General features: G+C 58.3%; 116 protein-coding genes, 3 tRNA genes and 3 rRNA genes (1 of these 122 cut by a window edge). 56 read left to right on the top strand and 66 right to left on the bottom strand.

The features are described from left to right. Positions 1-264 precede the first annotated feature (264 nt). The 5 genes from rrf to SIB64_RS00025 all read right to left on the bottom strand — a co-directional run bounded on the left by rrf (position 265) and on the right by SIB64_RS00025 (position 5,648). Positions 265-381, bottom strand: a 5S ribosomal RNA gene (rrf, locus tag SIB64_RS00005). Positions 382-490: 109 nt separating this feature from the next. Beyond that, positions 491-3,356: ribosomal RNA gene (locus SIB64_RS00010) — 23S ribosomal RNA — on the bottom strand. A gap of 467 nt (positions 3,357-3,823) precedes the next feature. Further along, positions 3,824-3,896: transfer RNA gene (locus SIB64_RS00015), tRNA-Ala, on the bottom strand. Positions 3,897-3,905: 9 nt separating this feature from the next. Then, positions 3,906-3,979: transfer RNA gene (locus SIB64_RS00020), tRNA-Ile, on the bottom strand. A 183-nt stretch (positions 3,980-4,162) separates the two neighbouring features. Beyond that, positions 4,163-5,648 (bottom strand): 16S ribosomal RNA (locus SIB64_RS00025). The 16S, 23S and 5S rRNA genes sit together here with 2 tRNA genes alongside, the layout of an rRNA operon. A 407-nt stretch (positions 5,649-6,055) precedes the next feature. On the opposite strand from SIB64_RS00025, the gene SIB64_RS00030 reads away from it, so the two are divergent. Continuing rightward, positions 6,056-6,253: a hypothetical protein gene (locus tag SIB64_RS00030; protein WP_413441320.1), complete on the top strand. Its 198-nt coding sequence runs from the start codon at positions 6,056-6,058 to the stop codon at positions 6,251-6,253. Between the two features lie 170 nt (positions 6,254-6,423). Here the strand turns inward: SIB64_RS00030 and SIB64_RS00035 are convergent, their stop codons facing one another. From SIB64_RS00035 to SIB64_RS00050, 4 genes are read right to left on the bottom strand one after another with little or no spacing between them, the layout of a single operon-like run. After that, the gene (locus tag SIB64_RS00035; RefSeq protein WP_413441321.1) at positions 6,424-7,221 is read right to left on the bottom strand and encodes an inositol monophosphatase family protein; all 798 of its coding nucleotides are present in this window, start codon (positions 7,219-7,221) and stop codon (positions 6,424-6,426) included. Then, positions 7,221-9,005 (bottom strand): TolC family protein, encoded by a 1,785-nt coding sequence (locus SIB64_RS00040; protein WP_413441322.1) that lies wholly within the window; start codon positions 9,003-9,005, stop codon positions 7,221-7,223. Before SIB64_RS00040 ends, SIB64_RS00035 begins: the two co-directional genes overlap by 1 nt. Before the next feature lie 24 nt (positions 9,006-9,029). Then, the gene (locus tag SIB64_RS00045; RefSeq protein WP_413441323.1) at positions 9,030-10,427 is read right to left on the bottom strand and encodes a TIGR03279 family radical SAM protein; all 1,398 of its coding nucleotides are present in this window, start codon (positions 10,425-10,427) and stop codon (positions 9,030-9,032) included. A 19-nt stretch (positions 10,428-10,446) separates the two neighbouring features. Next, positions 10,447-11,310: an undecaprenyl-diphosphate phosphatase gene (locus SIB64_RS00050; protein WP_413441324.1), complete on the bottom strand. Its 864-nt coding sequence runs from the start codon at positions 11,308-11,310 to the stop codon at positions 10,447-10,449. A gap of 96 nt (positions 11,311-11,406) precedes the next feature. Here SIB64_RS00050 and SIB64_RS00055 point away from each other — a divergent pair, with 96 nt between their 5' ends. The 3 genes from SIB64_RS00055 to nadB all read left to right on the top strand — a co-directional run bounded on the left by SIB64_RS00055 (position 11,407) and on the right by nadB (position 14,385). Continuing rightward, positions 11,407-12,120, top strand: a complete 714-nt coding sequence (locus SIB64_RS00055) for a DUF3120 domain-containing protein (RefSeq protein ID WP_413441325.1) — start codon at positions 11,407-11,409, stop codon at positions 12,118-12,120. 117 nt (positions 12,121-12,237) lie between these two features. Further along, a complete protein-coding gene (psbU, locus tag SIB64_RS00060; protein WP_413441326.1) occupies positions 12,238-12,645 on the top strand; it encodes a photosystem II complex extrinsic protein PsbU in 408 nt (135 codons plus the stop codon). A 78-nt stretch (positions 12,646-12,723) separates the two neighbouring features. Next, complete coding sequence (gene nadB / locus SIB64_RS00065) at positions 12,724-14,385, top strand: L-aspartate oxidase (RefSeq protein ID WP_413441327.1); 1,662 nt, start codon at positions 12,724-12,726, stop codon at positions 14,383-14,385. 1 nt (position 14,386) lies between these two features. Here the strand turns inward: nadB and SIB64_RS00070 are convergent, their stop codons facing one another. Beyond that, the gene (locus SIB64_RS00070; protein ID WP_413441328.1) at positions 14,387-15,316 is read right to left on the bottom strand and encodes a vitamin K epoxide reductase family protein; all 930 of its coding nucleotides are present in this window, start codon (positions 15,314-15,316) and stop codon (positions 14,387-14,389) included. 67 nt (positions 15,317-15,383) lie between these two features. Here SIB64_RS00070 and rimO point away from each other — a divergent pair, with 67 nt between their 5' ends. From rimO to SIB64_RS00085, 3 genes are all read left to right on the top strand, one after another. Continuing rightward, a complete protein-coding gene (gene rimO, locus SIB64_RS00075; RefSeq protein ID WP_413441329.1) occupies positions 15,384-16,778 on the top strand; it encodes a 30S ribosomal protein S12 methylthiotransferase RimO in 1,395 nt (464 codons plus the stop codon). Continuing rightward, the gene (locus SIB64_RS00080; protein WP_413441330.1) at positions 16,775-18,004 is read left to right on the top strand and encodes an MFS transporter; all 1,230 of its coding nucleotides are present in this window, start codon (positions 16,775-16,777) and stop codon (positions 18,002-18,004) included. The genes rimO and SIB64_RS00080 overlap by 4 nt, the downstream gene beginning before the upstream one ends. Before the next feature lie 226 nt (positions 18,005-18,230). After that, complete coding sequence (locus SIB64_RS00085; protein WP_413442789.1) at positions 18,231-19,805, top strand: B12-binding domain-containing radical SAM protein; 1,575 nt, start codon at positions 18,231-18,233, stop codon at positions 19,803-19,805. Between the two features lie 290 nt (positions 19,806-20,095). On the opposite strand, the gene SIB64_RS00090 is transcribed toward SIB64_RS00085, so the two are convergent. Together SIB64_RS00090 and SIB64_RS00095 are read right to left on the bottom strand one after the other, a co-directional pair. Further along, a complete protein-coding gene (locus tag SIB64_RS00090; protein ID WP_413441331.1) occupies positions 20,096-20,506 on the bottom strand; it encodes a DUF4346 domain-containing protein in 411 nt (136 codons plus the stop codon). Positions 20,507-20,515: 9 nt separating this feature from the next. Then, complete coding sequence (locus SIB64_RS00095; protein WP_413441332.1) at positions 20,516-21,691, bottom strand: GNAT family N-acetyltransferase; 1,176 nt, start codon at positions 21,689-21,691, stop codon at positions 20,516-20,518. Between SIB64_RS00095 and SIB64_RS00100 the strand changes: the two genes are divergently transcribed. Continuing rightward, complete coding sequence (locus SIB64_RS00100) at positions 21,665-22,006, top strand: hypothetical protein (protein ID WP_413441333.1); 342 nt, start codon at positions 21,665-21,667, stop codon at positions 22,004-22,006. The genes SIB64_RS00095 and SIB64_RS00100 overlap by 27 nt on opposite strands. A 118-nt stretch (positions 22,007-22,124) precedes the next feature. Here the strand turns inward: SIB64_RS00100 and SIB64_RS00105 are convergent, their stop codons facing one another. The 3 genes from SIB64_RS00105 to SIB64_RS00115 all read right to left on the bottom strand — a co-directional run bounded on the left by SIB64_RS00105 (position 22,125) and on the right by SIB64_RS00115 (position 24,201). Next, positions 22,125-22,514, bottom strand: a complete 390-nt coding sequence (locus tag SIB64_RS00105) for a hypothetical protein (RefSeq protein ID WP_413441334.1) — start codon at positions 22,512-22,514, stop codon at positions 22,125-22,127. A gap of 74 nt (positions 22,515-22,588) precedes the next feature. Then, entirely contained in the window at positions 22,589-23,263 is a 675-nt protein-coding gene (locus tag SIB64_RS00110; RefSeq protein ID WP_413441335.1) for a RibD family protein, read from the bottom strand. A 17-nt stretch (positions 23,264-23,280) separates the two neighbouring features. Beyond that, entirely contained in the window at positions 23,281-24,201 is a 921-nt protein-coding gene (locus SIB64_RS00115; protein ID WP_413441336.1) for a 6-carboxytetrahydropterin synthase, read from the bottom strand. A 51-nt stretch (positions 24,202-24,252) separates the two neighbouring features. Between SIB64_RS00115 and SIB64_RS00120 the strand changes: the two genes are divergently transcribed. Next, entirely contained in the window at positions 24,253-24,828 is a 576-nt protein-coding gene (locus SIB64_RS00120; protein WP_413441337.1) for a shikimate kinase, read from the top strand. A gap of 9 nt (positions 24,829-24,837) precedes the next feature. On the opposite strand, the gene SIB64_RS00125 is transcribed toward SIB64_RS00120, so the two are convergent. After that, positions 24,838-25,098 (bottom strand): chlororespiratory reduction protein 7, encoded by a 261-nt coding sequence (locus SIB64_RS00125; RefSeq protein ID WP_413441338.1) that lies wholly within the window; start codon positions 25,096-25,098, stop codon positions 24,838-24,840. On the opposite strand from SIB64_RS00125, the gene SIB64_RS00130 reads away from it, so the two are divergent. Then, positions 25,097-25,795, top strand: coding sequence for a DUF6816 family protein (locus SIB64_RS00130; protein WP_413441339.1), 699 nt, complete (start codon positions 25,097-25,099; stop codon positions 25,793-25,795). The two genes, SIB64_RS00125 and SIB64_RS00130, sit on opposite strands and share 2 nt — an antisense overlap. Before the next feature lie 149 nt (positions 25,796-25,944). On the opposite strand, the gene SIB64_RS00135 is transcribed toward SIB64_RS00130, so the two are convergent. Beyond that, positions 25,945-26,670, bottom strand: coding sequence for a glutathione S-transferase family protein (locus SIB64_RS00135; protein WP_413441340.1), 726 nt, complete (start codon positions 26,668-26,670; stop codon positions 25,945-25,947). Between the two features lie 356 nt (positions 26,671-27,026). Between SIB64_RS00135 and SIB64_RS00140 the strand changes: the two genes are divergently transcribed. The 6 genes from SIB64_RS00140 to SIB64_RS00165 are packed head-to-tail and all read left to right on the top strand — an operon-like array spanning position 27,027 to position 32,601. Next, positions 27,027-28,286, top strand: a complete 1,260-nt coding sequence (locus tag SIB64_RS00140) for a ParA family protein (protein ID WP_413441341.1) — start codon at positions 27,027-27,029, stop codon at positions 28,284-28,286. A 46-nt stretch (positions 28,287-28,332) separates the two neighbouring features. Then, entirely contained in the window at positions 28,333-28,539 is a 207-nt protein-coding gene (locus SIB64_RS00145; RefSeq protein WP_413441342.1) for a DUF751 family protein, read from the top strand. Continuing rightward, positions 28,539-28,943: a 30S ribosome-binding factor RbfA gene (rbfA, locus tag SIB64_RS00150; protein WP_413441343.1), complete on the top strand. Its 405-nt coding sequence runs from the start codon at positions 28,539-28,541 to the stop codon at positions 28,941-28,943. Before SIB64_RS00145 ends, rbfA begins: the two co-directional genes overlap by 1 nt. Further along, positions 28,924-30,543, top strand: coding sequence for a glycoside hydrolase family 3 N-terminal domain-containing protein (locus SIB64_RS00155; RefSeq protein WP_413441344.1), 1,620 nt, complete (start codon positions 28,924-28,926; stop codon positions 30,541-30,543). Before rbfA ends, SIB64_RS00155 begins: the two co-directional genes overlap by 20 nt. A 46-nt stretch (positions 30,544-30,589) precedes the next feature. Further along, positions 30,590-31,807, top strand: coding sequence for a glycosyltransferase (locus SIB64_RS00160; protein ID WP_413441345.1), 1,218 nt, complete (start codon positions 30,590-30,592; stop codon positions 31,805-31,807). Further along, positions 31,804-32,601 (top strand): uroporphyrinogen-III synthase, encoded by a 798-nt coding sequence (locus SIB64_RS00165; RefSeq protein ID WP_413441346.1) that lies wholly within the window; start codon positions 31,804-31,806, stop codon positions 32,599-32,601. The genes SIB64_RS00160 and SIB64_RS00165 overlap by 4 nt, the downstream gene beginning before the upstream one ends. Here SIB64_RS00165 and SIB64_RS00170 read toward each other — a convergent pair. Genes SIB64_RS00170 through zds form a run of 3 tightly spaced genes read right to left on the bottom strand, consistent with a single transcriptional unit; the run spans position 32,577 to position 35,051 of the window. Then, positions 32,577-33,182: a hypothetical protein gene (locus SIB64_RS00170; RefSeq protein ID WP_413441347.1), complete on the bottom strand. Its 606-nt coding sequence runs from the start codon at positions 33,180-33,182 to the stop codon at positions 32,577-32,579. The two genes, SIB64_RS00165 and SIB64_RS00170, sit on opposite strands and share 25 nt — an antisense overlap. Then, positions 33,145-33,582 carry an SRPBCC family protein gene (locus tag SIB64_RS00175; protein WP_413441348.1) on the bottom strand — a complete coding sequence of 146 codons (438 nt, stop codon included), beginning with the start codon at positions 33,580-33,582 and terminating at the stop codon, positions 33,145-33,147. Before SIB64_RS00175 ends, SIB64_RS00170 begins: the two co-directional genes overlap by 38 nt. A 2-nt stretch (positions 33,583-33,584) precedes the next feature. Continuing rightward, a complete protein-coding gene (gene zds / locus SIB64_RS00180) occupies positions 33,585-35,051 on the bottom strand; it encodes a 9,9'-di-cis-zeta-carotene desaturase (protein WP_413441349.1) in 1,467 nt (488 codons plus the stop codon). 71 nt (positions 35,052-35,122) lie between these two features. Here zds and SIB64_RS00185 point away from each other — a divergent pair, with 71 nt between their 5' ends. The 4 genes from SIB64_RS00185 to SIB64_RS00200 all read left to right on the top strand — a co-directional run bounded on the left by SIB64_RS00185 (position 35,123) and on the right by SIB64_RS00200 (position 37,727). Further along, on the top strand, positions 35,123-35,515 hold the full coding sequence (locus SIB64_RS00185) for a HesB/IscA family protein (RefSeq protein WP_413441350.1): 393 nt from the start codon (positions 35,123-35,125) through the stop codon (positions 35,513-35,515). A 43-nt stretch (positions 35,516-35,558) separates the two neighbouring features. Next, complete coding sequence (locus SIB64_RS00190) at positions 35,559-35,978, top strand: hypothetical protein (RefSeq protein WP_413441351.1); 420 nt, start codon at positions 35,559-35,561, stop codon at positions 35,976-35,978. A gap of 298 nt (positions 35,979-36,276) precedes the next feature. After that, positions 36,277-37,455 (top strand): lipid-A-disaccharide synthase-related protein, encoded by a 1,179-nt coding sequence (locus tag SIB64_RS00195; protein WP_413441352.1) that lies wholly within the window; start codon positions 36,277-36,279, stop codon positions 37,453-37,455. Then, a complete protein-coding gene (locus SIB64_RS00200; protein ID WP_413442790.1) occupies positions 37,455-37,727 on the top strand; it encodes a hypothetical protein in 273 nt (90 codons plus the stop codon). Before SIB64_RS00195 ends, SIB64_RS00200 begins: the two co-directional genes overlap by 1 nt. On the opposite strand, the gene SIB64_RS00205 is transcribed toward SIB64_RS00200, so the two are convergent. Continuing rightward, positions 37,675-38,604 (bottom strand): TIGR01777 family oxidoreductase, encoded by a 930-nt coding sequence (locus SIB64_RS00205; RefSeq protein WP_413441353.1) that lies wholly within the window; start codon positions 38,602-38,604, stop codon positions 37,675-37,677. The genes SIB64_RS00200 and SIB64_RS00205 overlap by 53 nt on opposite strands. Positions 38,605-38,645: 41 nt before the next feature. Then, positions 38,646-39,869 carry a cation:proton antiporter gene (locus tag SIB64_RS00210; protein WP_413441354.1) on the bottom strand — a complete coding sequence of 408 codons (1,224 nt, stop codon included), beginning with the start codon at positions 39,867-39,869 and terminating at the stop codon, positions 38,646-38,648. Between the two features lie 58 nt (positions 39,870-39,927). On the opposite strand from SIB64_RS00210, the gene SIB64_RS00215 reads away from it, so the two are divergent. From SIB64_RS00215 to SIB64_RS00225, 3 genes are all read left to right on the top strand, one after another. After that, on the top strand, positions 39,928-40,188 hold the full coding sequence (locus SIB64_RS00215; RefSeq protein WP_413441355.1) for an NAD(P)H-quinone oxidoreductase subunit O: 261 nt from the start codon (positions 39,928-39,930) through the stop codon (positions 40,186-40,188). Between the two features lie 824 nt (positions 40,189-41,012). Then, complete coding sequence (locus SIB64_RS00220; RefSeq protein WP_413441356.1) at positions 41,013-41,312, top strand: hypothetical protein; 300 nt, start codon at positions 41,013-41,015, stop codon at positions 41,310-41,312. Positions 41,313-41,735: 423 nt separating this feature from the next. Continuing rightward, complete coding sequence (locus tag SIB64_RS00225) at positions 41,736-41,921, top strand: hypothetical protein (protein WP_413441357.1); 186 nt, start codon at positions 41,736-41,738, stop codon at positions 41,919-41,921. A gap of 511 nt (positions 41,922-42,432) precedes the next feature. Here the strand turns inward: SIB64_RS00225 and SIB64_RS00230 are convergent. Next, complete coding sequence (locus tag SIB64_RS00230) at positions 42,433-42,642, bottom strand: CCRG-2 family RiPP (protein WP_413441358.1); 210 nt, start codon at positions 42,640-42,642, stop codon at positions 42,433-42,435. 39 nt (positions 42,643-42,681) lie between these two features. Then, a complete protein-coding gene (locus SIB64_RS00235) occupies positions 42,682-42,855 on the bottom strand; it encodes a CCRG-2 family RiPP (protein WP_413441359.1) in 174 nt (57 codons plus the stop codon). Between the two features lie 274 nt (positions 42,856-43,129). Between SIB64_RS00235 and SIB64_RS00240 the strand changes: the two genes are divergently transcribed. Then, a complete protein-coding gene (locus tag SIB64_RS00240) occupies positions 43,130-44,479 on the top strand; it encodes a C2 family cysteine protease (protein WP_413441360.1) in 1,350 nt (449 codons plus the stop codon). A gap of 54 nt (positions 44,480-44,533) precedes the next feature. On the opposite strand, the gene SIB64_RS00245 is transcribed toward SIB64_RS00240, so the two are convergent. From SIB64_RS00245 to SIB64_RS00275, 7 genes are all read right to left on the bottom strand, one after another. Continuing rightward, positions 44,534-44,860, bottom strand: coding sequence for a hypothetical protein (locus SIB64_RS00245; RefSeq protein ID WP_413441361.1), 327 nt, complete (start codon positions 44,858-44,860; stop codon positions 44,534-44,536). 838 nt (positions 44,861-45,698) lie between these two features. Then, a complete protein-coding gene (locus SIB64_RS00250; RefSeq protein WP_413441362.1) occupies positions 45,699-47,771 on the bottom strand; it encodes a phospholipid carrier-dependent glycosyltransferase in 2,073 nt (690 codons plus the stop codon). Beyond that, positions 47,768-48,442, bottom strand: coding sequence for a J domain-containing protein (locus SIB64_RS00255; RefSeq protein WP_413441363.1), 675 nt, complete (start codon positions 48,440-48,442; stop codon positions 47,768-47,770). The genes SIB64_RS00250 and SIB64_RS00255 overlap by 4 nt, the downstream gene beginning before the upstream one ends. Before the next feature lie 24 nt (positions 48,443-48,466). Then, entirely contained in the window at positions 48,467-49,435 is a 969-nt protein-coding gene (gene cysK, locus SIB64_RS00260) for a cysteine synthase A (protein ID WP_413441364.1), read from the bottom strand. 29 nt (positions 49,436-49,464) lie between these two features. After that, entirely contained in the window at positions 49,465-49,596 is a 132-nt protein-coding gene (locus SIB64_RS00265; RefSeq protein WP_413441365.1) for a hypothetical protein, read from the bottom strand. A 592-nt stretch (positions 49,597-50,188) separates the two neighbouring features. Next, a complete protein-coding gene (locus SIB64_RS00270) occupies positions 50,189-51,766 on the bottom strand; it encodes an iron uptake porin (RefSeq protein ID WP_413441366.1) in 1,578 nt (525 codons plus the stop codon). Between the two features lie 9 nt (positions 51,767-51,775). Beyond that, positions 51,776-51,928, bottom strand: coding sequence for a hypothetical protein (locus tag SIB64_RS00275; RefSeq protein ID WP_413441367.1), 153 nt, complete (start codon positions 51,926-51,928; stop codon positions 51,776-51,778). 38 nt (positions 51,929-51,966) lie between these two features. Between SIB64_RS00275 and SIB64_RS00280 the strand changes: the two genes are divergently transcribed. The 3 genes from SIB64_RS00280 (at position 51,967) to SIB64_RS00290 (ending at position 56,794) form a co-directional block, all read left to right on the top strand. Beyond that, positions 51,967-53,601: a DUF2079 domain-containing protein gene (locus SIB64_RS00280; protein WP_413441368.1), complete on the top strand. Its 1,635-nt coding sequence runs from the start codon at positions 51,967-51,969 to the stop codon at positions 53,599-53,601. Positions 53,602-53,900: 299 nt separating this feature from the next. Beyond that, positions 53,901-55,424: an ArnT family glycosyltransferase gene (locus tag SIB64_RS00285; protein WP_413442791.1), complete on the top strand. Its 1,524-nt coding sequence runs from the start codon at positions 53,901-53,903 to the stop codon at positions 55,422-55,424. Further along, positions 55,400-56,794: a DUF2079 domain-containing protein gene (locus SIB64_RS00290; protein WP_413441369.1), complete on the top strand. Its 1,395-nt coding sequence runs from the start codon at positions 55,400-55,402 to the stop codon at positions 56,792-56,794. Before SIB64_RS00285 ends, SIB64_RS00290 begins: the two co-directional genes overlap by 25 nt. Here the strand turns inward: SIB64_RS00290 and SIB64_RS00295 are convergent. Next, positions 56,743-57,594, bottom strand: a complete 852-nt coding sequence (locus tag SIB64_RS00295) for a hypothetical protein (protein ID WP_413442792.1) — start codon at positions 57,592-57,594, stop codon at positions 56,743-56,745. The genes SIB64_RS00290 and SIB64_RS00295 overlap by 52 nt on opposite strands. A gap of 285 nt (positions 57,595-57,879) precedes the next feature. Beyond that, positions 57,880-58,935 carry a photosystem II D2 protein (photosystem q(a) protein) gene (gene psbD / locus SIB64_RS00300; protein WP_413441370.1) on the bottom strand — a complete coding sequence of 352 codons (1,056 nt, stop codon included), beginning with the start codon at positions 58,933-58,935 and terminating at the stop codon, positions 57,880-57,882. Between the two features lie 162 nt (positions 58,936-59,097). On the opposite strand from psbD, the gene SIB64_RS00305 reads away from it, so the two are divergent. From SIB64_RS00305 to SIB64_RS00320, 4 genes are all read left to right on the top strand, one after another. Continuing rightward, the gene (locus SIB64_RS00305; protein ID WP_413442793.1) at positions 59,098-59,361 is read left to right on the top strand and encodes a hypothetical protein; all 264 of its coding nucleotides are present in this window, start codon (positions 59,098-59,100) and stop codon (positions 59,359-59,361) included. Continuing rightward, positions 59,303-60,043, top strand: a complete 741-nt coding sequence (locus SIB64_RS00310) for an ABC transporter ATP-binding protein (RefSeq protein ID WP_413441371.1) — start codon at positions 59,303-59,305, stop codon at positions 60,041-60,043. The genes SIB64_RS00305 and SIB64_RS00310 overlap by 59 nt, the downstream gene beginning before the upstream one ends. Before the next feature lie 16 nt (positions 60,044-60,059). Further along, positions 60,060-60,131, top strand: a tRNA-Asn gene (locus SIB64_RS00315). 278 nt (positions 60,132-60,409) lie between these two features. Then, a complete protein-coding gene (locus SIB64_RS00320; protein ID WP_413441372.1) occupies positions 60,410-61,198 on the top strand; it encodes a response regulator transcription factor in 789 nt (262 codons plus the stop codon). A gap of 1 nt (position 61,199) precedes the next feature. Here SIB64_RS00320 and SIB64_RS00325 read toward each other — a convergent pair whose 3' ends face one another. Genes SIB64_RS00325 through SIB64_RS00335 form a run of 3 tightly spaced genes read right to left on the bottom strand, consistent with a single transcriptional unit; the run spans position 61,200 to position 65,040 of the window. Next, complete coding sequence (locus SIB64_RS00325) at positions 61,200-62,150, bottom strand: DNA polymerase III subunit delta' (RefSeq protein WP_413441373.1); 951 nt, start codon at positions 62,148-62,150, stop codon at positions 61,200-61,202. Beyond that, positions 62,147-62,776 (bottom strand): dTMP kinase, encoded by a 630-nt coding sequence (gene tmk, locus SIB64_RS00330; protein ID WP_413441374.1) that lies wholly within the window; start codon positions 62,774-62,776, stop codon positions 62,147-62,149. Before tmk ends, SIB64_RS00325 begins: the two co-directional genes overlap by 4 nt. After that, on the bottom strand, positions 62,773-65,040 hold the full coding sequence (locus tag SIB64_RS00335; RefSeq protein WP_413442794.1) for a heavy metal translocating P-type ATPase: 2,268 nt from the start codon (positions 65,038-65,040) through the stop codon (positions 62,773-62,775). Before SIB64_RS00335 ends, tmk begins: the two co-directional genes overlap by 4 nt. Positions 65,041-65,132: 92 nt before the next feature. On the opposite strand from SIB64_RS00335, the gene SIB64_RS00340 reads away from it, so the two are divergent. Continuing rightward, positions 65,133-65,678, top strand: a complete 546-nt coding sequence (locus SIB64_RS00340) for a photosystem I assembly protein Ycf3 (RefSeq protein ID WP_413441375.1) — start codon at positions 65,133-65,135, stop codon at positions 65,676-65,678. 187 nt (positions 65,679-65,865) lie between these two features. Here SIB64_RS00340 and SIB64_RS00345 read toward each other — a convergent pair whose 3' ends face one another. Together SIB64_RS00345 and radA are read right to left on the bottom strand one after the other, a co-directional pair. Beyond that, positions 65,866-66,213, bottom strand: coding sequence for a hypothetical protein (locus SIB64_RS00345; RefSeq protein ID WP_413441376.1), 348 nt, complete (start codon positions 66,211-66,213; stop codon positions 65,866-65,868). 444 nt (positions 66,214-66,657) lie between these two features. Further along, complete coding sequence (radA, locus tag SIB64_RS00350; protein WP_413441377.1) at positions 66,658-68,052, bottom strand: DNA repair protein RadA; 1,395 nt, start codon at positions 68,050-68,052, stop codon at positions 66,658-66,660. 91 nt (positions 68,053-68,143) lie between these two features. Between radA and rpaB the strand changes: the two genes are divergently transcribed. From rpaB to SIB64_RS00375, 5 genes are read left to right on the top strand one after another with little or no spacing between them, the layout of a single operon-like run. Beyond that, positions 68,144-68,890, top strand: a complete 747-nt coding sequence (gene rpaB, locus SIB64_RS00355; RefSeq protein WP_413441378.1) for a response regulator transcription factor RpaB — start codon at positions 68,144-68,146, stop codon at positions 68,888-68,890. Then, positions 68,871-70,178, top strand: a complete 1,308-nt coding sequence (gene plsX, locus SIB64_RS00360; RefSeq protein ID WP_413441379.1) for a phosphate acyltransferase PlsX — start codon at positions 68,871-68,873, stop codon at positions 70,176-70,178. Before rpaB ends, plsX begins: the two co-directional genes overlap by 20 nt. 27 nt (positions 70,179-70,205) lie before the next feature. Then, positions 70,206-71,225, top strand: coding sequence for a beta-ketoacyl-ACP synthase III (locus SIB64_RS00365; RefSeq protein ID WP_413441380.1), 1,020 nt, complete (start codon positions 70,206-70,208; stop codon positions 71,223-71,225). A gap of 28 nt (positions 71,226-71,253) precedes the next feature. Then, positions 71,254-72,150, top strand: coding sequence for an ACP S-malonyltransferase (fabD, locus tag SIB64_RS00370; RefSeq protein WP_413441381.1), 897 nt, complete (start codon positions 71,254-71,256; stop codon positions 72,148-72,150). Continuing rightward, entirely contained in the window at positions 72,147-72,806 is a 660-nt protein-coding gene (locus SIB64_RS00375; RefSeq protein WP_413441382.1) for a lysophospholipid acyltransferase family protein, read from the top strand. The genes fabD and SIB64_RS00375 overlap by 4 nt, the downstream gene beginning before the upstream one ends. On the opposite strand, the gene SIB64_RS00380 is transcribed toward SIB64_RS00375, so the two are convergent. The 3 genes from SIB64_RS00380 to SIB64_RS00390 are packed head-to-tail and all read right to left on the bottom strand — an operon-like array spanning position 72,772 to position 74,227. Further along, the gene (locus SIB64_RS00380) at positions 72,772-73,362 is read right to left on the bottom strand and encodes a YdcF family protein (RefSeq protein WP_413442795.1); all 591 of its coding nucleotides are present in this window, start codon (positions 73,360-73,362) and stop codon (positions 72,772-72,774) included. The two genes, SIB64_RS00375 and SIB64_RS00380, sit on opposite strands and share 35 nt — an antisense overlap. Further along, positions 73,362-73,979: a tRNA (adenosine(37)-N6)-threonylcarbamoyltransferase complex dimerization subunit type 1 TsaB gene (tsaB, locus tag SIB64_RS00385; RefSeq protein ID WP_413441383.1), complete on the bottom strand. Its 618-nt coding sequence runs from the start codon at positions 73,977-73,979 to the stop codon at positions 73,362-73,364. Before tsaB ends, SIB64_RS00380 begins: the two co-directional genes overlap by 1 nt. Next, on the bottom strand, positions 73,976-74,227 hold the full coding sequence (locus SIB64_RS00390; RefSeq protein WP_413442796.1) for a Ycf34 family protein: 252 nt from the start codon (positions 74,225-74,227) through the stop codon (positions 73,976-73,978). Before SIB64_RS00390 ends, tsaB begins: the two co-directional genes overlap by 4 nt. Here SIB64_RS00390 and SIB64_RS00395 point away from each other — a divergent pair. Both SIB64_RS00395 and SIB64_RS00400 read left to right on the top strand, forming a co-directional pair. After that, on the top strand, positions 74,226-75,458 hold the full coding sequence (locus SIB64_RS00395; protein ID WP_413441384.1) for a CCA tRNA nucleotidyltransferase: 1,233 nt from the start codon (positions 74,226-74,228) through the stop codon (positions 75,456-75,458). The genes SIB64_RS00390 and SIB64_RS00395 overlap by 2 nt on opposite strands. 63 nt (positions 75,459-75,521) lie before the next feature. Further along, positions 75,522-75,953, top strand: coding sequence for an RNA recognition motif domain-containing protein (locus tag SIB64_RS00400; protein WP_413442797.1), 432 nt, complete (start codon positions 75,522-75,524; stop codon positions 75,951-75,953). 80 nt (positions 75,954-76,033) lie between these two features. Here the strand turns inward: SIB64_RS00400 and SIB64_RS00405 are convergent, their stop codons facing one another. Next, on the bottom strand, positions 76,034-76,942 hold the full coding sequence (locus SIB64_RS00405) for a phytoene synthase (protein WP_413441385.1): 909 nt from the start codon (positions 76,940-76,942) through the stop codon (positions 76,034-76,036). Positions 76,943-76,945: 3 nt separating this feature from the next. Continuing rightward, positions 76,946-78,364: a 15-cis-phytoene desaturase gene (gene pds, locus SIB64_RS00410; protein ID WP_413441386.1), complete on the bottom strand. Its 1,419-nt coding sequence runs from the start codon at positions 78,362-78,364 to the stop codon at positions 76,946-76,948. Positions 78,365-78,447: 83 nt separating this feature from the next. Here pds and SIB64_RS00415 point away from each other — a divergent pair, with 83 nt between their 5' ends. Further along, positions 78,448-78,795: an NAD(P)H-quinone oxidoreductase subunit M gene (locus tag SIB64_RS00415; protein ID WP_413441387.1), complete on the top strand. Its 348-nt coding sequence runs from the start codon at positions 78,448-78,450 to the stop codon at positions 78,793-78,795. Continuing rightward, positions 78,792-79,478 (top strand): DUF3172 domain-containing protein, encoded by a 687-nt coding sequence (locus SIB64_RS00420; protein WP_413441388.1) that lies wholly within the window; start codon positions 78,792-78,794, stop codon positions 79,476-79,478. Before SIB64_RS00415 ends, SIB64_RS00420 begins: the two co-directional genes overlap by 4 nt. Here the strand turns inward: SIB64_RS00420 and SIB64_RS00425 are convergent. Beyond that, positions 79,469-80,443 carry a LysR family transcriptional regulator gene (locus tag SIB64_RS00425; protein WP_413441389.1) on the bottom strand — a complete coding sequence of 325 codons (975 nt, stop codon included), beginning with the start codon at positions 80,441-80,443 and terminating at the stop codon, positions 79,469-79,471. The two genes, SIB64_RS00420 and SIB64_RS00425, sit on opposite strands and share 10 nt — an antisense overlap. Positions 80,444-80,531: 88 nt before the next feature. Between SIB64_RS00425 and SIB64_RS00430 the strand changes: the two genes are divergently transcribed. The 6 genes from SIB64_RS00430 to SIB64_RS00455 all read left to right on the top strand — a co-directional run bounded on the left by SIB64_RS00430 (position 80,532) and on the right by SIB64_RS00455 (position 87,684). Beyond that, complete coding sequence (locus tag SIB64_RS00430; RefSeq protein ID WP_413441390.1) at positions 80,532-81,260, top strand: NnrU family protein; 729 nt, start codon at positions 80,532-80,534, stop codon at positions 81,258-81,260. A 34-nt stretch (positions 81,261-81,294) separates the two neighbouring features. Then, positions 81,295-83,304, top strand: a complete 2,010-nt coding sequence (locus tag SIB64_RS00435; RefSeq protein WP_413441391.1) for an NAD(P)H-quinone oxidoreductase subunit 5 — start codon at positions 81,295-81,297, stop codon at positions 83,302-83,304. Between the two features lie 98 nt (positions 83,305-83,402). Then, positions 83,403-85,040, top strand: a complete 1,638-nt coding sequence (locus SIB64_RS00440; RefSeq protein WP_413441392.1) for an NAD(P)H-quinone oxidoreductase subunit 4 — start codon at positions 83,403-83,405, stop codon at positions 85,038-85,040. Positions 85,041-85,119: 79 nt separating this feature from the next. Further along, entirely contained in the window at positions 85,120-85,491 is a 372-nt protein-coding gene (locus SIB64_RS00445; protein ID WP_413441393.1) for a lipopolysaccharide assembly protein LapA domain-containing protein, read from the top strand. Between the two features lie 69 nt (positions 85,492-85,560). After that, on the top strand, positions 85,561-86,463 hold the full coding sequence (locus SIB64_RS00450; RefSeq protein ID WP_413441394.1) for a segregation/condensation protein A: 903 nt from the start codon (positions 85,561-85,563) through the stop codon (positions 86,461-86,463). 42 nt (positions 86,464-86,505) lie between these two features. Beyond that, entirely contained in the window at positions 86,506-87,684 is a 1,179-nt protein-coding gene (locus tag SIB64_RS00455; protein WP_413441395.1) for a sugar phosphate nucleotidyltransferase, read from the top strand. Here the strand turns inward: SIB64_RS00455 and SIB64_RS00460 are convergent. After that, positions 87,665-88,558 carry a methylenetetrahydrofolate reductase gene (locus SIB64_RS00460; RefSeq protein ID WP_413441396.1) on the bottom strand — a complete coding sequence of 298 codons (894 nt, stop codon included), beginning with the start codon at positions 88,556-88,558 and terminating at the stop codon, positions 87,665-87,667. The genes SIB64_RS00455 and SIB64_RS00460 overlap by 20 nt on opposite strands. A gap of 81 nt (positions 88,559-88,639) precedes the next feature. Here SIB64_RS00460 and SIB64_RS00465 point away from each other — a divergent pair, with 81 nt between their 5' ends. After that, positions 88,640-88,918: a helix-turn-helix domain-containing protein gene (locus tag SIB64_RS00465; RefSeq protein ID WP_413441397.1), complete on the top strand. Its 279-nt coding sequence runs from the start codon at positions 88,640-88,642 to the stop codon at positions 88,916-88,918. Here the strand turns inward: SIB64_RS00465 and SIB64_RS00470 are convergent. The 10 genes from SIB64_RS00470 to SIB64_RS00515 form a co-directional block, all read right to left on the bottom strand. Next, positions 88,875-89,054 carry a hypothetical protein gene (locus SIB64_RS00470; protein WP_413441398.1) on the bottom strand — a complete coding sequence of 60 codons (180 nt, stop codon included), beginning with the start codon at positions 89,052-89,054 and terminating at the stop codon, positions 88,875-88,877. The genes SIB64_RS00465 and SIB64_RS00470 overlap by 44 nt on opposite strands. A gap of 69 nt (positions 89,055-89,123) precedes the next feature. Further along, positions 89,124-89,630 carry a CYTH domain-containing protein gene (locus tag SIB64_RS00475; RefSeq protein WP_413441399.1) on the bottom strand — a complete coding sequence of 169 codons (507 nt, stop codon included), beginning with the start codon at positions 89,628-89,630 and terminating at the stop codon, positions 89,124-89,126. Positions 89,631-89,632: 2 nt separating this feature from the next. Further along, positions 89,633-90,583 (bottom strand): NAD(+) kinase, encoded by a 951-nt coding sequence (locus SIB64_RS00480; RefSeq protein WP_413441400.1) that lies wholly within the window; start codon positions 90,581-90,583, stop codon positions 89,633-89,635. 18 nt (positions 90,584-90,601) lie between these two features. Then, positions 90,602-90,910, bottom strand: a complete 309-nt coding sequence (gene nuoK / locus SIB64_RS00485; protein ID WP_413442798.1) for an NADH-quinone oxidoreductase subunit NuoK — start codon at positions 90,908-90,910, stop codon at positions 90,602-90,604. A 45-nt stretch (positions 90,911-90,955) separates the two neighbouring features. Next, positions 90,956-91,558, bottom strand: a complete 603-nt coding sequence (locus tag SIB64_RS00490; RefSeq protein WP_413441401.1) for an NADH-quinone oxidoreductase subunit J — start codon at positions 91,556-91,558, stop codon at positions 90,956-90,958. Then, positions 91,555-92,202, bottom strand: coding sequence for an NAD(P)H-quinone oxidoreductase subunit I (ndhI, locus tag SIB64_RS00495; RefSeq protein ID WP_413441402.1), 648 nt, complete (start codon positions 92,200-92,202; stop codon positions 91,555-91,557). Before ndhI ends, SIB64_RS00490 begins: the two co-directional genes overlap by 4 nt. 72 nt (positions 92,203-92,274) lie before the next feature. Further along, the gene (nuoH, locus tag SIB64_RS00500; RefSeq protein ID WP_413442799.1) at positions 92,275-93,393 is read right to left on the bottom strand and encodes an NADH-quinone oxidoreductase subunit NuoH; all 1,119 of its coding nucleotides are present in this window, start codon (positions 93,391-93,393) and stop codon (positions 92,275-92,277) included. Between the two features lie 27 nt (positions 93,394-93,420). Next, positions 93,421-94,611 (bottom strand): citrate synthase, encoded by a 1,191-nt coding sequence (locus tag SIB64_RS00505; protein WP_413441403.1) that lies wholly within the window; start codon positions 94,609-94,611, stop codon positions 93,421-93,423. A gap of 24 nt (positions 94,612-94,635) precedes the next feature. After that, the gene (gene sixA, locus SIB64_RS00510) at positions 94,636-95,100 is read right to left on the bottom strand and encodes a phosphohistidine phosphatase SixA (protein ID WP_413441404.1); all 465 of its coding nucleotides are present in this window, start codon (positions 95,098-95,100) and stop codon (positions 94,636-94,638) included. A gap of 10 nt (positions 95,101-95,110) precedes the next feature. Beyond that, a complete protein-coding gene (locus tag SIB64_RS00515) occupies positions 95,111-96,700 on the bottom strand; it encodes a DUF3352 domain-containing protein (RefSeq protein ID WP_413441405.1) in 1,590 nt (529 codons plus the stop codon). Between the two features lie 52 nt (positions 96,701-96,752). On the opposite strand from SIB64_RS00515, the gene SIB64_RS00520 reads away from it, so the two are divergent. The 4 genes from SIB64_RS00520 to SIB64_RS00535 are packed head-to-tail and all read left to right on the top strand — an operon-like array spanning position 96,753 to position 99,102. Continuing rightward, a complete protein-coding gene (locus SIB64_RS00520) occupies positions 96,753-97,109 on the top strand; it encodes a rhodanese-like domain-containing protein (RefSeq protein WP_413441406.1) in 357 nt (118 codons plus the stop codon). Beyond that, entirely contained in the window at positions 97,110-98,084 is a 975-nt protein-coding gene (locus tag SIB64_RS00525) for an HrcA family transcriptional regulator (RefSeq protein WP_413441407.1), read from the top strand. 19 nt (positions 98,085-98,103) lie between these two features. After that, positions 98,104-98,661: an ABC transporter substrate-binding protein gene (locus tag SIB64_RS00530; RefSeq protein ID WP_413441408.1), complete on the top strand. Its 558-nt coding sequence runs from the start codon at positions 98,104-98,106 to the stop codon at positions 98,659-98,661. A gap of 48 nt (positions 98,662-98,709) precedes the next feature. Continuing rightward, positions 98,710-99,102: a hypothetical protein gene (locus SIB64_RS00535; RefSeq protein ID WP_413441409.1), complete on the top strand. Its 393-nt coding sequence runs from the start codon at positions 98,710-98,712 to the stop codon at positions 99,100-99,102. 18 nt (positions 99,103-99,120) lie between these two features. On the opposite strand, the gene SIB64_RS00540 is transcribed toward SIB64_RS00535, so the two are convergent. From SIB64_RS00540 to SIB64_RS00565, 6 genes are all read right to left on the bottom strand, one after another. Then, positions 99,121-99,252 (bottom strand): hypothetical protein, encoded by a 132-nt coding sequence (locus SIB64_RS00540; protein ID WP_413441410.1) that lies wholly within the window; start codon positions 99,250-99,252, stop codon positions 99,121-99,123. Between the two features lie 292 nt (positions 99,253-99,544). After that, entirely contained in the window at positions 99,545-99,787 is a 243-nt protein-coding gene (locus SIB64_RS00545; RefSeq protein ID WP_413441411.1) for a hypothetical protein, read from the bottom strand. Between the two features lie 24 nt (positions 99,788-99,811). Then, positions 99,812-100,036 (bottom strand): hypothetical protein, encoded by a 225-nt coding sequence (locus tag SIB64_RS00550; protein ID WP_413441412.1) that lies wholly within the window; start codon positions 100,034-100,036, stop codon positions 99,812-99,814. Between the two features lie 35 nt (positions 100,037-100,071). Beyond that, the gene (locus tag SIB64_RS00555) at positions 100,072-100,356 is read right to left on the bottom strand and encodes a hypothetical protein (protein WP_413441413.1); all 285 of its coding nucleotides are present in this window, start codon (positions 100,354-100,356) and stop codon (positions 100,072-100,074) included. A 2-nt stretch (positions 100,357-100,358) separates the two neighbouring features. Beyond that, positions 100,359-101,615: a tryptophan synthase subunit beta gene (trpB, locus tag SIB64_RS00560; protein WP_413441414.1), complete on the bottom strand. Its 1,257-nt coding sequence runs from the start codon at positions 101,613-101,615 to the stop codon at positions 100,359-100,361. Positions 101,616-101,637: 22 nt separating this feature from the next. Further along, positions 101,638-102,597 (bottom strand): class I SAM-dependent methyltransferase, encoded by a 960-nt coding sequence (locus SIB64_RS00565; RefSeq protein ID WP_413441415.1) that lies wholly within the window; start codon positions 102,595-102,597, stop codon positions 101,638-101,640. 157 nt (positions 102,598-102,754) lie between these two features. Between SIB64_RS00565 and SIB64_RS00570 the strand changes: the two genes are divergently transcribed. Together SIB64_RS00570 and cysC are read left to right on the top strand one after the other, a co-directional pair. Beyond that, a complete protein-coding gene (locus SIB64_RS00570) occupies positions 102,755-103,087 on the top strand; it encodes a translation initiation factor (RefSeq protein ID WP_413442800.1) in 333 nt (110 codons plus the stop codon). 66 nt (positions 103,088-103,153) lie between these two features. Continuing rightward, a complete protein-coding gene (gene cysC / locus SIB64_RS00575; protein ID WP_413441416.1) occupies positions 103,154-103,774 on the top strand; it encodes an adenylyl-sulfate kinase in 621 nt (206 codons plus the stop codon). On the opposite strand, the gene SIB64_RS00580 is transcribed toward cysC, so the two are convergent. Together SIB64_RS00580 and purE are read right to left on the bottom strand one after the other, a co-directional pair. Next, a complete protein-coding gene (locus tag SIB64_RS00580) occupies positions 103,734-104,810 on the bottom strand; it encodes an AI-2E family transporter (RefSeq protein WP_413441417.1) in 1,077 nt (358 codons plus the stop codon). The genes cysC and SIB64_RS00580 overlap by 41 nt on opposite strands. 10 nt (positions 104,811-104,820) lie before the next feature. Then, positions 104,821-105,378 carry a 5-(carboxyamino)imidazole ribonucleotide mutase gene (purE, locus tag SIB64_RS00585; RefSeq protein WP_413442801.1) on the bottom strand — a complete coding sequence of 186 codons (558 nt, stop codon included), beginning with the start codon at positions 105,376-105,378 and terminating at the stop codon, positions 104,821-104,823. A 33-nt stretch (positions 105,379-105,411) separates the two neighbouring features. Here purE and SIB64_RS00590 point away from each other — a divergent pair, with 33 nt between their 5' ends. Together SIB64_RS00590 and bchM are read left to right on the top strand one after the other, a co-directional pair. Continuing rightward, entirely contained in the window at positions 105,412-106,560 is a 1,149-nt protein-coding gene (locus tag SIB64_RS00590; RefSeq protein WP_413441418.1) for an N-acetylglucosamine-6-phosphate deacetylase, read from the top strand. Positions 106,561-106,587: 27 nt separating this feature from the next. Continuing rightward, positions 106,588-107,295 (top strand): magnesium protoporphyrin IX methyltransferase, encoded by a 708-nt coding sequence (gene bchM, locus SIB64_RS00595; protein ID WP_413441419.1) that lies wholly within the window; start codon positions 106,588-106,590, stop codon positions 107,293-107,295. A gap of 91 nt (positions 107,296-107,386) precedes the next feature. Here the strand turns inward: bchM and SIB64_RS00600 are convergent, their stop codons facing one another. The 3 genes from SIB64_RS00600 to SIB64_RS00610 form a co-directional block, all read right to left on the bottom strand. Next, complete coding sequence (locus SIB64_RS00600; protein WP_413441420.1) at positions 107,387-110,521, bottom strand: glycosyl hydrolase family 18 protein; 3,135 nt, start codon at positions 110,519-110,521, stop codon at positions 107,387-107,389. 358 nt (positions 110,522-110,879) lie between these two features. Continuing rightward, entirely contained in the window at positions 110,880-111,443 is a 564-nt protein-coding gene (locus tag SIB64_RS00605; protein ID WP_413441421.1) for a hypothetical protein, read from the bottom strand. After that, positions 111,440-112,555, bottom strand: partial view of a DUF2157 domain-containing protein gene (locus SIB64_RS00610; RefSeq protein WP_413441422.1) — the 3' portion only. 81 nt of this gene lie beyond the right edge of the window; 1,116 of the gene's 1,197 nt are visible here — the last part of the coding sequence; its start codon lies off the right edge, out of view — the gene reads right to left on this strand; the stop codon is at positions 111,440-111,442. The genes SIB64_RS00605 and SIB64_RS00610 overlap by 4 nt, the downstream gene beginning before the upstream one ends.

Below are 112,555 nucleotides of genomic sequence, written 5' to 3' on the forward strand. Positions count from 1 at the left end.
TGAGGAGCGCCGGACGAAATTTGAAACGGCGATGAGGCACGCGCCAGATCTTTCTTGCTTTAACGCTACATGGTCAAACACCACTCCACAGCAGAGCCCACGAGACCAGTGATCCCTGGGACAAACAAGTCTTCAAGGGCGTGGATCAAGACATTAAGAAAGCCACCTCGATCATGAGGTGGCTACGTTCATCTTTTCCGAAAGAGTGACAGCAACTACCAACGTCTTTCATCATGATGTTTCTGACTGTTGAAAAAATGTTTTACCTGGCATCGAGCTATTTTCTCAGGGGGCTACCCCCCAAATATCGTCGCCGCTGATGCGTTTCACAACCGAGTTCGAGATGGATCGGAGTGGTTCCACATCGCCATGGACACCAGGATAGAAACATTCTCAGAGGTTGAACCCTGAGAACTGCATAGGATCTGCAAGCTTACGCTGCGCGTCTGAATCAAACAAAGAATTGAGTCTTCAGGCAAGAACCAAAATGTTGGTCAAGCCCTCGGTCTATTAGTACTCCTCCGCTGCATCCATTACTGGACTTCCACGTAGAGCCTATCAACGGGTGTTCTTCCCGTGACCTTACTGGGTTACCCCATGGGAACACTCATCTTGAGGTGGGCTTCCCACTTAGATGCTTTCAGCGGTTATCCACTCCGCACATGGCTACCCAGCGTTTACCGTTGGCACGATAACTGGTACACCAGAGGTGCGTTCCTCCCGGTCCTCTCGTACTAGGGAGAAATCCTCTCAATGTTCCTGCGCGTACACCGGATATGGACCGAACTGTCTCACGACGTTCTGAACCCAGCTCGCGTACCGCTTTAATGGGCGAACAGCCCAACCCTTGGGACCGACTTCAGCCCCAGGTTGCGATGAGCCGACATCGAGGTGCCAAACCTCCCCGTCGATGTGAACTCTTGGGGGAGATCAGCCTGTTATCCCTAGAGTAACTTTTATCCGTTGAGCGACGGCCCTTCCACTCAGAACCGTCGGATCACTAAAGCCGACTTTCGTCCCTGTTCGACTTGTAGGTCTCACAGTCAAGCTTCCTTCTGCTTTTGCACTCGTCAGCTGATTTCCAACCAGCCTGAGGAAACCTTTGCGCGCCTCCGTTACCTTTTAGGAGGCGACCGCCCCAGTCAAACTGCCCACCTGATACTGTCCGCTCCCCGGATAACGGGTGAACGTTAGAACCCTAGCTCTGAAAGAGTGGTATCTCACCAGTGACTAACTCATACCCACAAGCATGAGATCAACGTCTCCCACCTATCCTGCGCATTCAGAGCCCGAGCACAATACCAAGCTACAGTAAAGCTTCATAGGGTCTTTCTGTCCGGGTGTACGTAGTCCGCATCTTCACAGACAATTCTATTTCGCCGAGCCTCTCTCCGAGACAGCGCCCAGATCGTTACGCCTTTCGTGCGGGTCGGAACTTACCCGACAAGGAATTTCGCTACCTTAGGACCGTTATAGTTACGGCCGCCGTTCACCGGGGCTTCAGTCGCCAGCTTCGCTTACGCTGACCGGCTTCCTTAACCTTCCGGCACTGGGCAGGCGTCAGCCCCCATACATCGTCTTGCGACTTAGCGGAGACCTGTGTTTTTGGTAAACAGTCGCCTGGGCCTCTTCACTGCGACCAGCTCTCGCTGGCACCCCTTCTCCCGAAGTTACGGGGCCATTTTGCCGAGTTCCTTAGAGAGAGTTACCTCGCGCCCCTCGGTATTCTCTACCACCCCACCTGTGTCGGTTTCGGGTACTGGCAGTCATGCCTTAACGGGTATAGAGCTTTTCTTGGAAGCTTGACATCACCAACTTCGCTGCCGTAGCAGCTCGTACTCACGCCTCAGCTCGGAACGTTTTCGCCGCTCCTCAACGCCTCGAACGCTTGAACCAGTAACCAACGTCTGGCTTGGCTAGCCTTCTCCGTCCCTCTTCCCAAAACATGACCGGTACAGGAATGTTGACCTGTTATCCATCGACTACGCCTTTCGGCCTCGCCTTAGGTCCAGACTAACCCTCCGCGGACGAGCCTGCCGGAGGAACCCTTAGGGTTTCGGGGCATGGGATTCTCACCCATGTTTTCGCTACTCAAGCCGACATTCTCACTTCCATACAGTCCACGTCCGCTCACGCTAACGCTTCGCCCCGTATGGAACGCTCCCCTACCATAAATCCGCAGCTTCGGTACAACGCTTAGCCCCGTTCATTTTCGGCGCAGGATCCCTCGACCAGTGAGCTATTACGCACTCCTTTGAGGATGGCTGCTTCTAGGCAAACCTCCTGGTTGTCTGTGGAATCCCACCTCCTTTATCACTTAGCGTTGATTTGGGGACCTTAGCTGGCGGTCTGGGCTGTTTCCCTCTTGACCATGGAGCTTATCCCCCACAGTCTGACTGCCTGACTACACACAGGGTATTCAGAGTTCATCTCGATTTGGTACCGCTCTCGCAGCCCGCACCGAAATGGTGGCTTTACCCCCCTGCTGGAGCATCAGACGCTACGCCTCAACGTATTTCGGGGAGAACCAGCTAGCTCCGGGTTCGATTGGCATTTCACCCCTAACCACAGCTCATCCGCTGATTTTTCAACATCAGTCGGTTCGGACCTCCACTTGGTATCACCCAAGCTTCATCCTGGCCATGGTTAGATCACCCGGGTTCGGGTCTATAAACACTGACAAGCGCCCTATTCAGACTCGCTTTCGCTATGGCTCCACCATTTCCGGTTTAACCCGCCAGTGCCTATAAGTCGCCGGCTCATTCTTCAACAGGCACACGGTCACCCTATGAGTAGGGCTCCCATTGCTTGTAAGCTCACGGTTTCATGTTCTATTTCACTCCCCTCCCGGGGTTCTTTTCACCTTTCCCTCGCGGTACTGTTGCGCTATCGGTCACACAGGAGTACTTAGCCTTACGAGGTGGTCCTCGCAGATTCACACGGAATTTCACGTGCTCCGTGCTACTCGGGATACAGCTAGGTCAGTTCAGTTTTCAGTTACGGGGCTTTCACCCTCTGTGGCGTGCCATTCAAACACTTCTCCTAACATTCCTGATCCACGTTGCTGTCCCACAACCCCGATGGTCGAAACCATCGGTTTAGGCTCTTCCCCGTTCGCTCGCCGCTACTCAGGGAGTCGTTTTTACTTTCCTTTCCTCCAGCTACTAAGATGTTTCAGTTCGCTGGGTTGGCTCGTGCCAGCCTATGGATTCAGCTGGCCGTACTAGGGGTTGCCCCATTCGGAAATTCCCGGATCAAAGCGTGCTTCCAGCTCCCCGAGACTTATCGCAGGTAACCACGTCCTTCATCGCCTCTGTGTGCCAAGGTATCCACCGTGAGCCCTTTGTAGCTTGACCAATTAACCTCTTAAACGCTTACCGCCGTTGAAAGCAGATTTTCATGTTTTTTAATTCAGTTTTCACTGAAATAAAAAACAAAATCAAACTCTGACTCGCTCGACACGAATCAAAGAACGCTTAAGAGTCTCGGCTCTTGCTCAAAAGAATTTTCATTGTTATGGATTCAATCCCTCTTTCGAGAGCTTGAACTCAAAACAATGCATCCATGAGATGCTTTGTTTTTTCCAGACTTACCTATGCAGTTGTCAAGGTTCTGCTAGACATCAAATTCAGCTTGCTGATTACTCAACAAACTAAAATTTGAGCCCAGCATCTTATCAACTCAACATCAAAATACTTTCATTGAAAGCATCCTGATCTTCAGAATGACAGGAAGCTGGGTTCACATCCAGCGGACATATCTAAATCACACTCCAATCGAGCTCAACTCCAACAATTTGGAGATAGGGATAAAGTTCGGTCAGTGGAGGTTAGGAGACTCGAACTCCTGACATCCTGCTTGCAAAGCAGGCGCTCTACCAACTGAGCTAAACCCCCAACACCGAATGGGCCATCCTGGACTTGAACCAGGGACCTCACCCTTATCAGGGGTGCGCTCTAACCACCTGAGCTAATGGCCCAGGAGTCTCATCCCTTTTGGGGTGTGACCTAGACAAAGTTTAGGAACTGAAAATCTCCATCAAGCACGACACATTTCTGCATCATCTTGATTTCAAATCTGAGGTACCGATCGACCTAAGGTGACAGGATTTCGGCCTAAGAATAAAAATACTCAGGCATCAAAATCGTTGTTTGTCTCCCTGTTAGGAGGTGATCCATCCGCACCTTCCGGTACGGATACCTTGTTACGACTTCACCCCAGTCATCAGCCCCACCTTCGACGTCCTCCTCCACAAGGGTTGGAGTAACGGCTTCGGGCGTGGCCAACTTCCATGGTGTGACGGGCGGTGTGTACAAGGCCCGGGAACGTATTCACCGCAGTATGCTGACCTGCGATTACTAGCGATTCCTCCTTCACGTAGGCGAGTTGCAGCCTACGATCTGAACTGAGCCACGGTTTATGGGATTTGCTTGTCCTCGCGAACTTGCTGCCCTTTGTCCGTAGCATTGTAGTACGTGTGTAGCCCAGGATGTAAGGGGCATGATGACTTGACGTCATCCACACCTTCCTCCGGTTTATCACCGGCGGTCTCTCTAGAGTGCCCAACTAAATGCTGGCAACTAAAGACGTGGGTTGCGCTCGTTGCGGGACTTAACCCAACATCTCACGACACGAGCTGACGACAGCCATGCACCACCTGTCTCTGCGCTCCCGAAGGCACTCTCTCGTTTCCAAGAGATTCGCAGGATGTCAAACCCTGGTAAGGTTCTTCGCGTTGCATCGAATTAAACCACATACTCCACCGCTTGTGCGGGCCCCCGTCAATTCCTTTGAGTTTCACACTTGCGTGCGTACTCCCCAGGCGGAACACTTAACGCGTTGGCTACGACACCGAGGGGGTCGATTCCCCCGACACCTAGTGTTCATCGTTTACGGCCAGGACTACAGGGGTATCTAATCCCTTTCGCTCCCCTGGCTTTCGTCCATGAGCGTCAGTGATGGCCCAGCAGAGCGCCTTCGCCACTGGTGTTCTTCCCGATATCTACGCATTTCACCGCTACACCGGGAATTCCCTCTGCCCCTACCACACTCAAGCCCAACAGTTTCCACTGCCATGATGGAGTTAAGCTCCACGCTTTAACAGCAGACTTGAAAGGCCGCCTGCGGACGCTTTACGCCCAATAATTCCGGATAACGCTTGCCACTCCCGTATTACCGCGGCTGCTGGCACGGAATTAGCCGTGGCTTATTCCTCAAGTACCGTCAGATCTTCTTCCTTGAGAAAAGAGGTTTACAGCCCAGAGGCCTTCATCCCTCACGCGGCGTTGCTCCGTCAGGCTTTCGCCCATTGCGGAAAATTCCCCACTGCTGCCTCCCGTAGGAGTCTGGGCCGTGTCTCAGTCCCAGTGTGGCTGATCATCCTCTCAGACCAGCTACTGATCGATGCCTTGGTGAGCCATTACCTACACCAACTAGCTAATCAGACGCGAGCTCATCCTCAGGCGAAATTCATTTCACCTTGCGGCATATGGGGTATTAGCGGCCGTTTCCAACCGTTATCCCCCTCCTGAGGGCAGATTCTCACGCGTTACTCACCCGTCCGCCACTAACCCGAAGGTTCGTTCGACTTGCATGTGTTAAGCACGCCGCCAGCGTTCATCCTGAGCCAGGATCAAACTCTCCGTTGTAGTTCATATCCTCTTGTAACTTGAACAATCTCTCGCTCAAATTACTCAACATGAATTGCCTCACCCACATCTCAGTTCAACACTGATTGCAGTTGATGCCTCCTTCTCGCTGACACAAAAAGGGTTCTTAAGAGTGCACATTCAGATCTCTCGTTCTGTGACTTTCCAGGATCTCAGATCCGGTTGTTGCTCCATCATTCGCACACCGACAACAACAAAGCTCGTGAAAACTTTGTCGTTGCAGCGAATAACTTCGACGCAACGAAATTTTTTGACGGGACCTCACACCTTTATCGCTTCTTCATTCAGCCTTCAATTCACATCTCACCAAACTTTCGTTTGATCAAACATCAACTCAAGACCAAACGCGATAAAAGCGTCAGTTCCTAAACTTTTCAATTGTCCAGGTGCAATCAGCTCTGTTCACTTCCCCCTCTCAGGAGTCGCGCTGGCTGATCAACGCGGCCGTTTCCAACCGCTTGTTGAACCTACAACACCGTGGAATTGCTCCATCTGGTCTTGTCTGTTCCTCAGCGGCCGTTTCCAACCGCTTGTTGAACCTACAACACCGGGGATTGCTCCCTCTGGCCTTGTCTGTTCCCTAAGACGCACAAAGACTTTCGTCCCCATGCTCCTCAGACTGCACACAAGCCTCGCAGCTCCTGCGCAGTCCAAAACTATAAACCACGTTGCTACGAGGGCGCAACCTTTTGCCCCAACCATCCCAAATCATTCCCCCTTGTCCCTTGCAAGCAAAGCCTTCTGCTCCGACGCTTCAACTCAGCACCAACGCTTCACCCCACGGCAACAAACGCGACAGCTCAGACCAAGACCCCGCCGCCAGCATTGGAAAACTCGCCTGCGACAGATCCTGACCGGGCTGCAAACCCGACGGATCTTCCCCCAGCCAGCGGATCGGACAGCCCAATTCCTCCAGCACCAGCCACGCAGCTGCTAAATCCCAAATCTTGGGACTTGCCTCCAACGCTCCAAACGTCTGACCCATCCCCACATTCACCAAATTCAGACTGGCAACGCCCAACAAGCGAATCTTTCCGGGAAATCTCTGCTCCGGTTTCCTCTGCAACACACGTATCGAGCGACTGCAAAGCGACACGCACGCACTCCTTGAGGCCTTCCGGGTCTCCGGCGTCACGACCTGGCCATTCCGTCTCACTCCACGACCACGCAATCCCTCGATTCGTTGACCCATCGCTGGTACATCCAGGAAGACCTCACTGGGGCGACCGTCGACAAATCGCGCAACTGAAATCCCCCAATAGGGAATACCTGCAGCAAAGTTGGTGGTGCCATCCAAGGGGTCAACCACCCAGAAAGCCCGAGATTGCGGGACAGATTGCGACCCCTCCTCACTGAGGACTCCTTCACCGGGTGCGATCTGCGAGATGCCCTCAACGAAGGCTGTATCGCTCCAGCGATCGCAAGCTGTTATCAACGTGCCATCCGGTTTGACATCGGACGCGATGTGGCCGAAATCCTGTCTCTGGCGCTCTGAGACACGGTCGATCAGTTTGTGGATGGCGCCCAGTTGGTCGGAACTGAGCACATGCATCACCAGAGAGGTTGCACTGGCAGCGTATCGCCATCGACATTGTCAGCTGCACTGATCACCGCAGGGCAAGCCGAGGGGATGGAGGTGGGCTCGATCGGTATGTCCGAGATCTCGGACTCTGCCTTGGTGGCAGGACGATTGGGGGTCCCGCACGGAAGAAGAGCATCAAGACCGGTGCGACGCCGCAGTTCGGCAAGGCTGGTGTTGTAGGTGCGAATGGCATCGGTGTAAGCGAGCTCTGCCCTGGTGAGATCCTGCTGATTGTTGATCACCTCTCGCTGTGTGCTGACGCCGGCCTGAACCCGAAGCAGAGAAAGACGCAAGGATTCCCTTGAAGTGAGAACACGACTGGAGGTCGTCTGGATGTTCTGGATGGACTTCCTGAGCTCGAAGAAGCTCTGCTCCACCTCGAGCCGGATGGAATCGCGTTCGGAAGCGAAGTTGAAGGCGCTCTCTTCAGCAGCTTGTTTTGATTGGCGATAGTCAGCGCGAGCGCGTCCACCGTCGTACAAATTCCAACGGAGCTGGAGGGACGTGGCATTGCTCACATCCCACTGATAGTCATCCATATCCACAGCACCCCAAGACCCTCGTCCGCTCTGACCGTCTGTGCGGGAGGTGGTCCAGTTGTTAACAAAGGTGAGGACGGGTTGAATCGCTGCGAGTGAAGCGTTGGCCCGGCTGTTGTTGATCGAGATATCGAGAATCAACTGGTCGAGTTCTTCGCGGTAGTTGTAGGCGGCGATGATGCTTTCCTGAAGCGAAGGTTCCCATAAACCGAGTGGCTGGGGGGGGGTCGCTGCTGTAGGGGTCACATCCTGCGGAAGATCAAGCAGAAATGCCAGCTGGCGTCTGGCGAGGTCCTGACGAGCCAGGTAATCCGTGAGAATTTTACGGTCTTCGGCGAGCTGCGTTTCCGCTTCAAGCACATCCAATTTGGTGTTGACACCAGCGTTGAAACGCGCCCTTGCATCGCGGAGGCTGAGCAGAGACGCCTTGACGGAAGCCTGACCAACACGCACGCCTTCATCGGCGGACTGCAACGCGAAATAGCCACTTGAAGCCTGAAGACGCAAATCTCTCAAGGCAATCAGATAGGCATCACGCGTTCTCTCGAAGTTATCCCGGGCAAGAGCAATCTGAGGAACCCGGGCCGGATCGATGATGTTCCAATTGACTGCAGCACCAAAATTGACGGCCCACTGGCGGGCATAGAACTCATTTTGACCGTCGATGGTTCGCTCTGGAGTGACTTGGCCAAACGGCCCAGTCTGAGCAGGGATGGTGCGCCTGGTGAATTCAGGATTGCGATATCTGTAACTCTTGAAATATTGGGGAAAACCGTTGGCCTGAAGACTCACCGTTGGATACCAGGCGGAAATTGCGGCCCGCAGCCGTGATTTGGCTTGATCAACACGGCTTGCAGCCGCTTTGAGCGAAGGACTGTTGACTTCAACAACCTCAAGCGCCTGATCCAGGGTGAGGGGACGCAGTTCCCGAATCCGAACTTGTTCCGATTGATTCGGCAGCGCGAGGCTGGGGGGAGCCTTGAGATCCTTTACATCATCGGGAAGGGTTGTGGCCGCGGGTGGAAGCGCCGAGGGATCAGCCTTGGGCCGTGGACCCTTCAGATAAATAGCATTCGGCAGGATCTCCTGATCATGCCGATACGTGGCGTTGTCCTGTTCAGGGGTCTCTTGTTCAGGAGCCTGCGCAAAAGCGGACGAACCGCCAGTCACCAGTAGTCCCGCAACAAGACAGGAAGCTGCGGTGAAGCGGCGCACGGCACAACAAAATCTGGCCGGAGCTTAGGGAGTTTTTCCTACTGATCTGAGAGCAGAGGCCACGATGTCAGCCGCCCCATGCACCACCCGTACGGGCACAGGCAGGCGTTCGCGCAGCTCATCAAGCGTCATGTCGTCCAGGAAAACAGGCTGCCCCTGGCGCAACATCACCGAGGGCAACAGAAGCTGATCCCCCAGATCCCGACCCTCGAGTCCATCGAGGAGGTCCTGACCGGTGAGAAGACCTGTGACAACCTGATCTTGCCCCCAATAGGGGCTGGGCAGTCCGATCAACTGAAAGGACACCCCCTCCACGGCGTTGAGACGATCGGCAACCGACTGAAGTGCGCAGTCGACAATCCGGCCCACGACCCAGCTTGAGCGACAGGACACTTCAACGCGCGGTGGCAAATCCTGCGTCGCCTGATCAAGGGATTCGAGAAACGCGCGAATGCTCCCCACGCCGTTTTCCTGCTGAGGCAAATCCTCATAGTCAGGACGAGGGGGCAGCGGCCGGTCTGCCATCAGGTACCACTCATCGGACAGCCAGGCGAAACGGGTTCCGAGCATGCGTTGGAACTCCAACTGTCGTGCTTCCACACTGGCGATCACGGCAGCTGCGCAGGCTCGATTCACCGGGACCAGTCCATCGTCAGCGGGGCGAAACCGGGTCAGGCCGACGGGTACGACAGCAGCGGACAAAACAGCAGGCCAATCACCACCGGCGAAACGGGATAGATCGGTGAGTGTTCGCGTCAATGCCTCCCCATCGTTTAGTCCAGGACACACCACTACCTGAGCGTGAATCTGGAGATCACGCTCTGCAAACCAGGCGATCTGTTCCATCAACAAACCAGCACGCGGGTTCTTCAACAAGCGAGAGCGAAGCTGCGGCTCCGTGGCATGCACCGAGACGAACAGCGGTGACAAACGCTGCGAGGCGATGCGATCCCAGTCGGCATCCGTCAGGTTGGTGAGGGTCAGGTAGGAGCCGTATAAAAAACTCAGTCGGTAATCGTCATCTTTCAAATAGAGGCTGTCCCGTCGACCGGGGGGCTGTTGGTCGATGAAACAAAACGGACAGTGGTTGTTGCACTGGCGCAGGCCATCGAAGAGCGCTTCGGTGAACGCCAAGCCGAGCCCATCGTCCGCATCCTTCTCCAGGGCGACCTGATGGTGAACCCCATCGGCGTCGCAGATTTCAAGGTGCAACTCCTCATCGACGCAGAGGTAGCGGTAATCGATCAGATCCCGGGGCCGAATGCCATTGATGCTGAGCAGCTGATCTCCGGGTTCAAACCCCAGCTCTGCTCCGATCGAGCCTGGTTCAACGGAATCCACAACAGCAGGCTTCGGCTGCCGACTGGCGCGATCCGGTTCCAATGCCGACACCGCGACACCGGCGGAAGGTTCATTCCACAAAGGGCTGCTGGCGTTTACTTCAGTTTGCGCCGTCAATGGACCACCAGACCAGCAACACAACACCGAACACGAGGCGATAGCCCACAAAAATCCAGGTGCTATGGCGCTGCAGGAATTTCAGCAACCAATCGATCGCCAGCCAGGAGACAAGAGCGGCTGAGCTGATTCCGACTAGCAAGGGCAGCGGACCGGAGCTGGCACTGCTGGCAAAGGCATCCTTGAGTTCAACAAGGCCAGCGATGGTGATGGCGGGAATGCCGAGCAAAAACGAAAAACGTGCTGCATCAGGACGTTGCCAGCCGTCGAACAGCGACGCAGTCAGGGTGCTGCCGGATCTCGACACCCCTGGGATCAGTGCGAGGCACTGAGCCAAACCGATCACGAGACCATCACGGCCCGCTACATCGGTGAGCTGCTTGATCCGAGGGCCGTAGCGCTCGGCCAGGGCCAGCAGAACGGCCATCACAATTGAGACGATCGCGATCGATGGCACGCTTCGCAACGGGGAAGTCTCATAACCGGAATCCCAAAACAGTTTGATCCCGAGACCAATGGCCAGGATCGGCACTGTGCCGAGTGCCATGGCCAGCCCAAGGCGTGCATCTGGTTCACGCCACTGTCCATGCCGCATGGCTCTAGAGATGCCTCGGAGCACCTGAAGCAGATCAACCCGGAAGTAGGCGATCACCGCCACGATGCTCCCCAGTTGAATCGCCGCGGTAACAGACACACCGGGATCCCCCCAACCCAGCAGCACCGGAACGGCCTTCAGATGGGCCGTACTGCTGATCGGAAGGAACTCGGTCAGTCCCTGAACGACACCCAAGAGAAGGTCGCGCCAGCAGGCTTCAAGGAGGCTCAGGGGTGTCACCGGATCGGCCATGGAGTCCTCAGAACGCGGTGACGTTATGCCCGACGCAGCCTTTGGAGATGTCTTCTAAGGTTCCTGGACTTTTATCGCGTCGCAAGGAGTTCAACGTTGATCGGTGGAACCTGGCTCAACACAGTTCCCGATCGCAAGACGACCACTGCGCTGCCCCAGCTTGCAGCGGCCATGGTTGTCCTCCCCGTATTTTTGCAGGCGCCCTGGGTGCGCATCCACCCTTTTTCAGCTGCTGTCTTCACGGCAGTCTTGATTGTCGCAGGAGTGCTGCTTCATCGTTCTAATTGCGAACGTCGAGCTGAAATCGGATCCCTGCTGGTTGGCTTCAGTGGCAGCTGGCTTGCGGGCTGTGTGTTCTGGGGATGGATGCGGGCTCATCCACTACTCCATCTGCCGATCGAGGCCTTTGCACTTCCTTTGGCACTAACCGGTCTTAACAGCAAATGGCGACTGGCAGCTGCCTTTTACCTTGCATCTCTAGCTGGCACGGCCTGCACCGATCTCACCATGGCGCTCACCGGCGTTATGCCGTTCTGGCCAGCTGTTGTAAATGCTCCTCTGGGGGAGGCTTCGCAGCTCCTCCACGAGGCTGCCTCTCAGCTGATGAAACCCCAGCAGCTGCTGATCCTTATTGCCGCTTCCGGGTCACTTCTGAGTGCTTCCCGATGGCTTAAGGAGCTTGACCTCAACAGTGCAACAGCCTCTCAGACCTATGCCATGACGGCATCCGTTCTCACCACAACACTCTTTATTGACGGCCTCTTCCTGTTGGCGGCACTCCTTCAACCAGGGCTGAGTGGATTGATCTGAGTGAAACGAACTGCAAAAGCTCTAGCGATCAACAGCTTGGGAAGGGAAACCGACTTGTAGTCTTCCCGGGACCGGCAATGCCGGATGCCCCGTTCCGATTCCTGACGGAGAGTTGTGATGAAGCGGCTTCTGACCTGGCTGACCGGTGTCGTGCTGATGACTGGCCTAATTGCAGGCCTCACCCTTCCAGCGAGCGTCCATGCAGAGGACGATCTGGTCGGAAAGTATTCCGGAAATGAAATCCGCAACGTGGTCGACGACAAGATCGCCGAGCGTGAAGGCAAGGTGGATCTGAACAATTCGTCAGTACGACGCTTCCAGCAGTTCCCTGGCATGTATCCCACCATGGCTGGGAAGATCGTGCTGGGTGGCCCCTACAACAGCGTTGACGATGTTCTCGAACTCGATCTGAGTGAGCGTCAGAAAGAGTTGTTCAGCAAGTACCGCGACAACTTCACTGTGACTCCACCAGCGATCGCCCTCAATGAAGGGGATGACCGAATCAATGATGGGCAGTACCGCTGATCGGCAAGAGTCCTACGAGACAGGCCACAATTCGGTACTTGAAACCGTCGGACAACCGGCGGTTTTTTTTGATTCCTGATGGATTCACCCCGCTCCCACGACCCGATTCCCTCCTGCACTTGGGATGTGGTTGTCGTGGGTGCCGGTGCAGCCGGATTGATGAGTTGCCTTGAACTCCCCAAGCATCTCAGCGTACTTCTGCTGAACCGGAACACCGGGCGCCGTTCGTCCAGCCGCTGGGCCCAGGGAGGCATCGCAGCGGTGACCAGGGCGGAGGACAGCGCCGAAAGCCATGCCGAAGACACAAGACGTGCCGGGGCGGGACTCTGCGACGCCGATGCCGTGCGACTGCTAGTGGACCGCGCCCCGCATGTGGTGGAGAGGCTGCAAAGCCTGGGAATGGCCTTCGACCGGGATGGTGCAGATCTGGCAACAACCCTCGAAGCAGCCCACAGCCATCACAGAGTGCTGCATGTGCAGGACCGCACCGGGAAAGCCCTGGTGGAAGTCTTGCAGGATCGCCTGGAAGAACGGGATGGACTGCTGCACCGCCGCGGTGTGCGGGTCACAGCGCTCTGGGTTGAAGACCAACGCTGCTGTGGTGTTCAGGTGCTGGATGGACCCAAGCTTCATTGGATCCGAGCACGGGCGGTGGTGTTGGCCAGCGGCGGCGGTGGGCATCTGTTCGCCAATACCACCAATCCCGCCCAGGCCTGTGGCGAAGGCGTGGCACTCGCCTGGCAAGCAGGGGCCTCGGTAGAGGATCTGGAGTTCGTTCAATTTCACCCCACAGCCCTTCGATTGGAGGATGCTCCCTGTTTCCTGATCTCTGAAGCGGTCCGCGGCGAGGGCGGGGTGTTGGTGGACGCCACCGGATCAAGTCCTGTGAGCCATTTGGAACAGCGTGATCTCGCTCCCAGGGATCGGGTGAGTCGGGCACTGGTGCAATCCATGCAACGCCAAAACGTTGGCCAGATGTGGCTTGATTTTTCGCCGATCCAGCGTGAGCGAGCGGAAGCCCGCTTCCCAACCATCCTTGATCGCTGCGGTGAATTCGGACTCAACCCACTCGAGCGCCCCATTCCTGTGGCACCGGCGGCCCATTACTGGATGGGTGGTGTCGCAACAGACCTACAGGCCGCAACCAGCCTGCCTGGGCTTTATGCCGTGGGGGAAGTGGCCTGTACCGGCCTGCATGGTGCCAATCGCCTGGCCAGCAACTCACTGATGGAATGCCTGGTGTTTGCCAACCAAATGACTGCGATCGAGCTCGAGCCGCAGCAGCAGGGCCCAACAGGGACAGCACCGCTGATCTGTGACCATCCGCTGCGGACCGACGAAAGCCCCACCGGTCTGATCGAACGGATCGAACGGTTGCGACAACTTTGTTGGAAAGAAGTGGGAGTGGACCGCTCGGTTCGAGGCATGACGCATGCCTTGAATCAGCTGCGGGTGGACCGGTGCCTGTTGGATGCTCAGCCACTTCTTCAAGCCCAAGACCAACTCCAGCCTTTTCAGACCATGACTCTGGAGGGGGGATCACGGCGCGACCTGAACCTGCTGCTGGATTTCAGTCACCGGTTGCTGGTCAGCCGTCTGATGCTGGAGGCCTGCCTGTTCAGGAAAGAAAGCCGCGGGGGGCATTTTCGAACCGACGCCCCAAGCCCCCTACCGCAATGGCAATGCCATACGCGGCAGAGTAGGGCGGAGGGCATTCGAACCCGGCCGGTTCGAAGCTGACTCAAAAATCGGTGCTGCCCTGGTAACCGCTGAGTTGAGCCAGCTCCTCAAGGGGTTTCACACCTGAATCAAGGTTGCCGTCGATCTCCCAGCTGGGGAATCCTTGAACACCTTTGCTTTGGCAGAGCTGGGCCTGGTTGTTCTGCCCATCCGGTGCACATTCGATCACCGTGAGCGCCGCAACCGCCTCCTTCCCAAACATCTCCTTCTGGTCGTGGCAATGGCGGCACCAATAGGCGGTGTAGACCACGGCTCCTGTGCTGGCCAGGTGCTGAGCCAGAGCCAGCTTTGCCGGTGAGCTCACACTTTCGACAGGCTTCGCTGCGCTTGGATCAAGAGACGGTGCACCAGCACGCTCAGGGTCAAGAACGGACGACCAGATCAACCCCCCCATCAACACAGCCAGGGCAAGAAGAATCCCTCGAAAAATCAACTGACCCAGATCATCCCAACCACCACCCACAACGGAAAGGATGAACAGCGAAAGGGAGAGAACACCGGAGAGGACGCAGAAGAAACAAAAGGCCTGGATCTTGAACACCATCAAGCCCAGCAAAACACCGCTGAACACAGCCATGCCGAGAGACACACCGAACAGCCCCCACCAGGTGCGCCGCGACAGGTCCGCCTTGTTCTCCTGAAGGCCAGGAAGCAGCGGCAGCACGGCCAGCAACAACACCGTGATGTAAGCAAGCAGACCCACAAACGACAGCGGAATATCTGCAGCGACCGTTCCCCAGGCGCTGTTCAGAACTTTGTCGCAGCCATCGGCACCCATCGGACAATTGAGATCGCCGAGCAGACCCCAGCGCTTCAGGGTGATGGAACCGGTATCAATAATTCCGATTGTGGCCAGCACGGCCATCACAATGCGGGGCCACTTGAACCCCTGATCCTGGCGACGACGACTGGAAAGACGGGTGGCGCCCATCCGAAGCTTTCAAATAGTGGAAGTTTGGCAGCATCAGCTGCCGGTTGGTGTCTCCGTAGGGTGAGCAATGGCCCGCGGTGCATCGATGACGAGCTCTCTCACCAAACCGACCGTGGCCTTTGCCCATCTGGGCTGCGAAAAGAACCGGGTTGACACGGAGCACATGGTGGGTCTGCTGGCCGATGCCGGCTACGGGGTCAGCAGCGACGAGCGTGATGCAGCCGTGGTGGTCGTAAACACCTGCAGCTTTATCCAGGACGCCCGTGAAGAATCGGTGCGCACCCTCGTGGACCTGGCTGAACAGGGGAAGGAGCTGATCATCGCCGGATGTCTGGCACAACATTTCCAGGATGAACTTCTCGACTCCATTCCTGAAGCGAAGGCGATCGTCGGCACCGGCGACTACCAGCACATCGTGGAGGTGTTGCAACGGGTGGAAGCGGGCGAACGAGTGAACCGCGTCAGCGCCGTTCCCACCTTTGTGGGAGATGAACATCTTCCGCGTCAGCGCACCACTGATCAGGCCGTGGCCTTCTTGAAAGTGGCGGAAGGCTGTGATTACCGCTGTGCGTTCTGCATCATCCCAAAGCTGCGTGGCAAGCAGCGAAGTCGACCGATCGAATCGATCGTGGCGGAAGCGCACCAGCTGGCAGAGCAGGGGGTGCAGGAATTGATCCTGATCAGCCAGATCACAACCAATTACGGCCTCGATCTTTATGGCAAACCCAAACTGGCAATACTGCTGAGGGCCCTAGGTGAGGTGGAGATCCCCTGGATCCGCGTGCACTACGCCTACCCAACCGGCCTCACGCCAGACGTGCTCGCCGCTTATCGGGAGGTCGCCAATGTTGTGCCCTATCTGGATCTGCCGTTGCAGCACAGCCACCCGGAGGTGTTGCGGGCGATGAACCGGCCCTGGCAAGCGGATGTGAATGAACGTTTGCTGGATCAGATCCGTGCGCAGCTCCCCGATGCCGTGCTGCGCACCACGCTGATCGTGGGATTCCCTGGTGAAACCGAAACACACTTTGAGCATCTAGCGGAATTCCTACGCAGCCAGCGTTTTGATCATGTGGGGGTGTTCACCTTCTCTCCGGAAGACGGCACGGCTGCCGCCGACCTGCCAGCCCGCGTGGATCCAGAGGTGGCGCAAGGCCGCAAGGATGCCTTGATGGCTCTGCAGCAATCGATCTCAGCGGAGCAGAACCAACGCTGGGTGGGCCGCACTGTGGACGTGCTGATCGAGCAGCTCAACCCAGATACCGGGGAGATGATTGGCCGCTGCGCCCGATTCGCGCCTGAGGTGGATGGTGAAGTGCATGTGCAGGCAGCGGAGGATGGCCAACGGGCTGCACCCGGAATGCTTGTTCCCGTTGAGATCACAGGGGCCGACATCTATGACCTAAGCGGCAGGATCGTGGGCGCACGCGCCATGGTGGCGGCAGCAAGAGCCCACGCTTGACCCGACTCCCCCTGAGCCCAGAGCAACAACGCAAGCTGTTCCTGGTCGCCTCCGGCATCAGCACCGCAGGCTCCTTCGCGGGGATCACCGCCAAGGGCTACATCCTGATGAAGGGGGGAGTTGACCCCATTGTTCTGGCCCTGAATTTCGCGGCCCTGTCCTTGCCGAGCCTGTTGATCAGCGGGCCAGCCGGGGTTCGGACCGATCGCATTGGTTGTGAACGGGTGCTGATTCAGGCCCAGTGGGCCTTGCTTGCAGCTGCCACATTGGGGGCCCTAGCGATCCCGATGCTGACCGGTACGGCCCAGGTGGTGCTGCTGCTTACCAGCACCTTGCTGGCGGGCATCGCCGGCACCTATGAGCTGACGGCTCGCAACAAATACTGCTCAATCCTGGTTGAAGAATCAGATCAACTTGCCGGGTACCTCACCAGCTTCTCCGTGGTATTTAACGTGGGCAAGCTGGTTGGCCCCCCCATCGGAGGCTGGCTCGTGGTTGCCACGGGCCAGGCCTGGGCTCTCGGCATCGATGCCGCGAGCTATCTGCTACCAATCGCCAGTGTGATGTTTCTGCTGAGGCCAGACCGCAGCCGTGAAGTCCGCAGTGCCGAGGGGGCGCAGGCCAGCCTGGTGAATGCCTGGACAAGCTGCGGCAGCACGCTGCGTGGTGTACTCATGCTTACGGCCCTGCTGTGCTTGGTGGGTTTCTTCCATCCCGGGTTGGCACCCCTGATCGCCTTTGAACTCCTCGGCGACAAGGCGACGGACCTTGGACTCTTCACCAGTGTTCTTGCGGCAGGGAGCATCACCGGCGGCGTGGTGCTGCAACGGAACAGTGCGGTGTTCTGCAGACGCCCGTTTCAAACACTGGCCGGATTCGGCCTAATCACTGCGGTGGCCCAAATGGGAATGGCGCGATCTCCCAATGCTGGTTTCAGTCTTGTGATGGCGTTTCTGATCGGTGCCGGTACCGCTGGACTGTTGAGCAGTTGCAATCTGATCACCCAAATCGGGTCACCTCAGGTGATGCGGGGACGGATGGCAGGTTTGAGCCAGATCGCTTTTCTGGGCGGTGGAGGGCTGAGCGGGCTCCTCGTTGCAGGGCTCGTCTCCGTGAGTGATTTATCGACGGCCTTTGCCCTGACAGGGGGTGTGAGTGCCGCAGTCGCAGTCATCTGGATCAAGCGCCGCGGTGATCAACTGCTGGCGCCGGTCAGATCAACTTGATTCCCTTGAGGAGTTTTGTGAGCACAAAAGCAGTGACCAGACCAGTTGCAACGAACCCCAAATAGATGCCTACGGCCATGTGCAAGTAAAGAGGTGACCACTATTAGATCAGAGTTCAGGCTGGAGTCTTGGCATTGCGCTTAGTGTTCATGGACTGATGTCACCTGATTTAGCAGGTGATTGCATCCCGGGCTCACCGGACCCCAATCCCTATCGGCCCGCTGACATGCGCACCCTATTCATCTACCCCGAGTTTCCGAAGACCTTCTGGAGTTACGAGAAGATCCTCGAGCTCGTGAACCGAAAGGTTCTGCTCCCTCCCCTTGGGATGTGCACAGTGGCAGCGCTGCTGCCCCAGGAATGGGAGATGAAGCTGGTGGATCGCAACGTTCGCGAGGTCACCAAAGCGGAATGGGATTGGGCCGAGATGGTGATCATCTCCGGAATGATCGTCCAGAAAGACGATATGGCCGTTCAGATTTCCCGCGCAAAGGAGCGCGGACTTCCTGTGGCCGTTGGCGGGCCCTACGCCAGTTCCACCCCGGATGCGCCCGAGCTTGATCAGGCGGATTTCAAGGTGCTCGACGAGGGCGAAATCACCCTGCCGATGTTCCTGGAAGCACTGGAGCGTGGTGAAACCGGTGGCCGGTTCACAGCGGAAGGTGACAAACCTGATGTGACGGCAACGCCGATTCCACGCTTCGATCTACTGCAGCTCGATGCGTACGACTCAATGAGCGTGCAGTTCTCAAGGGGCTGCCCGTTCAACTGCGAGTTCTGCGACATCATCGTTCTCTATGGCCGCAAGCCGCGCACCAAAACTCCTGAACAGCTGATCGCCGAACTTCAGTATCTGCACGATCTGGGCTGGCGCCGTTCGATCTTCCTGGTAGACGACAACTTCATCGGCAACAAACGCAACGCCAAGCTGCTTTTGCCTCAGATCCGCATCTGGCAGGAGGAACGGGGCTACCCGTTCAGCTTCGCCACCGAAGCCTCCGTCGATCTGGCCGACGATGAGGAGATGATGCGGATGATGCATGAAGCACGCTTTGAAAGTGTGTTCCTCGGCATCGAAACGCCCGATGAAGCCAGTCTGGAAACCGCAAGAAAAATCCAAAACACCCGCAATCCCCTCGATGCGGCCGTGGATCGGATCACCGCCAACGGAATCCGTGTGATGGCGGGCTTCATCATCGGTTTCGATGGTGAGAAGGATGGAGCGGGCCGCCGCATCGTTGATTTCGTGACGCGTACCGGTATTCCCGCCGCGATGATGGGGATGTTGCAGGCCCTGCCGAAAACAGCTCTCTGGGCTCGACTGGAGCGAGAAGGCAGGCTGATCCAGGGTGAGGACGCGGCCAAAGGGGTGAATCAAACCAACCTGCTCAATTTCAAACCCACCCGGCCGATTCGCGACATTGCCAATGAATATGTGGAGGCGTTCTGCGCGCTTTACGAGCCGAATGCCTACATGGATCGGGTGTACAGCTACTACCTGAAGATGGGCGCACCACGCTGGAAAGGGACAGCCAAATTACCCACATTCACCGATATCAAAGCTCTCAGCATCGTTGTTTGGCGGCAGGGCGTCAAACGCAACACTCGCAGCCGCTTCTGGCGTTACATGATCGGCATGGCCCGCCAGAATCCTGCACTGCTGGAACAGTTCCTTGTGGTGCTTGCCCACAATGAGCACTTCCTGGAGTACCGATCCATCGTTCAGCGTGAAATACGGGAGCAACTGGAATCCCTGCCACCGGAGGAGCCCACAACCAAAAAAGAACTACAACCAGTTTAAGAAGCAATTAACCAAAAGTCAGACCTTTTTAAGTCAAATTGCTTGACAAATTTTTTGTAACTTGCAAGCCAATTAACCTAATTTATCATAAAACTATATTTTTACTCCTCATTATTGCATAGCTGTCTCTTTTACAATTTCTGCTAATAATGAAAACAGGAATGCAAGCCATCATTTTCATCGACAAACTATCCACTGATTCACGACAGCCAACCAATTCGCCTGCGACTTCAAACATGTTCGGAGAAAGCCCAAGGCAACCCTTCAGCCGTAAAAAAGCTTGAGTTGCGTTAATCCTGCTCATAGACGCTCCCCTCTCTTAAACACTGCTCGGCTTTCTGCAACTCTCTTCCGAGATAGAGGGCATGATCCAGACGGCTCAGCGGATGGGGGCCTTCACCTTCGGTGAGTTGAATCCCGATCTCCTTGGCGCTACGACCGCGATACACGGCTGAAGCTGCGCGAGGGCCATGGCCGCCTTTTTTGCAGCTCAGCACTTCGCCGGTGTCTGAATCACGGGCCAGGCCCTTCTCATCAATGGTGTTGCCGAAGTGCTCCAACACCAGTTCACCCGCCTCAGCATCCAGCTTGATTAGGAAATAACCGCTGGGATCCAGGGCAATAAAGCGCTTGGAGAGGCGCTCATCCAGTGCATCGATTTCCGCAGCGCGGCTGGCGGGAGCTTCAGGGGTCTTGATCATCTTTTCAACCTACAAACTCAGCTCCGGCGCGTCCGCCTTAAACGGCAGGTCGGCGTTGATCGCCTCGATCTCCTGCAACGTGAGCCGATTCACATGCGGTAACCAGGCGCGGATCAAAGCATCCATCTGTGGCTCATACCAGCGATGCAGGCTGGCGCAAGGCTTGGCCACAAACCCCCTGCGGCGTTTATGGCTGCCGCCTGCCCCAGGGTCAAAGCTGTCGATTCCTCGCCTGATCGCCCATTCGATCGGTGCGTAGTAACAAACCTCGAAATGGAGGCAATCAATCTCCTCCTTACTCCCCCAGTAACGCCCCCAGAGCCGCTGACCATCCTGCACACACATCGACATCGCCACCGGCTCCCTCGGATCACCCCGATGCGCTGAAAACAGCACCACCTGATCGCGGTAGGCATCAGCTAAAGCCTCAAAGAAGGCCTCCTCGAGATATTTGCTGCCCCATGCTCCCCATCGCGCGCAGTGCTGCTCGTAAAAAGCATGCATCTGCTGCATCAGCTGCAGATCGAGCTGATCACCCGTTAAAGCCGTGATGCTGAGACCCGCCTTCTGCACCGCTTTGCGCTCCCGTTTGATGTTGCGCCGCTGGTTGGCATTGAATCCCCTCAAATAATCATCAAAGGAACAGGCTCCCCCCCGCCTCCAGAGGCTTTGTTGGTTGAGCCATGCCGCACATCCCGCCGCCTCGGCCAATGGTTGCCACTCCGAATCGACGTACAGAAAATTGCAGCTCAGGATTCTGTGTTGGGCGCAGAAGGCATCAATCGCTCGCAACAGCTCCGCCGTGAGCTGGCCGCCATCCTCTCCATCACGCACGTGGAAGCGATACCCCAACACCGGGCTGACTGGGCTCATCCCCAGCAGTTTCGGGTAGTAGCGCATGCCGAGGTCGGCAGCGAGCCGCGCGAAACTCTGATCAAAAACGAACTCCCCGTAACTGTGACCCTTTAGATAAAGAGGCGCCACGGCCACGGGAATGTCATCTCTCCAGAGCGCCAAATGGAACGGTTGCCAACCCTGCTCCGGAACAATGCTCCGCGATCGCTCCAATGCATCAAGCCAACCCCAGCGATAAAAGGGGATGGCCTGCTCACCCACCAGCGCTTGCCAGTGCTCCTCAGGGATCTCGCGGATCGACTGATGCCAGCGCACCGTAAGCGGAGTCATGGCAGCAACACCGCGGGCGGAACAGGTTCAGACCTTAACCAGCAGCTGGATGCAGGCAGGGCAGCGATCGCGACCGTGCTGGGTGGAAGCCTGGTGTTGATCTCCACTCCCGTGCACGCCGGGCTGTTACGGACAATGCTGAATGCAATCAAACCCAGGATCAAGCCGCAACTGGAGCAGGAATGCAGCCGACTGATCCGCCAAAGAGCTGTTTCGATCCGCCCCTTGATCGAAACAACCTGCTGGTGCCGGACGGAGCCGGCGAATGAATGCTTTGTGGAGGAAGCCAGCAAAACAGGGAGCGTGCTGGGGTGACTCACCGAACTGCTGTCCAGTTGTCTTGGAGATGACAGTGAGATTGTGATCAGCCGCTGCAGGCAGTGGCTGATCGGGTTGAACAGCACAACAATCGAGCAGTTTTTGCTCCCCCTGCTCAGACCACAGAGTCGCTGATCATCACAATCTCGCGATTGGCGAAGTCAAGAGACAGCAGGTCCGCGTCGACACCTTTCACAACAGCTTTGACGTCGTCGCCCTTCTTGATCCAGGCATCATCGCCCTTCATTTCGATCACGGTGGAGGCACAACCACAGAACTCGATCTTGTCGCCGATCTGCATATCCATCACCTTCACATGACCCTTGCCACCATCAACGGTGACGATGGTGTCGTCTCCTTCACCGCCCCAGACCTTGTCTTTGCCCTCACCGCTCTCGATGCGGTCGTCTCCCTCGTAACCCCAGATCAGGTTTTTTCGCTTGGTGCCGGTGAGCTCATCGCTACCCGATGTGCCACGGATTTTTCTCTTGCTCTTGCGTCCCATCGTCAAACCGAATGTGCGTTGGTTTCAACGTTAGTGACATTGAACAGGCTGAGAATCCCCCTATTGGGGGATTCTCAGACATCTCCAAGGCGACGTCGTCGTCGATAACGCACCAGGAGTTCATCACCACCAAGGGGCCTCGATTCGCGCAATGCCCAAGCCTGGGAGTCGGCCAGGGCTGAAGGAAGGCTGCTCGACAGGGGGGACTCAAACGCAATCCAGCTGTGCCCCCCCCCCAACAGGCGCGGCGTCAGGGTGAGCTGCAATTCATCAATGCAATCCTCTGCCAGGAGTGACGTTGTCAGCTGGGCACCACCGAGCACAACCACTTTTGTGTAGCCGTGCTGATGCAGACGCGCCAGAGACAGGGGCCATGAGATGCCCTGCTCGACCCAGCCCTCGAAACCAGACAGGGCTGGCTTGGGTCCAAGCAGCACACGCTGCAGCGGTTGCTGAAAAAACAGCCAATCGGATGGAAAGCTGCTCTGGCGGCTCACGACAACCGCATCAGGCTGTGCCGATCGCCCCTGTTGGGCACGTTGGTCCAGCAAGGACAGATCGCGGATCAGGCAGGTGCAACGGTGGGCGCGAAGTGTTGCCGCTCCAATCAGGGCCGCATCGGCCCAGGCCAATGCCTCTTCGAGGACGCGCCGATCTCCAGCACCGCCGAGCTGAGCTACTCCACCAGATGGAGGAGCCAAGCGACCGTCGAGGCTGGTGGCCAACACCAACCGCAACTCCTGGGCCATGGCGCTCTTTGAACGGATCAGACTGCTGCTGCAGTTTCCAGTGATGCAGGAACCATCTCGAGCTGTGGCGTTTCGGCGTAAACCTCCGCAGCGTTGTTTGGGCTCTCCTGCAACCGCACCTTGTGCAGATGGGCGCCGATCGCCTTGATCGGTGTGGTGAGGCGATCAGCGATATGCAGAGCGATGTTCTCCGCTGTGGGCACGCAGTCGGCAAAGAAGGGAACGTCCTTGTTGAGGAAGGTGTGATCGAAGGGTTCGACCACCAGGTCATCAACAAGACGCTGTAGCGCAGAAAGATCACAGACCATTCCGGTGCGTGGATCGATCGGCCCGCGGACCGTGACATCAACCAGATAGTTGTGGCCGTGACCATGGGGTCTGGCGCACTTGCCGTAGATCGCTTCGTTCTCTTCCTGAGACAACTCCGGGCGAGCCAAACGGTGGGCTGCCGCGAAATGGGTGCGAATCGTGAGGTAGGCGTCCATGGGATGTCCGAGGTAGTCGGCCCAGAGGCCTGGTTGTTCATAAAGCCGCAGGGCCGTAATCGGCAGGTGCGGGCTCAGACGCTGCCAGATCACCCGAAGAATGGCTTCGGTGGTTGGCAGGCAGCCTGATGGGGTGGAAACGTCAAATTCGGGCCAGGCTTCATTAAGGAAGCGGAAGTCCAGCTGTCCGGTGACCTCATGGCGAATGGCGTGCTTGACCTCAGAAAGGTTCAACACCATGCCATCGGAATCCAGCTCACCCGCCATCGAGACAATCAACTCGTAATTGTGTCCATGACCAGGGGCGAGGGCACAGGGCCCGAATCGAGCAGCGTTGTCGTCAGCGGAGAGTTCAGGCAGCCAGTAGCGATGACTGGCACTGAAGCAGGCACGGCGTGTAATGACACAGCCACGCCCGAGGCCGTGCGGTGCAATCGACTTCATTTCAGTCATGTGACGTTCCGGCCGGCAGGCATCCTAATGAGCTAGTGCCGCCATCGAGTGATGCAGGATTCCCGTCCCTCGCTGAAACAGCGCCTGTCAGGTCGCAGCGTTTATCTGGTTGGAATGATGGGCAGCGGAAAAACAAGCACGGGACGACCTCTCGCTGAACGGCTTGGCTATGGCTTCGTCGATGCCGATGCGGTGGTGGAGCAGGCCGCGGGCTGCACGATTCCAGAGATCTTCGAAAAAGACGGCGAGCCTGGTTTTCGCGCCCTTGAATCCCAGGTTCTCAACGCGATCAGCCAGCGTCATTCGCTGGTGGTCGCCACGGGAGGCGGTGTGGTCACACAGCCGGAAAACTGGGGCCTCCTGCACAGCGGCATCGTTGTCTGGCTGGACGTGATGCAAGACGCGCTGTTGAAGCGCTTAAAAGCAGACGGAACCGTCCGCCCCCTGCTCATGGCTCCGGATCCAGAGGCGGAACTGGAGACCCTGCTGAATCAGCGCAGGCCCCTCTATGCCGAAGCGGATCTCACCGTTGTGATCAACGACGAGACACCTGATACCGTCGCCGACGGAATCTTGCAGTTGTTGCCGCAAGTGCTTCAGGATCCAACCCAACGACGGAAAGACTGAGCTGAACGGTCAGGCCGGAGGTTCGAGGCGGATGGCAAACCACTGCAGCGACACGCCTGGACTGAGCTCAAGATCACAGGCCGTGTCCAGCAATCGCTGCGCTGCGGATTCAACATCCGGCAGATCCTGAAGATCAGCGGGCAGGCACTCCATGGTCCGCAACCAGTGGCTAAGCCATGTCAGGGTGTCGGCGGCGTTCAGGAGCTGTTCCGGCTTGCCGGGCTCTAACACCACGTAGTCGTCGCAAGCACGGATTAAAGGGTCAGACATGGTGCGCGTGCTGCTGTTGCTGCTGATGGTCGCCTCCATCCTGCTGAGCGCAGGAACAAGCTGGGCCGCCAAGCCCACGCCCCTGGAGCAACGCCTCACCAGCTGGCCGGAGTGGCAACTGCCTGGACCATTGCCGAGACCCGCAACCCACGACGATCTGATCTATCCCGACTGGTTCGAAGGCTTATGGGACCTGGAGAGCATCGATCTCGATACTCCTGACGATCAACCCTTGACGCATCAGGCGCGTTTCCATCGGGATGCGAACGGACGCTTGGTTGGAGACCGCAGCTTCAATGCGACTTCGATCGGGCTGGCTCTCCTCGGCGACCAGCTGCTGCGGGTTGAAACCGACCCCTCCTCCGCCAACCGCCAGATGGCGCAATTTCGTAATGACCAACGCCTGGAAACAAGCGTTACCGGTCGTCGTCAGGAAAACCATGGGAACGGAAGCTTTCTCGCCGACGAACTTGTTTTGCAGATCATGCGTGGCCCTGGGCCACCACGCCTGAGTCGCATCGAAACGCTCAGCCGATATGAACGTTGTGGAACCGACATCTGCGCTGAACAATGGCAAGCAAGCTATGCCCCCCCTGGAGAGGATCTTCGCAACAAAGCCCTCTATTCTCATCATTACAGGCTGCGATTATCGCCTTTTAAGCAAGATAACCAAGAGGCAAAAACCTGGCAAAAATAAAATGAATAACACTCAACATCATTATCAAACTAATCAAGATTGTTGTTCTGATCGAACCGGAATATTGTCGTACTGATGAAACCGTAAACGCAATCAATAACCGGACAACAAACCCAACACGATGGTTCTGGCCAAGGCCAGCAACAGCTTCAAACTTCTTCCAGGGTCCGCTCCATCAATTTCAATTCCAGCTGATCTCTCCACTGGAACAGGCGCTGAAGGCCAGGGTGATCGCTCAAGCCGGGGATTCCCTTTCCGGCAAGAGGAGATCCGGCGGAAGGTGGGAAACGCAACAAGGAGAGTTGGGACGCCACGGCAAGATCAGCAAGCGACATCGAACCACCCACCAACCATGGGCTGGTTCCCACAGATGCATCCAGCTGCTCAAGGCTCGCCAGAAGATCAGCGCGTCCACCTTGTTGCACCAGTTCACTGACGGAATTCACCCATCCACCTGGAATGGCTCCCATCACAGAACGCACCGGTGCGGGAAGATCTTCAGGCAGCAGAGCGACGCGCAAGGACGCGTCAAGGGCTGCAGCCTGTACAAGCGCAGCACGGCCCGCAGCGGCCAGGGTTGTATCAGCCCAATCCTCAATCAAATGCACCTGCGCTGCCAGGCGAGGGTCCGAGGGAATCAACTGCGGATCGGGAGCACGATCTTCCAGATGGCGAGCGATCGCCGATGAATCCGCCAGAACAGTATCTCCATCAACAAGAACCGGCACCTGCCTCTGACCGGAGAGACGAAACACGGCAACCTGGCCGATCCCCGGAGTGACATCCACCGTGCGGTAGCTGAGCCCCTTGGCCTGCAGCACCATGCGAACTTTGAGGCAGAACGCAGAGTGGCGGAATTGATGCAGTTCCAGCACAGGCAGAATTCCTTTCGATCCGCACCGTAGCCAGCGCCTGAGCGAGCTCGCCAGCGCGCGTCAAGTCGGCCTGATGAACAACAACAAATGCAGACTTGTCGCACTGATCAGCAGCGGAAAACATCATTGATCAAGGCTGAACCAGCTCAAAACTGAAACGCGGAACGGCAACACCGAGCTTTTGCGACCCCGAGATCACACGAGACCGAGATCAGGCAACAACGAGATCACCCAACACTGTTGTGATCGGGCTAAGTATCCGAAAGCCACCATCAGAAGCAGCTCGCCCCTTGGACACTTATCTCCTGGACACTAAACTGACCTCGGACATAGATAGGGGCGAGAAGGCCAACACCATGAGCACCCCTGGCAATGGACAATTCGCTGATACTGAAAGCCTCAGCCACCATGTTGCCCAGCAATGCGAAGTTCTCGGATATCAAACAACTCAATTATCCGGCAATAAAAACGCCTTAATGCATTCTCTCGAGATCAGCAATAAAGGAGATTCGATCGCTGTACAAGTCAAGAACCACAAAGCAAAAACAAATATCGCTCAGGTTTGCAAATTCAGCGAATTCCTCGACCTTGATTCCTCTGATCGTTTCACAAGCGGCTGGCTGATTTCCACCAGTGGATTCAGCAAGCCGGCCCTGACCCACGTCAGAACAGAGCGACCAAGCAACCTCAAACTCGGCACCTGCACCCCGTACGGGATCCGCTGGAATTACGACCCTCAGAATGCCGACCTCGACGCGCGGGACTCGGATGAAATGAGCTGTTCGCAAGCGGGGCCCAACGATCAAGCCATCACCTATATCGGTGTCTTCACCTGTAAAGGTGGCGTTGGCAAAACAACCGTCGCCGCTCATCTTGCGGGCGCCTTTGCCCTTCAGGGCTATGACGTGATCCTCGTCGATCTGGATCCCGAAAGGAATCTGAGAAAGTTGTTCATCGAAGATCAAAGTTCTGAAGACGAGACGGCCTCCCTGTATGTTCCTGCCCATCGCAAAGGGTTCACGGGCAGCACCATCACTGTGCTGAATGCTGAGGAATGGGATGAGCAGCAATATCCTGAAATCAAAATCGTGATCTGCGACTGCTCACCTGTTCTCAATGAGAATCCGGCACGATTCATCCGACGCTTCGACTACTGCCTGGTTCCCACCACACTCAGCCCACTCGGTATCGCCAAAAATGGTGATGTAATCATCCGAACCTTTCGCCACATCCGCAGCATGAATCAACAGGCAGACATGCTGACGTTGATCAATTGTTACAACGATGATGGAAGTTTTGTCCGGCGCAATCGCCTGCTTCTAAATGCATTGGAGAAGCACATTATCTCCTATCAAAAGGAAGATAAAAAATGTGAGCTCATCAACCCTCTCGATGCCAAAATCAGACGAAACGACAATTTGCTGTATTGGGGTTTTCATATTGTTGATGGAACCAAACCACGCCTTGCCTTCAACGAAATTTTCGGTCGCAGCGTCCCCCGCACTGATTTTCTGCAGCTTGCTGAGTACCTGGAAAACAAAACAACCATTCGCGAGCTCAAAAAAACCGGTGACAACCAGACCGACCCATCCCCATCGATCGAGGCTGCTGCCTGAGAATGGATAACTCTTTGAAAACGGTCCTAACCCCAGCACCGCGACCATGAAGGAGTTTTTTCTCAACGTCACCCGATACCCCCGCTACCTGATCACCTTCACCCTCGGTGTGATGGCATCGGTTGCCGAGCCGCTCGCGCAGCGGCGCAGCAACCCCGTGACCGCTGTTGCTCTGATCGGCGCACTGATTAGCGGTTCCATCAGTCTGATACTGGTCCTGCGTGCCATGGTGCAATCAGCACCGATGGCGTGATGGCACAGGGGCGTCGAGTCGAACGGGTGGCGGCCCTGATCCGCAAAGAAACCAGCGAACTGTTGATCAATGGCATCCGAGATGATCGGGTGCATCAAGGCATGGTCAGCATCACCGACGTCGAGGTGTCGGGAGACCTGCAGCACTGCAAGATTTTCGTGAGTATCTTCGGGGAGGAAAGCAACCGCCTTCAGGTGCTGGAGGGGCTGCGAGCCGCCAGCGGCTACCTGCGCGGGGAACTTGGCCGACGCTTGCAGATGCGTCGAGCTCCCGAGGTGGTCTTCCATCTCGACCGGGGAATTGAGAAAGGCACCTCCGTGCTCGGGTTGCTGAACCGTCTGGAAGACGAGCGCCAGGAACGTGGGGAGATTCCCCCCAGCAGTGATGCACTTGAACCCGACTGACTCCCTGCCCGACCGCAAGCTGCGATCTCGCGTGGCTGAATTGCTGGTGGTCAGGGCCAGCGGCCATCTTGAGGATCAGCAACGGCGCTATCCCCGCTGGGAACTCAGCAACGTCGCACTGGAGCAACTGCTTGGCAGGGGCGTTGGTGGGGTCATCCTGCTCGGGGGCAGCGCAACGGAACTGCAGCAACGCACCGCACAGCTCCAACGCTGGGCTCAGCACCCACTCCTGCTATGCGCTGATGTGGAGGAGGGCGTCGGACAGCGGTTTGAAGGAGCGAGCTGGCTTGTACCGCCCCTGGCGCTTGGGCGCTTGTATGACCAGAAGCCTGATCAAGCCGTTGCACTGGCGGAGCGGTATGGGCGATGCACCGCCGAACAGGCCCGCCGTTGCGGCCTCAACTGGGTGCTCGCCCCCGTTTGCGACGTGAACAACAACCCGGCCAACCCGGTCATCAATGTGCGCGCCTGGGGAGAAGATCCGACCACCGCCGGCACACTGGCGGCGGCCTTCCAACGCGGACTGTCCTCCGCAGGGGTGCTCGGATGCGCAAAACACTTCCCAGGCCATGGCGATACAACCAGCGATTCCCACCTGGATCTGCCGGTTCTGCCCCACACCCGCCAACGGCTGGAGCAGATTGAGTTGCCGCCCTTCCGCGCCGCCATCGCCGCCGGGGTGGACAGCGTGATGACGGCGCATCTCCTCCTGCCGGAGCTCGATCGAAACCAACCGGCAACGTTGTCGAAAACAGTACTCACCGCCCTGCTGCGCCAGGAGTTGGGCTTTCAAGGACTGATCGTGACTGACGCGCTGGTGATGGAGGCGATTGCAGCCCGGCATGGGGCCGGTGAGGCGGCTGTGCTGGCGTTTGAAGCCGGAGCCGACCTGATCCTGATGCCTGCAGATGCCGAAGCCGCGATCGCCGCTCTTTGCGAGGCCTTCGAGGCGAAACGCTTGCCCCTCGAGCGATTGGATCGTGCCTTGCAACGGCGCCGCGCAGCACTGCAACGCGTCATACACCAGGCAAAGCCAGAGACAACGATCAGCATGAACGTCGACCGGCAACTGGAAGCCGAGCTGGTTCAAGCCTCCCTCACCACCCGCTCCACGGCAGGAATCGGTGCAGCAACCGGCATCAACCTGATTCGCGTGGATGGGGTGTTTCCATGCCCAGCTCTCCAGGGCACGGCACCAGCCCGGCAACTGCCGGAGCAATGGGGCTATCGCAGTGTGGTGATCCATGGCCATGGCGTCTCCCCCTGGCAGGACGACCCTGAAGCCCCGCTGGCCCTGGACCGACTTGGAGAAGGGCCGGTGGTGCTGCAGCTGTTTCTGCGCGGCAATCCCTTCCGCGGCGGGAAGGACAGCCAGGAACCGTGGAAGGCCGCCGTGCAACAGCTGCAGCGTGTCGGACGCCTGGCTGGCCTGGTGATCTACGGAAGTCCCTACCTCTGGGAGGAGCTGGAGCCGGTGCTGGAGCCACATCTCCCCGCAGCGTTCAGCCCGGGCCAGATGCAAGAAGCGCAGCGACAGGTGCTGGAGGCGCTGCTGGAAAAATCTGGATCTTCAATCGCCCCAGGGGATTTCACCGACTGACGCAAAGGGGCGCCCTAACCTCTCGCCCATCTGATGGCCGCCGCCGATGCTCAGCCTCTCGATGATCGTGCGCAACGAAGCGACCAGGTTGGAAGCCTGCCTGGCCTCGGTCAAGGGTTTCGCCGATGAGATGGTGGTGGTGGACACCGGCTCCAGCGATGGCACGATCTCCGTCGCCGAGAGGGCAGGGGCTCGCGTGGAACGGATTGAGTGGCCCGGTGATTTCGCCCCGGCACGCAATCGCGCTCTCGATTATCTCAACGGCGACTGGGTTCTGGTGCTCGATGCCGACGAACAACTGCGACCCGAGGTAATCCCAGACCTGCAATCTCTGATGGAGAAGCAGGATGTGCTTGTGATCAACCTGCTGCGCTATGAGGTCGGGGCCGCCATGGCGCCCTACTCAAGCGTGAGCAGGCTGTTCCGCCGCCATCCCGGGATCAGCTGGAGCCGGCCTTATCACTCAATGATAGATGACAGCGTTCAGAAGTTGCTGACAGTCGAGCCCCAGTGGACGATCGCCGATTGCCCGGAGCCGGCGATCATTCATGACGGCTACCGGCCGGAGCTGTTGTCCGGCACAGACAAGGCTGATCGGCTGCGCCAGGCCATGGAACGCGAACTGGAAGCCAATCCGGGGGATCCCTACGCCAGCGCCAAGCTTGGTGGACTTCTGATCAGCGAGGGGCGTCATGACGAGGCGGTTGAGCTTTTGCGTCGCGGCCTTGAGCAGGCCGATGCACGCAACACACCTGTGCAGGGCGCTGAACGCTTTGAACTGCTCGTTCACCTGGCCCTCGCAATCACTCCGTCCAATCCCCAAGAGGCCATCGCCCACTATCGGGACGCGCTGGCGATCAGGCTCGATCCGCGCATCAGGATTGGGGCCCAGCTCAACCTCGCAGCCAGGCTGATGGAGCAGGGCGATCTTGAGGAAGCGATCAACCTCACCAAAGCCGCAACCACCGGGGCTCCAGAAGTGGCCCTCAGCTGGTACAACCTCGGCCTGATGAAGCGCCGTCGTGGTGACATCGCCGCGGCCCTCGAGGCCTACCGACGCGCCCTCAGCCTCGACCCCAGCAGTGCCGAATGCCACCAGAACTTCGCCGTTGCTCTACTGATGGGTGGTGACATCGAAGGAGCCCGAGCCGGCTTCCGCCAGGCCATCGCTTTGCTCGAAGCGCAGGGGCGTTCCAAGGACGCCAAACAGTTGCGCAGCAAGGCAGAAGCGATCGTCAAACTCGACGCGGAGCCCATCAGTTGACCGAGTCACTCGCCAATCGCACGGTCGTGGTGACGCGAGCGGCCGAACAGCAAGGCGAAGGCCGCAGGCTTCTGGAACAACTCGGAGCCACGGTGCTAGACCTACCTGCTCTGGAGATCGGTCCGCCAGATCACTGGGGTCCCCTGGATGACGCGCTCACGGATCTCGAGAACTTCCACTGGCTGGTGTTCTCTAGTGCCAACGGCGTTGAGGCTGTGGAGCGGAGGCTGCAACGGCAGAACGGGAGCCTGGCGCATCGTCCAGGCAATCTTCGGATCGCGGCGGTGGGACGCAAAACAGCACGGATTCTGGAGGAGTTTGGGGCGGCAGCGGATTTTGTGCCCCCCCAGTTCGTCGCAGACAGCCTGATCGACAATTTCCCAGTCTCTGGCTACGGCCTTCGCATCCTGCTGCCGAGAGTTCAGAGCGGAGGGCGCACCCTGCTGGCGGATGCTTTCGGAGAAGCGGGCGTTCGGGTGGTGGAAGTCGCCGCCTACGAATCACGATGCCCAGCCTCAATGCCTGAATCCACTGCCGCAGCACTTGCCGAACGCAAGGTTGATGCGATCGCCTTCAGCAGTGGCAAAACAGCCCTGCACACATTCCACCTGCTGCAGAAACGCTTTGGAGAGTCTTGGGAGGAGCTGCTCCGCCCAGTAAAGCTGATCTCGATCGGTCCCCAAACCAGCCGGAGCTGTCAATCCTGCTTCGGACGCATCGATGCGGAAGCCAGTCCCCACGATCTGGACGGACTGGTTGCCGCCTGCGCTCAGGCCATGCAAACGGGGGGTTGAGCTTTGCCGTCCTGCGCAAGGCTGATGCAACCACGCTGCACATCAATCGCCAGGACGGACCAGCCCTGAGGCAACACCGGTTTGCTATCGGGCGAACAGCGACCATCGGCACTCACGCAAAGCACTCCCGATGTGGTGGGCAGCACCACCAAGGCCCTGTCCTGACCCCCGACCTGCATCACTCCGGTGAGCAGCAGATCAGCGGCTGGATCCAGACCAGGTTCAGCAGGTTCCTCCCCATTCCCAAGAGCGTCCTGGCCCTGATCCACCTGCTCCGCAGCAGGGATCGGCAAGGGCTCGAAGGGATCACGACGGCCTCCAGGAGCCGCCTCCTGAACCTGCTCCACGGTGGGCAGAGGCGAAAGGCCGATGTTCGGCACGGCCATGCTGCTGGTCGGTGGTGCGTCCGGCGGCAGCTCCGGTTCCGCCACTGGGAGGGTGAGGTCAGGATCCGGTTCACCCCCGACGAACGGAAGGCTCCCCCCGCATCCGGAGAGAGTCATGCTCAAGATCATCAGCACGGTGAGTGGCCTTGCTGATGCCTCAGCCGCCGGCTTCCACCAGGTCCCGGAAACGGTCAAGGTTCGCCTGAAGCTCCTTCGTCACAATTCCACCCAGGATGCTTGGCTCCATCAATGGTGCCAAGACCCCAGGCAATTCATAGGTCACGCTGAGCTTCACCGTCGTCCGATCCGGGGAGTCGGGATAGAAGCGCACAGCGCCTTTGGTGGGCAGTCCACCAACCGATTCCCAATGCAGCTGTTGCGCCTCAACGCGCCTGGTGATCCGAGCCTTCCAATGGAAACGGAAGCCCTGGGCGGCAAGGGTCCAATCGGTGAGATCGGGATCATCCAAGGTTTTGACGGACTCGATCCAACGCATCCACCGCGGCATCGCTTCCAGATCGCTCCAGACCTTCCAGACCTGATCGGCGGATGCCTTCACCTCCGTCGTCACCGAGTGCTCGAGCCAACGTCCCATCGTCAGGCCACCGCTGCGTTTGTGGCCAACTGGGCCGGCTGATCCAGAATCGCGGCTGCCGCAAGGTGCCCGCTCATCGTGGCTCCCTCCATCGAATCGATGTAGTCCTGCCGGGTGTAACTCCCAGCTAAATAGAAATTCGCAATCGGTGTGCGCTGTGCAGGCCGGTAAGGCTCCATACCAGGGGCCTCTCGATACAACGACTGGGCCAGCTTCACCACGTTGCTCCAGATCAGGGTGAGGTTGGAGGCCGAGGGGAACAGCTCCCTGACCTGACGATCGGTGTGGGCCACGATCGCATCCACAGATTTGGGGATCCAGGGATCTCCTGGGGTAAGCACACACTGGAGCAGAGATCCCTCTCCCTCCTTGCGGTAATCCTCCGGACTGGCCAAGGCCAGGTCTGCAAAACAACTGAAATCGGCATCAGCTGTGTAGAGGAGATTGTTGAGACCAGCCGGATTGGTCACATCCCGACGACGGGCTTCATGGGCCTCCCCGAGTTCCGTGACCCAGCCGTCGTACCGCAATTGCACAGTGGCGACAGGCACCGCTTCCAGTTGATGGATGGCGTCGAACTGGGGGAAGCGGCGCCACGCTTCCGGCAGCAGCCGTTGAATACCAGGGACGTCGCAGGCTGCCAGGTAGGCATCGGCCTCCACACGCACATCGCCATCGGGAGTACCCAGCTGCAGCCCTGTGACTTCCGGTTGGTCAGCGTCGCTGTAGTCCACCTGTTTCACCCGATGGCGGAGATGGAGCTTGCCGCCGCGCTGTTGGATGTAATCGAGGATCGGGCCAGTGAGCCAACGGTGGGGAGAGCCCTTCAGCAGATTGAGTTTGGAGGCCTCCGTCTTGGCCGCGAACATCATGAAGATCGTGAGCATGCAACGGGCTGAGATCGCTTCGCAATCGATGAACCCCAAGGCATAGGCAATCGGATTCCACATGCGACGAATGCTCTCCGGACTGCCGCCATGGCCGACGAACCAGTCCTTGAAACTCACGGAATCCAAGGCTCGGATCGTTCGCATCGCTCCCTCGTAATCAACCAGGCCCCGCACGATCGGACTGGTTCCCAGGGCAAGAGCGTTGCGCAGTTTGTCGATCCAGCCGAGCTGGGGGGTTGTGAAAAAAGCCTTGAGGCCGTTGAACGGTGCGCCGATCGGGAAACGGAAATCCAACTCACGCAGATCTCCCCCCTGGTTCACGAACAGGTGGGTGTGATCCTTCGGCAGCAGGTTCTCAAACGCTCCAACCTTGCGCATTAATGCGAAGAGGTTCGCGTAGTTGAAGAAGAAGACATGCAATCCCATTTCGATGTGATTGCCGCCGTCATCCACCCAGCTACCCACCTTGCCCCCCATGAACGGCCTGGCCTCGTAGAGATTCACTTCATGGCCGGCATCGACAAGGTCCACCGCAGCGGACAGGCCGGCGAGACCGGAACCGACAATCGCGACCCGCACCTTCTGAACCCAACTAGGGGAGACTCTATGAATCAGGCTTCATAAACTGAGGCCAAATGATCGCGGCGTCGATGACCAGCACTTCCACGAACGCGCCAACGCACACCGCCCGGGACGGCAAAGGGATCCTGATCACCGCTCCGGCGATGCAACAACTGGCCAAACTCTGCGGAGAACAGGGGAACAACCAGGTGCTCCGGGTCGGTGTGCGATCAGGAGGCTGCAGCGGCATGAGCTACACCATGGATTTCGTGCCGGCCACCGACACCCTCGACGACGACGAGACCTATGAGTACATCACCCCGGAAGGCAACAGTTTTCGCGTGATCTGCGATCCCAAAAGCTTGCTTTACATCTACGGGATGCAGCTGGATTTCAGTACAGCCCTGATCGGCGGGGGATTTAACTTCACCAACCCCAACGCCACGCAGACCTGTGGATGTGGCAGCTCCTTCGCGGTCTGAACCGCATGGGAGTCTGAAGGGCCCGTCACCCGCCACAGCCTCGATGGAGTCCAGCCAGGAGAATCTGTTCGACGAAGCCATGGCCCGATATCAGGCCGGAGCTGCTGCGGAGGAAATTCTTCCAACGTTTCTCAGCATCACCGAAGCCGCTCCACGTCAGTCCGCGGGGTGGACCTGCCTTTCGTGGCTGCAGCTCTTGTGCGATCAGCCGGAGGACGCCCTTCGCTCCGCACGTTTCGCCGTCAAGCTCAACGGACAGGACCCACAAGCGCGCATCAATCTCAGCCTGGCTCTGCTCGAAACCCAATCAAAAGGCGTGCGCGATCAAATCCAGGTGGTGCAGAAAGTGATGGCTTTTGCGCCGGAGATGACCAAGGATCTTCAAACATCGATCGAGGATGGCCTGAAGCGCAAGCCGGATTGGAAAGCACTCCAAAAAGTTAAAGCCTGGCTTGATCTCTGAAACAAAAACCGCCATCACAGGGGAGCAAAACATCTTCCTCACAAAGAGCAAAAACAGGACTGGGTCTCCGGAGTTCCAACCGTCTTGTCCTGACCTAAAAGCATCATTTCTGAGCCTGAATGAGAACAGATCCAAGCCCACCAGACCATGGCCGCAAACAGGTTGAGTGGTGTTGTCGCTCAGCAACACCACTTGATGTCGTCCACGCGTGGGCCGGCGGAACGTTGAATGGGGCAGGTGTTGGTCCCGCGTTGCCAATGCCACGGCATTCCTGATGCCTTCCAATTCAATGTGGTGAATGGCCCGGATTCTGTTACTCAGCAATGGTCATGGCGAAGACCTCTCTGGCTCATTGCTGGGAAAGGAATTGCGTGACCTCGGCCATAACGTGCAGGCCCTACCCTTAGCCGGTTTAGGACGCCCCTACCTGCAGGCCAAGCTTCCCTTGCTTGGCCGTAGCCATGAATTCAGCACGGGGGGGATCGGCTACACCAGCTTGAAGGGGCGCCTCACCGAATTGCTCCAAGGGCAAATCTTCTACTTGTTCCGTCGACTGATTCGACTGCTACGCCATGCCGATCGCTTCGATCTGATCGTGGTGGTGGGGGATGTGATTCCAGTGATCGCCGCCTGGTTGAGCCATCGTCCGGTGGCGACCTACCTGGTTGCCTACTCAAGCCACTACGAGGGACGACTGCGCCTGCCCTGGCCCTGCGGCACCCTGCTGTCGAGCCAGCGGTTCCGGTCTGTGTTCAGCCGCGATCAGCTCACTGCAGACGACCTGAGTAAGCAGCTGCAACGAGCGGTGGTTTTCCTCGGCAATCCGTTCATGGACCCGGTGCTCCAGCCGGCGCCACCACTGCCGCCGGCCCAATCCCGCATCGGACTGTTGCCCGGCAGCCGCCGTCCAGAATTGGAGAACAACCTGCGACTGTTGCTGGCCGTGGTGGAAAGGCTAACCGCTGCGCCGGACTTGAGCCTGGATCTAGCCCTGGTGCCCAGCCTCAGCGATCCTGAACTGGAGGCATGGGCGGCCCGTGGCGGATGGCGGTTCGCAGGCAGCAAACTCGAACACCCAACAGGCCTGAGCGTTCACGTTCACCGCGGGGCCTTTCAGGCGGTGCTCCAAGCCAGCGACCTGTTGATCTGCATGGCGGGCACTGCTGCGGAGCAGGCGGTGGGGCTGGCTCGCCCAGTGCTGCAACTGCCGGGGCATGGTCCGCAATTCACTGCGGCCTTCGCTGAAGCCCAGCGCCGCTTGCTGGGGCCAACGGTGTTCTGCGCCGATGGAGAAGCCGGCAGCGACGACAACCTCAACCGCTCAGCCAGTCTCGCCCTCCAGTTGCTGGAGCGGAGCCGAACGGACCATGCTCTGACGCAGCAATGCCGGATCGAGGCACAGCGACGTCTTGGCAGCAGCGGCGGTGGACGGAGAATGGCGGATGCCATCTCCGCCGTCGCGCACGGGTCTGAATGATGACCGCCCCCACAGAACCAACCTGGAAGCGCTGGCTGGATCGCCTCCTGATGCTCAACGTGCTGGTGGTGTTTCTGGGAGCTGGATTCCTCGGGGTTGCCGTGATGGCCCAGTCCCAAGGACAGAATCAGCCGATGGATCTGTTCCAGCAGCTCTGGCAGCCCCTGTTCACACCTGCGATCAGCCTGCTGATCATGGCGGCCCTGCTCAGCGGAATCCTCAGCTGGTGGCAGCGGCGAGGGCAGCGGTCAGATCGGGGTAGCGAAAGCTGAAACCCAGCGACTGGAGACGCTCGGATTCAACGTGTTGCCCCTCGAGCACCACCTGAGCACCATCGCCGAGCATCACCTGCAGCACAGGAGCCGGAACCGGCAGCAAGCTCGGGCGGCCCAGGGTGCGGCCCAGAGCGCGCGAAAAATCAGCCATCGTCACCGGCTGCGGGGCCACTGCATTGACCACACCAAACAAAGCTGGATCATCGAGGGCTTTCTGGATCAGGGCGCAGAGATCACTGCGATGAATCCAGCTCATCCATTGCTGACCGGTGCCGATCGGTCCTCCGAAGCCCGTTCTGAACACGGGAAGCATCTTGCCGAGCGCGCCACCGTCTGCGGCAAGAACGATCCCGATCCGCACGGTGAGCTGCCGGGTTGCGGGAGGTACGGCAGCAGCTGCTGTTTCCCAGCGTTGGCAGAGCGAAGCCAAAAAATCCTCGCCCGCAGGGCTTGATTCAACGAAACGAGCCGATGCACTGCTGCCGTAGTACCCCACCGCCGATGCGTTGATGAGCACCGCGGGGGGCGTGGGCGAAGCGCTGATCGCATCGACAAGAAATTGTGTGCTGTCCAGCCGGCTGCTTTCGAGTTGTTGCCTGTGACTGGGCGTCCAACGCTTCTCAGCGATTGGTTCGCCCGCGAGATTCACCACTCCTTCTGCCTGCTCAACCGCCTCCTTCAGGTCTGGCACCTGCCAGGACTGGGGGCGGGACGGATCTAACTGCAGCCACGTGAGCTGACCAGCGGATCGTTCAGCGTCATATCCCCGCGGAAGACGGCGGCTCACAACAGTGAGCTGATGATCTGCCTCCAAGAGCAGGGGGATCAGTTCGCGACCGACAAAACCGGTGCAACCGAGAAGTAGCAGGCGCATCGACGCTTGGACTGTTCTGTTCGGCGAGGAGGCTAGGAGGACTAAGGCTCCTGCGGCTCCGTCACCACCCCGAGCCGATGGGCAATCGGGACCAGCGCAAATCCCTGAATGACAAGTCCCAGGAGAACCACCGACAACGCCAACGGTGGCATCAGCTTTCCCCAGCTGGCCGGTGAGTTCCAGGCCTGAATCGCCATGGCAATCGGCACTGCACCCCGCAGCCCGGTCCAGCAGATAAAACCTCGTTCACCCGCTGTGAAATTTGATCTCAACAGGAGCAGCTGCACCATCAGCCAGCGCACCAGCTGCATCGCGGCAAAGATCGCCAAAGCCCAGCCGCCGGCCCGCACCACATCCTCCGGCTCCACCACCAGTCCAAGGCAAAGGAAGAGCATCAGTTCCGCCATTTTCGCGAAACTGGAGTGGGCCTCCTCCAGAACACGCTGATCGGCTGCATTGCCATTACCAAGCACCAGCCCAGCCACATAAGCCGCCAGCAGTGGGCTACCCCCCATCAGTGTGGTGCCACCGGAGAGCACCAACAGCAACGCCAGGCTAACCACCGGCAGCATCGAGCCGCGGGTGAGGGAGGTGCGGCCCATCAGCAGCTGGGAGATCACGCTGCCGCCAATAAATCCGAGCAACCCACCCAGCAGGAACTGGCGCACCACATCGGTGACCAGTTCAGCCGTGGCCAAACCTTCTCCACCGGCAAGGGCGAGGGCGAGCCCCGCAAGCACCACCGCCATCGGATCGTTGATGGTGGATTCCATCTCGATCAGATCCAGCACCTTCTCTGGCATCCGCCCCGCCAGGGGGCGAAGCAGCGAGAGGGCAGCCGAGGCATCGGTGCTGCTGAACATCGCGCCAACAAACAGAACCTGGGCCATCAGCGCCGGCTGCCAGCCACCCTCGAGTTGCAGCATCGCGATCCCGAACAGGGTGAGCATCGCTGCGGTGATCAACACCCCCAACGTCGCCAAACGCGCCGCTGATTGCACCACCGCTTTCATGCGGCTCCAGTTCGTTGTGAGCCCCCCGAAGAACAGAACCAGCACCAACGCTGCCTGGGTGATGTTGTTGGCCCGGGTCAGCGAGAGCAGCGGTTCACCGACTGACCGCATGTCGTTCTCAACCAGCAGCCCCAGGGCCAGCACCAAAAGGATGCCGGGCAGTTTGATCCGATCGGCGAGGTCGTCGAGCAGCACCGCTGCCAGCAGCAGGCCACCAAAGGCCATCAAATAGAGGGCTACGGGCTGCTCCACAAACGAGCGAAAAGGATGGCGTGCAGGTCCTAGCCTGCATCAGCGTTCCCAACCCGTCATGGCTGAAACCGACGCCGCCGCGCCCGCGAAGGCCAAGCCCGTGGCTCTGCGCAAGGGAGCCCTGGTGCGGGTGAACCGTGACGCCTACAACGGCAGCACTGAAGCCGACGCCAGCGATCCCACCCCACCCGATTACATCTTTGATGGTCCCGGTGAACTGTTGGTGGTGAAGGGCAAGTACGGACATGTGCGCTGGAACCGCCCCGTGCCGGATGTATGGCTGCGGATGGATCAACTCGAACCTTGTCCCGCTCGCTGACGGCACTCTCGAGATAAACCGCTCACTCTCTGTAACGGGTTCGATGAGACAAGCAGGAAGAGCGTATGCAGTGTCGCTAGTTGTTTCTCCAGATTGACCCTTTTAGAAGCACGGTTGGACCTGGCATCAGCAATGTTGACTATTTTCACTGAATACTTAGAAGATACGTATAAAATAGTCGGACAGCTGCTGTTACTGAACAAGTCGAACGTGGCGTTCAATCATCTCATGCGAAGACTGAAGATTTGAGTTGGCTCGTTCAGGCAATGGGTCAGACAAGACCACTCACCTTGACTAAGGCACAAGATTTGATTGTTGAGACCAATCCTTCCCCAGGGTCTGAAATCATCCCTGCTATCGGCGAGCTAGCAATTAGCAATTGTTCGGGGCACAAGAACAGCAGTTCTGACGATTGCGTCTGGCGTTAAGTGCAATCAGACGTAGCCTGTTGCATGTGAGAGCAGCGACTGCCTTGATGATCTTGAGCGCCTAAAGGCGAGATCACTGGGGCCCACAAGCTCACGCCATCACTAAGATTGCGAGAGTGTTTGAAGAATGTGTAACCAAAGAGATGCACAAAGCCGATTCACTTGTTAGCTCTCATATCAGCTACACGAGGGTTACTAATCATGCGCTTGAACAATTGAATGCTTCGCCATAGCCTTAGGCCTATGCTGGGTCAATGAAAGCAAGATTGGCAAATACAGAGGCTTCAATAGCTGCGTAGATCATTGGTATTAATAGCTGCTTGAATCGACTATAAACACGCTACGATCTTGTCAGGTTTCAGATACCAAATGCGAGCCCTGGTTTTACTGTTCAGCATGGCTCTGTTCGTGCCAGCAGCGGCTTCTGCCGATCAATACCGAGATAGACTTGTACGAATGTGTGCGGGTGACAACCAAGTTTTATGTGAATATTTGTCAGGCGTTTCTATGCAAATGGCCATCTGCAGTCTTCTGGACTCCGGCGAGGTAACGGACGAACAATACAAACGATGGTCTGCTCAACCTGGCTTAGATGGTGGCTGGTTGGCTGGCTTTCGCACTGCAGAAGCCGAATGCTTATCAGGTGCGCTTGAAGAATCCACAAAGCCCAGCGAAGAGTTCCCAAATCCTTTCTAAGAAAAGCCGCAATAGCCATACTTCTTTCTGTCCATAGGATCTAAAAAAGATTTATATACGATCCGCGCTATTGGCAACTAGCGCTCCATCCAGTGCATAGCAAGCGAAAAGCATCTTTTACCGAGCATTAGCTACGCCAAGCATCAATGCAATAGCCAATAAAGACTGAAAATGAGTGATAACAGCAAAAAATCAACTCCAGGCGCTTAAAGATATATACCACGCGCCTTCCCACTTCGGCATGTTGATTACAATTGTGGCAGCCAAACTAGGCAGTAAAACTCTTGAAGACTGGCCTTCTCCGTCTGACTGCCAATGCATAGGGGAATCCAGAGCACTGGGTCCCTGTTGAAGCTTCAGCAATCGAAGCAGCACGCGCACAGAAGCGCGCACTGATGACAAGGGCAACAGCTTCAATGCCTTATGACCACTGTCTTAGCAGTTGAAACAAACGACGATTGCATCAGCTTTGCAGGCAAGTCCAGAGACAACGGATGTGGAGGCAAGAAGAAGCAAGCCCTCGTCACTGACGAGGATGCTGGTGATGACGAGGAAGGCTCCCCTGATACAAGCGGAGCTACAGATGACCTCAGTGCCCCCTTTGCTTGAGGACACAATGATGGACCAGCAAGAGATTAGGGTCACGGTAAGTGTTAATCATTACTTCTTCCGGCTGCGAAACAGAGGTGGCAGTCACCACTACTACATTCATGCAATCGTTCAGCCATCATTATCTACAATCCACCAAAAAAGCTACACCGATCTGAGCATTTCCTTCGTCGAACGGTCAGCTTCCCGGAGCGATCCAATACGGCGATTCACTGCCAAACTAAAATGCTTGAGCCAACCAACCAAGAATTCAATAACCATCAATCTTCTCAACGTTTGACGGGCATAGACATGGCTCTGCCATCGCGAGACAAATCTTCTGGCTTCATCAAATCATTGCCCTATGGAGACTCTTGAGACATGTTGATCTGGAAAGGTGAGTAGACATGCAGCATTCAAAAACTCAGGAATCAAGCAAGATATTCACATCAGGCATTTTTTTAATAGGCCATACAAAGTCAATACAAAACCCTGCCAATACTGGCAGGGTTTTGATTAGTGATCAAGCGCTTCAGTCTTTATCGATTGTTCCTGAGCTGTGACCAGCCGCCACAACTGCAGCACCGACACATTTACCATCCGAAAGGTTCTTGGCCAGATCCTTGTAGAAGCAGATGGCCTTCGTGCCTTCCTTGGCAATGATGTAGCCAGCGGGAATCATCCAGGCAGCTCCACCGGCGCAGGTTTCGAGCTGTTCGATGGAAAGTTCAGTGTTGTTCATTGTTTGAGTATTAAATGGTGAATGAGATCAATCAATCGATTAGAACCGATCTGGCAGAATAGATTTGCCGCCACGCCGACGTGGCATTACAGGCTTGAAATCTTTGAGAATATCCCCATAAGGGTAGAAGTCGCGTTCTGTACAACCTTTGCCGTCTGGCCCCATGGCGACGCCACCATTGGCTGATTGAAGTTGATCAAGAGTGAGTTCCATGACTTTGAAATTAGGACGTTGATATGTCGGGTTGTGTGTTCCCCCGATGCACACAAGATCGCCGAAATCACTGCGCCCCTCGATGACCTGAGTCAGCGATCGTTGTGAGGTTTATCACAGCATCAACCGCCGTTCTCCCGATCACGACTCCAGGGCTGAAACAGCACTGAATCGCTCACTTCGTTTTCACCACTAACCCACCGGGAACGAATAGCGAAGTCCACAAGCGCTCAACCAACGCGGTGGAGATGGTGCAGACATCGGCACCAGCACCATGTTTGACACCACTCCAGTTCTGATCACCGAGCTCCATCAAGACGACGAGGCTGTGATTGTTGACGCCTCGATGCTTGGGGATTCCTCTGAGCTGATCAACACCCAGGCTCCAGAGCAGCCAGCCCTGAACACCAAAGTATTGGCTGGAGAGGACCAGATCACCGGACAGACCATCGCCCTCGACCAGGCGGAAACGACGGACCGCCCGGTGCTGGATGACATGACCCTCGACAACCTGCTCAGCCGTCAGCTCGATGACGCGATCCTTGACCGCCAGGAGATCCGTGAACTTCTCCTGACAGCAGGACGCGATGGCATCACCAACAACGAACTCGACGATCTGCAAAGCCTCCAATCGTCATTGCCCACGTATTTGAATTCAGACACCAAGCAGTACGAGTCGTATCTGTTCAATGCCGTGGTGGGGGGCAATCCAGCCAACCAATGGTGGACAGGTGGCCAAAACTCGCGAACGACGCTTGGCAACCTGCAAGACGGCAGCAGTGAGGAGCATATGGCCAGCCTGGTGAATAAGTGGTATGGAGGCCTCGACCGGCCGAGCAACTTTGTTGAAGACAAAGGTATAAGAACATATTTCAATTACGGTGCGATGAGGGGAGATTTGTTTGTCGATGGAATCAGTGGACACGACATCAACCAAGGCAAGGCAGGCACCTGCTATTTACTGAGTTCAGCAATCGCAATCGCAAACAATAAGCCTGATCTTATTCAAAATAATTTTATCGATAACGGAGATGGAACCTATGGCGTGCGCTTCTATCGGCATGACAATGGACAAGCCATCTGGACAACCGTTGACAATCAAGTACCAACTCAAAATCACAGCACCCGATTTGCTTCAGGGAACAGTTCGCATGCGCTAGATGGAGAAACCTGGGTTGCTCTGCTGGAAAAAGGGTATGCCCAGGCCAATGAGATCGGTGGCTTCTTGAGAAACGCATCCCGGAATGGCCGCAACTCCTATGCATCCATTGAAGGCGGACAGGGAGATCCTCTGTTTCACATCACAGGCCAACCATTTACACACACCCGTCTTAATGCAGACAATCATCGTCAACGTGCTGAAATCATCGAGCTCGCCAAACAAGGCAAAAACTTTTATCTAGGCTCTAGAGCCAACACCACCGATGTGAATGGAAAAGTCAATTTCATCCCTGCTCATGCCTACACCATAACTGGGTTCAACACCGACACAGACACATTCACAATCATGAACCCCTGGGGGAAAGAACATGCACGCTCCCGCCACAACCACACATTCACATCAACCTGGGAACAACTCGCCAATTTTAACTCCGGTGCGCGTATCTATTGGCTGAGGGATTGATACTGAAGCCAGTCCACCAAAATCACCAGCAAGCAAAAAGAAGCGGGCGTAACCTCAAAGATCTTGGTACTGCCCCTTTTCAAGATCTTTGCAAAAAGCTTTCGCCATCATTCCCGCACTCTCCTTTGGGAGCGTACCTCTTCCACGCCACCGCCCCGCATCACAGTCAATCAAAAGGATATTGGGAATGAGAACGCCAACATCTGACTGTTGTCCATCGGCTGTCGTCACAGCAACGGCGTATTGATTGCCAGTAATCACCGTCCAACAAACAACGTGTTTCGCCTTTGTTTCATAACAGTCGTGCTCGGGCTCCTCAGCAAGCACCGGAGATACTCCTAGAAACAACGTTCCAGCGACTGCAAGGAAAGCAAGTTTCATCCCTCCTCTCGATCACGAAAGACTGTCGTCACCATGTTCTCGGTTCTCAATTCATCTGAGCAGTAATGGTCTCGCGACCAGGCTGCTGAAACAATCTTGGCTGCCAAAGGATGAACCAGCTTTTTTCATATTGAAGCCAATCGGCCAATCTTTATCAAAAGGACGAATGGGAGGTCCGGTCCGGCAACGACCGGACTGGACCGAACCGAACCGGACAATCAAGGCACCTCAATCAGTACACGCAACTTCGAATGTAACCTCCATCACCGTTCCTGGGTTGACATCGATCCAAGGATCCAGAGAGCCGTCTTCCCACACAATTCTCCATCTTGATTGCTGACAATCAAAATCCATGATGTGTGTTGCATCATTCGTATGTTTCACCCTTCGGATTGGGTAGGCTCTGTTCAAGGGCTTTACATAAGCGCAGCTGTCCTGATTGACAGCGCAACCGCCCTTGCACCATCCATTCCTGCATTGAGCCAAAGCAGCAGCGGATGACGATGCAACGAGCAGTGATGCGAGCAGAAAAAGCTTCATCGCACAAAAAAATCACCTGAAAAAGCTAGCCGGTGATCAACGATCCCTTGATCCTGGTAAGCCTGAAAACTCAGAGGGTTCACGGCTGGAAGAGCGCCTGGCATCTCTTTGCTCACGCTGAACCTCTAATCCAACCAAAAGAAATAAAATCGGCCCCTAATAATTTCAAATGCATCGGCGACCAAGATGCGTCAAACAACAACAAACAAGGCAACGCCTGATCGATCTTCAAGTGAATCAAGTCATCACAAACAATTTGCAAAGCATGAACTGATTTAGTTCCATTGTTCTGCCCCGATCAACGCGATCCCTGGTCCTGATCCGTTGTCGCGTCTGATTCGAGTGCCGTCTCCACCCGCTGCACTGCTTCGGGAACGGTCTGAAGCGCGGATGGCAATCGCCAGATCGCACCGCCCAGAACTCCGCTCAGATCAGCAAGTGCAGCCAGCAACGGGTCCGGTGTTTGTGCGTTGGCGGCATCAGCCACGTGGGCAGCCAACCAGGGATTCCAGCCAGCCAGCGTGACCACACTGCGATAGGCCGCGGGCCATGGATTGTCAGGCAGCAGCTCCTGCAATGCCGCAAACTGATCAGCTGCTTGCGTGGGTCGGTTGGCCAGAACCGCCAAGAGGGCCAGGCTCCAGCGGGCCCCTGCGTCTTCAGGATTCTCGCGAAGCCGTTGCTCTGCCTTCCTCTGAACACTGGCGCGGTAACGGAAATGGCCATCAAGCATGTGCTCACGACCCACTGCGGCGAACACTGGATCGAGACCGGCAGGTCCCTCAGCGAGCCCTACCGCAAGGGCCGGGAATGCTGCGGCGAAATCATCGCCAGCCGCCTGATCGGCCCGCCTCCAGAGGGAGTAACTGCCACCCTTCGGTCGAGGAAAGCGCCCCACCGCTGTAAACCTCCCGCTGCGGCGCACGGCACGGTCTAGCCGACGGGCTGCCTTGCGCACCGAACCCTGATCGCCTTCCGCCAGCAGTACCCACTCGGCCCGCTGCAGCACGGGCTCCCGGTCGCTGCGACGTCCACCAAGTTGGCGGCCCACCAGCTGGCCGCCGTTGCGTCTGCCGTAAAAGCTGACGTTGTGCTGATTGAGATCAGGGGTGCTGGGCACAACGATCAAGGTGCGGGGCTGTTGATCCGGATCACCGCCCCCCGCTGCCTGCACCACATCGTCCAGCGGCCCATGGGGACGATCAGCAAGCCGCGCCCGCTGCAGTCCCAGTCCCGCTGGCAAGCAGGCCAGCAATCCGGAGAGAAGGGCGAAGGGAGCCAGGTATCGCTGCCGATCGCGCAAGATCACACCCCACTGCCACCAGCCCCGCGCCAGCAGAAGCACCAGCATCGGCAACAGGGGAGTGATGTACCGATCGCTTTTGTTGGGACTGAGGTTGGTGAACAACCAAGCGAGCAACAGGTTCACCAGCAACCAGCGCCAGCTCCAGCTCCAGCTGTGCGTCAAAGCCTGCGGCCAACGGCCTCGCGGCCACAGCAGCATCAGCAGACCAGCCATCCCCACAATCAGCAGAACGCCCCCGAGCTGCTCCGGCAAAAGGCGGGGATACCAAAGCCAGCTTTCGAGGCTCAACAGCGATGGATCCCCTTCCTTGGCAGCGGACTCGAACACGGCTCGATTGGTGCCACCGATTGTGGTGATCCAGTTGTGGCGCAGCCAGGGACCGACCAACGCCACGGTGAGCAGCGGCAAAAGTGCAGCCTGGCGCCACCAGCGACCGCGACGCCGCCAAGCGATTCCGGCCGTCCACAATCCCACCGGCAGCAGCACCAACAGGGCGCTTTGCTTGACCAGCAATGCCGCCAGAGCCGCCAGGGTGGCAGCCCAGGCCTGAGCCCAGCCGCCACCATCCTCTGGATCACACCAACGACAGAGCCGCCACAACGCCAGAGTGCAAACCGCTGTCAGCGGCATCTCGAGCACATAGTCGCTGCGCAGTTCCAGCAACGCCGGCGTAATCGCAGTGAGGGTGCAGGCCAACAGCGCAAAGCCGGGACCCATGAGATGGAGTCCCCAGCCGGCCACAGCCACAAGCAGCAGGCCATGCCAGAGGCTCAGGCTCCAGGCCGCCTCAGCTGGAGCATCCCCCGCCAAAGCCATCACCGTGCCGTTCACCAGCGACGCCAGGGGTGGGATCTTCGGGGAAAGGTCCAGCAACGCCTGCCAACCTTGCCAACGGCCACCAGGCAGGAGACCAAGGGCACGGCCGTGGTCGAGGGCACTGTTGAGGTAGTCCGCTTGATCCCAAGCCGGAACACCGCTCTGCAGAGACCACCAAAGCCGGTCGCAGGCTGTGGCCAGCAACCAGATCACACCCACGCCAAGCCAGAACAACCAGGAGCGCTTCACACGATCTCGAGCCGCCGCCGCTCATCCTGAAGCCGCTTGCGCCGCTGTTTGGCTTCCCGAAGCATCTCGCGACCGTCGTGCAGATAACTATCCACATAGCCCATGGTGTAACGCTCCAGCTCCCTGATTCCGTCTTCCAACTCCGAGAAGCAGTGGTAAACGCTCAGCCCGAAGCCGCGGGCGGAGTTGGGTGTGGGCAAGGACTGGAACAGCTGCTTGGCCCGGTCCAGCTTCTTCATGCTGGTTTCGATATAGGTGCAGAAGCTGTCCATCAGCACATCGTCGTAAGGATCCCCCGACAGTGCCTTCAGCTGGGCCGGGAATGGATTGATCACCTCCCCCAGCAGTCGATCGATTGGGGTGTAAACCTGTCGCAGCCAGATCGCCAGGGCATCGTCGGCGGCAGCCCCCTGCCCGCCGGTGCTGCGGGCCCGGCGGAAATCCTGCGCCGAACCCCGTCCCGACGGGACCTTCGACGTGCGGTTGCGGTCGAAGGCCTGACGCCGCTCGGGGTCGCCGAGCACCTCCCAGGCCGCATTCAGGGCCAGCATCCGCTGATCATCTCCGCCGGCGTCGGGATGGTGCTGCTTGACCAGTTGCCGGAAAGCAGCCTTGATCTCAGCAGCGCTAGCGCTGCAGCTCACCCCCAGAACGGCATAGGGATCGGTCATCAGCTGCATTGACTGCTTCCATCGTCACAGCTGTCCGTCCCGTCGTGCGGGAAGCGTTGATCCGGAACTGAACATCGGCGTGGAGAGGTAGCGCTCGCCGTAACTGGCCAGCATCACCACCAACCGGCGTCCCTCCATCTCAGGCCTACGTCCTAGCTCTAGTGCCGCCGCCACTGCGGCGCCACTGCTGATCCCGCAGAGCAATCCCTCCTCCCTCGCCAGGCGCCGACCCGTTTCCATCGCTTGCTCGTCCGCAATGGCGATGACCTCATCAAGGATGGTTTGGTCCAACACCGCCGGGATGAAACCAGCTCCAATGCCTTGAATGCGATGACACCCGGCTGCACCGCCAGAGAGAACCGCACTGGCTGCTGGTTCAACGGCCACCAATCGAAGCCCAGGCAAGCGCTGCTTGAGCACCCGGCCGCAGCCACTGATCGTGCCACCGGTACCAACTCCGGCGACAAAGGCATCGAGATGGCCATCGCAATCGGCCCAGATCTCCTCGGCTGTGGTGCATTCATGCACCGCGGGGTTAGCCGGATTATCGAACTGCTGCAACAGATAGGCCTCAGGAATCTCCTCCACCAGCTCCTTGGCCAATTCAATGGCACCAGTCATGCCATCTGCTCCATCAGTGAGCTGAAGCTCAGCGCCGTAGGCCCGCAACATGGCCCGTCGCTCAGTGCTCATCGAATCGGGCATGGTGAGGATCAGCCGATACCCCCGTGCTGCTGCCACCATCGCCAAAGCGATGCCGGTGTTGCCGCTGGTGGGTTCCACCAACACTGTTCGGCCGGGCACGATCGTGCCGTTTCGCTCCGCTTCCAGCACCATGGCGCTGGCGATTCGGTCCTTCACCGACGCGGAGGGATTGAAGCTCTCCAGCTTCGCGAGAATTTCAGCACGGCAGGACATCAAGGCGGGCAATCGATTCAGACGCACCAAAGGTGTGCCACCAATCAAGGCCGTGATGTCGGAAGCGATAGGCATATCCCAGCTTGACGTGAGATCGCAATGGTTCAACTGCGGCGCAGAAACAACCAATCGAGACCGAGAGGACGATCGCCATCTTTAGGGCGCAGACTCCGTGCGCCGGCTGATCCTTTTTTATTAACAGACAGCGACAGGGAGCGAGCATTTCGCCAAGCCAATGAAAAACAGCATTGACTGGAATGGACCGCATTCGCTACGAATTTTCCCCACCAAAGAGCCAAAACAACCTGCTAATTTATAAAGATGGAGTCGCGATAATGAAAAGAGAAAAAACTCTCCAAGAGCATATTCCCTTTGCAAATAATAAATTCGATGCCCTCATTAATGCAAAAGATTCTTCGAAAAGCATCTTTTTCATGAAATATTGCATTTTTCGAACACGAACCTGGGCATGAGCGCTCATGCCACCAACCTGGCCACGATGAGATCACTCAGCCAAACAAAATGATGATCAGAGGAGGAGGAGAAGCCAAGACGGAGATCACGTCACTCGTTGAAAGGCAGAGAAACAAACCCACGATTAATCATCAAATCCTCTTAAATATTGACCCGACTCAAAAATACTTATCGGAGCTGGCCGAAAGATTCAAGATTCATAAGATCAGCATTAGACACTTCACCATTCCTGACTCAAACAGCTTGTTAAAGCAGCAAGTGAACCGCAATAAAAAAGCCCTCCATAGGGAGGACTTTGTGTACATGTTTGTGAGAAAAAGATTCTGAAGGCCCAAGCGAAGTTGGGCCGTGAAATCAGAACTTGAATGTGGTCTTCACAAGTCCACTCAGTCCAGTGAGATCGTTGTCGGAACGCTGGTTCGCGAACGGCTTGCTCAGGTAGTGGACTGCAGGGGTAACGGTGATGTTATCGGTGACCTGGAACTTGTAGAAGAATTCCCAGGCATAACCACCACCAGCGAGGAAGTCATCTTCGTCAAACTTGCTGTTGTTGACGTCGATGTCCGTGATGAAGGTTGGCTGACCGACAGCCATACCGAAGCTGTTGCCTTCGAGGAAGACATCAGACCACTCGAGGCCAACGTACCAGGACTGGGTTGTGGCGTTATTAACGCCAGGGACGCTGCTGCTGGAAATGTCTGTAAGACCCCAGCCACCGCTGACGGAAGGAATCCAACCAGAATCTTCAGGCATCCACCATGCGCTCACACCAAACGAATTGGTCTGACCGTCAGTGAGGGACATTAACTCAGCCCCACGGGTAGCGTTTCCGCCGTAGAGGCCAACGCCATTGCTGCCTGAAGCCTTGGTGTAGGCAGCAGCAATACCCCAGTTTTCTGGCGCATAGGCAATTTGAGTTGTCGCGCTCATGCCAGCGGCATCAGTACCAATACCACCGCCATCACAAGTACCATCATTGGTAGGGCAACCATTGTTGGCGTTGGTGGAGAGGTAGCTGGTGGAGATACTGAAATCACCAGGCTTCCACCAAATACCGGCACCTCCACCAAGAGCCAGGTTGTAAGCACCTGGAGCACCTGCATAGGTGAAGAAGTCCATCGTCATATCAGACGGATAGGCACTCGGCCAGAGTGGCAGCATGTTGTCCATCCGGACACGTGGGCCACCAACGATGGTGAAATCATCTCCAACAGGGAAGCTGTAGAAAAGACGATCAATGACAACAACGTTGCCGGTATCAACACCGTATTCCTGACCAAACAGACCAACTCCGGTTCCACCGAAGATGTTGTTCATGTTGCCTGAACGCAGGCGCGTGACCAAAGAATCTTTGCCTGTGAAACTTGTTTCAAGTGCCAGGCGAAGGTCGTAGCTGAACGTGGTGGCACCAGCCGCGGCTGCCATCGCGTCCTTGCCAGAACCATGATATTTCGCTGCACCAAACACCCAATGGGTGGAACCTTTCAGCTTGGTGGTGGTGGAGAACTGGGTGGCTTCCAGTTCGCCGACGCGGGCTTCCAGACCGTCAACGCGGCCGCGGATGATCGCCAGCTCACGCTCGAATTCCTTGATCAGACGAGCAAGATCGTCAGTTAATTCAGTGACGCTGTCGAGGCAGGAGTTCAGCAGAGCGGCAGCCTCGTAACGGGTCATCGCCCGGTTGCCGCTGAAGGTGCCGTTGGGATAGCCGGCGACGCAGCCGTAACGCTCGATCAGGTTGGCCAGTGCCTGGTAAGCCCAGTCGGTCGGGTAGACGTCAGAAAACTGAGTGATGCTGGTGACCTGCTCCTTCCGGCTGGAAGGGGCATACTCAGCCATTGCATCAACATTGATGTCAGCTGCATTGGCGGCGACAGGGGCCAGAAGGCCGAGAGCTGCCGGAGCCACCAGCAATTGCTGGAAAAGCTTCATGGATGGTCCTCACACGGAAAATAGACGCAACGCGCCCAAGCGAATTTTGAAGCAGTTACGTCGGCTTAACCAACGGGCAATGTGACGGTGTTTCTCCCGACTTGCATCAATCGCTACAAAACTGACCGAAGAGTTGGGATGTTCAACGCTGACGATGGTCATTCGCTGATCAACGAACACCAGCTCAGGTCGTGCGACCCATGATCCGACCCGAAAATCGAAAAATTTTATGCGCTGCAGGGATTTTCGCAGGGCTAGCCCTGCTGCTGCATGCCTGGCGATCGCATGTTCTCCTTGCCAGTTACGACCAGGGCATTTTTCAGCAAGTGCTTTGGAACAGCCTCCAGGGGCATCCCTTTGAAAGCACTCTTTCCTCCCAACTGTCGACCAACGTCATTCACGCCGGGCACCCCCCCTCCGTCGATTACGAACGCCTCGGCCAGCACTTCACTCCCACGCTGTTGCTCTGGGCTCCGCTTTTTGCATGCATCGGTCCAGCAGCGCTCCCGTTGGTCCAGGTCGGATTGATCACCGCGGCTGGGCTGGTGCTCCACCGCATCGCCTCTGGCGTGATGAAGCCCGCGATGGCCAACTGGATCGGATACGGCTACTTCGCAGGACAAGCACTGATCGGCCCGACGCTCGGCAATTTCACCGATCTCTGTCAACTGCCGCTGGCCGTGTTCACCCTGATGCTCGGGTTGATCGAACGCCGACGCTGGCTGATCGCCATCTCGGCTCTGCTCATCCCCCTGATCCGTGAAGACACAGGGGTGTTGCTCGTGGCAATCGGGATCTGGCTTCTGATCAGGGAACGCGAGCGCTGGGCTCTGGCGCTCGTGTTGATGCTTTGGGGAGGCGGCTGGGTGCTGATCTGCACCAACGTTCTGATGCCGTTGTTCTCAGATGACAACGCGAAGCGCTTCATGGTGGAAAACTTCGGCCAATATCTCGAAAGCGATGGCGTCCAGAGCAGCAGCAGCCTCGGCCTCATCCAGCAGGCACTTCAGCAACCTCTCCTTCTCCTAAAGGAACTGATCGATCCGCCGGGTCAGACAGTGCTCTACCTGCTGGGACACGCGCTCCCGTTTCTGTTTGTTCCTCTGATCAGCATCGATGCCTGGCTCCTAGCAGGCCCGAGCCTCCTGGGGCTCTTCCTCGCCCAAGGCGCGAACGACCCCCTCTCGATCACCATTCGTTACACCCTGCTCGTTGTGCCGGGATTCGCCATGGGGACAGTGTTCTGGTGGGCCAGGCGGGACAGGTCGGAACCGGGCCCACGCCTCCGCGGGATCTGGAGATCCTGTCTGGTGTTGTCCCTTGTGCTGGCCTTCAGCAGCAACCCGCACCGAAGCCTTTCAGCCCTCGTGCCTGACAGCATTGATCCCTGGGTGCACAGCACAGCGGTCGAGCAATGGCAGCACGGCCATGCGGCCAGATCGGTCCTCGGAGTCATTCCGGCGGATGCGACCGTCTCAGCCAACACACACCTGGTGCCGCTACTGGCCCGGCGTGAAGTGCTGGTGCGGTTTCCATTTGATACTACCTACCTGGACCGTCAGGGTGTCCGCCAACCCGTGACCTGGATCGCCGTCGATCTGGACATGCTTCGGCGATACGGCGCAGCCTTCGGTGGTGACTGGAAACAGCTGCGGAACAGTCAGAACTGGCTTAACGAGGAACGCAGCCTCTATGCCGTGCAGGCCTTCAAGGACGGTGTCGTGGCATTGGAACGGGCTGGTGCACGGAATCCGACTTTGGAAGCGACCTTGGATCAGGAACTCGCCAAGCCCCTGCCGCGCGATCCACGCCAACGCCACAAATCAGTTCGTTGAATCAGTTCCTTAAGTCAGTACAAAAAAACGATGCCCCCGACCGGTAAACCGGCCGGGGGCTCTCGCCGAGTCCGCATGTGCCGCGGAACCGGATGATCAGTCAGAAGGCGCCGTTCAGCCGGCGTTCTCCGCGATCAGCAGACCCTGCTTGAGAGAACTGGATTTCATGAACACCTCCTCCTGAGTGGATTGTTGAACGCCGGTGCTGTATTCGATGGCGTTCTCAGATCCGAAGATCCGAGGATGCCATCACATCACTGCGATCAGGTCTTTTGAACCATAACGGAGCTGACCGGTTGGTGGTGCATCCTGCACAACAACCGGAGCAAGAGGGTCGTCAATGGCTGCAGCCTCTCCTGCTCTGGATGCTCACCCTCTGCCTCTGGCTTCCGGGCCTCGGGAACCTTCCCCTGCGCGACTGGGATGAGGGACGTGTCGCCAGCGTGGCCCGTTCGACTACGACCCTGCTGCCGATGAAATGGGGCCAGGACTACCTCAACAAACCACCAGGGATCCATTGGCCCATGGGCCAAATGATTCGGAGGGTGGGTGCTGGGGAAGCCTCAGTTCGGCTTCTACCAGCCACCTTCTCAAGCCTGGCCGTGCCGATGATCGTTCTGCTGCGTCGGGCCCTGGACGAAGGCAGTAAGGGACGGAGTGAGAAAGCAGCGCTTATGGCCGGTGTCGTCCTGATGACACTGCTGCCGATGGCCCGACACGGTCGATTGGCGATGCTCGATGGAACCTTGCTGAGTTGCAGCCTTGTGCTCTGGTGGAGCTGGCTTGGCAATCGCCACCAGCTCTGGAGATCCATGCTGGCGGGCCTGGCCTGCAGCGGCATTTTACTCCTGAAACCACCTGCCCTGATTGGATTTCTTCCGCTTGCGGCGGTTCTTGGCGGTCGAACCCACTGGCCGGGTGTTCGCAACGGCTGCGCCCTGCTGATTGGTCTGTTGCCAGGCCTGGGTTGGCATCTCTGGCACTGGAGTGTTCGAGGCAACGACGCCTGGGTGATGTGGGGAGGTCAGGGCCTGGCACGGGTCACCAGCAGCGTTGGTGACGGCCATGGCTGGTGGACACCCTGGATCGAGCTCCTGGAGGGGGGGTGGCCCTGGCTGCTGCTCCTGCCATCAGGGTTGTACTGGGCTTGGCGTCACCGAGGAAGAACCGCGGGACGCTGGGAACTGGGCCTTCTGATCGGCACGGCGGCGATGGTCCTTCCCCTGCGCACACAACTGCCGTGGTACAGCCATTTGCTGTGGCCGCCGATCGCCCTGATCTGTGCTGAGGGGCTGACCGATCTGCTCAACCTGGGACAACCCCGCTGGGTGAGCTGGATTTGGCAGGGGTTGGGACTCGCTGTGTTGATCCTGGTCATCACGCTTCAGTTCACCCCAACCGCTACCGAGCTCCCCCGCAACGCTTTGCTCTGCAGTGGCCTGGGGCTGATCCTTGGAGCCCCGTTGTTGCGAAACCCCAGTGGGCGATGGCGCCAACGCGGCCTGCTGCTGCTTGTGGTGGGTTGGTGCCTGGCGCTGCTGACCTTGTGGCACAGCAAGCTGTGGCTGTGGGAGCTCAATGAAAGCTGGGACCCGCGCCCGGTCGCGACAGAGATCCGAGCACTCCCAGCAGACGATCCGGTATGGCTCAAGGGGCCAACAAGGCCAGCGCTGGGCTGGTACGCCGGACGGGAACTAAAACGGTTTCGAAAGACCGATTCTCCGACGGGGGAGCACTGGCTGGTTGCGGATCGAAAACCCAACGGCTGTGCGCTTGCCTTGAGGGCGGTGCCAGGGGCATGGCAGCTCTGGCACTGCCCGTGATGCCGTCCACTCCGCTGCAGGCTCCTCGCAAGCTTTGGCTTGTCGCCATCGGCCTCGGGGCGATCGGATGGATCTGCAGCGCCATGCGCCATGGTCTTCTGCAAAGCAATGCCTATGACCTTGGACTGTTCGACCAGTGGGTCTGGCTGATCAGCCAGGGCGTTGAGCCCATCTCGTCGATGGAACAGGTGCATGTGCTGGCCGATCACGGCGCTTGGCTGCTGTATCCAGCCGGGCTGAGCTACCGGCTCCTTGCCTCGGTTCAGTGGTTGCTGGCCAGCCAGGCCATGGCCCTCAGCCTCACAGCCATCCCCCTCTGGGGTTTAGCGAAGCAGGCCGATCTGCCTGAACGGCGCTGTTGGTGGATCTGCATGCTCTGGTGGCTTCAACCAGTGGTCTTCAATACCACCCTGTTCGACTTCCACCCAGAAACCTGGGTGATGCCAGCCCTCGCCTTGGCGCTCTGGGCCGAGCGGGCGGAGCGCCCTCGCCTCTGGTTGGTTCTGCTGCTGCTGCTGCTTGGAGCCCGGGATGGGCTGGTGCTGATCATTGGAGGAATGGCCCTGGACCTGGCCTGGCGGCGACGCTGGCGATGGAGTGGAATCGCGGCTGGGATAGCACTCGGCTGGCTACTGCTGCTGGGCCGCTGGCTTTATCCCCTGCTTCGGGACGGGGAAGGACCGAAAGCTGCTGGACGCATGTTCAGCCACCTCAGCGCCAACCCGCTGACCAGTCTTCAGAACCTGGACTGGGGCGGTGGATTCACGTATCTGCTGCTGCTCTTGCTGCCGTGCGCATGGCTCTGGCGACGCCGCTCCTTTCCAACCCTGCTGATCGGCGTTCCCCTTCTGCTGGTGAACCTGCTGTCCGCATCACCAAGCTATCGGACCTTGATCCACCACTACAGCCTTCCCCTGGCCGTGGTGATGGTGGTTGCCGTGATCGATGGACAACTGCAGCGCCAGCGAACGGTCCGCATGCTGCCCTGGTCTCTCGGCTGGGCGGTGGCCTGCTGGCTGGCACTGGCCAAGCCTTGGGCATTCACCGGGCCCTACCTGCAGCGAATGGCCCAGCTGGATGAACTGAAGAGCGCGATTGCTCTTGTAAAACCAGACGATGCCCTGCTGACCACGAGCTACCTGGTGCCTCAGTTCAGCCAGCGGCTGCAGATCGGATTCCCAAAACAAGGGGCTGATCTGGAGCTGAGCCAATCAAAGTGGACGGCGCTGCTGCTGAATCCGATGGACCCTGGCTGGGGCTCCTCGCCGAAAAAGCAAGGCTCGCTGCTAGATGACGCCGAGGGAAGCAACTGGACGTGTCAGACCTGGCCATCCGGATTGACACTCTGCCGCAAGCCCGAATCAGCATGACCCAGATACAAATAAGCCACATGTATGAACACACCCACTGAGAACAGGAACTCAGCGATTTCCTGTTCTCTGGTGTGGAGAAGAACGAGATCAACCCCCCATTTCTCCATCACCACACCCCAATACATCAAAGCAGCAATTCCAAAATAACTCGCAGTACAACCCAACGGAAACAACACATCCGCAGGCGAACCAAACTTCAGAGATCCTTGGCGACGGAGCACGAAACCTGCAACGGACAATCCAAACAACAAGGTGAAAACGCAGGCTGCAATCGTCCAGGTATGGGCATGCCATAACGAGAGGTTATGCAGATTTGTTTCATGCTGAATATTATGCTCATTCATTAATTCTGGCGTCCCCCAATTAAAAATCATCTGCCCCCAGCTCATCTCCTCCATGGAAATAAGAAATAAGCCAACACCCCCACATCGAAGAAGCAGTCTCACCAACCTAGAACCTTGAGACAAAGCTGCTCTCCACAGCAGAATTGCCGAGGAAAGCAACAATAAAAAGCCAAGCCATTCAACAAGGCTTCCCTCTGATATTCGCCGAAGATAACTCTTGAGGTCATCAACCTGGAGTCTGTAAAGCAGAAAAAAAGGCCACACGATCAATGGGAACATGAATATTTTTATTCGGCTTCCCGGGTCAGAAAACAACTTCAAAAGCCACTGGGCAACCAAACCTCGCTGGACAAGAAAGAACAGCCCAGCACCTGCTGCACCCTGAAGGATCTGCGCAAAGGGCATACCGCCTGATTCAGCACTCAGCACTTGCACCAGGTTGACCACCAACACTCCGACCAACACAAGCCCCAGCGCTCCCATCAATGCAGCGATTGTCTTGGCCAGGAATACACGCCTGCGACCATGCAGCGAATCAGATTGCTCCCAATCGGCAAGCGGATGACCAGACTTCATCTCAACCTTAATCACGCCATCACTCTGCATTAATGGAGCGTTAATCACACAATAATCGTCCAATGTGGGCAGAGCTCAAAGCGTCAGGGCTGGGGTCGCAGCGATTCACCCCCAAAAAAAACCCCTCCATAAGGAGAGGCGAATCGCGAAGATCGGGAAGGATCAGAGCGCGTTGCCGCGGGGCAGAACCTCTTCAGGGAAGACGAAGTTTTCGTGCGGCTGGTCAGCCGGTGCCATCCAGGCACGCAGACCTTCATTCAGAAGGATGTTTTTGGTGTAGAAGGTCTCGAATTCGGGATCTTCTGCTGCGCGGATCTCCTGGGAGACGAAGTCATAGGCGCGCAGGTTGAGGGCAAGGCCGACGATGCCGATGGAACTGGTCCACAGGCCCATCACAGGCACAAACAGCATGAAGAAGTGCAGCCAGCGCTTGTTGGAGAACGCAATTCCGAAGATTTGGCTCCAGAAGCGGTTGGCGGTAACCATGGAATAGGTCTCTTCTTCCTGGGTCGGCTCGAACGCCTTGAAGGTGTTGGCCTGTTCACCATCCTCAAACAGGGTGTTTTCCACAGTGGCGCCGTGGATGGCGCAAAGCAGTGCGCCGCCGAGGATGCCGGCCACGCCCATCATGTGGAAGGGGTTCAGGGTCCAGTTGTGGAAGCCCTGAAGGAAGAGGAGGAAACGGAAGATCGCAGCCACACCGAAGGATGGCGCGAAGAACCAGCTGCTCTGGCCGAGAGGGTACATCAGGAAGACACTGACGAAGACCGCGATCGGGCCGGAGAAGGCGATGGCGTTGTAAGGGCGGATGCCGACGAGACGAGCAATCTCGAACTGACGCAGCATGAAGCCGATCAGAGCGAAGGCACCGTGGAGAGCCACGAAGGCCCAGAGGCCGCCGAGCTGGCACCAGCGGACGAAATCGCCCTGGGCTTCAGGGCCCCAGAGCAGCAGCAGGCTGTGACCCATCGCATCAGCGGGGGTGGAGACAGCTGCAGTCAGGAAGTTGCAACCTTCCAGGTACGAGGAGGCAATGCCGTGGGTGTACCAGGAAGTGACAAAGGTGGTGCCGGTCAGCCAGCCACCGATGGCCAGATAGGCCGTGGGGAAAAGGAGGATGCCGGACCAGCCGACAAAAACGAAGCGGTCGCGCTTGAGCCAGTCATCGAGGACGTCGAACCATCCCCGCTGAGGCGCGCGTCCTACAGCGATCGTCATGAGACGTGCTTCATGAAGCGTTACATCGGGAGCCTAGGGGGGTCAGGCTGCAATGGGGCGGCTTCCCTCACCCAGAGGTGAAGGATGAGTAAAAATGCTCAACCAGAACCGACACTCCATGCGGGTCCTCCGCGAAGATGGCGCATCTCAACTTTTCAAGCCGTGTACGTCATCGAACTGGCCCTACGCATGAGCCCCGTTCCGGTGTCCGTGCAGAGAAAAGAGCATGACGCTGCTGAAGCGCTTTATCAACAGATTCGCCAGTCGATCGAACAAAGCCAGCCAAGACTGCTCGAGCTCACATGCGAGAAGGTCGAAGGCAAGAAAGTCACGGTGTTGATCAGTGAAGTTCTGGCCGTACAGCTTTATGAGAAAACTGCTGCAACAGGCGGCAGCAAAAGGCCAGGATTCTCCCTTGATTCCTGAGACGGACCCTGACGCCGTCCTCCGCCTGGAGCGAGTCAGCTACCGCTGGCCTGACGGTTCACAGGCCCTACATCAGTGCAGCCTGAACATTCCCCGGCCAGGCCTATGGATGCTGGTGGGCAGCAACGGCAGCGGTAAGAGCACACTCTTCCGGCTGATCGCAGGCTTGATGCAGCCACAGGAAGGCGGGATCCACACGGCTCAGCGTGTTGCGCTGGTCTTCCAGAACCCTGATCATCAACTCCTACTCCCAAGCTGCAACAGCGATCTGCTGCTGGGGATCGCGCCTCAATCCACAACCACAGCTCGGTTCGCACGGGTTCAGCAGCTTCTCGAACAACTCGGACTGACCGGCTTGGGGTCCCGACCGATTCACACCCTCAGTGGTGGACAAAAGCAGCGCCTGGCCATCGCCGGCGCCTTGGCGAGTGACGCGGGCCTCTTGCTGCTCGACGAGCCCACTGCCCTTTTGGATCCAACCAGCCAGCACAACGTTCTGGATGCGGTTGATCGGCTGTGCCATCAGGGCAGCTCACCATTAACAGCACTTTGGATTACGCATCGGCTCGAGGAACTCGACCGAGCCGATGGAGCCACCTGCATGCAGGAGGGACAGATTCAAGGCTGGATGGATGGGAAAGAGCTCCGCCATCGCTTGCAGTGCGGGAGGCTTGGCCTGTAAGTTCTCTTGGAGCCATTCCTCGGTAGCTCAGCGGTAGAGCGGTCGACTGTTAATCGATTGGTCGCAGGTTCGAATCCCGCCCGGGGAGCTTGATTGCCACAGCAGTTGCTGTGGCTTTTTTATTGACAAACAAGGAAAAATGTCACCCCGGATTGCCAAAACCGGAAGACTTTCTGAACACGACATTCAATGTTAACAGACCTCTTCTGGTGAAACCGTTTCCAGCGCAACAGATCTCAGAGATCAAGGCCCTTCGGCACAGTCCACGCAAATTCTGCAGAGAGAACAAAAGCTTGAGAGAATCAGCTGAGCGTTGACCAGTCGACCCTCGCTCCACCCTCCCACAGCTGTTCCGCTGCCAAATCGATGAAGCCTTGTGTTCTGCTAATCGAAGACGACCGGGACATGCGCGACCTGGTGAGTGGCCACCTCGAGCACAGTGGTTTTGACGTTCAGCGTGCCGATGACGGCATTAAAGGCCAGGCTTTAGCGCTGCAATACACACCAGACTTGATCTTGCTCGACCTGATGCTTCCCAAGGTTGACGGATTGACCCTTTGCCAGCGATTGCGCCGCGATGAACGGACAGCAAGCATTCCAATATTGATGCTGACAGCACTTGGGGGCACAAAAGACAAAGTCAGTGGGTTTAATTCAGGCGCTGACGACTACCTGACCAAACCCTTCGACCTTGAAGAACTTCAGGCCCGCGTCAAGGCCCTGCTTCGTCGCAGTGATCGGGCCCCAGTTGGCACTGGCAATCACCACGAAATCCTCAGTTACGGACCGCTGACCCTGGTTCCCGAACGGTTCGAAGCGATCTGGTTTGACGGACCTGTTCGCCTCACCCACCTCGAGTTCGAACTCCTGCACTGCCTGCTGCAGCGACATGGACAAACGGTGGCTCCCTCTTTGATTCTTAAAGAGGTGTGGGGCTACGAACCCGATGACGACATTGAAACCATCCGGGTTCACGTGCGTCATTTGCGCACCAAACTTGAGCCGGATCCACGCAAGCCTCGGTTCATCAAAACCGTGTACGGAGCTGGTTACTGCCTCGAATTGCCCACCGGTGGTCAACTGGAAGGTCTCCACGACGTCGTCGCCATGGCCCGAAGTGAACGCAAGAAACAGGGTGATCGCGCCAGCGCCTAGATCATCCCGCTGCCGTGATTGTCATGAGGTCAAGCAAAGCCACTTCCCAGGCCAACCTGGGTTGAACAAACGACAGAAGATGACGTCTGAGCGATTCCAGACGTCTAACAGCGTGTTCCGAATGAGCGGCACGCCAAATTCTCTGCTGCAACCAATCGATCAACCACAGCTGCTGTTCTCCATCGAGGCTCTCGCAGAGATCTCGAGCCAGAGACAAAGCGTCCATTGGCTCGATCGGCAGTGTTCTGAGCCGATTCGCGAGCGATTCGGGGAGCAGGGACCAACGCTGTCGATGTTCGATCAAGGCACCCGGGGATCCAGCGGCCATCCCAATCAGCTCCGGTGGATCCATGCCTGAGGCTCCACACCGAAGCAGGACCTGATCAAGCGCATCAGGGTCAAGACGAAGAAAGCGGATCAGCTGACAACGGGAACGAATGGTCGAAAGCAGCCGCTCTGGGGCCGCTGACAACAGCACCAGGAGACCGTGCCCAGGCTCCTCCAATGTTTTAAGCAACGCATTGGCGGCTGACTCAGCCATGGCTTCCGCAGTTTCGATCACCACCATGCCCCGTTCCGCTTCCACAGGCTGACGAGCCAGAAACCGGCCCACCCCACGAATCTGCTCCAGGCGCAGCTGAGGCGGTGTGCGGCGGCTCAGCCCCACCTCCTCCGCCTCACGCCTGGACAGCAATCGACCCTGATGCTGATAGGTGGGCTCAACCCAGAGAAGATCAGGATGATTGAGCGCCTCCAGGCGTCGCCTTTGGCGAGGGGAGGCAGCTCCTCCTGCAATCACTCCCTCCAAAAAACGCAGGGCAGCCAGACGGCGACCGACACCATCAGGACCGGCGAAGAGATAGGCCGGAGCAAGTCGATGGTGCTGCAGCGCAGCCTGCAGGAGATCCACAGCCAGAGACTGACCAACCAGATCTGCGAACAGACCGTTCACATCAACAACTCCCGCAGGCTTCGCTCCAGGGCATCACTCACCTCGGCAATGGGACAGTCGGCTTTCACACGAGACCAGCGTCGCTCGAGTGCGAGTTGCCTAAAACCCTCTTGCACCCGCTGCAAAAAAAGCTCCCCCTCGGCTTCGATTCGGTCATCCTGATCGCCCCTGCGGCGGCGGATGCTTTCCTTCAGAGGCAGATCCAGCAGAACAGTGACATCGGGAGACAGTCCACCGGTTGCGATCCGTTCAAGTTCTCGGATCAATGAACGATCAAGACCCCGACCGTATCCCTGATAGGCCATGGTTGAACCGCTGAATCGGTCGCTGATCACCCAGTCACCCCGTATCAAGGCAGGACGAATCAAGGTCTCCACATGCTGGGCACGATCTGCGGCATAGAGCAACAATTCGGCCGTTGGAGCCGGGGCCGCCTCAGCAGCTGTGTGAAGCAGCAGTTCGCGCACACCTCCCCCCAGGGACGTCCCTCCAGGCTCACGTGTCCGGATCAGGCGAGCGCCGGGAGGGATCAGTCCCGACGCGGGAAGCCAGGTCGCCAAATGATCCATCTGGGTTGATTTTCCACACCCATCAATGCCATCGAGAACAATGAAACGCCCGCTCATGCCGGACGCAGCACCAACGCATTGACCACCACCGTGATGGAACTCAGCGCCATCAACAGCGCAGCGATCGGCGGCGACAGCAACAGCCCCTGGCCGGGAAGCAGTACCCCAGCGGCGATCGGGAGAGCGATCAAGTTGTAACCGAAGGCCCAGATTAGGTTCTGACGCACTTTGGCCAGGGTGCGGCGCGCCAACAGCAAGGCATCGGGGAGGTTGTCGAGACGGTCACCAAGCAGAACCATATCGGCGGTGTCCTGCGCGATCTGAGTCCCCGTGCCAACCGCGATGCCGAGATCAGCAGCAGCCAGAGCGGGAGCGTCATTGATGCCATCTCCAACCATGGCCACTGATCCGGACTGACGCAACTGCTCCAGCCGCTCAAGCTTCTGCTCTGGTCGCATCTGCCATCCGAGCTCAGCCTCGCTGAAACCGAGCTGATGACCAAGCTTCTTCACGGCAGCCATCCGATCACCACTGAACACGGCGAGGTCAAGTCCTTCGTTGCGCAGCCTCAGCAGAGCCGTTTGCACATCAGCTCGAAGCTGATCCTCGATCTGAACCATGCCCAACAGCTCCTGACCTTCAGCGACAGCAACCACTGTCCCTTCTACCGACCCCTGCCACGCGTCCAGGTCGCCTGACCATCGAACGCCTTGGTTTGAGATCCAGTCCGGATTGCCCACCGATACCTCAGCGGGAACACCCTCCAAAACTCCTTGCAGGCCATCACCCGCCAGGGTGCGCACATTAACGGAGGGAAGCAGTTTGAGTTCGCGTCGCTGGGCTTCCTGGAGCAGAGCATGGGCCAGCGGATGCCGGCTGTTCTGCTCCAAGCTGGCTGCCAGCTGCAACAGACGTTCCGGATCCCTGGATTGCACCGCCGTGACCATGGGCCGGCCCAGTGTGAGCGTGCCGGTTTTGTCGAAGACCACATGGTCAAGACCAGCAGCCTTTTCAATGACATCGCCACCCCGGAACAGCCACCCCCTGCGGGCCGCCAATCCGGTCGCCACCGTGATCACAGTGGGTGTGGCCAGGCCGAGCGCACAGGGGCAAGCCACCACCAACACGGCGATGGATAGCTGCAGGGAAAGACCGATCGGCGTTTCAGCGCCACTGCCCAGTCCTGCATGGTGAGGGTGGCCAACCTGATGGGCATGGGACATTCCCATCGAAGACGCCTGCAGCACCTGAGGCCAGTGCTCTGCGCCAAACAGCCACCAGAACAGGAACGTGCTCAGCGCAAGGGCGATCACTCCGTAGCAGAACCGACCGGCAACGCGATCGGCGAGCCCCTGAATTGGGGCACGGCGGGCCTGCGCCTGTTCCACCAGCCGAATGATCCTGGCGAGGGCTGTTTCAGCACCGACGCGTTGCACTTCCAAGGTGAGCGTCGCCTCAAGGTTGAGGCTTCCGGCATCGAGCTCAGAACCCGGCTCCGCCTCGAGGGGCAGAGGTTCTCCCGTGAGGCTGGAGACATCAACGGCTGAGCGACCATCCAGAACTACCCCATCAACTGGGATTCGGTCACCAGCCAGAAGCTGGACGCGTTCACCGGGACGCAAAGCACCGACACGCACCTCACGGATCACACCATCAGCAAGAAGCAACCTGGCGGTATCGGGTTGAAGCTGGGCCAGCTGCTTGAGCGCCTGGCCGGTGCGGAAACGGGCACGCTCCTCCAGGAAACGACCCAGCAGCACAAAGCCGAGCAGCATCACCGGCTCATTGAAAAAGCAGGGCCATCCAACCTGCGGCCAGATCAAGGCCACCAAACTGGCCAGGTAGGCACTGCCCACCCCAAGGCCCACCAGGGTGTCCATGCTCGGAGCTCCTGCCCGAGCCGCTTTGACCCCCCCGATCAGAATGGGCCGGCCCGGCCCTAGCAATGCCACGGTTGCCAGGCTGGCGTGAAAAGGCAAGCTTCCAATCAGCGGCAGCTCAAGCTGTCCTGCCTCAGCGAGGTGGCCAAGAACTGAGAACAGCAAAAGAACCAAAGCGACCATCAGCTGGCGCCACTGCCGCCACCAACCCGGGCCAGCGGCGTGAGAGCCACGCGATCGGGCAACCTGTTCCTCAAGGCTGCGTTCCTTGGCGGGAAAACCGCGATCGGACAGAGCTTTCAGAAGCCGTTCAACGGACCCCTCTGCAGGCGAGAGATCCAACCAGGCAGCACGGCTGACGAGGTTGACATCAACGCGCTCAACCCCAGGTTGCTCCAACAGCGTCCGCTCCACGGAACGCACACAACCTCCGCATTTCATACCTTCCACGTCGAGCACAACGGTCTGCAGTGCTAAACCCACGAGCGATCGATCGTTAAGAGCAGGCTAGGTCGCGCAGCAAAGCCGTCAGGATGGAGTCACTCCGCCGGCGCGCCGTGCCACGCAGCAACCGCAACGACAACTTCATCGACAAGAGCTTCACGGTGATGGCGGATCTGATCGTCAAGCTGCTGCCGATCAACGCCAGGTCCAAAGAAGCCTATGTGTATTACCGCGATGGCCTCTCAGCACAGAACGACGGCGATTACGCCGAGGCCCTGGAAAATTACGAAGAGAGCCTGAAACTCGAGGAAAACCCCACAGACCGGGGTGAAACACTCAAGAACATGGCGATTATTTATATGTCCAACGGCGAGGAAGAGCGGGCGATCGAGACGTACCAAAAGGCCCTCGAGGAAAACCCGAAGCAGCCGTCCTGCCTCAAGAACATGGGCCTGATTTTCGAGAAGCGCGGACGGATTGCAGAAGAGGAAGGACGCCGAGACGACGCCGATCGCTGGTTCGATCAGGCCGCTGATGTCTGGACCCAGGCGGTCCGCCTGAACCCAGGCGGCTACCTGGACATTGAAAACTGGTTGAAATCGACTGGCCGCAGCAATGTGGATGTTTATTTCTAGCTAAAAAATTCCTGGAGATAATTTTTTTTGCAGCGCATTCATCTTTGAACAAAATATACTTAAATAAGAAAATTTTATTCTGCGGCCAGCGTTGATCAATTGCCTGTAACTAATAACCCAAATTTTTTAAACGACTTGGGTGGTAAAGCCGCTCATGGTCCGCGTAGATGCTCACGTCAACAGGACTTTAACAGATAACACCAACTTCTCTTTCACCATCTTTCAAGTAAGAGAACGTGAATGAATTTTCCGATTGTGGATCAAACTCACGAATCGCCTGGTCACGCTCCTCCCATGAGATCAAACCATAACCTCCGTACTTCCAGAGCGCATTAACATCGTGGCCATAATTGACAAACCTCAGGGCACCCAACCTCATGCCTGGAAGGTTCGAAAAATAAACTCTCGACTCGTCGTACATCAACACAATTTCCTCAAAGTAAAGCTCGTTGTAAATGCCAATGTCGGCATTTTGATCAAAACGCAAATGCCATGACGCAAAAGCACGAATTTCCGCGTTTGGATCTGATACCAACTCAGGCAGAACATCAACAGACCCATCGTCCTATCTTGGATATCGGCATTGATACTGATAATTAGCGACCTGAAGAGACAGCTCCAAAAACATTCGATGCTCATCATTAGGCTTGATTGTTTTAAAGAGCCCAAGAATCCAGGCCCTAAGCTGACGATCGTTCTCGGTGAGCGGCGGATTGGAGTCCAGATCAACGGGAAAATCAGCAGACAGGGCAGCCGAACTGAACAAGAATGTTGAGCCGAATGTTCCACACAACAAAAGGGGAAGCAACCACAACAATGGCTTGAGCTGCCGCCGAATGAAGACGTTCATTGAAGCCAAGTCAACGACAATTTCTTCATGTATTCAGTTCCTGACGTTCGCCCATGACAGCTCACTCAGGATCATCCAATGGGTGATTTCACACATCAGATCCTGATCAGCCCACGCCGGCAAAAGCGATCATCCATCCGCCCTCACCTGATCACCCAGAGCCAGAACGAGCGCTTCACTGACTGTTTCGGCTTCCAGAAGAGCCAGATCCAACCCTGCTGCCAAATCGCCCAAACCGCTGCCTCGGGGCACCACCGCCCGACGAAACCCAAGTCGGGCGGCTTCCTGCAAACGCAGCTCAAGCTGCCCAACCGGCCTGAGCTGGCCGCCCAAACCCAGCTCACCCACCAGAACGGTTCCAGCCGGAAGCGTGAGGTCGCGGAAGCTGGCGACTACCGCAGCGGCGACTCCCAGATCAGCGGCCGGCTCCTCCACCTCCAACCCGCCAGCAACAGCGAGGTAGCAATCGAAGCGGGACAACGGTATTCCCATGTGTTTCTCGAGCACCGCCAGGATCTGATGCAGACGATTCGTGCCGATTCCCGTCGCGGTGCGCCGGGGGCTTGCGTAGCTGGTGACATTCACCAGCGCTTGCAAATCCACCACCAGAGAGCGCGTGCCCTCACAAGCAACGATGGTGGCCACTCCTGAGGCGCGGGCATCACTCAAGAACAGCTCGCTGGGGTTGCCCACCTCCGCAAGCCCTCCGGCCTGCATTTCGAACAAACCGAGCTCATGGGTGGCTCCAAAACGGTTCTTGACCCCCCTCAACAGCCGATGGCTGGCGAAACGGTCCCCCTCAAACGTGAGCACCGCATCAACAAGGTGCTCCAGCACTTTGGGGCCCGCCAGCATGCCCTCCTTCGTGACATGCCCCACCAACAACAGAGCGGTGGTCTGCCGCTTCGCCAAGCGCTGGAGCGCCGCTGCACACTCGCGCACCTGTCCAACGGAACCTGGCGCACTGCTCAGATCTCCATCGTGGAGCGCCTGGATGCTGTCGATGATCGCGACCGCTGGCTGAAGAGCCTCCAGCTCCTGAAGCACCAGATCAAGATCGGTCTCCGCAAGGAGCTGCAGATCACTGTCGCCACCGGCAAGCCGCTGCCAGCGCAACTTCACCTGCTGAGCCGACTCTTCAGCACTGACATACAGAACAGAGCAATGAGCAGCCAGCGCCGAAGCGGTCTGCAACAGAAGGGTGCTTTTGCCGATCCCGGGGTCACCACCCACGAGGATCAGGGAACCCGGCACCAAGCCGCCCCCCAGCACCCGATCAAACTCCTCCGACCCCGTGCAAAGCCTCTGCAGGGGGAGATCCTGCAAGGAGGCAATGGCGGTGGATCGCCGTGGTGCCGCTGAACGCTCGGGATTCGGATCTGAGCGCCGCCGCCGACCGTCGGTTTTGGGTTGGTTCTGCTCCACCAGCGTGTTCCAGCTACCGCACTCCGGACAGCGGCCAAAGAACTGCCGCGCCTTGGCTCCACAGGCCTGGCAGACGAATTGAGAGGAGGAGCGGGGCACTGCGAACTATGAAGAAAGTTGCTGTTGGGTGAACAAAAGGGGGGTAGGCGCTTTTATCTGTTCCGCAGAAGCATTAAGCGCCAGAGGCGTTATGACGACCACGGCTCCCTCCAAGGAAACAATCCTCGTGGTCGACGACGAGGCCTCGATCCGACGAATTCTGGAAACCAGACTGTCGATGATTGGGTACAACGTCGTCACTGCCTGTGATGGAACAGAAGCACTGGAACTGTTCCACAACTGCGTGCCAGATCTGGTGGTGCTGGACGTGATGATGCCAAAGCTTGATGGCTATGGGGTGTGCCAGGAACTCCGCAAGGAATCGGACGTTCCGATCGTGATGCTCACAGCCCTCGGTGATGTGGCCGACCGCATTACCGGACTGGAGCTCGGTGCCGATGACTACGTCGTCAAACCCTTCAGCCCGAAGGAGCTGGAAGCCCGGATTCGCTGCGTTCTGCGGCGGGTTGAGAAGGAGCAGGTCGCTGGCATTCCGAATTCCGGTGTGATCCAGGTGTCAGATCTGCGGATCGACACGAACAAGCGCCAGGTGTTCCGCGCTGATGAACGCATCCGACTCACCGGCATGGAATTCAGCCTGCTCGAACTGCTCGTGAGTCGATCAGGCGAACCGTTCAACCGGGGCGAAATTCTCAAGGAAGTCTGGGGTTACACCCCCGAGCGCCATGTAGACACCCGAGTTGTGGACGTTCATATCTCCCGGCTGCGCTCCAAGCTGGAAGATGATCCAGCCAACCCCGAGCTGATTCTCACGGCTCGAGGCACCGGCTACCTGTTCCAGCGCATCGTCGACTCCGTTGCCTCCGAAGGAAACTGATTCCTCCCCGGCCATTGGGCCCTGGAGCAAAAGCAATCGACCACGGGCGATCCGACGCCTCGTGATCTGGTACCGGCGAAACGCAGCCGTCACCACAATTGTGGACAGCGCCACCAGCTCAGCCTCGGCCGCTGGAAATGTGGCCGGAACTGTGGTGTCGGGCGCTGGCAACGTTGCCAGCACCGTGCTGCAGCCCCTGGTGTTCGACCCATTGCGGCGCTTACAGGGGGGCAATGACGCCGAGGAAATCCGTGATGCCGATCGGCTTTGGGTGGCCGTCGACGGGATGGGCGGAGACCATGCTCCGGGCCCGATCCTGGATGGATGCCTGCAGGCGATCGAACGCCTTCCCTTGCGGATCCGCTTCGTTGGAGAGCGGGAGCAGGTTCTTGCCGCTGCCGATGCCCTCGACCTGCGCGAGAGCCTTGAGAAAGCCAAGCGCGCCGGTCATCTGGATCTGGTGGCCAGCGGTCCCACCATCGGCATGAACGAGGAAGCCACTGCCGTGCGTCGTAAACGCGACGCCAGCATCAATGTGGCGATGGATCTGGTCAAAAAAGGCAAGGCCCTTGCGGTGTATTCCGCCGGAAACTCGGGTGCGGTGATGGCCTCCGCCATCTTCAGGCTGGGGCGGCTGAAGGGCATTGACCGGCCGGCCATCGGTGCCCTGTTCCCCACCAAGGATCCCGGGCAACCTGTGCTGGTACTGGATGTAGGCGCAAACATGGATTGCAAGCCCACCTACCTGCATCAGTTCGCCCTGCTTGGAAACATCTACAGCCGGGATGTGCTCCAGGTGAGCCGGCCACGCATCGGTCTGCTCAACATCGGAGAAGAGGAATGCAAGGGAAACGATCTCGCCCTAAAAACCCATGACCTGCTGCGCGAAGAATCTCGGCTGCGATTCGCAGGCAACTGTGAAGGGCGTGATGTGCTCTCTGGTGAATTTGATGTGGTGGTCTGCGATGGATTCACCGGCAATGTTCTTTTGAAATTTCTGGAATCTGTCGGCAGCGTGCTTCTTGGTGTCCTGCGGGCCGAATTACCGCGAGGACGCCGCGGCAAGGTTGGATCAGCCTTTCTGCGCAGCAACCTCAAACGGATCAAGAAGCGGCTCGACCACGCCGAACACGGGGGTGCATTGCTCCTCGGCGTCAATGGCATCTGTGTGATTGGCCACGGCAGCAGCAAGGCGCTGTCTGTTGTGAGCGCCTTGCGACTGGCCCACTCCGCCGCAAGCCATGGCGTGATGGATGATCTGGCGGAACTTCAGAGTTGCTGTGGTTGACTGACGCCATCTGGAGTCATCCAATTCTTGACCGACCTGCCCCCCAGGTGCGCCGGCGTGCTGCTTAGGGGCTGCGGCAGCGCAACACCTGCACGTTCGATCAGCAACGATGAACTCGGAGATCGCGTTGAGACCAGCGATACCTGGATCCGCAGCCGCACGGGCATTGCCGCTAGACGCATTGTCGGACGAGAGGAATCGCTAACTGCGCTCAGTGCCAAAGCTGCGGAGGCGGCTCTTCAGATGGCCGGGTGGTCTGCCGACAGCCTCGATCTGATCCTGCTGGCCACCTCCACTCCGGATGATCTGTTCGGATCGGCGCCGCGTCTTCAAGCCAGGATCGGCGCTGTTCGTGCTGCGGCCTTTGACGTCACGGCGGCCTGCAGCGGCTTCCTTTTTGCGGTGATCACCGCTGCTCAATACCTGCGCTGCGGTGCGATGCAGCGGATCCTGGTCGTGGGAGCGGATCAGCTCAGCCGCTGGGTCGACTGGGATGACCGTCGCTCCTGCGTGCTATTCGGAGATGCGGCCGGTGCCCTCGTGCTAGAAGCATCGATCGATGGTCAGGATGATCTGGGCGGCTTCTTACTGCGCTCCGATGGAAGCCGTGGCGACGTGCTGCAACTGCCTCATCACCGCGACCATCTCCCGCTGGTGGGCTCGGCCAGTCACCAGAAAGGTGGCTTTGAGTCGATTCAAATGAACGGCCAGGAGGTCTATAAATTCGCCGTCCGGGAAGTGCCGGCAATCCTTGATGCCCTGCTGCAAAAGACAGGTGCCTCGGCTGAGCAGCTCGACTGGTTGCTGTTGCATCAGGCCAACCAACGCATCCTCGACGCAGTCGCCGAGAGGTTTTCCATCCCGCAGAGCAAGGTGCTCAGCAATCTGGCCAGTTACGGCAACACCTCGGCTGCCACGATTCCGCTGATGTTGGATGAAGCGGTGCGCGATGGGCGGATCCAGGCGGGCCATCGAATCGCCAGCAGTGGTTTCGGTGCAGGGCTGAGCTGGGGTGCCGCCCTTCTTCGTTGGAGCGGGCCGGCGTAACCTCCGGCACTGCCGATGCAACAAACCGATGGCGATCGCCTGGCTCTTTCCTGGACAGGGATCTCAGAAGCTGGGCATGGCCGACGCCGTGATCGATTTGCCGGATGCGGCAGATCGCTTTGCCCTTGCCTCGGAATTGACCGGCCGTGACCTGTTGGCCATCTGCCGTGGTAATGCCCGGAACGGTGATCAGCCGGCGGATCTCAATGACACACGCAACACCCAGCTAGCTCTGTTTGTGGTGGAATCTCTGCTTGCAGACAACTTGATTCAGCAGGGCCGGGAGGCGGCGTTGGTCGCTGGCCACAGTCTTGGTGAGCTGGTGGCGCTTTATGCGGCAGGGGTCTTTGATCTCGAGACCGGACTCAAGCTCATGAGAACCCGCTCGGAGCTCATGGCAGCAGCCGGCGGTGGCGCCATGACAGCGGTGATCGGCTTTGACCGCAGCCAGCTGGAGACCTTGGTGGAGGGCACCGATGGGATCAGCATCGCCAACGACAACAGTGATGCTCAGGTGGTGCTGTCAGGCACCCCTGCAGCGGTGCAGACGGTGAGTGAGGCACTGACCTGCAAGCGGGCGATCCCCCTGGCGGTGTCGGGTGCCTTCCACTCCCCCTTCATGGCCGACGCAGCCGATCAGTTCAGCCAGGTGCTCGATCAGGTGTGCTTCCGCGATGCAAAGGTGCCCGTGCTCAGCAACAGTGATCCGCGTGCAAGCCGTGATGGTGACGTGCTCAAGCAACGCCTGAAACATCAGATGACCAGTGGCGTGCGGTGGCGCGAAACCATGAGCAACCTCACCGTTGACGGCATTGACACCCTGGTGGAGATCGGACCTGGCAATGTGCTGAGTGGACTTGCCAAACGGGCCATGAAAGGGGTCGCGATCTCCCAGATCGCAAGCACTGGTGATCTAGGGCTGTGAGCAGCACCACTCCGTCAACGCTTGTTATCACCCCTCGGCCAAGCCTGACCTACAAGCTGGTGAGCAGCCTGCTTGTATTTCCGATCTTCCGTGGGCTGTTTCGCGGGTCCACCGTGGGTAACAACCGCGTTCCGCGGCAAGGCCCTCTGGTGGTTGTCGCAAATCATGGGTCCCATTTGGATCCTCCCCTGCTGGGCCATGCCCTCGGCCGTCCCGTGGCCTTCATGGCGAAGGCAGAACTCTTTGCTGTACCGGTGCTTGGAGCGGTGATCCGTGCCTGCGGCGCTTACCCGGTGCGACGTGGCGCCAGCGACAGAGAAGCGATCCGAATTGCCACCACACGGCTGGACGAGGGTTGGGCGACCGGCGTTTTCCTGGATGGGACGCGCCAGCCGGACGGCCGCGTGAACCACCCTCTGCCCGGGGCCGCTCTGCTAGCTGCACGCACAAGTGCACCGCTCTTGCCTGTCGCCATCGTCAACAGCCACAGGGCTCTTGGCTCGGGGCGGAACTGGCCACGCCTTGTGCCGATCCAGTTGCGAATCGGTGAACCGATCCCCCCTCCCGCCGGCCGACGACGGGCGGATCTGGATGCAACCACCGCAGAAGTTCAGAGGCGGATCAACGCGATGCTGGATCAGGGGATATTGCATTAGGAGTTGCTGCATCCCTGAGATCGCGCCCTGTCGTAACCCAGACGACAGCTCTTAACCAATCACTGGTGCGCTTAAGCAATCCCTCGTCACGGCATTCCGGAGTACAGGCCACCGCCACTCCAGTGAGGTGGATGCCGCGACTACCAGCCACCACCTGCCCAACGGCCATGGCCCGCGGCAGGTGATCCTCACTGGTCACCATCAACACGTGCCGGACTTTGCGGCGCTGCAGGTCATCCACGATTGAGGTGAAATTTCCCAACGTGTCACGCGCCCGGTAATCCAGCTGCACCCGCTCCGTCGGTAAACCTTCCTGCTGAATCAGCCAATCGGCGTATTCACGGTTGCTGCCTCCACTGACCAGCAAGGGAAGATCAAATTGTCGCGCCAGCTTCGCTCCCATCCGCTCACGATCCACATCGCCACCCAGCACCAACACGATCTGAGGTGGGCTGTGATCCAGCAATGCTCTGCGGTAGGGCGCCAGCGGTCCCGCACTCACCATCCACAGCATCAAGCCACCACTGAGCAGCAACCCTGCCCGCAAACCCGCCATCAGACGGCTCCGACAGGGGAGGTGGGATAAATCGGCAACACGGTCTGCCATGGCATGGACTGCTGCGCCGCCCATCCATCCCCAAGACACTTCAGAAGGACCAAAACATCCTCTTGAACCCGCTCATCTGCCTCGAGCACCGGGCCATCCATCTTTTGATCATCCGCCAGCAGTCGTGGACGCACGAGTTCCTCAACGCGCTCGTCATGAACCGCATAACGACCGGCAACATGGCCACGACGAGGCAAAACGCGACTGATCCAGAAGGGCTGAGCAGGATTGGGCAACGCACGCGACAGACGCGCAGCCATTAGGGCATAGCTGCTCAATCCCAACAACGGACAATCGAGCTGCTGCGCCAGCGTTCGAGCCATCACCACCGACAGACGGGTCCCAGTGAAACCGCCAGGTCCGGTGGCCACGGCCAGCGCATCGAGCTCACGCCATCGTTCTCTTGGCAGAAGAGACTCGACGCGGGAGATCAAGCTGTTTGAGAGGCCGCGGCCGTCCTCAAAGACCAAAGCGTTGGGTGTTGCCGGGTTCAGGCGATCCTGCAGCGCGACTCCGAAGCATTCCGTGCAGCTGTGCATCGCCAACAAAAGAGGCACGCCACTCATGCCGGCAGCCTCTCTCCAGGCCTCAAGCGCTGCCAACGTCCCGCTTCCAGGGCAAAGCTTCCACAAGCGCGCACATCCCACTCCACCCCAGCACCGCCACAGGGAAGATCCATCACAGAAACGTGAATCCTCGGGGACTCAGGTTCGAAGTCGGGGCTGGCTGTGAGGTGGGGGGCGCCATGTTGCCGTTCGACTGCGTGATAGGCCTGACAACGGTCGACCCAGCGGCAGTTCACGCAGATGCACATGCCCCCAGACGCCGCAACGCCCATCATTTTGGAGCCTCGGAGCCGTATTGACGCACTCTGGGCCGCACTGGCACCGGATCGTTGGCCTGTTCGGGTTCAGGACCTGCCGCAAGGGACAGCCCTGGTGGGTGGAGCCGTGCGCGATGCCTTGCTGGGACGCCAGTGCAAACAACCTGATCTCGACCTTGTGGTCCCTGAGGGGGCAATCAATCTCAGCCGGAAGCTTGCCGAATCGCTTGGTGGGAGCACCGTTGTTCTGGATGCAGAGCGGGACATGGCCCGGTTGGTGGTGCGCGGCTGGACGATTGATTTCGCCCGTTGTGACGGACCAAACCTTGAGGCGGATCTGCAGAGGCGGGACTTCCGGATCAATGCCATCGCTCTGCAGCTGCAACCACCCAGGAATCTGATCGATCCCACTGGAGGACTCCTTGATCTTCGCGACGGGCAGTTGGTGGCCGTGTGCGAAGCCAACCTGATGGATGATCCCCTGCGTCTGCTGCGCGGTCTGCGGTTGATGGCGGAGATCCCGCTTCAACTCGAACCCCAGACGGCTCAATGGATTGAGCGGCACTGTGCCCTGCTGAGCAGGGCAGCACCCGAGCGAATTCTGGCGGAACTGCAGCGGCTCGTTGCTGCACCCAGGGCGGATGCTGCGATAACTCAGCTCCAAGAGATGGAGCTCTTGCTCCCATGGCAAGACGCGACCAATCGATGGGATCAAACTCACACTCCTGCGGCCGCTCAGGCCGCAGAAATGGATGAACCGGAGCGCTGCCTTGCCCTGCCGTTGGCGCGCCTGGCTCATCTCACCAGCGACGAAGGCCTGAAATGCCTGCGAGCCAGCAGAAAGTTGACGCAGCGGTGCCTGCGCCTGCGCCACTGGGTCGCAAAAATGTCAGGGAATCCTGACAAATTGAGCGAAAAGCAAAGGGTTGCGCTTCACAGCGAGCTTGAAGACGACCTACCGGCTCTGATCCTGGGGTTGCCGGCCCAGCTCCGTTCGGAATGGCTCTCCCGATGGCGGGATCACAACGACCCCCTGTTTCACCCGGCGTCACCGCTGAACGGTTCCACCCTCCAGAGGGAACTTGGACTCAAGCCGGGACCAGCGATCGGAGAGTTGATTGAGCATCTCCGCTGTGAACATGCCTTCCATCGCATCAGTGGACAATCCTCAGCCCTGGCAGCAGCTCAGCACTGGTGTTCCCTCCACAGCGACTTGCTGTGATTAACTCTCTAGGTGTCAACGATGACGGTCCGACACCGACAGATCACACTTAATTTCCCCTTCATGAGCATCCGCCTGTACATCGGCAACTTGCCGCAATCTTTTAACGATCAGGAGCTGGATGCTCTGTTGAAAGGAGCCGGCGAAGGCATTCGCTTTAAACCTGTTCTCGATCGCGATAGCGGTAGCTGCCGCGGTTTCGGTTTTGCGAATGTCGACGACCCAAAAGTTGCCGACGCCATCATCGAGCAGCTGAATGGAAAAGATTTCGGTGGAAACGCCCTTCGCGTTGAACGCTCTGAACGTCGTGACAACAACGCCGGCAACAGGCGTAGTGGCCAGGGAGCTGGAAACAACCAGTCCCAGGCAGCCCGCAAGGCCAACAACAAGGTTGTTCATAGCGACGGACCTGCCCCGGAAGCTCCTGACCCCCGCTGGGCCGGTGAACTCTCCAAGCTGAAGGATCTGCTCGCCAATCAGACCACCCCTGTCTGAATCAACAGCCACACACAACAAAAACCCCCGATTGACCCGAGTGTCAATCGGGGGTTCTTTTCAGAACATGATCCCTGGTTTCAACGGGCCTGGGCCAGCAGAAACGAACGTGGCAGATCGGCGATCTTCGCCAAACGACTCACGTAGGCGCGACGGTTGAAGACGTCGTAGTCGACCCGTTCAATCGCATCGAGAATGCCGCGATAGAGGCGCAGTGAGGTCCAAACGGGCCAACGGGCATCCCGTGATAACCAACGCACTCCGGCCTCCGAGCGTGCGAACCAATCGCGTGCCCTTGCCAGCTGAAAGATCATCAATTCGCGCCAAGCCTGGTTGAGCCGACCGGCCATCAGGTCGTCTTCTGAGTATCCGAAACGCTCCAGATCCTCCTGGGGTAGATAAATCCTGCCGCGACCGCGGTCCTCGCCAACATCCCTCAGGATGTTCGTGAGTTGGTTGGCAATGCCGAGGGCCACAGCTGCATCGGAGGTATCTGGCCTATCGCTCCAAGGCGCAGAGGTGTAGGCCTTATCCACACCCATCACGCCCTGGGTCATTAAACCGACCGTTCCGGCAACCCTGTAGCAATACAGCTTGAGATCCTCGAAACGCGGGTAGCGAGTCCAGGTGAGATCCATGCGCTGGCCCTCGATCATGTCGAGATAAGGCTGGATCCCTTGGGGAAAACGTTCCAGGGTGTCGACCATGACGGCATCGAGATCGTCCGCGACATGTCCGTCGAAGAGGGCACGGGTCTTCTCTTCCCAGCGGTCGAGTCGCTCAGCAAGCTCCTCGACGGGTCTGGCCTGCGCCTCAGGGCTGTCCATGAGCTCATCCGTTCGGCGACACCAGACGTAGATCGCCCAGATTGCCCGGCGTTTCTCAAGTGGGAGCAGAAGCGTTCCCAAATAAAAAGTCTTGGCCCACTCGGCGGTCTCCCGTCGGCAAGCCTCAAAGGCTGCGTCGAGATCCGGGGCTGCGGGGAGCATGACTCAGGCCGCGATCGGCTCGCTGACAGGGGACGATGATGCCAGCTGATCCCTCTTGCGGTCCACCGCACCAGCGCAGAGCTTGCCGCTGAGAACAGCACCCTCCATCGAAGCGAGGTAGCGCTGCATCGTGTAGTCGCCCGCCAGGAAGAAATTCCTGATCGGGGTGGTCTGTTCAGGCCGGAGCTTCTGACAGCCAGGCGTGGTTTTGTAGACCGACAACGGCGTCTTCACCACCTTGTACTTGCGCAAGGTGGCTGGGTTGTCGCCACCAAAGTGCATCGGGAAGAGCTTGTTGAGCTCACCCATGGTCGCCTCGATGATCTCCTCGTCCGGACGGCCGATCCAATCCTTGGCAGGAGCAAAGACAAGCTCGAGCATCGACTTGTCCGGGTCTTCGTATTCCTTGCAGGTGATGCTCATGTCGGCATAAACGCTGAGCAATGGAGAGCGACTAAACAACAGATGGTCGATGTCAGTCAGCTTGCGGTCAAACCAGAGATGCAAATTGATTACGGGCACACCGCGAAGGCCATCGAGCTTGCTGAACACCTCCATCTGTTTCCAGGGTTCGGGCAGCAGCAACTTGAAGGGATCGACAGGCAGTGCACTGACATAGGCATCGGCTTTGAGGTCAAAGCTCTCCTTGCCCTTCACCCCGCCAATGTGAAATGCAGCGACCGAGCCATCGGCATTCAGTCTGATCTCACGTAACGGGGCGTCTAGATGCACCTCTCCGCCGAGGGCCTCGATGTGTTCGACCATCGGCTGGCAAAGTCTTTCCGGCGGAGCTCCATCGAGGAAGGCCATCTGGGATCCGTTCTTCTCTTGGAGGAATCGATTCAGGGCCGTGAGTACAACCGTCGCGGAGATTTCATCGGGATCAATGAAGTTCAAAGCCTTGCTCATGGCGATGAACACCTCATCGTTGACCCGCTCTGGGATGTTGTGAATCCGGAGCCACTCCGTCCAGGAATACTGATCGCACTCCTCCACGTAGCCCTGGCCGCGCAGCATCGCCGGAACCAGACCCAGACCAAAACTGATCTTTTCGGGCCACGTGAGCATGTCGTTGTTCCCGAGGATCGCTGCCACCCCATTGACGGGCGCTGGCAGATCAGGAAAGTCGAAACGGCTATAAGTCCCCGGTTCTTCGGGCTGGTTAAAGATCATCGAGTGGCTCTTCCACTGCAGCCGGTCCTCGATGTTCAGCTCTTTAAACAACTGCAGCATGTTCGGGTAGGCCCCGAAAAAGATGTGCAGACCGGTTTCATACCAGTCGCCGTCCTCGTCCTTCCAGGCCGCCACCTTGCCTCCAAGCACGTCACGGGCTTCCACCACGATCGGTGTGTGGCCTGCATCCGCGAGGTATTTGGCACAGGACAGACCCGCAAGACCGGCTCCGGCAATAGCGACGCGCATGCGGATGGTTGAAAAGTGAAACCAACCTTAAAAGGAGCAGTTACCCAGTTGCTTCTTAAAGTCGTCTTATCTACCGGCGTTCGATGGCCGACACCCTGCTGAAGTGCACCACCCGACACGTGCGACTGTTCACGGCGAGGGTTGAAAACGATGACCTGGTGCCGGACCCGGATCAATTGACACTTGACCTCGACCCAGACAACGAATTCCTCTGGTCGGAGGCTGCTCTGACAAACGTGCAACAGCGCTTCCGAGACCTGGTGGCTGCCAATGCGGGAGGCGAGCTCAGCGACTACAACCTCCGCCGCATCGGCACAGAGCTGGAAGGGACCATTCGTCGGATGCTTCAAGCCGGAGAGTTGAGCTACAACCCGGACGGACGTGTGACGAATTACTCCATGGGTCTGCCGCGGACACCCGAGCTGCTGTGAGCGGTTCCCGTTTCGACCGGGACAGGCGAGGGGATCGCAACCGCAGCGGCCGTTCAGGCCGCGCTGAACGGTCTGAGCGTTTTGACCGCTATCAAGATCGAGATCCAGGGCGATACGACCCGGGGCGGTACAAACGCGGTGGAAATGGAAATGGGCGGCCTCCCGGCCCCCCGCCAGGCGGTGGAGGTCAAGGTCCTTTTCAATTCAGCACCCTTACCGTCGCTGTGCTTGCCGGTGTGCTTGTTGTCGGTATCGGAATCGGCAGCGCCGTCACCAGCACCACCCAAGGCGATCAAGGCAACATCGCGAGCAGCCAGCAGCTCGACATGGCAGTTCCCGATCCTGAGTTTTGCCGTCAGTGGGGAGCCAGCGCCTTCGTGATGGATATTGAGATGTATACGACACTCAACCCTTCCAGCAGTTTCGTCACCCAGCCGACCCTGCAGCCAGGTTGCGTGATTCGTCGGGAGAACTGGTCGGTGCTGCGCAAAGAGGGCGCCATCACCGCTGCACAGGAACGGGAGTGCAAGCAACGGATGAACACGTTTGCCTACATCGGGTCCGTTCGAGACAAACCCGTGGTGAGGTGCGTCTACCAGACCGACATCACCCAAAACAAATTCCTGATGCGAGGCGTCGCGGACGACACGGTTGGCATCACTCCCGAAGCCGATCAGTTCTGAACCGTGAGCACCGGATTGGCTCCCAGCTGACGCAACGGACTATCTGCACTGGCGAAGACGGGCAAAATATCTTGCCGAAAAGCGGCTGAAGCTCTGGAGCAGTAACGCGCCGGGTGGGTGATCAGCTTCAACTGCCTTCTCACCTGCAGATCCGCCACCACTGGGCGGTGAATCGTTCCAGCCGCCAACTCGCGCTCGATGGACACCACCGGAACGAAAGCGGCACCAAGGCCCGCCTGAACAGCATTCTTGATCGCTTCAAGGGAATTTAGTTCCATTTCGATGCGAAGTCTCTGCACATCCAAACCTGAACGGGCAAGCAATTGATCCACCATCTTGCGCGTGGTGGACTGGGCATCCAGGCATACAAAACCAAGCCTGTAGAGGTCTTCCTTGGTGAGCTCCACCAGTCTGGACAGTGGATGCTTCACGGGAAGCACCAAAGCCAGTTCGTCACTGGCGTAGGGCAGCACCTGAAGCAACTCGTTGAGTTCCGGTGGCAGCTCTCCACCGATGATCGCCAGATCGATCTGCCCATTGGCCACACTCCAGCCAGTGCGACGGGTGCTGTGAACCTGCAGTTGAACGGCAACATCCGGATATTTCTGCCGGAACAACCCGATCATCCGCGGCATCAGATAGGTGCCTGTGGTCTGACTAGCACCAACGATCAACGACCCCCCCTTGAGGTTGTGGAGATCTTCCAAGGCACGGCACGCCTCGTGACACTGGCTAAGGATCCGATCGCAATAACTGAGCAGCAGATGGCCAGCCTCCGTGAGCTGAGCCTTTCGCCCACCCCGATCAAACAGCGAAACCTCCAGCTGCTTCTCGAGGTTCTGAATCTGGAGACTGACTGCAGGCTGGGTGACGTAAAGACTGTCTGCGGCTTTCTTGAAGCTCCCCTCACTGACGATCGCTCGCAAAATGCGCAGCTGATCAAGCGTGAAAGGAAGATCAGCCATGCGGGGCCGCCAGCCCTGTGTAAGGCCCAAACCTTAGAAGCGAACCGTCCGCGGAACAGAATCAGCGCACCAAGAAGCCTGGGGGGTGATGAACGGTCAACACAGCAGCGTTGTGATGCTGATCCTGCTGATACTGTTCGCGCTCATTCACAGCGGTGGTGCTGCCCTGCGCAGCCGCGCCGAACTGGTAATCGGAGCAAGGGCCTGGAGGCTGGTGTTTGCGACAGCCAGCATTCCCTCCGCGGTTGTGGTGATCGGCTGGTTCCTAGCCCACCGCTATGACGGGATCCGGCTCTGGAACCTTCAGGGTGCGCCCGGGATGGTTCCCCTGGTGTGGATCGGAACCACCGTTAGCTTTCTGTTCCTTTATCCCGCCACCTACAACCTTCTGGAGATCCCTGCGGTCCTGAAACCACAGGTGCGTCTCTATGCCACGGGCATCATCCGCATCTCCCGCCATCCTCAGGCGGTGGGACAAATCCTTTGGTGCATCACCCATGCCCTCTGGATTGGCAGCAGCTTCATGGTTGTCACCTGCATCGGGCTGATCGGGCATCACCTCTTCGCCGTCTGGCATGGGGATCGACGTCTTAAGAGCCGGTTCGGAGCTGCCTTTGACGACCTGAAGGCCACCACATCGGTGATTCCCTTCGCAGCAGTGCTGGACGGCCGCCAACAGCTCGATTGGAAGGAATTTCTTCGACCGGCCCAACTCGGAATCGCCATCGCCGTCGGGGTCTTCTGGTGGGCCCATCACTTCATCCCAAGCGCCGGTGAAATGGTGCGCAATTCCGCACTGGAAAGGCTTCTGGGCTGAGCTGCCTACACTCATCTCAACCTGGAAACAGCGGATGCCCTCGGCCGCAGAACTCGCCTGGCTGATCCCCGTTCTCCCACTCCTGGGTGCGGTGATCACAGGCCTTGGACTGATCAGTTTCAACAGGACGGTGAACCGTCTGCGTAAGCCGGTTGCCCTTCTCCTGATCAGCTGTGTCGGTGCCGCCGCGGTGCTGAGCTACGCGATCCTGGCCAGCCAACTGGCGGGAGCCGCTCCCGTTGAACACCTCTTCATCTGGGCAAGTGCGGGCAGTTTCACCCTGCCGATGGGATACGTGGTTGATCCACTCGGCGCCGTAATGCTGGCGTTGGTGACCACCATCGCCCTGTTGGTGATGGTGTACTCCCATGGATATATGGCCCATGACAAGGGCTACGTCCGCTTCTTTACCTACCTGGCTCTGTTCAGCAGTTCGATGTTGGGACTGATCATCAGTCCGAATCTGCTCGAGATCTACGTCTTCTGGGAATTGGTGGGCATGTGCTCCTACCTTCTCGTGGGCTTCTGGTATGACCGGGATGGCGCAGCGCACGCGGCCCAGAAAGCTTTTGTGGTGAACAGGGTTGGCGACTTTGGTCTTCTGCTCGGCATCCTTGGCTTGTTCTGGGCCACTGGCAGCTTTGACTTCCAGGGGATCGCCGACGGACTTCAGCAGGGCCTGAGCAACGGCAGCGTTGCACCCTGGGCTGCGCTTCTGCTCTGCCTGCTGGTGTTCATGGGGCCGATGGCCAAGTCTGCGCAGTTCCCGCTTCATGTCTGGCTGCCGGATGCAATGGAGGGTCCCACTCCGATCTCAGCTTTGATCCACGCCGCCACGATGGTGGCCGCCGGTGTCTTCCTCGTCGCCCGGCTCGACCCTCTTTACACCCAGTTCCCTGTTGTTCAGACGGTTATCGCCGTTCTGGGAACGATTACTTGCTTCCTGGGAGCCTCCATCGCCCTCACCCAGATGGATCTCAAAAAAGGACTGGCTTACAGCACTGTGTCCCAGCTCGGTTACATGATGCTGGCCATGGGTTGTGGTGCCCCGGTAGCGGGCATTTTTCACTTGGTGACCCATGCCTTTTTCAAAGCAATGCTCTTCCTGGGCTCAGGCTCAGTGATTCATGCCATGGAAGAGGTGGTGGGTCATGAACCCGTACTGGCCCAGGACATGCGCCTGATGGGTGGACTGAGAAAGAAAATGCCTGTCACCTCGATCACATTTCTGATCGGATGTGTGGCTATTAGCGGCATCCCCCCACTCGCTGGTTTCTGGAGCAAGGACGAAATTCTCGGGCAGGCCTTCAACAGCTATCCCCTGCTGTGGCTGGTGGGCTTTCTCACAGCTGGCATGACTGCCTTCTACATGTTCCGCCTTTACTTCCTCACATTTGAAGGGGAGTTTCGTGGCAATGACGAGGCGATGCAGGGCCAGCTTCTTGCTGCTGCAGGCAAGGATCCTGCTGAACACCACTCCCATGGCGGCAGCGTCCACGAATCCGCCTGGCCGATGGCCGCCCCCCTTGCAGTTCTGGCGGTTCCCTCTGTGCTGATCGGCCTGCTTGGCACACCCTGGAACAGCCGCTTCGCCGGACTGCTCAACCCTAAAGAAGCCGCTGAAATGGCCGAGCACTTCAGCTGGGGAGAGTTCCTCCCACTAGCTGGCGCCTCCGTCGCCATCTCAGTCACCGGCATCACCATTGCGGTGCTGGCCTACGCCCTGCACCGCATCGATTTAGGCCAGCTGGTGGCCGGCCGCATCCCAAGCATCAATGCGTTCCTCGCGAACAAGTGGTATCTCGACGCTGTGAACGAAAAACTGTTTGTAAGAGGCAGTCGGAAGCTGGCAAGGGAAGTGCTCGAGGTCGACGCCAAGGTTGTAGACGGCGTGGTGAACCTCACGGGTCTGCTCACACTCGGCAGCGGTGAGGGCCTCAAATATCTCGAAACAGGGCGTGCACAGTTCTATGCCTTGATCGTCTTTGCCGGAGTGATCGGTCTGGTTGTTCTCTTCGGTGTTCTCGGTGGCCCGATCACCTGATAGGACAACCTGCTCGCTGTGTGTGTCATCGCCTATCGAGCAGATGACACAACGGCTGGCATTTCTACAGTTCTGGCACGTGAAAAACAGGCAAGACAGTGATTGAGTTTGCCGTCGCCGGTCTGACGGAACCTGTGAGTGCCACTGTTCCCTGGCTGAGTATTTCGATCCTGTTACCGATCGTTGGGGCTCTTTTGGTGCCCTTCATCCCCGATTCAGGTGATGGCAAGCAGATCCGCTGGTATGCCCTGATTGTCACCCTGATCACGTTTCTGATCACAGTCGCTGCCTACCTCACCGGCTACGACCCAAGCGTGAGCGGACTGCAGCTTTCAGAACGGGTGAGCTGGTTACCCGATCTCGGCCTCACCTGGGCCGTGGGCGCCGACGGGCTCTCGATGCCGCTGATTCTGCTAACCAGCTTCATCACGTCCCTGGCCTGTCTTGCGGCATGGCCGGTGAGCTTCAAGCCACGTCTGTTTTATTTCCTGCTGCTCGCCATGGACGGCGGCCAGATCGCAGTTTTCGCAGTGCAGGACATGTTGCTCTTCTTCCTCGCCTGGGAGCTGGAGTTGATTCCCGTCTACCTGCTGCTAGCGATCTGGGGAGGAAAAAAAAGACAGTATGCGGCCACGAAATTCATCCTCTACACCGCGGGAAGTTCGCTGTTCATCCTGTTGGTTGCCCTGGCGATGGGTTTCTTCGGGGGTGGCACACCCAGCTTTGAATACACCGCACTTGCAGCGAAAGACTTCGGTGCAGGGTTCCAGTTGCTCTGCTACGCCGGACTTCTCATTGCCTTCGGAGTGAAGCTCCCGATCGTGCCGCTTCACACTTGGCTTCCCGATGCCCATGGAGAAGCCACAGCTCCGGTCCACATGCTGTTGGCGGGGATCCTTTTGAAGATGGGTGGTTACGCCCTCCTGCGTTTCAACTGCGAACTGTTGCCGGCGGCCCATGCCCAGTTCGCACCACTGCTGATCGTGCTTGGGGTGGTGAACATCATTTATGCCGCACTGACGTCCTTTGCCCAGCGCAACCTCAAACGCAAGATTGCCTACAGCTCTATCAGCCACATGGGCTTCGTGCTCATTGGTGTGGGCAGTTTCAGCGCTCTCGGAACCAGTGGAGCGATGCTCCAGATGATCAGCCACGGTCTGATCGGTGCCAGTCTCTTCTTTCTCGTGGGCGCCACCTACGACCGCACGCACACCCTTCTGCTCGACGAGATGGGTGGCGTTGGCCAGAAGATGCGTGTCATGTTCGCCCTCTGGACCGTGTGTGCCCTCGCCTCCTTGGCTTTGCCTGGCATGAGCGGGTTCGTGAGCGAATTAATGGTCTTCGCAGGTTTCGCCACCGATGAGGCCTACACACTGCCGTTCCGCGTGGTGATCTGCGGCCTGGCGGCCGTGGGCGTGATCCTCACACCGATTTATCTGCTCTCGATGCTTCGAGAGATCTTCTTCGGAAAGGAGAAAGCAGAACTGGTCTCCCACACCAACCTGGTGGATGCAGAGCCGCGTGAGGTTTACATCATCGGTTGCCTGCTGGTGCCGATCATCGGCATTGGTCTGTACCCAAGGCTGATGACGGACAGCTACCGAACCTCGATCGAAGCGCTCGTCACTCGGAACGTGGATGCAATGGAGCGCATCACGCAGCCGACAGCACCGATCATTCGCAATCAGCCCTCTGTGCCTGCGTTGTTGAACGCCCCCTCGATTCCTATCGCGTAAACAAGTGCGAGGTTGTTCCCCCCCGCAGGGACGATGCCAAAAGATGTCTTTAAGTTCCTAGACGCAATCGGCATCCGTCATGCGCCAGATCAATTTCGGCCTGATCTTCGCCTTCGGTCTGTTGATGGTGTTCTTCACGCTGGAGAACACCGCCCCGACAACCATCCACATACTGCCCGGCCTGCAGTACACCCTCCCCCTCGCCAGCCTGCTTCTGCTGATCGCTGGAATCGGAGCAGTATCCGCCTGGTTTTTCGCAGCCTGGACCGGAATGCTCAACAACGTCGACCAGTTGGGCAAAGCCAGTGAATTCGAAGCACAACAGGTGAGGATTCAGGAGCTAGAAACCGATCTCAGTCGCTATCGCTCCACAGTGGAGACCCAGCTGGGGCTGCTTCCCTCAACAACAGCAAGCAGCACCGAGAGCAGCGACGAAAGCAGCTCCAGCTGAACATCAAGCCCATCAACACTGGCATCCACCGGCCTGCATCGATAGGTTTCAGCCAGTGATGGCATCCCGTTGCAGCAGGTTGGAGTCAGCGCAAAAGCCGATGTCGGCGCCAGGCTGGCCATCCGCCTGCTTCAGGATGCAGCGGAACGGGGAGAACTTGATCCCTGGGATGTAGATGTGATCGCAGTGATCGATGGCTTCCTTGATCAGTTGAGCCAAAGGATCGCTGTTCCGAAGCAGGTCGCGGCGGTTCTCGAACGGCGCGGTGGAAGCTACGAGCAGGATCTGGCCGACAGCAGCGAAGCCTTTCTGGCCGCCTCCGTGCTGGTAGGCCTCAAAGCAGAAATGCTTGAAACCAGCATGCTTCCGGCAGTTGAGGAGCTGGAAGATGGCTTCGAACCCGAGATTGAAGACCAGGGCTGGCTGGATCCGGTGTTTGATCTCCCCCGACGCCCCGAACGCCATCTCCAACGTCGGCCTGTGGCGCCGCCGCCCCTACGGCGTCCCGTCACCCTTGGCGAACTGATCGAGCAGCTGGAATCAATTGCCGAACAGCTCGAATCAGATGAACTCCAGCAACGGCGCCGGCAGCGCCAGAAGCGATACAGCAACCGGGAGGCGATCGCGCAGGTTGCTGGTCTGGCCCATCGGGAAAAGCTGCCCGAAACCACCGCAGCGATGGGTGTGTTTCTCAATGGCTGGGACGCTGCCCTTGAGTGGATCGATTTCGAACACCTGGTGATCCAATGGCGCGGGGCCGCCGCATCTGATCTCGACACAGATCGCGTTGGAGTGTTTTGGGCGCTGCTGTTCCTCTCCTCCCAGGGGCGGGTGGAATTGCATCAGGAAGGTTGGCTGCATTCTCCCCTTCAGTTGAGACGGTTGTCCCCGGCTGGATCGGTCACCCAGCTGCCAATCAAGAATCTCGAGGTGCCAGCTTCCGGGCCGACCCGAAGCACCTTGGCGGCTTGAGGCACGGTTTAATGTTCACCATCCTTCAATGCCCCCACGCCGATGAAGGCGATGATTCTGGCGGCCGGCAAGGGAACGAGGGTTCAACCGATCACCCATGTGATCCCCAAACCCATGATTCCCATCCTGCAGAAGCCTGTGATGGAATTTCTCCTTGAGTTGCTCAAGGAGCATGGATTTGCAGAGGTGATGGTCAATGTGTCTCACCTCGCCGAAGAGATTGAAAATTATTTCCGAGACGGTCAGCGTTTTGGGGTTGAAATTGCATACAGCTTTGAGGGTCGGATTGAAGATGGTGAATTGATCGGCAATGCCCTTGGGTCTGCCGGTGGTCTAAAGAAAATTCAGGATTTTCAGCACTTCTTCGATGACACCTTTGTGGTGCTCTGCGGCGACGCGCTGATTGATCTCGATCTCACCGAGGCCGTGCGCCTCCATCGTGAAAAAGGAGCTCTTGCGAGCCTGGTGACGAAGCGAGTCCCGAAGGATCAGGTCAGCAGCTATGGCGTTGTTGTCACCGACGCCGAAGACCGCATCTCTGCTTTCCAGGAAAAACCATCGATCGAGGAAGCCCTCAGCGACACGATCAATACCGGGATCTATATCTTCGAACCGGAAATTTTCGACCACATTCCGTCCGGTGTGTCCTTCGATATCGGCTCGGATCTGTTCCCGAAATTGGCGAGTCTGGGTGCCCCCTTCTATGCCATACCAATGGATTTCGAATGGGTGGATATCGGCAAGGTGCCTGATTACTGGCAGGCGATCCGCAGCGTTCTTCTCGGCGACGTCCGGCAGGTTGGCATCCCCGGGAAGGAAGTCCGCCCCGGTGTTTACACCGGCCTCAACGTTGCCGCGGACTGGGAAAAGATCGACGTGAAAGGACCGGTCTATGTAGGCGGAATGACCAAAATCGAAGACGGAGCAACAATCATTGGCCCCTCCATGATTGGTCCGAGCTGTCACATCTGCGAAGGGGCCACGATCGATAACTCGATCATCTTCGACTACTCAAGGATTGGCGCAGGCGTTCAGCTGGTCGAAAAACTCGTCTTCGGTCGCTACTGCGTTGGCAGGGATGGAGGTCATTTCGACCTTCAGGAAGCAGCCCTCGACTGGTTAATCACCGATGCCCGTCGCCAGGACCTGGTGGAACCATCCCCTCAGCAAAAAGCAATGGCAGAACTGCTGGGAACCGATCTCACGCCGGCTGCAAGCTGAGGGAAGCCAGATCAAGAATTCTGGGGATTCTGTCTTCAGCCTTCACTGCCATCAGGTGAACCCCCTGAACAAGGCCGAGATAGCGCTTCACCTGCTCAGCCGCAATCGCGATCCCCTCTGCAGCAGGATCCCGAGATTCCGCCAGTCGCCGTACAAGATGATCGGGAATCGATGCACCCGGAACGACGCGGTTGATGAACATCGCGTTCTTCGCTGATTTCAACAAAAACACCCCGGCGAGCACCGGCATCTGCATTGGGCCGGCCAACTCTCGTTGAAATCGCTCAAGGGCATCGGGATCCATCACCATCTGGGTCTGAATGAAACGGGCACCGGCCTCTTGTTTACGCGTCAGGCGACGTTGCAGACCAGTCCAACTCGGGCATTGAGGATCGGCGGCACACCCTGGAAAAAGCTCCGTGGCACCGTCTGGTAACGCACCCGCGACAGGATCTTGTCCACGGTTGAACGCAGACACCTGGTTCAAGAGCTTGATGGATTCAAATTCATTTACCGGCCGAGCCTCCTGCTGATCCCCAGCCCGAACAGGATCACCGGTCAGACACAAGAGATTGCGGATTCCCAGGGCGTGGGCACCGAGCAGATCAGCCTGCAGGGCGATCCTGTTGCGATCTCGACAGGCCATCTGGAACACAGGTTCCAGCCCGGCATCCAGCAGGAGCCTGCACAACGCCAGGCTGCTCATACGCATCACCGCACGGCTTCCGTCAGTCACGTTGATGGCATGAACCCGGCCTTTGAGACAGGCAGCCATGGCGAGCGAGTGGCTGGGATCACCGCCACGAGGTGGCATCACTTCCGCTGTTACAGCGATGCCACCAGCTTCAAGAGCGCACTTCAGCGCTGACCCCACACTTTTTCTGCTTCAGCAAACCACTATGGAGGATCAACTTCTCGGCAGGGGCTTAACATGTGGATAGAGGGCGAGTGGACCATGACATCCGCAGAATCGTCCGATCCACTCAGCATTTCCCTCTCGACTCGCGAGATCGAAATCATTGAATTGGTGGCAGAGGGACTGACCAACCAGGAAATCGCTGACCGATTGACGATCAGCAAACGCACAGTCGACAACCACGTGAGCAACGTCTTCACCAAGACGGGATCGAAAAACCGGGTTGCGCTGCTGAACTGGGCGATGGACAACGGCAGAATTTGCCGTGATGGCTTTAATTGCTGCGCACTTCCGGACAGCGAGCACCCCGGCTCCTGACGGCCATGGGCTCCGGCAGGTTCTGGAGCGACCCAGATGTCAGCTGTATTTCAAACAGAGTGGCGTAATCGAGGCAGGCTTCAGCGGTGGTTCCCACAAAACGGAGAACTCCTTCTCTGTCGTACAGACCGACCATGAGTTCCGAGGAGGTGATTCGGACCTCTCAAATCTAAAGGAAATCCAAAGAGCTTTCCAGGCCTTGGGCTCAGGCCAGGCCATACCGGCAGCGGTCCGTAGCGGTCCAGCTCTGGATTGGCTTGGCTGCAAGCAACGCATTGGACCAGCGGGAATCCCCGGTCACCTCCAATCCACACCACGCTGGAATTGAAAGGTCTGCATCCACAGCCGGCAACTCCACTTCGGCCAGAACCAATGGGGCATTGTCTCCCTCGAAGCAATCCACAATCCACTCCCCGCCTGGTAGATCCAGATGGAAACGCGTCTTTTCAAGACGATCCGGAGCGAGTTGCCACAGCCCTTCGGCATCCTCTTCTGGGATTGGGTATTCGAATTCATGACGAACCAGGCCACAGGCATCCGCCGCTGCCTTGAGCGTCAACCAAGCCTGACCCGCACCAGTGCGACGAACACGCACAGTTACCCCATCGGCGCTGGAAACCACATATCCCTGCCGCAGAGCCTGAGGAGGGCCAACCAACAGCCGCCAGCCATCACCCACCACGAGAAACCGACGCTCAATCTCAAGAGCCACCGTCAATTCTCCGATGGTTGGGACGCTGTCAAGCTGCTTGCCCAGTGCAACTTGTGGGCAAGGGTTCGGTAATAGGACGGACTTTGATTCAGCAGCACCATCAGAGCGTGATGACGCGCCTGCTTCACCACACAACATTCACCGGGCTCAAGAACTGTGCAGCCAACACCGTCTTTCCACAATTTGATCCGGTTGTCGGCATCTCCTAGAGGCCAGATCACTAGCCGTGCCCGCGGTGGAATCACCAGTGTGCGGCTGGAAAGACTCATCGGGCAGATCGGGGCGACAACAATCGCATCGATCCCTGGATGGAGGATTGGACCACCGGCCGCTAAGGCGTAGCCAGTAGAGCCCGTGGGGGTCGAGAGAATCAGACCATCTCCACGCATCTGATCAACCACTTCACCGTCAATTTCCAGTTCGAGCGTGCAGGTCGGCGAGATCTCGTCCCGATACGCCCTCATGTAGAAGTCATTAAGGGCCCAGTGATGCTCATCGTCATCCTCCACATCCAGCACCTGCAGCGGTGCTGCGCATGATGCACGCTCCTGGGCGCTGCGCCGATCGACCATCGCCTGAAGCATCATGCGACGTTCCAGGGCGTACTGGTCGTCAATCAATCGCTGCCAGATCTGATCACCACGCAACACACGACGGTCGTGGGTCAGAAATCCCAGGTGACCCCCAACATTGATGCTCAGGATTGGGATGTCATGCACCGCAAGATGTCGGGCTGCGCCGAGCACCGTGCCGTCTCCACCGAGCACAACAGCGAGATCTGGCATGGCGTCGTGCATCGCCAGCAAGCCCGGGAATGGGTTGACCCGTGCTCCTGACATCGCCGTGACAACCTCGACACCAATCTGCTCAAGTTCCCTGGCGCATTGGCGGGCTTCTCTCTGGGCCGGGGGGCTGTCAGCCCGATAGATCACCCAGACCCTCTCGAGACGCATCGAACCGGTCGCGGCGAGTTACCAGCGGAGCAGGTTGAACTGCTCCATATCGACGGTAACTCTGTTGCGATAAAGCGACAGCAAAATGGCCAAACCAACAGCAGCTTCTGCGGCTGCAACAGTGATCACAAACACGGCAAAAACCTGGCCGCGAATGAGGTCTCCATCCACATACGAGGAGAAGGCCATCAAATTGATATTCACAGCGTTGAGCATCAATTCAATGCTCATTAACACCCGCACAGCATTGCGGCTGTTAATCAATCCCCAAACTCCAATGCAGAAAAGCAGTGCCGCGAGCAGCAGGTAGGCCTGAAGGGAAGGCATTTCATTAATGAAGTCAACCATCGATTTCAGGTGCAGGATTAGGAATTAGGACGAGGGCCGCTCGAGCAGAAGCGGAGTACTGGATTTCTCAATCAGGCCCTGATCTGCAACTTCGCCGGTGACAACATCTGTTGCAAGAACATCTCGGCGGGCCAGCACGATGGCTCCGATCATGGCCATCAACAGCAAGACGGAGGCGAGTTCGAAAGGAAGAAGGTAATCCGTGAACAGATGTTCTCCAATACGTGCCGTGGCCTCCTCCCCAACAGCTGCAGGACCCGGGAGGTTCCAGGGTGTGGTCACCACAACACGCACAAGAAGAGCAAGCAAGCCAAGGCAAACCCCTGCTGACACCACACGGCGCGTGGTGAGATTGGCGATCGCCTTCAGGTCCTCACGCTTGTTCACGAGCATGATCGCGAACAGGATCAGGACATTGATCGCCCCGACGTAAACAAGCACCTGAGCGGCTGCAACGAAGCTGGCATTGAGCAGCAGATACAACCCTGCCACTGCCATGAACACCCCCCCAAGCAGGAACGCCGAATAGACGATGTTGCTGAGAAGCACCACCCCCAGGGAGCCGGCCACGACAACAGCCGCAAGCACCAAAAAACAGACGAGCTCTGTAGTCCCCGCAATGGTCATGCGTTGGTCTCCTCTGCCGTCTGGGCTGATTGTGCCCCATCTTTGCCCGAAGATTTAGCGGGGGGTGTCAAGGTTTCCAGAACCTCAGAAGGCAGACGCCCGGCCCTGGGCCGATCTGCAGACACACCGTGGGGAGACACCTCACCGGCAGGGAGGTAAGCCAACTCTCGGAGCGGCTGAACAGAAGGATCGGTGGTCACGCTTGTGGGCAACCGTCCAAGGGCGACATTGTCGTAGTTAAGGCTGTGGCGATCAAAGGACGCCAATTCATATTCTTCCGTCATCGAGAGGCAGTTGGTCGGGCAGTACTCCACACAGTTGCCGCAGAAAATACAAACACCGAAATCGATGGAGTAATTGCGCAGCTCCTTCTTCTTGGTTGCCTTGTTCATGACCCAATCCACCACCGGCAGATTGATGGGACAGACACGCACACACACTTCGCAGGCAATGCACTTATCAAATTCGTAGTGAATTCTTCCCCGGTATCGCTCGGATGGAATGAGCTTTTCGTAGGGGTATTGCACCGTCACAGGGCGGCGCTTCATGTGGTCGAACGTAACCGCGAAACCCTGGGCAAGATTGCGTGCTGCATCAACAGCATCCCGGGTGTAGTCACCGACCTGTCTGAGAAATCCGAACATGGGCTGGAGATCTGAAAGAGAAGGTTCAGGACGCTGCGCCCATGATGACGGGCCAGACGCCGACAAGAGAGATCAGCCGCCGAATGCGACTGGGAATGCCAACTTGAGAGCTGCTGTCACCAGCAGATTGACAAGGGAGAGGGGAAGCAGAAACTTCCAGCCGAGATCAAGCAGTTGATCGATCCGCACCCGAGGAGTAGTCCAGCGCAGCAGGATCGCAACAAACACCAGCAGATAGGCCTTGAGCACAGTCATCACGATGCCGACCGAACCGGTGATCACCTGCACGATCGGAGCATCCACGGATTGACCCAGCAATCCGGCTAGCCACTCCACTGGAATCGGAAAACCCCAGCCCCCGAGGTAAAGCACCGAAACCAACAGGGCAGACAACACGAGATTGATGTAGCCCGCTAGGTAAAAGAGCGCGAACTTCATGCCCGCGTACTCGGTCTGATATCCGGCAACCAATTCCTCTTCGGCTTCAGGAAGATCGAACGGAAGGCGTTCGCATTCAGCAAGTGCGCAGATCCAAAAGATCAGAAAACCAACGGGCTGCCGCCAGATGTTCCAGCTCAGAATGCCGACACCGGTCTGCTGATCGACGATATCGACGGTGCTGAGTGAATTGCTCATCATCACGATGGCAAGCACCGCCAGGGCAAGTGGAATCTCGTAACTGATCGACTGGGCCGCGGCTCGCAGACCACCTAGAAGTGAGTATTTGTTGTTGGAGGCATAACCGCTCATCAGCAAACCAATGGGCTGGATGCTGCTGAAGGAGATCCACAGGAAGACTCCGACACCCACATTGCTGATCAGCAGACTCTGACCAAAGGGGATGATCAGCCAGGAGACGATCACCGGAACGACAACCAGGACTGGGCCAAGCGTGAACAGCAAGCTGTCGGCCCTGGCAGGAATGATGTCCTCTTTGACGAGCAGCTTTAGACCATCAGCCAAGGGCTGGAGGATACCGAGCGCTCCGGCGTATTCGGGACCGATCCGCTGTTGAACCGCCGCTGAAATCTTCCTTTCCAGCCATACCGAGACCAGAACGCCGACGACTGCTGCCACCAGCACGAGCAGCATCGGCAATGGAAGCCAGAGCAGTCGCGCTGCCTCAGCTGACAGGCCGAAAGCTTGCAATGCCTGGCTGAAACTCCCTTCCAAGTCCAGTCCCGGGCTCACCATGGCGTTGCCTGAAGTCCCTGCAACTTAAGCGGCAGGAGCCGATGCACGCTCATCGATCGGCGACCATGACCGTGGTTCCGAACCGGAATAGATCTGTGACGGACGAAAAATACGATTGGCACCGAGCTGCTCGCGCCAGTGGGCTAACCAGCCAGCCACCCTGGCGATGGCGAAAACCGGAGTGAACAGATCCCGTGGAATCCCGAGTTTTCGATAAACGAGGCCTGAATAGAAATCGACGTTGGGATAGATCCCCTTTGGCCCAAGCCTGGATTCAGCTTCCTGTTCGATGGAGCGGGCCACGTCATACAGATGGTCGTGACCGAAGCGGTCGAACATCTCCTCGGCCAGGACCTGGAGGATGACCGCCCGCGGATCCTTGACCTTGTACTCGCGATGCCCAAACCCCATCACCTTTCGTTTGGCGGCAATCGCCGAATCGAGATAAGCGCCGGCATTCTCCGGTGATCCAACCTCCTCGAGCATGGCGAGAACGTCTTCGTTGGCGCCACCGTGGAGAGGGCCCGCCAGGGTACCGACAGCGGAGGCGACAACCGCATATGGGTCGGTGAGGGTGCTGGCAGTAACGCGCGCACTGAAGGTACTGGCGTTAAGGCTGTGCTCAGCGTGGAGCATCAAGCAACGGTCAAAGATTCGAGCCGCCAGAGGGTCGGGCTCACGTTCCGTGAGCATGTACAGGAAGTTCGCGGAATAGGCCAGGTCGTCCCTCGGTTGGATCGGGTCCTGTCCCTTCCGGATCAGCTGAAACGCCGCCACCATCGTGGGAATTTTGGCGATCAGTCGGACGACGGCCTTGTAGATGCAACTCGGATCATCAATGGCCCGCCGCGAATAAAACAACCCCAAGGACGCAGCGCTGGACTGCAGCGCATCCATGGGATGACCGCTGGCAGGGAAGCACTTCATCATGTCGCGAACCCGAAAACTGACCCGCCTATGCATCTGCACTTCTTTCTCAAAGGCACCCAACTGCTGCCGCGATGGCAGGTCACCCCAAATCAACAGAAAGGCGGTTTCCAGAAAGCTGCTGTTAGCAGCCAGATCCTGCATCGGATAACCCCGATAGGTGAGCAGTCCTTTCTCACCGTCGATGTCGCAGATCGCGGACTGGGTTGCGGGCACGCCATCCAGGCCCGGTCTCAATTCAATGCCGGTGCGTGCATGACGCAGGTCTCCCTGAGGCTGCTGAGCCAACACACCAATGCCACTGAATGCAACCTAAGCGGATGGGTCGAGCAGCAACCCAGGTCGTAGCAGGGCTCTCAACTCCCAGCCAAACGGCTGACGACGAAGCTGCAGAAGTCCGGCTTTTTTGAGCGTGAGCCCGGCCGGTGGGAGCCGGAGCAAACGCGCTGCCAGGGCGCTGAGGTCCGGCTCATGACCCACCAAGCAGACACGACCGCAGAGGTTCCTGACAAGCACATCAACGGAGCCCCCCGGCTCGAGCGCTGCTTCCACGCGCAGCTCGGATGCCAAGCCCGCGTCCATGGCGATTTGTGCCGTTTCAACTGCCCTCCGAAAGGGGCTGGTGAGGAGCAGATCAATCTGAACGCCACGGTTCACCAGCGACCTGGCAACGGCGGCCGTGCGCGCCATCCCCTCGCAAGTGAGGGCACGTTCCGGATGATCAAGGCCGTCGATGCGCTGTTCAGCGATGCCATGACGGAGCAAGAAGAGATCCATGCAACAGCACTCAACCGAATTCCAAACGGGCATGCACGGGCAGCAGCGATTCCTCGCCCATCTGCTCATCCAGCTCAGCCGCCAGAACCAGGCCCTGAATCCGAGCCTGCAGAGGCTGTCCACCCAGTGCCTGCAGAAGGCTCCAAGGGCGCCAGCCAGCAATCAGAGACTGGGCTGGTTCAGCAGCAAGCAACATCGCCTGGCTGGGATCGTGCCTGGCTTGCAGCCGCTCCCACTGACGCAGGCGCGGCTGCAGCCCCCGGCCATCGGAGCGCTGCTTGAGCACCGTGATCGTTTCGCCCCACCAGTTCCGCCCCTCATCCAGAACGTTGACCAGGGCAAGACGTGCCTGCAGGCCCTCCGCCCGACCACGCTGCCGTTCCAGCCGCGTCCAAACCTGAAGCATGTCATCGTCATCGGGCAGCTCAGAACGGACAAGGCCCTCCGCCGCCAGCTGGTCACTCACCTCTTCAACCTCGGGCTGACCCGGGGGACTCGCAAGCAACCAACCTTCTGCCTGCTCGGTCCAGAGCACGGGGCCGTGGTCTTCACTGAGGATCGCCTTGACCGCCTCACGACTGGAGAGAGCTGACCTCAGTGCTGGACCGAACCACTGGGCAAGCGGATGAAGCTCCGCAGGGTCAAGCAATCGCGCGGGATTCTGCAGCAAGGCGAGGGCCGATGCACGACCGCCGGCATGGAGCGTGAGGTCCTCGACCACCGGCCACTCCGCTGAATCGATTCGCTCCTGGAAACGAAGCACCGCGTCAACGTTGAGGTCTGCACCCTCTGGCATGAAGGAGGCGACCATCCCCTCGAGATCCTTTCGATCCACAACAGACGACGGCAAACCCAACCAATGGTTCATCGCCCGTGGCGAGGCCGTCATCACTGCGATTCCGTCGCCGAAGCGATCGATCAACCTCTGCAGCTGCTGATCGCCAACCTGATGCTGATCCGGGAGTTGGGAGATATCCAGCGCCGCCTCCAACACGCCTCTGCCTGAAGCGAGCAACAGAAGGTCGTCATCGATCAGAGCGGTGGCGAGCGGCTGGGGATCACGCCCCAAAAGAGCGCCCTGACCACTGATCACCCCGACCCCGCGGTAATCACGGGCCAGCAGATCGGTGCCGGCAAAACTGCGGGTCTGCCAGAACCGCTGCAGGAAACGACGCGCTCCATCGGGACTGCGACTGGTCATCCCCAGGACCCAGCCAGGTGCAGGGTGCTCCCTGCTGGCATCGATGAGCGTCAGGCTCAACTCAGATCCCAGCCAGCTCGCAAGCTCATCATCGAAATCAAGACCGGCCAGAGCGAAGGCCCCATCGCGCCAGCGGCTTGCACCGTCGCGGGCAGCCCGTCGATTCGATGGGGACACCACAGCCTGCGCAAGGGAGGGAAGACGCGTCGGGTCCGCCATCCAGTGCAGAGAGAGATCGGCATCACGGGGGACAAACTGAGCGGCCCGAGGAAGATGCAAAGGCTGAGAAGCCAGCTGCAATGGACTGCGCTGTTCCATTCCCCAGAGCAGCCCGGATGTCAGCGCCAGGAGGGCTAACAGGACAGCCGTCAGGGACGTGAAAAAGGGGCGGGCCTTCATGGGCCAGCAATCACGGATGTCTCATCTTCATCCATCCCCGCAGAATGTCGCCATGACGAGCGCCCAACCCCAACCGATCACAGCAGCCGAACTGCAGCGCTGGCTGAACGATTCCGCGGCCACTGCCCCGCTTCTAGTGGATGTCAGAGAAGACCAGGAACTCGCTCTCGCCCCCTTCCCAGGGGAGGTTGTGCACCTTCCCCTGAGCCGCTCCCAGGAATGGCTTGGGGCCCTGCAGCAAACGTTGTTGCAAGAACAACCGCTGGTGGTGCTGTGTCATGCCGGAGTTCGCAGTCACCACTTCGGTCTGTGGCTGCTGGAACAGAACTGGGGACTGGAAGTGTGGAACCTTGTGGGAGGTATTGATGCATGGAGCTTGGAGGTCGACCCCTCCGTTCCCCGCTACTGAATGAAACCCCTGTCAGCCCGGCAACGAGACGTGCTTCAGGCCACGGTTCATCACTATGTGGACACGATTGAACCGGTCGGCAGCCGCACCCTGATCCAACGCTTCGGAATTCCGGTGAGCTCCGCCACGATCCGCTCTGCCATGGGAGCTCTGGAGCAGCGCGGGTTACTTACACAACCACATACCTCCGCTGGTCGCGTCCCCAGCCCCCTTGGCTATCGCCATTACGTGGATTGCCTCCTGCCCGAACCGGGCGCAGCGGTTCAACATCTCGAACGGGAACTGACCGGCATCAGTCTGCGCTGGGCAGCACTTGATGATCTCATGCGGCAGCTGGCTCGCCGACTAACGGATTTCACAGGACTGATGAGCCTGATCACCAGGCCTGTCCGTCCAACGTCGTCGCTCGAGGCCATTCGCCTGGCCTCCAGTGGAGATCGCTTGCTGGTGATGCTCGTTGAAGCGGGGGGACGCGGCCGGCAGCTCAACCTTCGCCTTCCCCACGGCGCGGAAGACGAACTCAGCGCGATCGAACGCTGGACCGATCAACAGCTGGAGGACGGCTCCCTGAACTGGGGCTCGCTTCCACCCCAGCTTCAGCGGAGTGGAGCCCTGCTTCGCAGCGCCATTGAGCAGGGATCACCCCCTGTTGACCAGCAGGTGGTCGTGCATGGGTTGTCTCGGTTGGCGGCTGAACCGGAATTCAGAAGCGCCAATGAGTTGAAACCGCTGCTGGAGCTGATTGATGATCAACCGGCAGCCCTCGTTGAACATGCTTCGACGTCCCGGGTATGGATCGGAGATGAACATCCTCAGATCGCCCTGCAGACTTGTTCAGTGGTGCAAGCCCCTTACCACTGCGGTGCAGACGGGATTGGACAGGTTGCCCTGATCGGGCCGATGCGGATGGCCTATGCAACTGCGAAAGCGGCTGTGCAACGGGTGGCCCATCACCTCGACCTTCTGCTGAGCTGAGACGACACCAACACCCTGGTTGCTGGCCCAGTCCCTTCCTCTGAAGTGTCCTTCTGGCCATAAGGCCCGTCAATTCAGCATGGGAATCGATGCTGTACTGCGCGATGTCAATGCCCGCGGAGGGATTGCAGGTCGACCGGTCAAGATCTGGTGTCTCGATGACGGCTACATACCAGACCCCTCTCTGCGCAACACCCGCCTGTTTGTGCAGGAGCCTGAGGTCCTGGCGCTGTTTGGCTACTTCGGCACACCAACCACTCATGCCTCGCTCCCCACTGCAATAGCAGCGGGGAGGGAGGTGGTGGCCCCGCTGACCGGAGCCAGTTCGCTGCGCCCACCGGCCAAATCGGAATTGCTGCATTTCCGTGCCAGCTACGCGGAGGAAGCGCAACGCATCGTCAAACATCTCATGAATGACGGTTTCGTCCGAATCGGTGTGGCCTATCAGAACGATGCCTATGGGAAGGATGTCTTGGCGAGTACCACAGAGGCCTTGGAACCTTCGGCCTGGCCGCAATCGGCACAGCTCCTCTGCCTCGAAATTCAATCGACACCCTTGAGGCCTCCAAACAACTAGCTGCCGTGAATCCCGATGCGCTGGTGGTGATTTCCCTCAGCAATGACGATGGCGTCACTGGTGAACAATCTGCATCGCATGGGAAGCCGCCCCCAGCTGATGACGATTTCACCAACAGGCACCAAGGCATTGTTTGAAGACCTGCCTCAAGCTGCGGCTTACGGCGTGGGTGTAACCCAAGTGGTTCCCTTCCCCTGGGATGGACGCCATCCGGACGTGGCTGACTATCAGCGGTTGCTCCGGCGCCAGCAGGCCGACAGCGACTTTGATTTCATCAGCCTGGCAGGGTTCATGGCGGCGAGCTGGCTCGTGAAGGCCATGCAGAACATCGCGCCGGACATCACACTGAACTGTCTCGTGGCGGAGTTGAAACGAACTGGGCCGATTCAAGAGGGCCAGCCAAACAGCATCGACCTGGTGTTCCTCGGCAGCGACCCGTAGGGACCCTGAGGGGCTGACTTAGAGCAGAAACCAGCTGAAGACCGACAGCAACACCATCACCGTGAGAGACACCGGTGGCCAGATCTGCTCCAGACGACGAATTCGAGCAGACATCCGGTGCTGTTGACGCACATTGGCGTGCCCGATCACGACGGGATTTGAGGTCTTCGAGATACAAAACCAAACCAAAACTGACATTGGATATCAGATAGGCAATGACATCGATCGAATCAAGAAAAGAAAGATAAGGCAGGTTGGGCAATCCAGATCTGTACCCGTCCTGAAGAAAAATTAAGGTCAGCAAAACGACGATCGGGATCTCAAGCCGGAATTCCGTCAGCACACTTGTGATCAAAACAATGGACGACATCACCACCTGCAAGGGCTGAATTAGGGTTCAAAAAGCAGACCATGATGAGCGTTGGCAGGAAACATCAAAGATCTACTGGCTGTATTCCTCATCCTCAAGACTGACTCCGAATCCGGAGGCAAAATGATGGCGAAACTCTCCAAATGACCAGCCTTTTATTAACCAACCAAACAGATTTGAATAAAGGCCAACTCCACTGTCTCGCAGGTCAGGGATCAAATCCAGGATGGCGCAGGCGAGATCGCCGATCGGATCGTCAACCCCAAGAACGACAGGCAGACTGACGGGATTAAACGGAAAACGTCGCAGATCCAAGTTGTCGATATAAAACTCTCCCGTCTAAAGAAAATCTTGCTCGAAAGTCCCGTCGTCGTAGATCTGGACATCATGCAGGGGCGAGATCTGCGATGTTTCGGGATTGATGTCATTCTCAAAATCAACAAAATCAACAACATCAACAACATCAACAATGGCAAGATCATTGTCTTGCAGATATTGCTGAAACAGATGATTCCACCCCATCCAGATGTAACCCTTACTGGAGAGAAGATCGGTTTCTCTCAATCAAGACTGAAGTTATTGGCGACATAAAGGCCTGTTTAAATTTTATAAGGCGCATTGTCGAGCAATTCGGCATCACGAATAATTTCTGCCCCCTGAAGCGGCTTGCCCCTCGGACGAACATCAGTCAACTGATTCGGAATATGAGGAGCACTAGTGAGGCGCAAGATCTCCCGAGAGCGAATCACATCCTGTTGTTCATCCCCATGGAACTGCTGAAGAACGAGGCCTCTGACGAGAACGATCACAAGTAGTAGAACCGTCCAGGTTCGAGCACGCAAACGACGGATCGATAGACCGACCAGTCGCGGGAACAACCCCATCGTCAGAGTTGATCGCCCAACTTCTCCGCAACGGTATTGACATCCTTATCGCCGCGTCCCGAGCAATTGATCACCACCTCACTCCCATCAGCGAGGGTCGGACAGAGCTGTTCGAGCCAAGCAAAGGCATGAGCTGTTTCAAGGGCTGGAATGATGCCCTCGAGCTCGCTCACCAGACGCAGGGCATCAAGAGCCTGCTGATCGGTGACGGCGGCATACTCGGCCCTACCAATTTCACGCAGGTAACTGTGTTCGGGGCCAACCCCGGGGTAATCCAAGCCTGCGCTGATCGAATGGGCTTCCTGCACCTGGCCGTCACCGTCCTGCAACAGCAGGCTCATCGCACCGTGCAGAACACCGGCTCTGCCCTCCGTGATCGTGGCGGCATGACGTCCCGTCGCAACGCCGTCGCCGGCGGCCTCAACCCCGATCAACCGCACCGAGGTGTCCTGAACAAAGGGATGAAAGAGGCCCATCGCATTGGAACCGCCGCCCACACATGCCATCAACACGTCCGGCAGCCGGCCGAACGCTTGCTGACACTGGTCTTTGGACTCCTCACCGATCACAGCGTGGAAATCGCGTACCAACATCGGGTAGGGGTGCGGACCGGCGACGGATCCAAGGATGTAATGCGTACTTTCCACGTTGGTGACCCAATCCCGGATCGCCTCACTGGTGGCGTCCTTGAGGGTTGCGGTGCCAGCGGTCACGGGCTGCACCGTGGCACCGAGCAATCGCATCCGAAACACATTTAGGGCCTGACGGCGCATGTCCTCAGCCCCCATGTAAATCACACAGTCCAGACCGAAGCGTGCACACACAGTGGCCGTGGCCACACCGTGCTGACCTGCCCCGGTTTCAGCGATGATCCTCTTCTTGCCCATCCGCAGCGCCAGCAAGGCCTGACCGAGGGCGTTGTTGATCTTGTGCGCACCGGTGTGATTCAGGTCTTCACGCTTGAGCCAGATGCGTGGCCCGCCATCCGCACGGCGATAGTGCGCTGTCAGGCGTTCCGCTTCATAGAGAGGGGTGGCCCGCCCGACGTAATTCTTGAGGAGACGATCCAGCTCCCCAGTGAACGTAGGGTCTGTCCAGGCCTGTGCCGCAGCCTGTTCGAGTTCGGCCAGAGCCGGCATCAAGGTCTCTGGGACGTACTGCCCACCAAACCGGCCGAAGCGACCATGGGCGCCAGGCCTCACTGAGGGTTCCAAACTGGAGGAATCCGGCGTGTTTGTGTTCGGCAGAGTGCTTGTCACAGATCCACGTTGGAGCGTGGAGTCAGCGTAAGCAGGCAATCACGCGATGCCGTGGATCGCAGGCGCTGATGCGCGGATTCCGGAACCCTGCCTGCTCCAGGGCCGCCGGCATGTCCAGACCGAAATATTGCTCGATGTAGGGCTCCGTACTTTTCAACAGGGTGGCCACCGCTGCCGGCAAGCGTTGCAGCACCGATGAGGCAGGATCCTGATCCACCATCACGAGCGCTCCACCGGGGCGAAGCAGTCTTGCCGACTCCAGAAGCACAGCGTGGGTGGCGGCCTGCGGCAGCTCGTGGCACACGAACTGCAAGCTGATCAGGTCGCAGCAACCCGTTTCCAGGCCAGTCTTCTCGGCTGCGGCGTGACGCCACTGCTCCACAAGTCCGTCCTGGTCACGAACCCTTGCCACTGCAAGCATGTCCGGCGAAAGATCAAGGCCGATCAGCTCAGGTCGCTGGTCCCCGCGCGCGTCAGCCCTTTGGTTGAGCCAACGGGCCAGGGCCTGGGTGCTCACACCAACGGAGCAGCCCAGATCGAGGACGCGATCCAACCGGCCCTCCAGCAAGGGTTCAACGGCCCGATGGATGGCATCCCGAAGCCGGGCCTGCGCCACCACGGGACTGAGCGACTCCTCAGGCCAGACCCGGAGAGCCATGGCATCGGTGGCCTGCTCCGCTTCTGCCGCAGCCTGCCAGCAGAGGTTGCCCTGTTCATAAGCATGAAAGCGAGCAACGTAATAAGCGGGAGGGACCAGGCCAGGCGTGGCGCTCGTCGCCAGCAGTGGAGCGGCGGCTTCTCGCAGTTCCCTACGGCGAGCCCGCCAGGGGATGCCATTGCGTTCGGCTGTACGGATGATCAGCTGCCGAGCCTGGAAGAACAACGGTCGGCGCAACAGTCCGATGCCGATCAAACGTTCAATCAAGCGACCCAGCCCATGGCTGGAATCAGCCCAGCCAGGCGTGGCAGCAGCTTGGGACATCTCAGCAGCAGCGAACGGGTGGGTGGTGGCGAGTCTGCATGGCCGGGAAGCGGACCCAGGTCCGATGGCTGATTTTTTCAGATGCTTCGGCCTATCCGGAGATGACTGCGCTGCCCAGTTCCATGGGCAAGACTGCAGACTGCGGCATGGCCCAGATATGCCAAAAGGTGGGTGGCAGGAATTCAGCAGCAGCAGCAGCAGCAGCCTGCAACGGCTCAGCGGCCCGACCAAGGCCCCCTCACCGAAGACCCAGCAGGTGGTCCGGGTTCAGCCCACCCGAGGCGGCAAAGGCGGCAAAACAGTCACTGTGATCCGCGGCCTTGAGCTCGACGTAACAGGATTGAAGTCGCTGCTGAAGAAACTCAAAACCCGCATCGGCAGCGGGGGGACCGTCAAGGACGGAGTGATCGAGCTGCAAGGCGATCAGGTTGAACTGGCGCTGGAGCTGCTGACCAAGGAGGGCTATCGACCCAAGCGCGCCGGAGGCTGAGGTTCGGTCAAGCACCGGTCCAACCAGCTGGCTGGGTAACAATGGCTGGCACTTCAGACCGTGGGCATGACCGCAGCTACCACCAAGGCCACCAACATCGTCTGGCACGAGGCCTCAGTGGATCGGTCTGCCAGAGCGGAGAAGCGCGGCCACCGCAGCGCCATCCTCTGGTTCACGGGGCTGTCCGGCTCCGGCAAGAGCACCCTGGCCAATGCCGTCAATGCAGCCCTGTTCGAACGTGGTCTTGCCACGTATGTCCTGGATGGCGACAACGTGCGGCACGGTCTCTGCAAGGACCTCGGCTTCTCCGATGCCGACCGTGAGGAGAACATCCGTCGGATCGGCGAGGTTGCAAAGCTGTTCCTCGACGCAGGAGTGATCGTGCTGACCGCCTTCGTGTCTCCCTTCCGCGCCGATCGTGACAAGGCCCGCGCCCTGGTGGAGGACGGCGACTTCATCGAAATCCACTGCGCTGCAGACCTGGCGGTGTGCGAGAGCCGCGATCCCAAGGGTCTGTACGCCAAAGCGCGCTCCGGAGCGATCAAGGAATTCACAGGAATCTCCAGCCCCTACGAAGCCCCCGAATCTCCTGAGCTCAAGGTGGATACGGGCAGCCAGGAGCTCAGTGCATCCGTGGAGATGGTGATCAGCGCTCTGCAGGAGCGGGGAGTGATTCCAACGGCCTGAGGTCGGAACGAACCGCATCGGCCAGGCTTTTGATGCAACTGGCCACCGGAACAGCCAACAGCAATCCCAGTAGGTCGCCCACCCCGTAGATCGCGCCGACCCTGGCTCCGATCGGAAGGGCAATCAACAACCAAGCCGGCTGCAGCCCAACAATGCTGCCCATAAGCCTGGGCTGGATCACCTGATCGACAATCTGGCCAACCAGAATTGCAGCTGCGAGCAGTTCAATCCCTGTGCGCGGGTCCTGCACTCCAAGAATTGCACTGACGAAAACGATCGTCAGTGCACTGGTATAGGGGATGAGCGTTGTGAAGCCGATCAGAACAGCGAAGAGAACGCCGTAGGGAATCTTCAACAGCCAAAAGACGAACAGCTGTCCAGCACTGAGAATCAGAGCCAGCAGAACCTGCCCGGCGAAATAACCTCGAAAGGTTCGCTCCAACGTGGTGGTGATTCGCTCGCGCCAGCGTTCCGGCAGCCACTGCGCCAAGCCTGCAGTAATGGAATCGGCCCCGAGCAGCAGAAACACCGCGAGCACCAGCACGATCACCACATTGATCGTGGTGCCCACCGTGGCACCAAGAATTCCAAGCAGGCGTTGACTCAACTGAGTCGCGACCCGACTCAGCTGAGTCACCAGATCACTGCTCAGATCGGCAAAATCGGAAGGCAATCCATGGGCCACCGCCCAGGTTTGACCCTGATCGATCAACCGTTCTGCAGCAGCAAGAAACACAGGAGACGCCGTGATCAGCTGGCTCAGCTGTTCCACAAGCAAAGGCACCAGGGCAACAGCGGCCAATCCGAGCAAGCTGAGGGTGAACAGCACCACGGAAGCGATCGCGAGGCTGCGACGGAAACCTCGCCCCATCAGCCAGCGGCAGGGCAGATCAAGCAAAAATGCGATCAGGGCCGCGGTCAGAAACAAACCCGGGAACGGAGCGAACTGCACAAGCACCCGTTTGAGCACAAACGCATTGGCACCCACCAGCGGCAGCAGCAGTCCAAGACGCAGCCAGGCCGGCCATGGGGTCATCGGTTCTAGATCAAGAGGTCGGCATGCCCTTCAGATACGCCGTGCTGCCCAGATCGAGCAGCCGGGCATCCTTGGTCACAACCGCATCGTGCAGGCTGCGGCGATAGTCCGCCAGACGCTGGGCCAGAGCCGGTTCCGAAACCGCGAGGATCTGAGCAGCGAGCAGCCCTGCATTGAGCCCACCACCGATGGCAACGGTGGCCACGGGAATTCCCCCCGGCATCTGCACGATGGAGTGCAGTGAATCAACACCTGAAAGAGCGCGGCTCTTCACCGGTACACCGATCACCGGCAACGTCGTGAGGGAGGCCACCATTCCCGGCAGATGGGCGGCCCCTCCGGCACCGGCGACGATCACCCCAAACCCCTGCTCCCGAGCGGACTGAGCGAAAGACACCATCTCCAATGGTGTTCGATGCGCCGAAAGCACACGCACCTCAACGTCCACCCCCAGCTCACGCAGGATCGCTGCCGCCGGTTCCATGGTGGGCAGATCGGAATCACTACCCATCACCACAGCAACACGAGGAAGCACTGTCGTCACAGCAAAGACCGGCAAGACTGCCATCGTCTCCCGCACCGCCCCTCGCGGCCAGCTCCGATGCGACGGATTGTGGACCTGCGCCTGCCGGCACCACTGGGTGCTGATGCCGACCTCCGCCATTGGATCGAGCTCGATGAGAGGGAAACCATCACAGCGGTTGCTCCGATGCAATCCGGCTGCACCATGGCCGGTGACAGCTGGTGCGGCGACTGGCTCAGCCCTCGGGGGGTGGATCTGCAGATCAACGGAGGGCTTGGACTGGCCTTCCCGGAACTGACCGACACAGACCTGCCGCGCCTGCTGCAACTGATGGAGCATCTCTGGGCTGATGGGGTGGAAGCGATCGCACCGACCCTGGTCACCTGTGGCGAGAAAGCTCTCCGGCAGGCCCTAAGGGTGCTGCGTGCGGCCCGTGCTCAGCATCAAAGGGGGCGTTGTCGACTCTTGGGAGCCCACCTGGAAGGGCCATTTCTTGCGGAAGCACGCCGTGGCGCCCACCCGCTGGAGCACCTGGCGAGCCCGAGCCTCACTGCACTGGTGGAACGCATCAGCGGTTTCGAAACGGAGATCACATTGGTGACCCTGGCGCCGGAACTCGACGGTTCGGCTGCGGTCATCCGCCATCTGCGACACCACAACATCGCCATTGCCCTGGGGCACAGCGCCGCCTCAGCCAAGGAATCGGCCAAGGCATTCGATGCGGGGGTGGGGATGATCACCCACGCTTTCAACGCGATGCCAGGCCTGCACCACAGGGCTCCAGGTCCCCTCGGCGAGGCTTGCCGCCGGGGCGGAATCGCCCTTGGATTGATCGCCGACGGCGTGCATGTGCACCCAACGATGGCGCTGCTGCTGCAACGACTGGCTCCAAGACAGATCGTTCTCGTCAGCGATGCTCTGGCCCCCTACGGCCTGGAGGATGGGGAACATCGCTGGGATGAACGGGTGTTGCTGGTGCGGAACGGCACTTGCCGACTGAAGGACGGCACCCTGGCAGGGGTGACCCTCCCCCAGCTGGAGGGCGTGAAACGTCTGGCGGCCTGGAGCCGTGAGCCAGGTGCGGCGATCTGGAGTGCGACGGTGGCTCCCAGGCGCTTGATCCAGAGCGATGCAACCCTGACGCAACCGCTGATCGGCCGATCACTCCAGGAGTTGCTGCGTTGGAACCTGCGCGAGGAAGATCTTCACTGGGCCTGCGCTGCTTAAGATCCCGGCGACTCAGTCCCTCTCCCGATGGCCACCGACAACCTGCAGAAACAGGCCGAGAAGCAGGAGGTGAAGGGCTACTTCGAGACCACAGGATTCGATCGCTGGAACCGCATCTACAGCGAAAGCGACGATGTGAACAAGGTGCAGCGCAACATCCGGATCGGTCATCAGAAGACCGTCGATGAAGTGCTCAGCTGGATCCAAGAGAGCGGCGAGCTCAACGATGTGAGCTTCTGCGATGCAGGCTGCGGTGTGGGCAGCCTGAGCCTGCCTCTGGCCGCCATGGGAGCCGGATCGATTAGCGCCAGTGACATCTCAGCGGCCATGGCCGAGGAAGCCGAACGCCGTGCCCGCGAAGCCGGCTTGAGCATGGAGACACTGAACTTCTTCGCCAGCGACCTGGAAAGCCTTCAGGGCTCGTTCCACACGGTGTGCTGCCTGGATGTGTTCATCCACTACCCGCAGCAGCCTGCGGAGGAGATGGTGAAGCACCTCTGCGGTCTTACGGAACAGCGGTTGATCGTGAGCTTTGCGCCATACACGCCATTGCTGGCACTGCTAAAGGGCATCGGCCAGCTGTTCCCAGGGCCCAGCAAAACCACCCGGGCTTACACGCTCAAGGAAGACGGCATTGTGAAGGCCGCAGAAGCCTGCGGATTCAAGCTGGTGCGCCGAAGCCTCAATCAAGCCCCCTTCTACTTCTCACGCCTGATCGAATTCCGTAAGGTCTGAACATACCAAAAAAACAATATCTAGACAAATATCCTCCCTTCATGCAGGGAGGATCAACATCAATCAGCATGCTTCATCGAGGAGCTCAGATTCAAGCCAGGCTGGTGAAATCGGTCATACTAAATTCACCATTTCCGCCGACTATATAATCAAATTCAGGCGCTCGATTGACCACATCAGCATACGATGATCCCTGGCGCAGCAGATCAGCAGCAGCCTTCACCAGACTAAGATCTCCTTCGGCATCATTGCTGAGTGCCCAGAACATCATCCCGCCAAGATCCTTTTCCTGGATATAAGCCGCTTTACCGGCAATCGTGGCCACGGTTTCCATCGAACTCCATTCGTCACCGTTATAGACAAAAGCCGCTTTATTGTCGTCATCCCAGTAGAGATCGCGCTGCCCGGTGACAACATCCTCCACGATGTCCTTGTAATCGTAAACACCCGCCTCAAAAGATCCCGTCGCCGAAGCACCACGGCCAGGCTGTTGATACCCGAAGCTTCCCCCATCACTCACATCACCCCAGGCGCGGGTGTAAGCCGGAGCACCCATCACCACCTTGCTGAGGTCAACACCAGCATTTTCAAACACCCCCACCGCTGATGTGACGTCGTAATTGTTGGCATCGCCAGTCATCGCTGCCTGGTGACCGGTCACGTTCTCCCAGCCACCGTGGAAGTCGTAGGACATCACGTTGTAGAAATCGACGTAATCGTCGATGCCTTCTAGGTTGAGATTGGCAAGCTTCTCGTAACCCCCAGCGGTGGCGATCGAGATGTCGTATTGCTCGCCAGTTTGATCACTTAGATCATCCAGTGCAAAACGCAGATCCTCCAGAACTAGCGCAAAGTTTGCACCATCCTCCGATAAAACCGCATTGCCGGCCTTGCCACCACCACCGGGATATTCCCAGTCGAAATCAACGGTATTGAAGAAGTCATACTCCTGAAAGATACGCACCGTTTCGCTGACGAATTTGTCGCGGCCGGCCTGGGTGGAATAAGCGGTGCTGAATTCATCGGAGAGCGTCCAACCACCCAGAGCAAAGCCGAGATTCACTTCAGGATTGAGCTCCTTAAACCGCCGCAGCTGTTCAAAATTGCCAGCGTCATTGGTGCCGACACCATTCCAGCCGACCGGCACAGATGTCACTGTGACCGAATCCCCCGCCTGGCTGATGATGTAGCGACCGGAGCTCGCATAGGCCGCCAGCAACTCCGGATCGATCGCGGCATAGTCAGCGGAGGAGAAGCTTCGACTGACCTGATCCGCCTGAGGGAAACGCTTCTGCAGGGCTGCGAATTCGTCGAACAGGGTGATCGAGCCATCCGATTTCACATCGAAGAAGCTGTAGTTCATGTGGGTCATCGACTGACCGTCGACATCCGACAGATTGACGTCGCGTGAATAGATCCCCCACTCCTCGAAGTAGGTGACGATGCGCTTGTCAGTGACCCCATCGGGAGCCTCGTCGTCGATCTTCACGGTGCCGCCATCGACGACATCGGAGGACTCCACTGAAGAGGCCGGCATTGGATCGACCGGGGCCACGGGATCGAAGGGATCAACCGGATCGGTTGAATCGTCCGACCCGGCGGGACCATCCATCGCGGCATTCATCGCATCAGACGTGTCATCCGGAACGGATGAAGACGCATCGTTATTGGCCGCATCAACGGGCGCCATCTCAGGGGCGAAATCGAACACCTGATCCGCTGATGTCGCATCACCAGCGCCCTGGTAATAAGAGCTATGAGACGACCCAGCGGCCAGAGCTGCCGACCAGGATTTTGGGGAGAGGGTCACCCGATATCGGCCGTCGTCCTGGAGCTCGTTGCTGAACTCGAAGTTGCTGACGCTTTTGAGGGGTGCATCGGAGAGGAAGCTCACCGACCAATCGCTCCCCACTGATTCGGCCGTTATGTTCGTGACCGTCACGTTTCCAGCGAAGGTCCCCGACCAGCCACCCGTGATGGTGGCGGACACCACCAGACCCGAGGAACTGGGTTCAATGTCAACGGACGGCGCAAGATCGGCAGGCATCTCCATGGCCATCTCGGGATCAGCGCCCATGTCGGACTCCATATCCATTTCGGACTCCATCGCCATCTCGACATCCATTCCCATCTCGAGATTCATCTCCATATCTGGACCCATCTCCATCGATCCGTGGTTCCCCATGGAATGGCTGTCGTGGGGGGGCTGCTCATTCACCGCCACGTCACCGGACTGGGTCTGGAAGCCATCCGTCAGCTCACCTGCAGGAGCTTCGGGAGTCAAAAGAGTGGTGCGATCTCTCAGCGCCAAGGTGTCAACCGAGCGACCAAAAGGGGTCTCAAGGTTGTCTTCGACGATCTGATCGAAATGGAATTCCAGGCTGGCGCCAGGGATGGCCTCCAAGCTGGTGTTCTGGAAGATGAAAGTCTGCCCGGTGGGCTCGGTCGAAATGACCAAATCAGCACCGTCCTGCGTCACGGAGAGACGCTCGCGCGTGCCGTAATAGAGAAAGCTGATCTTGTCGGTGGCCGGATCAAAGTCAGAGATGGTTTCGACCTTGCCGTACGCGTGTGAACGGATGTAGGTGGTGTTGGGATCCTTCCTGCCAACCCCGAGCTCCCAAGACACAACGCCGCCAAGGTCCTGACGAAGGTGTTCATTGCCAACCACGCCATAGTCCTCAAGGGCCAGCTGGTCGTAGGTCACGCCGACGAGGGTCATCTTCTGGGCGTCGTTCCAGGGGCTCAAAAACGTGACGTAGCCCTCTTCCGTCTTGCCGAGAATCAAGTTGTGAACGGACTGACCACCAAAATCGAGGGAATCAATCCCAGGACGGAAGTTAATGACATCACCGGAATAAACATCAACCTCAAACACCCTCGCCGGCAGGTCTACCTCCTGTGAGGACGTGGGGAGTTCGGTTTCGTTTTCGGTTTCAATTTCCTTGCCAACGGCTTGTTCTTCAACAGGGTCAGGGCCCAGAAACGGAAGCGTTTCTGGGGTCGGAGGCACTTCACCGCCCTCAACGAAGAGCATGGCATCCGTCAACACACCACTTGTGGGCAGTGCGACACTTGTAGCGTTGAAATTCAGAACCGTTGAGCCACCAGCGGGGATGGTCATCCCCCAGCTCGGAGGAGTCACTGTCACTCGCGAGATCCCCTCACCGAGATCCACAATCTCCGCGACAGATGACCAGATGTGAATATCTTTCTGGGCAGTCAAGAATGTGAAAGACCAGTCAGACAACGCTGCGTCACTCGTGTTAGTCAGATTCAGCTGACCAGACATTCCACCCCAGTAGAGGCTTCCCGAAACAGAAGCTATAAGAGCCAAAACTTTTTACATTGAATGAATATTTCAAACAATAAGGAAGGGTCAATCTTGACAACTAAGAGAATAATGAGAAACCACTAAGGAAGCCAACATGCCCCGATCCAAATATCCCCATTTTGGGGGATTGACAAGCCTGCATTGAACAAATATCGAAAGAAAGAGACGCCTCACAATCACCGAAGGACAATCCTCCAACGAGATCGAATTTGAAATAATTACTATCAAACGATCATCAATCTTCTCGTGCCTAACGCACACCCAGGGGCACGATACGTCCTTCACGCTCCTCTCCCAGTTGAATCGGACGAGGCAACCCCGAACGGGGCAAGGTCACTTCGACCCAGAGAGGATCATCGACCGCACGAATCGACGGATCATTGACATCAGGAGGAATGAAAAAGGCCAACGGGTCCTGCAACGCCACCACGACAGCACCGGCTTCGCTTCGCTTCCAGCCGGGGTGAAGCGCACCACCGGAGTCTTCAAGTGCCACCAGGCGATTCCCGTGAACCTTGAACCGTACGGCGATAGTGCTGGAACCATTGCTGGCGCTGGGCTCAACCAGCTGGGGGCTTCTCTCTGTCCCGGCTTCAACAGGCACCACAAGGCGAAGACTGATGTAGCGCCCACGTATCGGCAGATTCGGATCGACCGGCTCGGTCGCGACCCAGCCCCGCGGCCGTGTGATGCGATCGAGCCAAAAACTGAATCCGATCAGAAGCAACACATTGAGCTGCACAGCAGCCACCCACAGCCCCTTGGCCCGTAATGAACGCGTCCGCCATGGCCAGCGCGACTGGGAGGAGCTCATGAATGCTGGTCTCCCGCCGCAGGAAGGAGCCTCTTACGCAAACGCTGCAACCCCCAGCCACCGACAAGAAACAGCAGACCAAGGCCCAACAGGCTGAGCGAGCGTTCGAGTCGGCCCATCACCTCCATGACATAGAAACCGAGCAGGGTGATCGCGAACAGGGCGATCCCAACATTGACGCGTTCTGCGCGTACCTCCACAGCACCCCAGGCCATCAAGCCGATCGCCCCGAGGCCCCACCACAGGTAGCGAAATGCTGTGATCTCCTGGCCTGGAATCTGCAGGTCCAGCAGAAGCCAGACCATCGCGATGCCCAGCGGCCAGACCCGCTGCCGCCGCAGCCACCAGCCCAGCAGCATCGGCCCGCCAAGCATCAGCGGCCAGAGCAATCCATTCCACCAAGCGAAGCTGGGAAGCCATCCCACCGATGGATCCCGGCTGAGCGTGCACGCAAGCCAAGCAACGATGGCAGGCCATACGGCCAGACCTCCCACCCACATCAGCACCCGTTTCCCCTCCGAGGGTGAGGGGCGTGATGGGGCGGTGAAATAAGTGATTGCCAGCAGAACGGCGCCTGCGGTGAAGGGGATCTCCCCAAATTGGGCGAACTCCTCAGGAGCAAGCCGATCCAGTTGCAGGGCGAGGACCGCCATCAGCCATGCAGGCCCCACAAGGGAAAGCAGCACCAGCTGCGGCCATTGCCGCAGCAGCAGCCAACCGGCCGCCGCACCAAGGGACCACAACAAAAGGCCCCATTGGAACGACCAGGCGACCTCCAGATGGAAGATCTGCGCGAACAGAAACACGGCTGCTCCGAAGCTGATGGTGCCAACGCCATGCAAGCCAAGGCTCATGGTTGGGAATCCCTTGGCGAACCAACTCCCGCCCCCATGCAAACCCGTCGTGAGAAGCACCAGCAGCACCGCACGCCAGAGGGGAGACAGATGATCCCAGTGGGCGGCCACAAACAGGAGAAGGCCTGCGGCAAGCAACAACGAGCCAAGCAGGATCATCAACCGCACTGGCCAGCCAAGAACCCGCGATAGCTCCGGACGCAGAGCCTGATGTTGCGCCCGGCCTCGCTCCCACTGGTTAATCGCCGCAGCTTCAGT

This window comes from Synechococcus sp. MIT S1220 (assembly GCF_047303025.1).
GTDB lineage: Bacteria > Cyanobacteriota > Cyanobacteriia > PCC-6307 > Cyanobiaceae > Parasynechococcus.

Excerpts from the sequence above, each read along its gene's own strand:
- SIB64_RS00035 (WP_413441321.1), bottom strand. The coding sequence starts at position 7,221 with ATGCATGTGCTCAGTTCCGACCAACTGGGCGCCATCCACAAACTGATC.
- SIB64_RS00050 (WP_413441324.1), bottom strand. The coding sequence starts at position 11,310 with ATGGCCGATCCGGTGACACCCCTGAGCCTCCTTGAAGCCTGCTGGCGC.
- psbU (WP_413441326.1), top strand. The coding sequence starts at position 12,238 with ATGAAGCGGCTTCTGACCTGGCTGACCGGTGTCGTGCTGATGACTGGC.
- nadB (WP_413441327.1), top strand. The coding sequence starts at position 12,724 with ATGGATTCACCCCGCTCCCACGACCCGATTCCCTCCTGCACTTGGGAT.
- SIB64_RS00070 (WP_413441328.1), bottom strand. The coding sequence starts at position 15,316 with ATGGGCGCCACCCGTCTTTCCAGTCGTCGTCGCCAGGATCAGGGGTTC.
- rimO (WP_413441329.1), top strand. The coding sequence starts at position 15,384 with ATGGCCCGCGGTGCATCGATGACGAGCTCTCTCACCAAACCGACCGTG.
- SIB64_RS00085 (WP_413442789.1), top strand. The coding sequence starts at position 18,231 with ATGCGCACCCTATTCATCTACCCCGAGTTTCCGAAGACCTTCTGGAGT.
- SIB64_RS00090 (WP_413441331.1), bottom strand. The coding sequence starts at position 20,506 with ATGATCAAGACCCCTGAAGCTCCCGCCAGCCGCGCTGCGGAAATCGAT.
- SIB64_RS00100 (WP_413441333.1), top strand. The coding sequence starts at position 21,665 with ATGCCAGCGCACCGTAAGCGGAGTCATGGCAGCAACACCGCGGGCGGA.
- SIB64_RS00095 (WP_413441332.1), bottom strand. The coding sequence starts at position 21,691 with ATGACTCCGCTTACGGTGCGCTGGCATCAGTCGATCCGCGAGATCCCT.
- SIB64_RS00105 (WP_413441334.1), bottom strand. The coding sequence starts at position 22,514 with ATGGGACGCAAGAGCAAGAGAAAAATCCGTGGCACATCGGGTAGCGAT.
- SIB64_RS00110 (WP_413441335.1), bottom strand. The coding sequence starts at position 23,263 with ATGGCCCAGGAGTTGCGGTTGGTGTTGGCCACCAGCCTCGACGGTCGC.
- SIB64_RS00115 (WP_413441336.1), bottom strand. The coding sequence starts at position 24,201 with ATGACTGAAATGAAGTCGATTGCACCGCACGGCCTCGGGCGTGGCTGT.
- SIB64_RS00120 (WP_413441337.1), top strand. The coding sequence starts at position 24,253 with ATGCAGGATTCCCGTCCCTCGCTGAAACAGCGCCTGTCAGGTCGCAGC.
- SIB64_RS00130 (WP_413441339.1), top strand. The coding sequence starts at position 25,097 with ATGGTGCGCGTGCTGCTGTTGCTGCTGATGGTCGCCTCCATCCTGCTG.
- SIB64_RS00125 (WP_413441338.1), bottom strand. The coding sequence starts at position 25,098 with ATGTCTGACCCTTTAATCCGTGCTTGCGACGACTACGTGGTGTTAGAG.
- SIB64_RS00140 (WP_413441341.1), top strand. The coding sequence starts at position 27,027 with ATGAGCACCCCTGGCAATGGACAATTCGCTGATACTGAAAGCCTCAGC.
- SIB64_RS00145 (WP_413441342.1), top strand. The coding sequence starts at position 28,333 with ATGAAGGAGTTTTTTCTCAACGTCACCCGATACCCCCGCTACCTGATC.
- rbfA (WP_413441343.1), top strand. The coding sequence starts at position 28,539 with ATGGCACAGGGGCGTCGAGTCGAACGGGTGGCGGCCCTGATCCGCAAA.
- SIB64_RS00155 (WP_413441344.1), top strand. The coding sequence starts at position 28,924 with ATGCACTTGAACCCGACTGACTCCCTGCCCGACCGCAAGCTGCGATCT.
- SIB64_RS00160 (WP_413441345.1), top strand. The coding sequence starts at position 30,590 with ATGCTCAGCCTCTCGATGATCGTGCGCAACGAAGCGACCAGGTTGGAA.
- SIB64_RS00175 (WP_413441348.1), bottom strand. The coding sequence starts at position 33,582 with ATGGGACGTTGGCTCGAGCACTCGGTGACGACGGAGGTGAAGGCATCC.
- SIB64_RS00185 (WP_413441350.1), top strand. The coding sequence starts at position 35,123 with ATGACCAGCACTTCCACGAACGCGCCAACGCACACCGCCCGGGACGGC.
- SIB64_RS00190 (WP_413441351.1), top strand. The coding sequence starts at position 35,559 with ATGGAGTCCAGCCAGGAGAATCTGTTCGACGAAGCCATGGCCCGATAT.
- SIB64_RS00195 (WP_413441352.1), top strand. The coding sequence starts at position 36,277 with ATGGCCCGGATTCTGTTACTCAGCAATGGTCATGGCGAAGACCTCTCT.
- SIB64_RS00200 (WP_413442790.1), top strand. The coding sequence starts at position 37,455 with ATGACCGCCCCCACAGAACCAACCTGGAAGCGCTGGCTGGATCGCCTC.
- SIB64_RS00205 (WP_413441353.1), bottom strand. The coding sequence starts at position 38,604 with ATGCGCCTGCTACTTCTCGGTTGCACCGGTTTTGTCGGTCGCGAACTG.
- SIB64_RS00215 (WP_413441355.1), top strand. The coding sequence starts at position 39,928 with ATGGCTGAAACCGACGCCGCCGCGCCCGCGAAGGCCAAGCCCGTGGCT.
- SIB64_RS00220 (WP_413441356.1), top strand. The coding sequence starts at position 41,013 with ATGGCTCTGTTCGTGCCAGCAGCGGCTTCTGCCGATCAATACCGAGAT.
- SIB64_RS00225 (WP_413441357.1), top strand. The coding sequence starts at position 41,736 with ATGACCACTGTCTTAGCAGTTGAAACAAACGACGATTGCATCAGCTTT.
- SIB64_RS00230 (WP_413441358.1), bottom strand. The coding sequence starts at position 42,642 with ATGAACAACACTGAACTTTCCATCGAACAGCTCGAAACCTGCGCCGGT.
- SIB64_RS00235 (WP_413441359.1), bottom strand. The coding sequence starts at position 42,855 with ATGGAACTCACTCTTGATCAACTTCAATCAGCCAATGGTGGCGTCGCC.
- SIB64_RS00240 (WP_413441360.1), top strand. The coding sequence starts at position 43,130 with ATGTTTGACACCACTCCAGTTCTGATCACCGAGCTCCATCAAGACGAC.
- SIB64_RS00245 (WP_413441361.1), bottom strand. The coding sequence starts at position 44,860 with ATGAAACTTGCTTTCCTTGCAGTCGCTGGAACGTTGTTTCTAGGAGTA.
- SIB64_RS00255 (WP_413441363.1), bottom strand. The coding sequence starts at position 48,442 with ATGACCGATCCCTATGCCGTTCTGGGGGTGAGCTGCAGCGCTAGCGCT.
- cysK (WP_413441364.1), bottom strand. The coding sequence starts at position 49,435 with ATGCCTATCGCTTCCGACATCACGGCCTTGATTGGTGGCACACCTTTG.
- SIB64_RS00270 (WP_413441366.1), bottom strand. The coding sequence starts at position 51,766 with ATGAAGCTTTTCCAGCAATTGCTGGTGGCTCCGGCAGCTCTCGGCCTT.
- SIB64_RS00275 (WP_413441367.1), bottom strand. The coding sequence starts at position 51,928 with ATGACCATCGTCAGCGTTGAACATCCCAACTCTTCGGTCAGTTTTGTA.
- SIB64_RS00280 (WP_413441368.1), top strand. The coding sequence starts at position 51,967 with ATGATCCGACCCGAAAATCGAAAAATTTTATGCGCTGCAGGGATTTTC.
- SIB64_RS00290 (WP_413441369.1), top strand. The coding sequence starts at position 55,400 with ATGGCAGCTCTGGCACTGCCCGTGATGCCGTCCACTCCGCTGCAGGCT.
- psbD (WP_413441370.1), bottom strand. The coding sequence starts at position 58,935 with ATGACGATCGCTGTAGGACGCGCGCCTCAGCGGGGATGGTTCGACGTC.
- SIB64_RS00310 (WP_413441371.1), top strand. The coding sequence starts at position 59,303 with ATGAGAAAACTGCTGCAACAGGCGGCAGCAAAAGGCCAGGATTCTCCC.
- SIB64_RS00320 (WP_413441372.1), top strand. The coding sequence starts at position 60,410 with ATGAAGCCTTGTGTTCTGCTAATCGAAGACGACCGGGACATGCGCGAC.
- tmk (WP_413441374.1), bottom strand. The coding sequence starts at position 62,776 with ATGAGCGGGCGTTTCATTGTTCTCGATGGCATTGATGGGTGTGGAAAA.
- SIB64_RS00335 (WP_413442794.1), bottom strand. The coding sequence starts at position 65,040 with ATGAAATGCGGAGGTTGTGTGCGTTCCGTGGAGCGGACGCTGTTGGAG.
- SIB64_RS00340 (WP_413441375.1), top strand. The coding sequence starts at position 65,133 with ATGGAGTCACTCCGCCGGCGCGCCGTGCCACGCAGCAACCGCAACGAC.
- rpaB (WP_413441378.1), top strand. The coding sequence starts at position 68,144 with ATGACGACCACGGCTCCCTCCAAGGAAACAATCCTCGTGGTCGACGAC.
- fabD (WP_413441381.1), top strand. The coding sequence starts at position 71,254 with ATGGCGATCGCCTGGCTCTTTCCTGGACAGGGATCTCAGAAGCTGGGC.
- SIB64_RS00380 (WP_413442795.1), bottom strand. The coding sequence starts at position 73,362 with ATGGCGGGTTTGCGGGCAGGGTTGCTGCTCAGTGGTGGCTTGATGCTG.
- tsaB (WP_413441383.1), bottom strand. The coding sequence starts at position 73,979 with ATGAGTGGCGTGCCTCTTTTGTTGGCGATGCACAGCTGCACGGAATGC.
- SIB64_RS00395 (WP_413441384.1), top strand. The coding sequence starts at position 74,226 with ATGCCCCCAGACGCCGCAACGCCCATCATTTTGGAGCCTCGGAGCCGT.
- SIB64_RS00390 (WP_413442796.1), bottom strand. The coding sequence starts at position 74,227 with ATGTGCATCTGCGTGAACTGCCGCTGGGTCGACCGTTGTCAGGCCTAT.
- SIB64_RS00400 (WP_413442797.1), top strand. The coding sequence starts at position 75,522 with ATGAGCATCCGCCTGTACATCGGCAACTTGCCGCAATCTTTTAACGAT.
- SIB64_RS00405 (WP_413441385.1), bottom strand. The coding sequence starts at position 76,942 with ATGCTCCCCGCAGCCCCGGATCTCGACGCAGCCTTTGAGGCTTGCCGA.
- pds (WP_413441386.1), bottom strand. The coding sequence starts at position 78,364 with ATGCGCGTCGCTATTGCCGGAGCCGGTCTTGCGGGTCTGTCCTGTGCC.
- SIB64_RS00415 (WP_413441387.1), top strand. The coding sequence starts at position 78,448 with ATGGCCGACACCCTGCTGAAGTGCACCACCCGACACGTGCGACTGTTC.
- SIB64_RS00425 (WP_413441389.1), bottom strand. The coding sequence starts at position 80,443 with ATGGCTGATCTTCCTTTCACGCTTGATCAGCTGCGCATTTTGCGAGCG.
- SIB64_RS00430 (WP_413441390.1), top strand. The coding sequence starts at position 80,532 with ATGAACGGTCAACACAGCAGCGTTGTGATGCTGATCCTGCTGATACTG.
- SIB64_RS00435 (WP_413441391.1), top strand. The coding sequence starts at position 81,295 with ATGCCCTCGGCCGCAGAACTCGCCTGGCTGATCCCCGTTCTCCCACTC.
- SIB64_RS00445 (WP_413441393.1), top strand. The coding sequence starts at position 85,120 with ATGCGCCAGATCAATTTCGGCCTGATCTTCGCCTTCGGTCTGTTGATG.
- SIB64_RS00455 (WP_413441395.1), top strand. The coding sequence starts at position 86,506 with ATGAAGGCGATGATTCTGGCGGCCGGCAAGGGAACGAGGGTTCAACCG.
- SIB64_RS00465 (WP_413441397.1), top strand. The coding sequence starts at position 88,640 with ATGACATCCGCAGAATCGTCCGATCCACTCAGCATTTCCCTCTCGACT.
- SIB64_RS00470 (WP_413441398.1), bottom strand. The coding sequence starts at position 89,054 with ATGGTCGGTCTGTACGACAGAGAAGGAGTTCTCCGTTTTGTGGGAACC.
- SIB64_RS00480 (WP_413441400.1), bottom strand. The coding sequence starts at position 90,583 with ATGCGTCTCGAGAGGGTCTGGGTGATCTATCGGGCTGACAGCCCCCCG.
- nuoK (WP_413442798.1), bottom strand. The coding sequence starts at position 90,910 with ATGCCTTCCCTTCAGGCCTACCTGCTGCTCGCGGCACTGCTTTTCTGC.
- SIB64_RS00490 (WP_413441401.1), bottom strand. The coding sequence starts at position 91,558 with ATGACCATTGCGGGGACTACAGAGCTCGTCTGTTTTTTGGTGCTTGCG.
- ndhI (WP_413441402.1), bottom strand. The coding sequence starts at position 92,202 with ATGTTCGGATTTCTCAGACAGGTCGGTGACTACACCCGGGATGCTGTT.
- sixA (WP_413441404.1), bottom strand. The coding sequence starts at position 95,100 with ATGGATCTCTTCTTGCTCCGTCATGGCATCGCTGAACAGCGCATCGAC.
- SIB64_RS00515 (WP_413441405.1), bottom strand. The coding sequence starts at position 96,700 with ATGAAGGCCCGCCCCTTTTTCACGTCCCTGACGGCTGTCCTGTTAGCC.
- SIB64_RS00520 (WP_413441406.1), top strand. The coding sequence starts at position 96,753 with ATGACGAGCGCCCAACCCCAACCGATCACAGCAGCCGAACTGCAGCGC.
- SIB64_RS00525 (WP_413441407.1), top strand. The coding sequence starts at position 97,110 with ATGAAACCCCTGTCAGCCCGGCAACGAGACGTGCTTCAGGCCACGGTT.
- SIB64_RS00535 (WP_413441409.1), top strand. The coding sequence starts at position 98,710 with ATGGCGTCACTGGTGAACAATCTGCATCGCATGGGAAGCCGCCCCCAG.
- SIB64_RS00555 (WP_413441413.1), bottom strand. The coding sequence starts at position 100,356 with ATGGGGTTGTTCCCGCGACTGGTCGGTCTATCGATCCGTCGTTTGCGT.
- SIB64_RS00565 (WP_413441415.1), bottom strand. The coding sequence starts at position 102,597 with ATGTCCCAAGCTGCTGCCACGCCTGGCTGGGCTGATTCCAGCCATGGG.
- SIB64_RS00570 (WP_413442800.1), top strand. The coding sequence starts at position 102,755 with ATGCCAAAAGGTGGGTGGCAGGAATTCAGCAGCAGCAGCAGCAGCAGC.
- cysC (WP_413441416.1), top strand. The coding sequence starts at position 103,154 with ATGACCGCAGCTACCACCAAGGCCACCAACATCGTCTGGCACGAGGCC.
- SIB64_RS00580 (WP_413441417.1), bottom strand. The coding sequence starts at position 104,810 with ATGACCCCATGGCCGGCCTGGCTGCGTCTTGGACTGCTGCTGCCGCTG.
- purE (WP_413442801.1), bottom strand. The coding sequence starts at position 105,378 with ATGGCAGTCTTGCCGGTCTTTGCTGTGACGACAGTGCTTCCTCGTGTT.
- SIB64_RS00590 (WP_413441418.1), top strand. The coding sequence starts at position 105,412 with ATGCGACGGATTGTGGACCTGCGCCTGCCGGCACCACTGGGTGCTGAT.
- bchM (WP_413441419.1), top strand. The coding sequence starts at position 106,588 with ATGGCCACCGACAACCTGCAGAAACAGGCCGAGAAGCAGGAGGTGAAG.
- SIB64_RS00605 (WP_413441421.1), bottom strand. The coding sequence starts at position 111,443 with ATGAGCTCCTCCCAGTCGCGCTGGCCATGGCGGACGCGTTCATTACGG.